Below are 115,343 nucleotides of genomic sequence, written 5' to 3' on the forward strand. Positions count from 1 at the left end.
AGGGTAAAGGGGGCTTTCGCAGTAATTGAAATCGTAAAACTGGAGTCCTGCATTACATTATCGATAAACACCTCCTTAAATTGAATGATATTCAGCGGATAAGAAAAATACAATCTACCGCCACGTTGGATATGGAAGGTAAGGGAAGTTGTATCCGGACTTTGGGCTGCTATTGAATTATCCGAAAAAATCGCTGATGAGGTTAGAAAGATGATGTTTACCAAACAAACAAGACGCAAAAAAAAGTTACTGGGCATGAATGATGATTTCAAACAATAATTACCTTGATAATGCAGAACCTAATAAAAATAAGGATTTAAATCAAATAGTCGTAACCGTTATTAGGATCTTATCTTGTAGAGGTCAGGATTTATACAGACCATATGAATCGTATCCCGCCTTAACCGGTTTTAATAATGAAAAGATAATATTTACTAATTAACCCACCACTATATTGAAAAGTAGCGTCGATTACATGGGACTTTCGCTAAGGCTCCTGCTAACAGAATGGAATTTGAAGTAAAAAGATATTTACTTTGTAGCCATATTATTTATGAGTGTGAGACATACAATAGAATTGAATGATATGGAACTTTTTCTTCGTATCCAATACTCCGATTTGGAGGCATTCGATTTATTGTATAATAAATATTGGCATCCCTTATTCAGCTTTGCCAACAAATTGCTCCGCTCTTATGATGATGCGCAGGATATTGTTCAAACGGTATTTATCTCTATTTGGGAAAAGCGCGCCACCATTACCATTCAACAGTCGCTTGAAAGCTATCTTTTCCAGGCGGTACGATTTCAATCCCTTAAAAAACTGGAATCACTTTTAAGTACCCCCGAACAAATTGAACGAGTACAAGAAGAATTACTACCCACATTTAATGACATCCTGCATCGTTTGCAGGAGCAGGATTTAGTTAAGCAAATACAAAAGGAAATATCCAGCCTTTCTCCTCGCACCCAAGAAATATTTTTACTAAGTAGGGAATACAAATTAAGTATTGCAGAAATCGCCCTAAAATTGGGCATCTCCGAACAAACCGTTAAGAACCAACTGCATATCGCATTAAAAACCTTACGACATAGTATTGCCATCACCCTGATTTTCTACTTCAACTGATTTGGTAACAATTCCTTAACCTACATTTACCGGTACTACTCCATCTCTTTTAGAACATACTATTAGAGAATCATCTGTTATGGACCTGCTGAGGTTAAAAAGAATTGTAAATAAATATTTGTCTGGTCACGCTTCCGTAGAAGAAAAAGCCATCATGGAGCAGTGGTTTAAAGACGCCAGGGAAGCCGCTGATAAGGAAGTAGATAAAGGTCAATTTGACGAAAGAAAAGCAATTGTTTTAAGTAATATTAAAGCAATTATGGAGACGCGTGCCATTAAGCATGTCAATCATTTTCCTAAAAACAAACTGCGTTACCTACAATGGACAGCGGCGGCTTGCATACTGAGCTTGTTAGTCGCGGGGTATTTGTTTAGAGGTGAATTAGGAAACATGGTAGTACCTCCTGCTATGTACACGGTTGTTACTAACCAGCATCAGGTTAAGGAAGTAATATTGCCTGATAGCTCCATTGTTGTACTAAATATTAATAGCCAACTTCGATATCCAGCCTCATTCGATGGCAGCAGGAGCGTAGAACTTAATGGTGAAGCATTTTTCGACGTTAAAAAGAATTCCAATGCCAGTTTTATTGTAAAAGCAAGCCATCTAAATGTGCAGGTATTGGGGACATCGTTTATTGTATCTGATGCAAGTGCCTATAAATTAGCCAGCATTGGTGTGAAAACGGGTCGTGTACAGATTTCCGTTCCTGGTGGGCAGAAGGAGCTATCTCCCATACTTTCCCCTCATCAACAATTTACCTATATCGTGCGCGATAGGAATGGTAAAATAGAAAAGAATATACCTGTTAATACGGAATGGACCTCACAATTATTGGTATTCAGAAATACGCCATTAAGTGAGGTGTTTGCAGCAATAGCGGAAAGTATGCATGTGAAAATTGTTTCGAACAACCATGAAATTAACAAGCGAACATTCACTGGTTCTTTCTTGAAAGAGGATAACCTTTCTGAAATGCTCAAAATCCTTTCGGTCTCCTATGGATTGAAAATAAAACAAGTCGGCAATCAGCTAGAGATAAATTAATTCCAACACATATAAACGCACATATTTTTTAAATCATGATGAATGATATAGGGAGATCTATGTCCAAACTTAAACAACATAAAATGAAAAATGGGTTTACTAATCGAATGGACCGGGTATTTTTAGTAAGGAAGCATTATTTCCTGCTGCCCATATTCCTTTTGTATACAGTGTTTTGCTTTGCACAGGAGAAGGCACCAACCGAGAAATATAATGTTTCATTTTCAGGGAATACATTGGTAGAATGTATTGATGTCTTACAAAAACAAACCGGTATACGGTTCTTCTACGATGCATCTGAAATAGATAAAATAAAAAGAAATTATACGAGAAGCTTCCACCAAACATCCTTAAAAATAATTGTCGAATATCTGTTGGATAACACGTCGTTGGCATATGACATGCCAGACAGTAAGAAAATAGTTATTCGCAGGAAGATCCAAACTACTGAAACCCATACGCAAGACAAGACTGGTGAATGGCACACGATCAAAGGACGCGTGGTAGATTTTGAGACTTCCGCGCCATTGGCCGGCGCCTCTGTAAAGTTGGTAGGGTCTTCCAAGTCTGTTGTGAGCGATAGCAAAGGGTATTATACCATTAGCGAATTAAAAGCGGGTGAATATACCTTGGAGGTCACCTATATTGGTTATGCTGCCTTCGCAGAACCAATGAAACTCAATAGCAGTCTCACCTTTGATGTACGTATGCAGGCAGGTGGTGGGTCATTGGGAGAAGTGGTGATAAGCGCCGCAGGAAGAAAAGTACATAACGTAGTTCATACGACAGACAAAAAAGTGTTGGAAGCTATTAAAGGGGCACAATCCGTAGTTTCAGGCATTTCCTCTCAGCAGATTTCCATGAGTGCCGACCGTAACGTGGCGGAAGTAGTGAAAAAAATTGCTGGCGTTACTATCAAAGACGACAAATTTGTTATCATCCGCGGGATGAGTGAACGGTACAACCTCACCTACCTCAATGGAAATATCGCACCCAGTACGGAGTTGTATTCCCGCGCTTTTTCGCTGGACCTACTTCCGAGTCGGATCATTGATAGAATCATGGTGTATAAATCCCCCGCTCCCGATTTGATGGGGGATATGACAGGTGGCGCGGTGAAGATATTTACCAAAGACGCTAAAACGGTGAAGCATCTGGATGTAGAGCTACAAATGGGATACCGGCCCGGTACCACCTTTAGTAATAAATTCATGACGTATCAAGGTAGTAGTACCGATTTCTTGGGCTTCGACAACGGCGTAAGGAAGCTGCCTGCTGTAGTTCCTGGTTATGGCGATTTTACCAGAGCCGGCATTACGCAAAAAGATTATGCCCAACATTTCAGCCCTTATTTACAGTATGGCTACAAAACAGCCCTGCCAATGATGCAGTTGACGGCCAATTATTATAACACATTTAGCATTGGTGGTAGAAACTTGGGTATGCTCAGCTCCCTGAGTTATAAAACAGAGCGCCAACAATTTGATGTAGACCGTGCTGCTAGCTTCTGGGGAACAGATGGTAATGGCAGACGTACCCACGAAACTTCTCGCGAATCTCAGAGCATGGAAACAGTGCAGTTAAACCTATTGCAAAATTTCACCTATAAGCTTCGCGATAGCAGCAAGTTGTTCTTTAAAAATTACCTCTTGCAACAGGGACAAAGTACGACTGTGGTACGCACCACTAAAAACAACCAGTATGTTGTCGGAGATTCCACCACAGACCTTTCCCATCTTACAGGTATAAATTGGAAGGAGCTTGCTTATGGCTATAATGTATATGAACGTAACATTATTCTGGGCTATACACAGCGGTTTTTATATGCCGGTAATTTGGGCGGTGAACATTATTTTTCAAAGGGCAAACAACTGTTGGAGTGGAACCTGGGCTACACCTTTAGTAGGCAAATGATTCCAGACCAACGTGTGATCCGCTTTAACCAAAACAGACAGGATGGTGGAGGAACCAGGGGCTTCGGACAAACCGTAGATCTCAGTTGGGGGGCCGCCTACCGTTATATAAAAGGGCCTGATGATATAGAAAATAGGAACAATAATTTGGAGCGCGGTATGATATCCCGTACCTGGTCAAGAAACAATGAAAATGTTTATAATGGCGCACTTGATTATACCAATAAACTAACTCCTTGGATTACTTTAAAGGTAGGTACCTATCAACAATGGAAATCGCGGGTGCTGTTTCGCCGCGCCTACACCCTCAATGAGGGCGATTTGAATTCTGCTGGTTACCCGGAAAATGATAACGCTACTATTGGGAGCAACGGTCAATACATGGATTTTAATAAAGTCTTCTTTACAGAACAAGACTTAGGAAAGGTTTGGAGTACTGATTATTTAAAGGATGATGGGAGCGCGCTTAAAGTCTATGACCGTACTAACGGTAGCGATGCTTATTCCGCCACCGAACAACTCAACGCCGGTTATGCAGCCCTCAGTCTTTTACCATTTAACGGTAAATTGGATATCTATGGCGGTCTCCGAGTAGAGTATAACCGACAAAAGGTAGCAGGCGCCATCCCTGGTTCCAACCAGGGTAGTATTAACTATCCTGTGTTGGTAGACAATAAAACGACCAATTATCTTCCTTCTGTAAATATTAACTATCGCCCTTCTCAGCAATTCGTTGTACGTGGAGCATATGGTAAAACGGTGAACAGACCGGAGTTTCGCGAGCTATCACCTTATAGTGAACTGGACCAGTTGAACAATCAGACCGTCCAGGGGAATCATTTCTTGAAGCCCGCTGCTGCCACCAATTATGATGCCCGCATAGAATGGTATCCCAAAAACAATGACAAGGCGGAAACCTTTAGCATAGGGGCTTTTTATAAAGAATTGACCAATCCTATCGAAAGAATGATTACGCGTAATCTTTTTTTTGGCGGCCCTGCTAACATCAGTTTTGGAAATGCAGATAGAGCAACTGTACAAGGATTGGAGTTTGACTTGCGTAAAAATTTAGGATTTATTCCGCTACCATTTTTTAAGAATCTTTCTTTTATAGGTAACCTCACGCTCATCAAAAGTGAGGTGAATAAACGCCTCGATACTTCCGTGGTTAAGAATACGGACCCCGCAGTTAACCCACATTACACCCGTCAGTTACAAGGGCAGGCGCCTTATGCGATGAACCTGGGATTATATTATGATAATGCCGGTACAGGAACTAAAATAGCCCTTTCCTGGAACAGGATAGGCCCCCGCATTTATGCTGCCGCCAATGGTGCACCGTTCAGTGTAACCTACCAGGGAGCGGTACCTGTAGTAGTACAGGGAAACCAAGGGAGTCTTATTGAATTGGAACGTCAGACGCTAGACCTAGCAGTGACCCAACGTATCGTTAGGAGTCTGCAAGTGAAGTTCAGTGCACAGAATATCCTCAACCAGCCATTGCGGATCGCGGAAGATGAAAACTTTACCTACAAGTATGAAAAAGCGTTCATTAAACGCACGAATGATACTTATCAAAGTGACACCAATGGCGACATGATTAGCAGTGAATACAAACCCGGCAGCCATTTTATTTTATCGGCCACCTATTCATTTTAACATTTAATTCCATCTACATGAAGTATAGCATAATATATCAGTTGACAGTGCTGCTATTAGGCAGTTGCCTGTTGTGGTCTTGTAATAAAGCCGATAATTTTAAAAACATGCTGGATGCGCTGCCACAAGTAAGTTATCAGACACCGTACGGCTATCGCGCTAGCTATACCGTAGGCGATACGATGACTATTACTGGCAGACTACAACCGAACAATGGTCTTAAAATACGAATAGGTAATGAAGACGCGGTTATTGTGGCCGCAGATAGCCTGCATTTCAATCCGTTCACCGGCGATACAACGAGTATTCCTATGGATTGGGTACAAGTATTGATAACAGATAACATGGGCTCAGGCCCTGGAATACCTATTACCATTACTTCGGGAGGGCATACTGTTTCTGGTGCTAATATTAATATCTACGGTCGTTACGGACAAGGGAGTTTCAAACAGAAACTCTCGCTGAAGGTACATGCGGATATGACCAGCCCCTACAATATTTATCTGCATTGCATCAACGGCAAAGGCGATCTATATTATTACGAAGCTACTACCGGAAATCTACAGCATATTAAAAAAGACGGAACCATTGAAACCTTGCTGACAAAGGATCAACTGACCGGTAGCCAGTATAGTATTAAATCATTCACTACCGGATGCGTCAACCCACAGGGAACGAAAGCCTGGATATCTGTACAGACAGACACGACCTATGCTTTTGTGGAAGCTGACCTTACAGCGAAAACCATTAAAGTGTTAAACCATACTAAAACCTACACTACGCCATATTTAGGTAATATCGGAGTGGTGAACTTGAAAGTGAATGCCGCCTTTGCGGACAGTAAAGGGAATGTCTATATGGTGACCCCTGGCATAGTATGGGGGCAGGAGAAAGATTATGGCGCAGTTGCAAAGTATAACAGTGTGGAAGGCTCCTTTAGCTATCAATTCCGGGCAGGCATAGCGCCACAGGATATACCAGGGGTAGATATAACCGATCCCGATAATCCCTATACGCAAGCGTTACCACTCCTGTTGCCTGATGAATCGGTCATGTATATACCAGGTTACAATAAGCTCGTCTTATACGATTTGCAAAGTAGGGTAGTGATTAAAACGATAAAAATACAACAAGAGAAATGGGGCGTTCTACCCAAAAGTTATACTGGCGCTTTTAACGGCATTAAAATAAATTTCAACAGTTACCTGGGTAACAACAGTGCTCCTGAAACAGGGTTTGGCTTTTTGCCTGTGCCAGGCCAGAAAATGATCTTCCTATTATACCAGTACCTGGATGGAGGCTCCTTGGGGATAGGAAATGGTAATCTGGCGCCATTGGTAGGAGGGCCTAAATGGATGGCCTTTGATTTTGCAGAAAACCGCACCTACCAGTATGCACCGCAGGCAGATTTATCCGGCTTTGCATTTGAACCATTTACTGCTCCCGGTAAACCGAAAAGTATTTTCTCCGATCAGGTGCTGAATTACGATGAGGAGGGGCATTTATATGCTACCGCCAATGGACGTAAAATAATTGTAAAAACCACCTTAAAATAAAACCATGAGAACGCGTTTATATATACTTGTTTTATGCAGTGTAATTGCCAGCATATCCGCCTGCAATAAGGATATACAACCGGTAATTCCTGAGCAGGGAAACATCAGCAAAATGAATTTTTATTCCACCTCCGATGTGTTGGCACAATACAAAATGGGAGGGATCGGATTGTTTGTAGATCTGCCAGTAGCTAAAAGAAATACATGGATGCCATTTTTTGATCTGAGTTCCAAGCCGCAGAAAATGGAATATCCCACCGTGTATAGTTCGGTTCCTAGTATTGTATATACTAGTTTTCGGGATGGGATACATCAATTCCAATTTAATTATATGGTGCCTGATACTAGTACCTCTCTGGTAGGTACCATCCCCAATAGGATGTTGATAGATACATCCATATCATTTGATAAAAATACAACAACACTGTTTTATCTCGCGGATAAACCCTTGCAGGGAGAAGGCCAGGAGCCAGCGTTTCAACTGCTTAAAGTGCCTGTAGATGTATCGATTAAAACCGATACCAATACCGTTGCGCTCTATATCCTCCATCAGGCGGCAGATGTAGGGCCATTGCGCTGTAGTGTTGTACTCCCCAACGGAAATATCAGTGCTGGGAAGTTCCCGCAAAACTTGGCATACGGACAATTCACAGAAGTCATTTTACTCCATACCAAAGATGCCTCCAATGGGCTTTTCGGCCTGCGCTTTTACGATGCGCTTACAGGGCAAGAGCTGGTGAATACCGCTACACCGGCAAATGGAGGTCATGGCTATATACTGACTATACAGGGCTTTAAAACTGATCACGCGTTTAAAATACCGGTGAGTATTAACCAGGATAAAACGGTGAACTACAGTATTCAAACCGTTGCGGCTAATCTGCGCAGTGGGGTAAGACAACTATGGTAATGAGCCTGCCTTACAGAAAACTTTAAAAAGAATATCCATGAACAAAATACAATATAGGCAAATGTCGGCGCTGGCCATCTTATTCCTTCTTTTTGCCACCGCATGTACGAAAACAGTTGCACCGGACCTTAGCCCGGCTATATTTGGTACCAAGACCATTAGCATTTCACAGTTAAAATCCTTGAGCATCGCAACAGAGGTACGCGTGCCGGATGGCGCCGATGGCAAACAAATATCAGGAGTCGTAATATCTGATCGCACAGGAAAAAATATCGATCCAACAACGATTATCTTGCAGAGTGATGGAACCGATACTGCCGGAATTGTGGTGCAATTGGATACGATTGCCCCTTTCAATCCTGGCGACTGGCTGGTGATCAACGCTTCGGGGAGGAAGCTACAGCAAGTCAATGGAGAAGTGATGTTGAAAGATATTCCTCTTTCCCGCATTCAGCATATTGGTAAAGGAATCATTAAAGTCATATCTGTACCTGTGTCGGAAGCGCTGAAAAATGCCTCCAAGTGGAATGGCGTGCTGGTGCGGTTTTATGATGGTAACTTAACTGGTGGAGGTGGTAGCTATAATGGCACCTTGAACTTTAAGGAAATGGATAGTACTGCCATTATTTCATCGCGGGTATTACCTGGTGCTGTATTTGAAAATTCAACTTATCCGGCCGCTATCAGCGCTATTACTGGTATTTTAAGAGTCGCTGGAGCCAATCCTTATATACAGGTTCGGAATGCTGCCGATGTAAATAGTACCGAAGTTACCCGGCTAGTGACGGATGAAATGCATATTATTGGAATGGATAATCCATCTCATTATTGGGAAAACCCAAAAATAACCTTTGGTAACACCACATTAGAGACGGTACAATCAAGGTACTATGTTGGGGATATTGTAGGTAATTTACCTGCTTTTCCTTCTGACGCTGGTTTTCTGCCTGCACAATCCAGCTACCTCTATCTCATGCTACAGCAGCCAGTCAATGTATGGGACTTCAAAAGCTCAGTTGATCTAGTGGTGCAGCCTGGCATTAAGGAGATCAGGGTTACCTTTGCAGGGAGCCAGGTAAATGGTTTCATTACAAAAAGTACATATGGCGACAAAATTAATGTAAACCCATTTAACCCAGCCACTGATAGTTTTCAACTGGATTTACGCTATACCATTGGGAGTTACGTTGCCAATACGGTATCGGCTACCTATTCAGCAACAGGTAAACTTTACACTGTTGTATTCCATGTCCCTGCAAGGCGAGAACTATTCAAATCGGTATCGGAATTAGATCCCTATTCTTACAGGACATCGGTAGACCAATTTTTGGAAGAACCTAAGTTTAGCATCATCAATTATTCCGTCAGGGTGGACCCCAACCAGGACCCCTGGGCGCTGCCAGCTCCAGCCCCGATTATCATCACCAAAATAGAATATGGTTATTAGTGTTCAAATAATTCCTAAAGCCCGCGCTAAGCGCGGGCTTCTTCAGTGAAAGGAAGTAGAAACATGTAATCCGTACCCCATTTATAATCTATTCCAGTGGTGATCGCTGTTTGGGTAGAGTTGCTGGTGGAATTTCTTTGTCTAATTATTAGGATTTCTAATATATTGCTGTTTGTCAGGTAATGGAGTAGTCCTGAAAGGCCCATCCCTGTTAGTTTTCATTTCTCTCTAATGATATTCTAAGAAAAATTTATTTTTGTTTTAATCTCCATTTACTGGGTCTTAGATAGCTTTGCGGCGCATAAACAGGATTAACGACTACGCAGCACACATATAAAGCAATCGCCAAATCTCATATAGTTTTTAAGTATCATTTCTATGTCCATTCAACGAAAAGTAATTGCTGTCATTGTCGCATTGTTCAGTTTTGTACAAATAACAGCCGCTCAGCAAGAAGGAGACAGTGCTGCACCTACATCAAAATGGAGCTTCCATTTTCAGACAACCATTATTGCGCAGAAACATTCGGGGTTTAAATCGCTATATAGGGGAGATAACAGTCTGGCCGATACCGTAGAACCTACCGCACAGAGTCTAACTGCCACGTTATTCATTGGTCGGAAATTATGGAAAGGGGCCACCTTTTACTTCAATCCCGAGGTATCGGGAGGTAAGGGGCTCAGCTCTGCCGCTGGGGTGGCTGGCGCACTGAATGGGGAAACTTATCGCGTAGGGGCCGTTCAACCACAGGTATTCATTGCCAGGGCTTTTCTGCAGCAATATTTTGCTTTGGGGAATAGTTATGAAGATGTATCGGAAGATGTGAACCAGGTGGCTGGCAGGGTTCCATCGAGTAGGATCGTTATCAGTGCTGGTAAATTTGCTATCGCTGATTTTTATGATAATAATGCATATGGGAAAGACCCCAGGACCCAATTTTTTAACTGGTCTGTTTGGGCCAATGGCGCCTGGGATTACCCAGCAAATACCAGGGGGTATACAGAAGGCTTAGTAGTGGAACTGATTAAACCTAGGTATGCTATACGTATTTCCTCTGTGGCAGTGCCTCGGATCGCCAACTATCACTTGATGGAGTATAATATCAATGCGCATTCTGAAACGCTGGAATACGAACATAAACTACAATTCGGCAAACGTACTGGCAGGATACGGCTCATGGCTAGTAGTACATATTCCAAGGCGCCTTCTTATCAGCAGGGTATCAATTCCATTACCAGCAAGGATACTTTTCTGCTAAATGTTATCCGCGGCGTTTCTGAAAATACTTCATACGGTGGCCATAAGTACGGACTAGGACTAAATATCGATCAGCAGTTGAGCAATGATCTTGGCTTCTTTTGCCGAGTGGGCTGGAATGATGGGAAGTACGTTACTTGGGCATTCACGGAGATCGATAGAACCCTGAGTGGAGGCCTGGTATTAAAGGGTACTAAATGGAAAAGGCGGGATGATGTGTGGGGTGTTGCAGGTGTAGTGAATGGTATCTCCTCAGACCATCGAAATTTCCTGGAGGCTGGCGGCTATGGATTCATTATTGGCGATGGTGCGCTGCATTACGGACATGAAGGCATATTGGAAACGTATTACAATGCCCAGATTAACCGTTTCTTTCAAATCACTTTCGACTACCAATTCGTTAACAATCCTGGGTATAATAAAGATAGAGGCCCCGTGCATGTATTTGGAGTAAGAGGGCATATTATGTTTTAATATTGCAAATGGGCAGTAGGAGAGCAGAATGAAAGGCGCCTCTGTACAGTGTTCTAGAAGGCAATATTACCTATTACGCTTACGTATATACGCAAATTTGTAAAAAAAATATTCCCCTGAAATAGGCTACAGTACTGTGTTTTTAATTTTTATCAATAAAAATGTTTCAAAAAAATTTGCAGAAATAAATATTTTTCTATCTTTGCACTCCCGTTACAAACACGGGTATCGCGGTGAAAGCAGTGATATGATTCCGTAGCTCAGTTGGTAGAGCAATACACTTTTAATGTATGGGCCCTGGGTTCGAGTCCCAGCGGGATCACACAAGAATATCAAAGGAAATTAAAGCCGCTTGAATCGTAGGATTTGAGCGGCTTTTCTGTTTCTACCATAAAAAGATAAATCATACAAAACGAATCTGAAAGGATACAGTAAATAATTTTAGATTTACTGTATCCTTTTTTTCTGAAATGCTTATCAGTAAATATTTTTAGGACTTTATCTTCACAAGCATATTCTTTTCTATGTTCATTTCTTCTAAATTTCTATAATTGTATAATCTCGCCATCTTCGGGAATGATTACATTGTCTGTGATACCATTCTGATTTACGAATTCCCTTAGCTCTCGTCTGCTAAGTATACAGTGATTAATAGCTTCCATATGAGCTGCAATGATTTGCGATTGGGGTAGAATTTTATTTATCTTTATTATATCTTCCTTGCCCATTATGATGGAACCAAAGCCATCAACGGTAGCCATCCCGGCATTTACTACCACCACCTCTGGTTTGTGCTTTGTCAAAATGGTTTCGACCGCAGCAATCCAAACGGTATCACCTATTATGTACACCGATTTTTCACCTTCATGGTTGAACAACAGACCTGACACCTGGCCAAGTACTTCAGCTAATTGTGGAACGGCATAAGCTTCATCTGAACCGTGTTGACATGCTGTTTTCTGGAATGAAACCCCTTGAAAAATGCCTTCATTTTCGTAAACCCTTACATCTGTAAATCCAGCGGTTTTCACGTGCTGTGCATCTTCCCTGTTTTGAACAAAAATTGGTTTGTCTTTTGGGAGTATTTCTTGTGCAACCAGGTCGAAATGATCCGGATGAAGGTGTGTAAGAATAACAGCGTCTACATCGGATAAAGAGGATGGTGCTATCGGCATAGGCACTAATGGATTTCTCAGTTCAGCATTTACTGTTCCTGGAAATCCAGGATAGGCTCCTTTGTCAGCAAACATTGGATCAATTAAGAATTTCTTACCACCATAGTTCAGAACGAAAGTGGCATTTCTGATAAGTTGAATAGATGATGTTCTTTTCATATGTCTACATATTATTACCACAAATATCAGACAGAACTAGCCAATCTTAAGTACCAATTGATTTGTTTATACTACCATTTTGATAACTTGCTCTCATTCGACTGATTATAATTGCGTAATTTGCGTTAAACAATTTTATAGTTTTGAAGACGCATAAATTTCATAAAACGGAATGTGGAGTCCCTTTTTTACTGAACGTTTTACCTGGAGAAGATGTAAAAGAAATCTATTTGAATACTGATTTTTATAATACCGATTTCTTCGAAATCATATTTTTTAAAAGAGGCAAGGGTAAGTTGTTTCTGAACCAAGAAAGTCTTGATGTGAAGGACAATTCGGTGTTTTTTATATCGGCTTTTCAGGAACGACGTTGGGTATTAGAGGGCGATGATGTAGCATATACAATATTGGTTTTTCAGGAAGAATTTCTAAATGACTTTTTTTCTGATAAACTATTTACATATCGTTTGCAGTATTTTTATCAATATGAGCAACCATTAATGTTACATATCGGTTCGGCTGATCTTTCCCGTTGGTGCAGCATTTTAATGGAAATAAAAGGCGAATTACTACTTACAAGGCCGGATAGCGAGCATATAATTCGTTCCCTTTTATACTACCTTTTGCAGACATTGAATCGGAAATACGCGGATGCCCAAAATCTACCTGTGATTAAAACAGCGCAGAACCACGCATTTCAATTCAAAAAACTATTAGAAACCAACATTCGACAACGTCAACGAGTAAACGATTATGCCGATATGTTAGGCATAAGCAGGATATCCCTAAATAAAGCCGTAAAGTCCCAATTCAATATCACAGCAACCGAATTGTTAAAGCAAAGGCTTTTATTTGAGGTACAAACCTTACTCGTACATGCTAATAAAAGTATCAGCGAGATTTCCTTTGAGCTTGGTTTTTCGGAACCACATCATCTACTTCGTTTTTTTAAAACTCAGACAGGCATTACTCCATCACAATATTTAAAAAGTTATACTTCAGAAAAATTAGCAATTCACTAAAATATATCGAAACCATATTGATTCATCGTTTTTACTGTAGCGAGTCATATGGTTAATTTTAAATTATTGCTGTTGATGTATTTAAACAAAGAAAGTCGTTTTTGTGGCGCTACCTTGAATTTTAAATATGCGCAATCGATTACTACTAATATTCATCCTTAATGCATCCTTATAATCCTTCCGCTTCGTGCTGTTGATAGGAAGAGATGATTTTATCTTCCCATCGAGATCACAAAGAAAAGCCTGCGCAATATGCGCAGGCTTTTTAGTATTAGCTGTTCTTTTACAAAGAGTGAATAAGTGCCGGAACAACCTTTGCATAAAAGAAATGAAACATTGTATTAAAGCTTATTCTGCTCGTTTTTTATAGAAGATCTGTCGGAGACCATCGCAGGATTTGGGCGTTACCACCAAAGGAATTTTTTCTACCAGTGTTTGACTGGCATCCAATCCGAATGCTTTACTATCCGAAGTCGCTAATTTATTGATGGCAAAATAGCTGTTGAGGATAAAGCCTTCCCGTACAGAAAACTCGTTGTCGTAGGATAACACATTTTCAAAAATGACGAACTTATAGTTGTTGAGATTTTCTGAAGCCAGTGCTGGGAAGCGTTGTATGGCATGTAGTTCCTTGTTAAGAATCATATCTTTCACCACATTGCGGAACATTAAACCAATTCTTGGTTGTACACGGAAGCCCAGCCTAAAGTCAATGCGGATCACTTTACCATCGCTCATTTCTTCCACCCCATATTCCATCGTGAATGGTTCATCGGTACGTTCAATATGGATCAGCCAGTACATATCTGCCCGTTTGGGGCTGTGCTGGAAGATAGAAGAAATTATCCTTTTCTCGATCTGGTTAGGATGATCAGCTTTTGTGAGATAGATCAGGTGAGAAGTGATTTTGGGAATATGATGATTGTTGCTCAGTTCATCAATCTGATTTAAATGCTTATCTAAATTAATAAAGCTTAGGAAGCGGTTCGTAATCTTACGTGCATTAAACCAGATATACATGGTAGATATTAATCCTACTTCAAATACCAGGAAGAATAACCTTTTTACGATCTTCACTGCGTTAGCTACAAAGAAAGAAGATTCTACGGCGATAAATAATAGCATGATCAACGTTACGATCCACAGTGGATAATGCTTTACGTAACGAAGGAAATAGAACATGAGTATGGTGGTCATCAACATTGCAATGGTGATGGAGAAGCCGTAGGCTGCAGTCATAGATTCGCTGGTACGGAAATAAAGCACTACCAGGAAGCAGCCAGTACAGAGTATCCAGTTGATACTGGGGATATAAATCTGTCCGCGAATATTGGTAGGGAATTTCACTGTAACCTTGGGCCAGAAGTTCAAGCTGATGGCCTCACTGATTAAGGTGAAAGAGCCACTGATCAATGCCTGACTGGCAATGATGGAAGCGCTGGTAGCAATGAGAATGGAAGGTAACAGGAACCAGTGAGGAACGATGGCAAAAAATGGATTAGCACCTCCAAGAGTGCTTTTATTTTGCAACAGTGTCCAGGCGCCTTGCCCGAGATAGTTGAGAATAAGTGTTGTTTTAACAAAAATCCAGGTGGCTTGTATATTCTTTTTGCCACAATGTCCCAGGTCGGAATATAAGGCTTCTGCCCCAGTGGTACAAAGGAATACGGCGCCAAGAAGCCAGAACCCTTTAGGATGCTCCGTGAGCAATGCGAGTGCATATTTAGGATTCAGTGCCAGAAAAATATGAGGATAATGAATGATCTGGCTGATACCCAATACACCCAGCATCGTAAACCAGAGGAACATTACCGGGCCGAAAGCTCCGCCAACTATCCTGGTGCCAAAACGCTGGAAAATAAAGAGTAAAAGGATGATCACCAATACTATTTCCACCACAAGGCTATTACCAGGAACAATCACACTTTCCAACCCTTTTACCATGTTTAACCCTTCAATGGCGGATGTTACGGTGATAGGAGGTGTGATGATACCGTCGGCCAGCAGCGTACCTGCGCCGATGATGGCAGGGAAAACAAGTTTTGGCCCAAACCGCCTTACCAACGCATAAAGGGAGAATACGCCACCCTCGCCTTTATTATCTGCCTGCAAGGTGATAAACACATATTTAAAGGTGGTTTGTAAAGTTAATGTCCAGAAGATACACGAAATTGCTCCAAATACGAGATGCTCGTCGATAATACCTCCATCATTCATGATGGTTTGAAAGGTGTACAACGGCGAAGTTCCAATATCGCCATAAATAATCCCAAGTGCAATTAACAGACCTGCTGTAGTGATCTTTTTAAAATGGCGATGATGAGCATCCATATTGTAGGTTGTGAGTAGGGAACATGTCGGCTAAACAGGCGACCATATTCTATTTTTATTTTAAAAGCGGTTAAATACTCCCTATGAAATCAGCCGCGAAAGTACAATAAGCTGCTTATCACAACCATGGCAAATAACTTATTTTAAGGGTATTTTAAGCTGCAGTAAGAATAAGTACCTATGAATGAGTGATATGTGTATATTTAGAACAGTACTATGTTTTTAATTTTTATCAATAAAAATGTTTCAGAAAAAATTGCAGGAATAAATATTTTTCTATCTTCGCACTCCCATTACAAAAAAGGGTGTCGCGGTGAAAGCAGCGATATGATTCCGTAGCTCAGTTGGTAGAGCAATACACTTTTAATGTATGGGCCCTGGGTTCGAGTCCCAGCGGGATCACAAAAGGCGACTAAAAGTCGCCCTTTTTTTGTTTATGATAACCTGTAATGTAGACCTATTAATACTGTAACTGTGAAAAATGGGAAGTAATCAAAACTAGCGTCGCTGTATACCTAACATTCCGTGACTGCATATCATGCATGCTCTTTTTACCAGGACAAGATTGATCTTGAAAAAGGACGTTTTTTGATGAGCAATTTATAAACTGTAATAATTATCTAGTTAAAAATTGTCATCGTAAATGTTAGGTAAACATCTGTAATTGATTACCTTGGATGTCTTAATTGAATGCCAAAAAATGGCAGTTAAGTTGATCATTGTATATAATTGACCCGACCTATATTATGAGATTACTGTTTTTAAATATGAAGAATTCACTTTGTCCTATAGAGAGTACTTGTTTATTTCCCACATTACCGAAGCATTTACAATTTACACTGTATTCTTCGCAAATAGTAAAACTATCGTTCTGATAGGAGTATTTTTTTAAGAAAATTTTAGAATTAGAATATCTGCTACACGCCGTGTAGTGTTGTGTTTTTTTTATCTGACAGCAGCTTGTTGTCAGTTTAAATTTTGCTGCATATGAGAATTTTTATGAGGTTAATGATGACCAGTGCGCTGCTGGCTTGTTTGATAGTTGGAGCAAACCGGACTATAAAGAATAAAAAATTAACTAATGAGACAGTTTTATAAATATATTATTTACCGACTTTATACCTGGGCTAAAAATATACGTGGTGATAACACGCCGGTTTTTAATGTAATCATAACGCTTGCATTTGTACATTATATGCAAATAATAACGGCGCTTATGATCATGAAATCGATGCTGCGTTCTAAAGTTACTTTTCCTAGACTAGTACCTGAATATGTTGTTGGTTTCGCTATCCTATTTTCAATCGCTCACTATTTCCTCTTCTATAATAAGAAAAGATGGGCCAGTTATGAGAAGGAGTTTAAAGATGAAAGCCCTGAAGAAAGAAGGAGAGGTAAAATATATGTGTTGGCTTATTTGATTGGGAGTGCATTTAGCCCAATGATCTTGGCGCTGCTTTTTGGATAAGTCTTTCCTAATAATCTATAACGGATAAAGTAAGAATAGGGTCTCAGGTATTGCTGAGACCCTATTTTATTTTTAAGGTAATAAGCAGCATTTAAAACCTCACGCTTGCCGCGGGGTTTTCTTTTTTAGATATAACCCCGATTTCTTTCCTCTACTTTATATTAGGTATAGCGGCGACCAAATTCGATACACTAAGAAAGTGTGAAATCCTCCTATAAAATCAGCCGCGGAAGTACTACTTGCAGCTTACCCGTGTTTGCATACAGTGCCAAACGACCTATTTTAAGTATATTGTAAGCTCCGGTATGAAAGAGCGGCACCTAATCTTTTGTTTCATCTTTTCAATCGGATTGACTATAAAAATTAGCCACTTTCTATATATTTGGTTTCAGCGGTTATTGCATCCCAATAACTTATCATAAACTCTGCATATGAGTAATGACAAGTATTTGAATCGAATGAACCAGAATACTTACTGGTGAAGAAATCTGCCTTCCTATAGCAAGATGTTGATAAAATGTTGACTTAGATTGATGTTTTTTTTGCAAATAAAGCAAAAGGCATACAAGTGTAGCAAACTTATATTACATTAGGAATGGAAACTCTGATATGGAGAAAAGAGTATTATGATTCACGACATAGATCAGATATCATGCGCGCGCAATTTATTTCTACGGATACCATCGATAGTTGAAGAAACATAATTAGAGAATGATTAAAAAGTATATCGCCAAAATCTTTCAGCCGAGTAATACTATTCGTACATCCGGGTATATTATCAACTAAAAATCTACAGCACTCTTGAGCAAAATCCTTGTTATGACATTTGAGTTAAAATAAAAGTGAATTAATGGAACGTTCACATTAATAAGAAAGGCCTCATTTTTTATGTTGCACCACCTCGCCAATCGCTATGAAGAGGAGTGGCAGGAACCTGTGCTTATAATCACGACTATGCCGCATTAAACACAATAGCATACAGCATGGATGAACAGCTTGATCATGCGCATGTTCCATCCCTTTCGTGGCATTCGCCAGTGAATAATTATGCCACTATTCGTCGTAATAAACCAAAATCAGTTTTATCAATTCAAAATCAAAAAAATGATGCAGACAACGAAAACATGTCTATTGTTTTTTATGCTCTTTTGCATAGGAAGCATGTTTGCCTATGGGCAGGAAAAAATGACTGTTTCAGGTAGCGTGAAGGACTCGACAGGCACCGGCCTTGAAGGAGCTACCGTAAATGAAAAAGGCACCTCCAACTGGGTAGGAACAGGTAAGGGTGGTAGCTTTACCATCCACGTAAAACCAGGGGCGAAGCTGATTATTTCGTATGTAGGATTTAACACCAAAGAAATGCAGGCTGCTGCTTCGATGCAGATAACACTACTCTCTAATATCCGGACTGCGGATGAAGTGGTAGTTACTGCCTTGGGTATCAAAAAACAATCTAAAGCATTAGGTTATGCAGTATCCAAAATCGATAACGACAGGATCATGGCCAGTGGTACGCCTACGAATCCTTTACAAGCACTCTACGGGGCTGCGCCTGGCGTGCAAGTAGCAGCTACTGCGGCCGGACCTTCCGGGGGAATGAAAATCAATATTCGAAATGCGGTATCTTTCGATGAGAATTCATCCACGCGCCCACTCATCGTGGTGGATGGCGTACCTATTCATGACCAAAATACGAAAATGGGTTTCGGTGCTACGGATCGTGACAATGGTACCGGTATTAATGATATCAACCCAGATGATATCGCCTCTATGGAAATTTTGAAAGGGGCTAAAGCATCCGTACTGTATGGTAGCGAAGGCGCCAACGGTGTTTTACTGATTACCACCAAAAGTGGCAACAAAGGCAAAGGCCTGGGAGTAGCAGCCTCCTTTACCACTTCATGGGACCGTGCAGCGTTTCTTCCTAAATTACAAAATGAATACGGTACCGGCTCCAGTCCAAGTAACTCCAGATATGACGCGCAGGGATTTTATTTAGACGCAAATGGAAAGAGAGCGCTGGCAACTACCTTGGGAGATGGTTCTGGTGCAGCGGCATTTGGTCCAAAATTCGATCCAAACGTGAAGCTGTTGTGGTGGGATGGCGTAGAAAGACCATGGGTGGCACAAACGAAAAATATCTACAATGATCTTTACCAAACAGGCCATCAAAATACAACGAATGTGGCGTTGAGTGGAGGAAATGACCAGGGACAGATTCGTTTTTCATACACTAATTTAAGTATGACCCCGATCCGCCCAGGTTCAGATTTTAGCAAAAATACTTTTAGCATTAATTCCTCTTACAAGCTAAACCCCAATGTTACCCTTAAATATACCGGCAACTTTTTTATCTCCAGAAACCTGAATGCTGCCAACCTGAATACCATGAATGGAGAAGGTCAGGCGGCAGAGATTGGGGCATATAGTGCGGATATCAATGTTGGCTTGTTAAAGTCACATATGGTGACTCCCGATGGATATAACTACTTCGCTAACCCAACCCTGAGGAATTTAATCTCCAACGGTAGGAAAGCAGTGGTAGGCTATCTCTGGGATCAGCTCCAAAATCAATCTATTTTTACAAGATTGCATAATATCCAGTCTTTAACTGCCGATATAAAGCTCACCGATATATTTAGTGCTACATTAATGGGTGGTATAGATTATAGCACCGAGCGGAATGAATATAAAGGTAAATTATTGGATCCGCAGTTATCAGGGCCTAATAGTGGTTTCATGTACAGTGATGTAACGAATATCTACAAGAACACCTATGGCCAGGGTATGCTTAATTTCAATAAAAAAATTAATTCCGATTTTGATTTGTCTGGTTTTGTGGGTGGAGTGATCCGCAAAAATTACCTGGAACAAAAAGGTGCATCTGTAAATGGTTACGGACAGTTAGTTATTCCTAATTACTTCTCCTTTAATAACTTGCCATTAGGCGTACAACCTCAGTACCAGTTTGCTAACGGTACGGATATGCTATACAGCTTACTGGGATCAGCACAATTGGCATGGAGAAACCAGGTTTATATAGAAGCACAGGCACGTAACGATTGGTCCTCTATTTTGCCTCCAGGTCAGAATAGTTATTTCTACCCTGGTATCAGTGCTGCGTGGATCTTAAGCGAAAGCTTTAAATTACCAGAGATATTTAATTATGCAAAAGTAAGAGCATCATGGGCAGATGTGGGTCGTCCAGGTCCACGTTATTTCAGTAACGTAAACTATTCCACTTCTCAAACTGGTGGTGGCTATGTGCTGACTCCTCCTGCCGATCTCCCTCCAATGGATGCCAATGGCTTCCCAAATCTAAAACCAGAGCGTAAGCGTGAGATGGAAGTAGGGTTTGAAACTTACCTGCTTGAAAATAAAAGAATTGGGGTGGACTTCTCTTACTACAAATCAAATATCTACGACCAGATCATGGCGGTAGCTGCCCCTCCAGGTATGGGTGTTAAAAATGTGCGTATGAACGCTGGTAACGTGATGAATAAAGGATGGGAACTGGCTATTAAGACAAAACCAGTTGTAACGAATGATATTGAGTGGGATGTAAACCTGATGTTTGCACACGGTAAAACAATTGTTGAAAAACTGGATGGCAGACTGCAATCCCTCACTTTGTGGACTGCCTTTGGTGCAGTGAATTCGGTGGCTAATGTTGGCCAGGAATATGGTCAGCTTTACCTGACTAAATCTAACTACACCTACAACAATCCAAATGATGCAAAAGATCCAAACAATGGTAAAAAAGTGGTAAATGCTGCTGGATCAGCCTATGACTACAAGAGCACAGCAAAGTTGATCGGAAAAACAATTCCTGATGTAACGGGTGGATTTTTCACTTCTTTCTCCTATAAAAATTTACGCTTCATCGCAAATATAGACTACCAGTTTGGTGCTACCTTCCTGTCAGGTTCAGAAACCTATATGATGGCGGCGGGTGTATTGAAAGAAACATTGAAATATAGAGATGAGGCACATGGCGGCGCTGCTTATTATTTAGATGCGAACTCCAAGAAAGTGGCAGGTGTAAACCCTAATGGACCTACCTTCCACGATGGCGTGATATTAGACGGTGTTAGTGCGGATGGTAAAACGAATACCAAAGTGGTTTCTGCTGAGAATTATTATTACGATTCTTATTTCTCAAATGGCTTCTTCCCTGAAGATAGGATATATAAAAGCGACTACGTAGCGCTGCGTAATATGGCTATCGATTATACTTTAAGCACAAGAATTGCTAAGAAGGTGCGCATGAACAGCCTGGTACTTTCTGTTTTTGCCAACAATGTGGCCTACCTCTACAAAGCTGCACCGAATTCAGTTCCTGAATCAACTAACGGAACAGGATGGGGCGTGGGTTCTTATGGAACAACCGCATTACCATCACAGCGCTCAATTGGTGTTTCTATCAAAACTAAATTCTAAAAACAACTAAGATGAAATATATTCAACTAAAATCCTTTTTCTTGCTTACGTTGTTAACAGCTTCTGTAGGCTGTAAGAAAAAACTGGACGACTTATATCAAAATCCTGACGGCTATTCAAAAGAAATGGCGGATAAATCTGGTGTAAGCGTTATTGCCGGCTTCTTCACTTCTCAGTTGACCCAGGGTTTCTTCTTAAGTGGTGATTATGGTTCTGTTTACCACCAGGTAAGAAGTGGAGACAGGATTATGGCCAATGCCGTTCAGATTTATAACGTAACTACGGAAGGAAGTTCTTATACACTTGCAGATGTGGAGCATGACTGGGGTACCGGCGGTTTTAACGAATCTGTTTTTAATTTTGTTAATACCCAATGGATCACACCTATACTTTGGGCCCAACGTGAATACAACAACACACCACAAGCGAAACGTACCAATTTGGATAGCTTGTATATAACGTTGATGCATGTATTAAAAGGCTATGCATACCAAAGAGCCACTGACATGTATGATAAAATTCCGTACATCGAAACAGGTTCTGCTGGCGGTCTGGATGGCGTTAAAGCAAAATACCTGGGTCAAGCAGACATCTATCCGAAAATAATCAATGATTTTAAAGCTGCCGAAGCAGTGATAACAAACTTGACCCTTTCTGCTACAGAACAGGCGTCATTTAACAAACAGGATATCCTTTTCGGTGGAAATATGCTGCAATGGCGTAAGTATATTAATTCATTAAGGTTACGTTGTGCCATGAACGTGAGCGAAATGATGCCTGATCTTACACGCCAGGTGTTGACTGATTTGCAAGGCAAACCTTTAATGTCTAACTATAACGATGTGGCTGGAGTAGCCGATATCGCTGTTGTTGCGCTTAATCGTATTTGTAACGAATTAGGTATTACGCGTGCATACAGGGAAAGGGCAGATGATTGCCGTGCAGGAAAAAAATTCTTGCAAGACGTGATGTACTGTCAACCAACGCTGGGCAGTAAAGTGGTAAACGGACAAACGTTATACTATTTTAGTGGCGATAATTCCGCAACAGGCTTATTGAATGGTACTGTTGATCCGCGCGTTTCTTATATGTTCGCTCCTGACTGGAGTGGCAGATACCTCGGTGTTGACACCAAGTGGGATGGCAATACAGATCCAAATAGTTATCTGAATAAAATTTTGCGTGGCCTCTACATCAATGATCCTATCCTGACTGATATTTCAAAAACAACCTTTTACTATGGTGTAAATAATAGCCAGTCAATTGTTTTGGATGATGCGTCAAAAGCAAATTTGTCTAAACGCGAGTCATTCTTGTTAAATACACTTCGCAACAGAGTGGCGAACTACGATGATAATGGCTGGAACGTAGGTACTGAAAACAACCTGGTTGCAGAGTACAATATCCGTCCGCAATTCAACTTTGCACTAAAATATCCAACCCTTCATGCGGTTGAAACGGAGCTTTCTTTGGCGGAAGCAGCCGTAAGAGGTTTTGGTCAATTGAATGGTTCTGCCCGCGATCACTACAAGAATGCGATCATTTTATCCTGCAAATATTGGTATGATCTGAATAGCTCAAATCCATATTCCAAGACAACTACCCCGGCGATGCCTACTACCATGGATGATTCTAGAATCAACGCCAGACCTCCAATGGAATATGATGCAAGTGCTTACGCAGAGACGGCAGCTCAGAAATTTGATGCTATGTCAAGCACCCAACAAGTACAAGCAATATTTAATCAGTTGCAGTTGCACTATAATATGTTGAACTTTGAAGTACCATATACTGCAGCGCGCAGATTAATTAAATACCTGGGTACAAATCCTGCTTCTATGTATGAAAGATTCAAATGGAAAGAAAGAATGACTTATCCAAGTAGCGTTCAGGCTTCCGATCCAGACGGATGGTCCATTATTAGTCCTACTAATAATCCAGACCTCCCTGTATGGTTTACAGGTCGTTCTGCCAAATGGAAAAATGCATTAGAATAAGCATCCTAATGAAGTACAGATAAAAAAGATCCGGTCCAAAATGGCCGGATCTTTTTTATGCAGGTTAAATATTAATTGCTATCAAAGTCAGGCCATTCTTTCCTGGATAGGTTTCAGTTGGTATGCCTTGTAGAAGAAACGATCTGCTTCATGCTGATCTGCTGCGAAGTTCACCACTTCTACAATTTTACCGTCCTTGATTTTCCACAGTAGGCACCATAACATATCTACATTGTTGCCGTCTTCTCGGTTGCTCCAGCCACGGTGGCAGTCAATTACGTAATCGTCATTAACGCCCAATACAATAGGATCTGCCTTGAATCCTGATTCGCTTAGCTTGGAGAAGTAGGCCAGTACTTCCGTAATACCTACTTTAGTACCGCTCATGGGGTGATGCCCTGGGATCGTCCATTTAACGTCTTCCGCTACCACTTCTTTCATGGCTTCGGTGTCAAACTGGCTATACGCCGCAAAAAATTTACCTATAATCTCAAGATTAGGGTGTTGTTCGCTCATGGATAATATGGTTTTTTAAAGGATTAGTAGTTAAAGTTCAGATAAATAGCATTCGGCTGCACATAGTTGTTGATAAGATAACATAAAGGTGATATGGAATGGCTCAATTATACTCATGGAACAGTACCGCTCCGATTTCAGTTATCACTACCAGCGCATATAGCATCCATGCATAATTCCGCATGCCCATCTTAAAAAGCAGGTAAGTAGGGAGGAGGTAGATGAGGAATTTAAAAATAACGATGTATGGTAATTTTAACCTCCGGGTAGCTGTTGGTGCAGCCCAGGTACCCCACAATACGATGATGAGGAGCAACAAGCCGGCCGCCACTGCATATTTTAACCAGGGAGCAGCAATGGTTTTAATAGGAACATACACGGCCACAATCAACATAATTATTTCTAGTGAAAATGCCAGCGTACGATTTAACCATTTAAGTAGCATCATTTGATAAATAGGTTTGATGATGAATACCTTAGACCGGCAAAATTAGTTGGAGTTTAGAATGGGTAATAATAAAATGGCTAAATTGTTTCGGATTTCTAGTGGGAAAAGGGAAAATTGATTTTCCGGGGAATAGTTAAAAAAAATGCTTGTCAATTTTCCGGTTGTCTGGCGGATATAGGGGGAATACTTTTGTGGAAGTAATTAAACAGATTGAATATGGAACTGAGTTTTGACCGAATGTATAAGGCTTCCATCGAAAAGGATGTTGCGTTTGAAGGCGTTTTTTTTACTGCGGTAAAAACAACGGGTATCTTCTGCCGTCCGTCCTGCCATGCCCGCAAACCCAAACCAGAAAATATTGAATTCTTCCAGACCTCCAAAGAGTGTATCCTTAAGGGTTATAGGCCCTGTAAAGTATGTCAGCCGCTGGAAAAGTTAAACCAGACACCGGAAGAAATCCGCCTCTTGCTACAGGAGCTTTCTGCCAGCCCCGGCACCAAATACAAGGATGCAGACCTGATCACACGGGGAATAGAGCCACATCAAATACGACGTTGGTTCATGAAAAATCATGGTATGACATTTCATGCCTATCAGCGTATGTTCCGGATCAATGCTGCGTTTAAAAAAATCCAACAGGGGGAGTCCGTCACAGAGGCGGCTTTTGACGCCGGTTTTGAATCCCTGAGTGGTTTTGGAGATTCCTTTAAAAACATTTTCGGCGTTTCACCCAAAAAGAGCAAGACACAACGAGGGATTGATCTTAAGCGCTTGGAAACGCCCTTAGGCACTATGTACGCTTGTGCGGTGGAAGAAGGGATTTGCCTGTTGGAGTTTACAGATAGAAAAATGCTGGAGACGGAATTCCGATACCTGGCACGCACCCTCAATGCTACGATTGTGCAAGGCGACAATCCTCATTTCCATACACTCGAAACACAGTTGATGGAGTATTTCGAAGGAAAACGTAAAACGTTTACGGTGCCTTTGTTTACACCAGGTTCTGCATTTCAACAATCTGTTTGGAAGGTTTTGCAGCAGGTTCCCTACGGTACTACGAAATCCTACAAAGATCAGGCTATTGCCTTGGGAAATCCTGATGCCGTGAGGGCGGTGGCCAATGCCAACGGTATGAACAAAATATCCATTTTGATCCCTTGCCATCGTGTTATTGGCGCCGATGGTGCGCTTACTGGCTATGGTGGCGGTATCTGGCGCAAAAAATGGCTGCTGGACTTTGAAAAATCCCACTCTTAACATTTTCACCTCTTTCCTTCCTTACACAATTATTTTATGGTAACCTCTACGACCACTATCAACAAGTGGTATGCGCTGTTGATTATCCTCACCGCGCCACTTTTATATGTGATAGACATTTTTATTGTCAACATAGCTATCCCCACTATTAAAAACAGTCTACATGCTACCGACGGAGAAGTTCAACTGGTGGTAGCCGCTTATTTACTGGGTAGTGCCTGTTTCTTAATTATTGGAGGCAGAGCCGGCGATTATCTCGGCAAAAAGAAAGTATTCTTTTGGGGGATGTGTTGGTTTACACTCACGTCCTGTTTATGTGGCATATGTCAGACACCCACACAGTTGAATATTGCCCGCTTTTTCCAGGGGATTAGCTCTGCATTTATGGTAACACAATCTATATCGCTGATACAGGTATTGTTTCCTGTTGCCGATGAAAGAGCCAAAGCCATTGGATGGTATGGCATCTCCCTAAGCATTGCTGCTATTATTGGGCAAATGTTGGGTGGTTATTTGTCGGCAACCCATTTCGTCATAACTGGCTGGAGATTGATATTTTTTATCAACTTGCCTGTAGGAGCGGCTGCGATGTGGGCCATCTGGCGTTACCTACCAGAAACGGAAAAGGCGACCCAGGTGCAATTTGATTATCCGGGTGCAGTCGTGCTGACGGGGGCATTGGGATGCTTGATCTATTCCATCACCGAGGGGCGCGAACAAGGATGGCCGTGGTGGAGTTTTCTGCTGATGATGGTATCATTTGTACTGTTGTATATTTTCGTGTATATCCAAAAGAAAAAACAAATATCTAACCAAGGCCCCTTAATTAATTTGCAACTATTTAAACTGCCAGCTTTTAACATCGGGCTATTAGCGGTGCTCTTTCACTTTATGTTGCATACTGCCTACCTATTGATGATGGCGGTATTCCTGCAGAATGGGATGGGTATCTCGGCATTGGCTTGTGGCGCTTGTTTTATTCCGCATGCTTTATTATTCATGTTATCATCTGTGGTGGCTTCCCGATTGCTGGTGACCTATGGGAAGCGTGTACTCCAAGTGGGCCTGCTGATCATTCTGGTGGCTTTTCTGCTACATATTTTTTATAGCAGTAGTGGGCAAAATCCATTATGGACGGTATTGTTTATCGCGTTATATGGGCTTGGAAATGGGTTGGTACTGCCTTTCTTGTTGAATATAGTGTTGGATAATGTATCAACGGGAGACGCGGGCGCGGCTTCTGGCATATTCTCCACTTTTCAGCAAACGGCGTCCGGACTGGGTATTAGTATTATTGGCGGGATATTTTTTGCGGTGTTGGAATCCAAACAACATCCGGAGATATATGTCGCCGCACTACGGTCTGGACTTATTGCAGGGATTATCTGCTTGATGATGGTGGCATGGATGCTGTACCGATTGCCTGCTATAGCGGCCAGAAGATAGCTATTGCAAGGACATATTTCAGTGTTTGAAAAAAGTTATCCAGTTGTGCAGGGAATAGAAGAGAATATACGAAATGTTATCTTCGCGGTAAAACAACCGCCCCGTTATGCGTGAAATGCTGATTAAAACCTGCTTATTCCTATTTTTATTGATCCCCTTTAGGAGCTTCGCAGGTGGACTTTCTGCTTGGGAAGAAATGACGCCTTACAACAATACGATTGCACATGATGGAACCAGTGGTGGCTGGATAACTTTGACAATGGATACGACTACCGTATCGTTTAAACATTTTTATTTCTACAGAGGGTACATTGTGGCCTCGGCAGACTCACTACAATACATCATCAACGAAAAAACGAAATCAATTCAACAGTTTACAGATGTAAATGCATGGCAGCAGGCCATTGCACAACAACACCTGGATCCGCTCTGGAAAAGGGAATTTGATGATTGCTATGGTACCGATAAATTCGGAAGGATACTATTATTGCTCCTATTTCCAATACCATTGCTGGTACCCATCTTATGGTTGATTTGCCTGATCAGCTTATTATTTCCCACGCGAAAATTGATAAAAATACGTCGGCACTTTTCCTGGATATATCCTGCCATTGTAGTGTTGGTGATACTCTATGATACACTGCCACAGAGTATTTAGGCGGATGATTGCTTAAAGAGAAAGACGAAATATTTATTTAAGTACATCCCAATTGATTGATTTTCAAAATCACTTCCTTATCTTCACGCCCCACATTGATAAAAAATTATTGCTGATTCTGTAGCTCAGTTGGTAAAGCAATACACTTTTAATGTATGGGTCGCTGAAGGCGAGTCCCAGCGGGATCACAGATAACGTTACCTAAATAAGTAGCTTTCTCTGCTTGGAAACTATGCAAATAAACTTGTTTGTTTCATGTCATCAGTTTTTGGTCAATAATAGTAGGGTTAACCTTAAAGTCGAACCTAAAAATATCCTGTACAAGTTCAATATTAAGTATGAACAAGAATTTTATTACCCATTTATCCCTCCTGTTAGTATTCCTTGGATGCAATCTGAATGTTGTTGCCCAGCTTGAATTACGCAAGGTGATACCTTTAAGTCCTACTGCTGCTGAAATGCAGAAGTACGTTGATGCGCCTGTAAACTATTTTACAGGTATTCCTGCTATCAGTATTCCAGTGTATACTATTCATGCAGGTGATTTGTCGTTGCCATTAAGCCTTAGTTACCATGCGGGTGGAAATAAGGTAGAGGGGCTTTCCACCTGGATTGGTTTGTCCTGGAGTCTGGGAACCTTGCCAAGTATTTCAAGATCCGTAAATGGTATTCCGGATGAAACGCCCGGAGGTGCTTTCGAAAAATTCGGTAACAGATCCTTTAAGGAGTGGTATGACCGACTCCTCGCTGGAGGAAGTGGAGTAGGAGAATACAAGAATTTTCTGGCGGATATGAAAGCGGGTCGGGCTGATAATGCCCCAGATATTTTTTCTTACAATATTAATGGCGCCAGTGGGAGATTTTATTACAATCAGGAACTGAACAAGTTTGTTACTACCCCGCTGAGTAATGTAAAGATCAGCTACGGTAATAATTCCTTTACGATTGTAGGGGAAGACGGCATCATCTATAATTTTAACGGTTTGGATGCTGAAACAACAGGAGGAAATGGCCTTGCCATCAGTAATCCTGTTACCACTACCTGGATGATTTCATCCATTCAAAATAGTGCCAAAACAGAAACGATTAGTTTTGATTATGCAAATGAATCGCAGATCAACCAATCGATTGTCAATGAGACAAAATTTCAGTTCCTCAGTGGCGAAATGTGCGATGGTGAAAACAGTCCCCCACCTTATGCTGGAGTTTCTATTGCAGTAGTTTCCACGCATAGTAAAAGACTTACCGGTATTAATTTCCGAGGAGGGACTGTGAAATTTGTAGCTGCCACTACAGATAGACAGGATCTGATCGGATCCTATGCGTTGGATAGTATTATCATACTGAATAATCGGGGAGAGATTATTAAGCAATCCGTATTGGGTCATAAGTATTTAACATCCTCTGGCTGTAATGGCTCCGTAACCTATCGTACTAATAAGTGGATGTTGCTTTCTGGCTATCAGGAAATAAGTAGCAATAAAAAGGTAAATTCCTACTCATTTGAGTATGAGGAATTTATTGTACCTCCTTGCAGAACCTCCATGGCACAAGACTTTTGGGGTTTTTATAATGGTAAGCTAAGCAATAATTCACTGATTCCTACTGTTACCATTACAGGGACGAATAATAACGCTATCGTTATAGGAGGCGCGGATAGAAATGTAGATATTTACTCTAGTCAATTTGGGATCCTGAAGAAGATGGTTTTTCCTACGGGTGGTTACAGGGAGTTTGTGTATGAAAATAATGACGCGTATTCAGATAATTTGCCATTGCAATATAAAAAGGACTATGCTGTCTTGCAGTCAGACTATAATGATGTTCCTATAGGGGAAGAGAATAATCTACCAGCGTCTGCCAGGTATGAAGTAGAGTTTACTGTTAATAATCCACCTGATAAAATTCTTAATAATAACAATCCAAATGGAGGTGCTTTCCTGGATGGTGAGATCGGCGAGCTAGGTGTACCTCCTGGAACTGCCGGTGCTAATGTATATATACAGCGTAAAGAAGGACCTCCTTATTTCGGTTTTGCAATCACTTATCCATTTTCGGATCATTATATACCTAACGGAACATATGTATTGACGGCTGTTTTCAATCAAAATCCTCCTAATTATCAAAACTTTTATGTCTTGCTTTCATGGAAGGTAATTGATAAGTCCAAAATCAATTCCTATGCTGGGGGATTAAGGATTAGGGAAATAAAAACATTTGAAAATGCCGGTAGTATACCCTTAACAGAAAAATACAGATATACTGTAAGCCCTGAGTCAGATACCTCATCAGGGGATATCTTCTCAGACAGTAGATTAAATTATGCAGATAAAATAGATGTCAGTAATGTAAAATGGGACCCTGTTTTATCAAAGGAGTATACCTGCGAATATACGGTCGCCAGACTGCAATCCTTCAGTACCCAGCAACAGGTGAACTTCGCTGGTTCCCTGGTTGGATATAAAAATGTGTATGTAACGACATCTGCCCCTGAGCAAACAGGTATGACTAATTATACCTATACCTATGCCAGGGATATTAATCAGTACGGATTACCATACCCGCCTCCTATTAGCGCCGAAGATTTCAGAGGACAATTGAAAAGTAAAAAAGATTATCAGTTTAAGAATAATAAATTCCAATTGGTCAAATCTGTAGATTATGATTATGATAATAGATCTGCAGATGATTTGATGACGTATGGGATCAAAACAGACCCTGAGGCGATGGTAGTTGAATGGGTTAATAAATATATTAAATACCCTGTGAGCGTCTCTTATACTATAACTCCTACCTGGTCTGCTGTTAGCTCAAAAACCGAACGGGTTTATGATCTGGAGGATGCATCAAAGGTTATAGAGATCCCTACAACATATTTATATAACGATCACCAGCATGTAAAGGAAGTAGCTACACAAACTAGTAACGGGGAATTGAATCGTTCTGTTTCTTTTTATCCATATGAACTTACACTAACAGGAAGTGATGAAATAGCCCGTCAGGCATTATTGTCAAATAATATCCTTGGGGTAGAGCTTAAAAAGGAGAATTATCTGAGTTCCAGATTGCTTTCTGCCATCAATAGTAATTTCCAGCTTACACCTTCCGGTACAAGGGCACGTAGCATTGAAATGATCCGGAATAATGCCAACGATGGCATTGCGATGGACTATATTTCCTACGATGTGTTTGGAAATATTCTGCAACAACGCAAACGCAACGATGTGATGGAAGTATATGTCTGGGGTTATTCCAACCTTTATCCTGTAGCAAAAATTCTTGGGAGCGACTATAATACAGTCAGCAGTTTTATTAACCCAGCAATCCTAAACGATCCAGCTACCACAGATGCTGCAATGAGAGCGGAACTGGATAAGATCAGGAAAGGACTGGCCAACACCAATGCACAAGTCTTCACTTATACCTATAAGCCTCTTTTCGGCATCACCAGTGAAACAGATGCCAGAGGAAATATCACGACTTATGAATATGATGAATTTGGGAGATTGTTATTAGTCCGAGACAAAGAAGGCAATATTCTTAAAAAAATGGAGTATGTCCTGAAGCAACAGTAGCCATACCTACTTCGGTTAGAAACATGTCAACTATCCACTCAAAAGAAAGTAAAATCTTGAAAAAATATCTCTATACCCTGTCGCTGCTGATTTGTGCAATGAGTACAGTGGCACAGAATATCCCAAATGAAGCAGGTAGGACGCTGGCGGCGCCCGCTCCTGTTCCCGGTACTTACAATGGAATTAATCTCAATTTTATACGTACCTGGGAGCCTAATAAGCCTTTAACAGATGCGGCGGCTGTCAGTGAGACAGGTAAAACAATTAAGGAAGTAAAGCAATCTACCGTTTTCCTGGATGGTTTGGGCAGACCATTGCAGACTGTTGTCAAAGGGTTGAGTCCCACTGGTAAGGATTATGTAACACCCGTATTGTATGATGCATATGGCCGGGAGATTTATAAATACCTTCCGTATGTCCAGACTTCTGCTAATACAAATGATGGGGAATTTAAAAATGATCCATTTAATGCACAGAAGGCGTTTTATGAAAATCCTGATTTGAATAGGAATTTATCCGGTGAGAAAATCTTCTATTCCCAGAATGTCGTAGAGACTTCACCGTTAGGCCGTTTGCTGTATACTTATTCCCCAGGAAATACCTGGGCGAGTACGGGGGGAAGTTATCCAGTACAACAGCAATACCAAACGAATACAATAGATGATTCTATTCGTATATGGGTAATGGGTGATAAACGTCCGGTTTCAACTGTCATTTATGGTGCCGGACAGCTCTTCAGGAATGTAACAATAGATGAAGCATCCAATCAGGTAATTTCGTTTGTAGATAAGGCTAATCGTGTTATTTGCAAAAGGGTAAAGTCAGCAGATAATCCAGGAAAGGCCCATATGGGGTGGCTGACTACCTATTATGTCTATGATGATCAGGGCGATCTTCGCTTTGTTTTACCGCCACTGGCAGTTCAGAAAATTACAGATAACTGGGATGTATCCAGGGTTGAAAATGGTTTGTGCTTTCAATATAGTTATGATGGCCGTAAGCGATTAATTGTAAAGAAAGTACCCGGTGCGGAAGCTGAAGAAACAGTATATGATGTGAGAGATCGGGTTGCATTTACACGGGATGGTAATTTAAAAGTCCAGGGGAAATGGCTGGTGACCTTCTACGATGCCATAAACAGACCTGTGGAAACAGCATTTTATAATAGTGCTGCTACAAGAGAGGACTTGCAGTCAAGAATGGACGCTACGACAAATGTAAACAGCACGCAATCGTATGTTTTTGCTGGTATAGAAAACCTCATAACGGCGGTAAATGACAGAACAGACTACGAGGCAGGTAATAGTATTGAACTGTTACCGGGATTCAGTACGAATGAAGGGGCAGAACAGGATTTTATTATTAATCCGCAGGGTAATGGAGGAAAAGTAAATATTGAAGTGAGTAGCCCATTGCCAGACATTCCTGCATCTGCCCTTACTCCTTTATCATTTACATTTTATGATAACTATAGTTTTCCTGGTGCTCATCCAGTTTTAACGGAAGATCTGAATAAACCAGAAGTTGGTCAGCATCCATATCCTGAATATAATACCACCGTAACGAATGATACTAAAGGCCTGGTTACAGGCATTCGTATCAGAGTGTTGGATACTGATCAATGGCTTACCACCACTAGTTATTATAATAATAAAGGTCGGGTTATCCAGTCAACAACTGACAATGCTTCCGGCGGCAGAAGTACTTTAACCAGCCTGTATAGTTTTAAAGGACAGTTGCTAAGTACATACCTTCGTCATGCCAATAATAAAAGTACGCAGCAGCCCAAGACGACTCTGTTAACCATCAATGAATATGATGATGCAGGAAATCTAAAATCAGTGAAGAAACGTCTGAATGATAATCCTGGTCTGGAAAGAACAATAGCATTGAATGCTTATGATGAACTAGGACGTCTTAACGGTAAAAAGTTGGGTATCAACGGCAGTAATCCAGCATTGGAAGAAATGACGTTTGACTATAATATTCGGGGATGGTTAAGTGGAATCAGTAAAGAATATCTGAATGGTCAAAGCACCACGCAACATTTTGGTCAGGAGCTCAGTTATGATAATGGATACAGTATTCCTTCTGTGAATGGAAACATTGCGGGAGTGCGCTGGAAGGGCTGGAATGATAAAACGGTCCGGTCTTTTGGCTATGAGTATGATAGGGTTAATAGACTCTCAAATGGAACCTATACACAATTGGAATCTGGCCAGTGGAGTAATAAAAATGTGGATTATTCTGTAAAATGGATCAACTATGATGCTAATGGAAATATCCTGCATATGGCACAGCAGGGCATGGAAGGAACTGCCATTCAATCGATAGACAGGTTGGCATATTCCTATCAACCCAATAGTAATAAACTCGCGGCAGTTTATGATAGTTCTACTGTCAGCGCCAAATTAGGTGATTTCAAAAATGGTCAGAACGCTGGAGATGATTACGCTTATGATCTGATGGGAAACATGGTGTCAGATGGAAATAAAGCTATTACCAACATTACTTACAATCACTTGAATCTCCCTGTTCGTATTGATATAGCACAAAAAGGCACGATTACCTATTCTTATGATGCGACAGGTAACAAACTGAAAAAAATTGTAATAGATAGAACAGTAACACCAGAGAAAACGGTAGTAACAGATTATATTTCCGGGTTTGTATATCAGAATGATTCCCTGCAAACAATCCCGCATGAGGAAGGCAGGATCAGGGTGGTAACTGCTTCAGGTCAGGAGCCTGCATACATTTATGATTATTTTGTAAAGGATCATCTGGGAAATACCAGACTGGTCTTAACAGAGAATAGCAATCGTAATATTTATGCGGCTACGATGGAAACGCCGGTAGCAGCAAAGGAGACAGCCTTATTTAGCAATATTGATATTACCCGTGCAGATAAACCTGTAGGATACCCATCAACGGAGGCACAGAATAAATCAGTCGCAAAACTCACCGCAAAGGATGGAGGCAGAAAAATCGGTCCATCTATCGTATTGCGTGTAATGTCGGGAGACACGATTCAGGTTGGAGTGAAAGCCTTCTATAAATCAACAGGACCTGGCGATAAGAAGGCCGGTACAGCACCTGCTGAGAATATGCTGGCAGATCTGGTGGAGGCATTTGGTGGCCAGAAATCACAACCAGGTACCCATGGCGTTTCCCAAGATGCAAATGGTACACCATTCACCACCAATTTTTATAATAATGATTATCGGCAGCTAAAGGAAAGAAACCCTCAGCATCCAGATATAGATCGACCTAAAGCCTATTTAAATTTTGTACTTTTTGATGATCAGTTTAAACTGGTAGAAGATAATAGTGGCGTCAAGCAGGTGAAAGCTACTCCTGATCAGCTACAAACCTTGTCCCAGGATAAAATTGTGATAGAGAAGAGTGGTTTTATGTATATTTATACCAGCAATGAAACCGCCCAGGATGTATACTTTGATGATCTGGTAGTTGCACATTCTGAAGGGCCAGTATTGGAAGAAACACATTATTATCCTTTTGGGCTGACGATGGCGGGGATTAGTTCGAATGCGTTGAAGGGGACGAATTACCCGGAGAATAGAAGGAAATACAATGGAAATGAACTACAAACGAAAGAATTTGACGACGGAAGCTCGCTGGAGTTGTACGACTTTAATGCCAGACAGTATGATGCACAAATAGGTAAGTTCATTCAGCAGGATAATTTATCCGAGAATCATTGGGATCTTTCTCCCTATCACTTTGGAATGAATAATCCGATTTTGTATGCTGATCCTACTGGATTGGACACTACAAGTGGTGGTCCGCCTCCTTCTAAGCCGGTGAATGGTGATGTATATGTTGTACCCAATTCAGAAACAGGAGGTAACTCATACTATACCTACAATAATCAAACAGGTTGGACGGGAACAGGAATGGATGGTGGAACTTTAAATACTGTGACAGTAACCAGTATAAAGCCTAAAAAATCTGATGGTCATACAGGAACAGCAAACATTGCTCTACCATTGACATTGGCTCCTTTAACACCAGCAATTCCAGAATGGACGATCGCGCCTCCAAATCCGATTGTATTGACATTAATGCTTTTGGTATGGCCAGCAAACTATGGAGAGAGGAGCTCAGATTATATCCCGCTAAAGAAATATATTCCAGCCCCGAGGGACCTGCCAGCATTCCCTTCTGCAAGGACTGCTCCACGTAAATCTCACAGGAAAAGATGGAAGATGCCAGATGGGAGAATTTTAGAATGGGATTCTTTTCATGGTAAAGTTGAGATGTATGATAAATCAGGAAGAAACCATTTAGGCGAATATGATCCTAATACTGGTGAAAAAACAAAAGAACCAGATCCAAGCAGATCTGTGGAAAAATAATTAATATATGGAAGTTACAAGAGATATCATTTGCTTTTCGCTAGATACAGAGGAAGAAGTTTTTTTTCGGAATATTGACCCTATATCTTTAGCGAACCTTAAGGAAATTTTTCATCCTGATGCGGATGATCCATTAATGTATTATGTTTATGGTATCAACGCTAGAGAGGCCGAACAGTTAAACAAAATATTGAAAGATAAGATTGAGTTTGATTTTGAAAAATGTTCTTATGAGCTTCATTGTCATAGTGTACCAGGTACTTAACGGGTGCTAAACTTATTTTACATCTGAGAAGGTAACTTGTTGACTCTTTGTATGTAGTCTAAAGATTCCTTAACTGAATACTATTAATACATTAAAAGCTGCAGGTCAATCCCGCGGCTTTTAATGTATATGCAGTGAAGTCGATGTCGAAGCCATTAGTTCAGATTACCTATCAACCAATTTCAGCAGCTCTGATATGCGCCATTTTATAGAAAAAGTAACAACCAGAATCTACCAGATAAGTCTCGGGCATATATTACTTTTGCTGCTTTTGATGATCAGTTTAAACTGGTGGATGATAACAGTGGTTCCCGCCAGGTGCAGGGAACTCCTGATGTATTGCAGACCCTTGGTGCGGATAATATCATCATGAAGAAAAGTGGATTTGTTTATATTTATACAACGAATGAGAGTAATGAAGATGTATACTTTGATAACCTGGTAGTAACGCATGGAAGTGGGCCGTTAATGGAGGAGACGCATTATTATCCTTTTGGCCTGACGATGGCGGGGATAAGTTCGAATGCGTTGAAGGGGACACAATATCCTAAGAATCGGAGAGAGTATAATGGTATAGAACATACTACCGATCTGGATTTAAATCAATATGATGCGCAGTTTAGAAATCTTGATCCACAGATAGGGAGATGGTGGCAGATAGATCCGAAGATTGAGAAAATGGAGATGTGGTCTCCTTATGTATCTAATTTTGATAATCCAGTTAGGTTCTCTGATCCTAACGGTGATTTTCCTTGGATTCTAATACCGATAGTTATTGGCTTGGTTACTGTGTCTCAACCGGCTGTAGCTCCAACAGGTAAAGCATCAGATGCTCCTGCAATTAAGGCAGCAAGAGACAATGCGGGAGTACATACCATTGCGAGTTTTGCGCCTGGGGGATTGAAGCCTTTAGCTCGTGCTTTTCAGAAGGATCCAGCGGTTGAAGGCGGTAGGATGGATGCATTGCCAAGGAAAGAGGGTTTTGATAGACACGAAATTCCATCTGCATCATCTTTGAAGAATACAGGTAAGGCAGAAAAAGGTGAGGCACCGGCAGTACAAACACCTACGCCATTGCATGCAGAAACAGGCAGTTTTGGAGGAGCTAGATCAGCGAGGGAGTATAGGGCGGTTGAGCAAGGATTACTGAATGAAGGGAAGTTTGAAGACGCATTTAAGATGGGAGTGGATAACTTACGAGTTGTAATGAAGGAGAATCCTCAAATGCTAAAAGATGCGAATATTACGACAAAAGATATGGAGAAGGGTATAAAGCAGATGGAGAATTATTTTAAAGATGTTTTACTGCCTAAATTACAGAGAGGATTAAATAAATAGAAATTATGACTATAAATATCACTCCTTTTGTTGGTGCAGGTGATATCATGTTGGGCACTGAAAGGGCAAAGCTTAGGGAACAATATCAGAATAAGTATTCGAGTAGAAAAAGCGGAGGAGATGAGATTGATTATTTCTTAAATAATCAGGTTACAGCTGATTACGACGATGATAAGGTTAGTTTTATTGGATTGAATGCTCCGTTGAAAGTTGAATACAATGGACTTGATTTGTTTAGTATGTCTTACGAACAAATTTATGATGCTTTATCGTTGGTATCTAAAGATATATATGGTGATGCAAGTTCCTTAACCTTTATGGACTTGGGGATAACGTTCTATTTTGAAGGAGGCGGTGATATGCCTAACTTGCCTCTACAAGTGGGGATTTTCACCCAGGAATACTATCGAAATAGTATGCATACCTTTAAACGTATATAATGAGCATATGCATAAAAAAACCGCAGCTATGAGCTGCGGTTTTTTTATGCATATGCTTTACGTGCTTTATAGTCGCGTAGATAGGTATCAATGATGTTAAATAATATAGCCCTGGTATCAGGATCTACTGCCTGAATTTCTTCAATTCTTTTATGGGCTGCTAAAATCCCGTGCTGTACAGGGTTACACGGTCTGGGGCAGGGAATGCGTGATCTTCCCTTTACGGAATGCAGAAAATAAGATCATGTCTTTATATGGTCGCAGTATTAGTAATAACGATAATGAGCGGCATTTTTATTTAAGTGGTCGGTCTGGCCTTTATCCCTGTTACCCAAGTAGTGGCGCCACAAGGCTGATACTGACCGAAAGCGTGATAGATGCTGCCAGCCTGTTACAGGCGCCAGCGCTGAGTATGGACTATGAAGTATTAGCCTTGTATGGCACCAACGGGCTGACAGCAGAACATGAGCAGGCTATTGTAAACCTGCCTGCACTTAAAGAAATCATCTTTATGCTGGATGGCGATGAAAGCGGAAGGGCTGCTACTGTCAAGCATGCCAACCTGTTATTGTCACTGGTTCCACGGGTGAAGATCAGCCAGGTGGTGCTGCCTGATGGAGAAGATGTAAACAGTGTACTGGTATCCCATGATGATAGTAATGTACTGTTAAAACTGCTGGAAGACAGGCAGGAGCTGTCTTGTTGCTGGTGCTGGTGGGGCTGCTTTAAATGTAGCAAAAGGAGCGGTGCATGCAGTGCGCCACCCCGTTGAAACCTTAAAAGGGTTAGGACATATGCTTTCCCAAACACCAATCCAAAATGGGATTGATTACGCATTAAATCTGTCTGCGCAGTATGGGAGTTCTGGTAGTGAGGCCTTCACAAAGTATGCGGTAGGTGCACACGCATTAACCGATATTGCAATGGCACTTTCACCTTTAAAGGAAGGAATCTTTGCTAAGGAAGGAGCTCTTGCTAAAAATCCATTTAATGGTCTCACATCCATAAATGAGATTGGTGCGGAGGGCGAAAAACTTACTAGAGGAATTTTAGAAACACAATTTAAAGAAGCCGATATATTGGAACAGGTAAATATAAAAATGGATGGAGCTTCAATGATTGCTGACTTTGTAGTAGTCAAAGAAGGTAAGGTAGTAGGGGTATTTGAATCAAAAGTCAATGATAGTCGGTTAAGAAACGCACAAAAGTTATTTTTTAATGATGGTGATGTTGGGGGCTTGTCCGGTAAAAATGCTGGTCCATATAAAGGACTGAAAGTTGACCCTTCAAAAGTTAAGACTGGTGTATATAGATGGGATTCAAAATCTGCATCTTTTATAATGTTATAAATAAGAAGTAATGACGCAAAAAGAAGTTTTACGAAAGCTAATAGATTTACTTACAACTGAGTTGAAGGCATTTGAATTTGAACCTTCATATAAAGAACAAGGATTTATCAAAAGAACAAGCACTAATATTTTTTCATATCAGTTTCTTGTTTATAATAGAACTATAATCAAGACAGGAGAAAAAGGTTTTCTAATTGAGCCATATATATGGATTAATGTAAAAGCAATAGAAAAAATTTATAAAGAGATAACGTTAAATACAGAGCTTAAAACCGATACCAATTTTATAACTATCGGGAATAGTATTGCAAATATCATTGCAAATCCCGATGGATTATATGAAAATAGGAATAGAAGCCTTGACCTGCGTATATATGAAGAAGAACATATTTCATTGGTGGCAGAACAATTAATAAGAAAATTTAAAGAAGTTGCTTTCCCTTATTGTCTGAATAATTCAACCGTGGCTATGGTTGATAAAATTATTAATGCGAGGCCCAATGAATATAAAGTACATATGTCAAATGATAACTATCGTATTTTAAAAGGCATTATAGCGGCAAAGCTCAATAATAATCCTCAGTTGCAAGAACTCATAGGCATATATGAAAAGCAAATAATAGATCGGGATATGTATAATGTTACAGATGAAATGAGCCGGTTAAAAGATATTCTACCGAGGATAGAAGGTAATTCTTAGTTCTTGGCATGAAGACCAAAGAATTAATTAAGTGAATCATTGAAAGCCGCGGCCCTGCGGCTTTTTTTGTAAATGTAAGATCTCCAGTAGGTACAAGTGGATATTCGGCCATAGGTTCCAATAACCTCTCTACTAATTTCAGTAGTTCAGATATGCGTCATCTGATAGAGAAAGATAACAGCCATAATCTGCCAGACAAGCCTAGGGCATATATCACTTTCGCGACCTTCGATGATCAGTTCAAACTGGTAGATAATAATAGTGGTTCGCGCCAGGTACAGGGTGCTCCTGATGTAGTTCAGACCCTCGGTGCGGACAATATCATCCTAAAGAAAAGTGGATTTGTTTATATTTATACAACGATTGAGAGTAATGAAGATGTATACTTCGATAACCTGGTAATTACTCATGGCAGCGGGCCGTTGTTGGAAGAGTCGCATTATTATCCGTTTGGGTTGACGATGGCGGGGATATCTTCCAATGCGTTGAAGGGGAGTAACTATGCGGAGAACCGTATGAAATACAATGGGAAAGAACTACAAAGTAGGGAGTTCGGAGATGGCTCAGGACTGGAGTGGTATGACTATGGAGCCAGAATGTATGATGCGCAGATAGGGAGATGGCATGTTGTAGATCCGTCAACTGAAAAGAGCTTTGGTTTGTCACCTTATAGATATGGATTTAATAATCCGGTTAGATATATTGATCCTAATGGAGCCTATGAAACAGATGGACATTTTTGGACAGTTTATCTAATGGCAACAATGATGGGTAGTAAGTATGCCTTTAATATCGCACATCATACCGAACGATGGGATAATAGAATGTATGCGAATGGAGATGCCTATGCAGAGAATCCTTCATGGATGGATCCTACATATCAAAGAGCCGTTCACGCCTTGACGGGAGGTTCTTCAACTTATGAGAGAATGAAATCAGCGGATATGGTGGAAGATGCTAAAACAACATTAACTCTTGGTTTGGCATTGCATAGATTAGGCGATAGTTATGCACACACGAGGCTAGACGATCCCAACACCATGTATAGTACTGGCCATGGACATGCCTTTGAAGGGGAAGGAGGGCATGCTCCTGATAAAATTGCTAATAGACCAGGTTTGTATAAGACTTATGCAAGTCACTTATCCAGCGCCTTGGGAAAGAGTTTAAACTTTAAGGGCAAGATTGATATGTTTACATTTAATTACGTTGCAGATTCAAGAGGCAGTACAGAGCAAAATAGTGCAATTTTTGAAACCGAGATACGAATTAGAGAAGAAGTAGGTTCATTTAGTGTAGCAGGGAATCAAGTAGGGGCAATTAATGATTATATTAGTGAAAGCAATGGACATTTTGGAAGAAATGTTCAGGCTAATGCGGTCTATACTAACGTAGATGTTTATAACAAGAATGATGATGGAGAATGGGTTAAAACAAAATCTGAAAGACGAACATTTGTAACTGTTAAGTAATGAAAGCTTCTGCAAAATTTATATCAATATACTATGCATGCTGCCTGTTGGTAGTAATAGGTATTAAGTATTTTTTTAATTTTTTTTCAACTGAGATATTTTCTTATTTATTATGGTTTTACATTGAAGGATTATTATTGGGGCTAATATTATATCCACTGATAAGTATACTTGTCGAAAGATTATCAATCGGGCATGCTGCGAAGATTGTTATAGATGGATTGATATGCATGATTTTACTTAACCTTGTTTCTTTGATATCTGATCATCGAATTTTGACAATAGATTTAATAAGAAATATAAAAAAAGGGATTAGCTGCATGATAATAATCTGCTGATACATTTTATCTCGCTATTTGGCTTTGTATTGATTATTTGTTTAGTTAACCGAAATAAGCTAAGACCAAAAGCATAATAAAATAGAAAAGCCGCACTTATCTGCGGTTTTTTTATTGCAATACGTTTTTGATTTTTATGGAGTAGTTATAGGACAGTGCTAAGAGGGGTAGATGCTTTAAGGAGTTAAGTCGTTCAGGACTTTTTACTACCCTCTTTCTTGGAGGTACAATCAGTGCCATACTTTTGAACCGCGTCTCACCCTATTGCTATCTCTAACATTTAATCGGTCTTTATCCGCCAAAATTCATCTCCCCAGTTTTTATATAGTTGATCATAGCTGCTAATAAATGCCGGCGGATCGTTGGGGTCATATATCATGGTAAGTCCTCGTACGAGCTCAAATATATTATCACAGATATCATCATATTCCTGCGGCCAGTCCCATCGTACGCGAAAAATTCGGTCATTATTTTCTTCCCTGGTACCAACGAACAGTCCTCCGCCCATACCAATCCCTCCAATCCTGAAAAAGCCAAATTTTTGCCATTCCACTTCTGTAGCAAAGCAATTTTTATGAGTTCTTAGGGCATATTCTATGTTATCTAAAAGCAGGTGCAATCTGTTTTCCTCGTCATCGTATAGTGGGAGGTAGGCGATGTCTCCAGTATACCGGTATTGGTCCAAATGGGGGACGTAATATTGATCGGTAAAAGGCGGATAATCATCGAGATGGAAGGTGGATGCAAATAGCTTGTATAATGGCGGTAGTTGGATGTTGTATTGTGCCTCTAATGCGGCAATATCAATACGGTCATCATGTCTGCGTGTTTTAAATAACTCGAATCCTGCTTTCATTCAATTCACTGGATAAAAAGAAACTGCGCACCTTTAAACAAGGTGCGCAGCCAATTATTTTTTGTATTCAAAGATACGATCGGCACTACTGCCAGGGAATAACACCATACCAAATAGGGTGCTATTGCCAGCATCAGGATAGCAATTACCGTTGTATTTATAAGAAAAGCCAGTTGTATAGGGAGTAGTCATGCCAGAGGAAGAATAAGTTAACGTCGCATCTGTTACGTTATGTGCGCCCATCAGCTTGAGGATATTGAGTTCCCAGGTGTCTAAATCCATGAAATAGCAATGGATAGCCAGCGACGCAAATGGATTTTTCCGGTCATCATATTTGAAGGTGTAGGCAGTTACTTTAGCGTAAGGTCCTGTTTGGTTCCAAGGCGTTTCGTACAATACTACATCGGCAGTATTTTTACTATCATCGTAGGTAGTTTGATAATAGTAACCATGCTCCATTCCATTAGCATCCTTATTGCCCCAACTACCAGATTTAATCACCCTGCCTGATGCATCATATTGAAAGATACCACGTCCTTTCTTCTGGGAGTAGATGGTATCAATCCGACCGGCCTGGTTGTAATGATAGGTTAAGGTATCTGGTATGTTATCGTAGCCGGAAAGAACAGTACTGCCTGTTATTTTATTGTTGGCATCATAGCGGAGAGATATTTTTTGCTCTTCGTGAAAGAACTGGCCCATATTGATATTGCTGACTTTCCCAGCGGCATCATAGCTGATGATCACCGTTTCATTGTCATTAGAAGGGTTATACATCTTGGTAACATTCATCTTCACATTGTTACAGGAATTGTTGCCACCGCCCGTAGGAGGAGTAGTTGGATTGGTAGGGTCATTGGGTTTTGACATTTCTTTGGAACAACTGAACATAAATGCGCCTAAGCATAATGCTACTCCAATGGGGATTAGTTTTTTCATGGATCAGGTATAGGTGTTTGAAATTATGCCCAAAGATAGGGACAGTAGGAGATATATGGAATTTTTCTTCCTATAAAAAGGCTATTTAAACGAACATTTTAAGAGCTCGAAAAGTTGATTAGGTAGAAATGGGCTATTTAAGGTAATGCGTAAAATTTGGTACCTTCATGGGCTATTAAGGGCATTTGTGTAAACGGACTGATCTAAGCATAGCGAATGCTTAATACCTGCTGTAATTTAACAACAGTGGTAGCAGCAAATTACTTTTATACTTCAGTTAATTCTCAACATATAAAACATACTTTATGGCAAGTGAATTTATGTTGTATATACGGAATGCAGGCGATGCAAAAGCCAGCCTTACAGCCGATGAGCATCTGAAATTTATTAAACAATGCGAGGTGTATATCGAGCATTTAAAGTCTAAGGGAAAACTAATAGCGGCACAACCACTCCTACGAGAAGGTTGCGTTATTTCGAGAACAAATAATGACTGGCATACTGCTATTATTGACCCTGCAAAAGAAATACAAGTAGGCTATTATCATATCCAGGCGGATAGCGTTGACGAGGCAATTGAAATTGCTATGCAAAATCCTGAATTTGCATTTGTACCCTCTGCAAGTATTGAGATAAGACCTATAAAAACAAAAGAAGCACAAACAAATTTTATTTATCCAAAAGGATCATGAGCAATAGTCAACATAACATAAGCAATACACCAGAAATTCAGACCACATGTTTGATTTTGCGTAGAGTTTCTGAAAACGATGTGGACGCACTTTTTAATATCATTAATGACGAAGATGTAAATACATTTCTCCCTTTATTTCCCTTTGAAACAAAAGCGGAAGCAACGCATTATTTTACAAGAAAAATATTTAAAGACTTATAAAACACCTGTTGGTTTCCGATATGCCATTTGCTTGAAAACGGATAATTTACCGATAGGATATGTGAATGTTAGTGAAGACGGAGGACGATGTGTAGATGAATGGTGGCGCCTTGTATTGACATTGAACGCAATTAAGTAACTTTTAACAAGTGTTTTCCTACCTTTGCCGCTGAAGCTATTCCCTTACATGTCTACACCTATTCTTCAACAAACGCCGGATATTGAGTTGTGGCAGCTTGTCCGGAAGGGCGATCTACAAGCTTACGGAGAAATATACGAACGATACTGGGAAACCCTGTATGAAAGCGCTTATTGGCGTTTGTACGACAAATCCGCCGCCAAAGATATTGTACAAGAGGTATTTATTTTCTGTTGGCAGAAAAGAGAACAGATACAAATCACGGAATCTGTAGCAGCTTATCTTCGTATAGCTGTTAAGTTTAGAGTATTGAACCACTTGAAATCGGAACAAGCCAGGGAGAAGTACCGTCTGCTGGCAGGCCGAGAACTGCCGGAAATCACCCATTCAACGGAGGAGTCTATCGCTAGCGCTGATTTACAGGCCAGTTACCAAAGGGAACTGCAACGGCTACCCGAAAAAATGCGACAGTTGTTCATCGATAGCCGAGACCATGGCCTTTCTGTCCGTGAAATTGCCGAAAAACACGCTCTTTCAGAGCAAACCGTTAAAAACCAGCTTTCCACCGCACTTAAAAAATTGCGGGCAGGACTGGGAAATTTCCTTTTTGATTAATTTTTTTTCTTCCACATAGTACTACCGGTATTTGAGGATTGTCTATTAAACAACAGCATATGAGTCATCCTGATCAACACACCATCGATCTGCTGCTTGAAAAGCACGCGCTCGGCACGCTGACGAGCGAAGAAAACGCTGTCCTAGAAAGATGGTATGCGGCATTTCCTGCGGATGATCATGTGTTTGACGATGCCACTGAGCGGAAGGAGATAGGGGCATCCATGAAAGTAGGGATTTTCGCTGCTATTCAGGCAGAAATGGAACCTGTACCTCCTAGTGAACCTGTACTATCCGAACCGATGCCGGAGAAAAGGCCTATCCGGCGTATGTATGGACGCGTAGCTGCGGCTATCCTAGTGCTGATCGCAACAGGTGGTTTGATGTACCTTTTCAAAGGAGATACCGAACCGCAGTCTTATACAGAAGTAACCGCTCCTGCAGGCAGGAATATGTATTACATGAAACTACCAGATGGCTCTGCTATTTGGATGGAACCAGGGTCTAGGTTACGTTATGCTAATCACTTCGGGAAGAAAAGCCGAGATGTACAAATCGTCGACGGTCTCGCTCACTTCTCCGTGGCGCCAGGCGCATCACATCCTTTTATCGTCAGTACGGATGCGGGTGTACAGGCAAAAGTATTGGGAACAGAATTCAGTGTGAAAGCCTACCATGGTTTAGCGTTTATACAAGTAAATGTGGAATCCGGTATGGTCCAGGTGTCCGATAGCAACCAGGTACTAGGGGTACTGAAAGCTGGCCAAGAGGTCATATACCAGTTGGCAACGCAGACGGCTACACGTAATGAAGGTATTCAGCAGGACGATACCTGGCGTCAAGGAGGTCTCACGTTGCAAAACGTGTCCTTTGCCGAAGTGGTGCGAATGCTGCAAAACCGTTACCAAGTGGAGGTAGTGTATGATAGAGAGATGATGTCTCCCTACCGTTTCAACCTCCAGATAGACAAAAATACGCCGCTGGAGGAAGTAATGGAAATGCTGAAAGACTTAAGTGGCATGACTTATACGCTTAGTAATGGCCGGGTAACTATCTCCGGCATACAACAATAATCACTTACCATAGGATCAAACCCTATCAACGGCTGCAATTGCGGCAGGGGATAACTATGCCTTTAAAAAATGAAATCGCGCAATGCAACGAATATTCACCATTCTGTTCTTAGCATATAGCCTGGTTGCGGTAGGCCAGCAAAATGAAAGAAAGCTTAGTATCAATATTCCCGCTACTTCGCTGGAGAAAGCCCTTAAGCTCTTGGAACAAGAAAGCAAAGTCCATTTCTCCTACGAGTATACGAGAATACAATCCGTTACCGTTAAAGCACATACCTACAAGGATACGCCGCTGGAAACCATCTGCAGAGACCTGCTGAAAGGGACTCCGCTGATGTTCAAAGTAAAAGGAGATCATATCATTATCGGTCCGGCTCCTAACCATGACCATACACTCAGCGGGTACGTGGAGGATGCTGCTTCCGGTGAAAGATTGATCGGTGTTTCGCTGGCTGCACCGCAATTCCAGGCGGGTACTGTCACCAATGCCTACGGGTTTTATAGCATCACTTTACCAACGGATTCCCTCCGGGTATTGTTGTCCTATATGGGGTATCAGCGCCTGGATACCATCGTGGCGATCACTAAAGAAAGCATGACCTTCCGAATGAAAGCGCTCAACCGCCAATTGGAGGAAATCACGATACGGGGCAAACAGACGGAGGATATAGCCACATCTGCCCAGATGAGCCGCATGAACGTGTCGGCCGCCATGGTGCAGTCTACACCCCGCCTATTCGGAGAGGCAGACCTGTTCAAGACGCTGCAACTCTTGCCAGGCGTCAAACAAGGAACGGAAGCTACGAGCGCACTATTAGTACGTGGTGGAACACCCGATCAGAACCTCATCCTGCTAGATGGCGCCCCACTTTATAATCCGATGCACCTGATGGGGATATTTTCGACATTCAATACGAATGTTGTGAAAGATGTAACCCTGTATAAAGGCGCGTTTCCAGCACGGTATGGCGGACGATTGTCCTCCGTGGTGGATATCGCTACCAAAGACGGTGATATGAATAAAATGCATGGCGACTTTTCCATAGGTCTGCTTTCTGCACAAGCTACGCTGGAAGGGCCTATCCAAAAAGGTAAAACAACTTTCTTGATCTCTGCACGCAGATCTTATCCCGATCTCGCCGCAAAGGCATACTTCAATAGCCAAAATAATCCTCCGGAAAAACTGAGGTTGAATTTTTATGATATCAATGCGAAACTACATCATAAGTTCTCCGATAAAGATAAACTGTACTTCAGCTTTTATTCCGGCCGGGACAAAATGCAAACACGATACAGGTATAACAGTCTAAATGGTAGCAAAGATTATGTTTCAGACGCTGGTATTCTGTGGGGTAATTACACGGGTACGGTACGATGGAACCACGTATATTCTCCGAAACTCTTCTCCAACGTGATGCTCATCGGCAGCGATTATCATTTCAACTCTGATTTTTCACAAGTAGGAACAACTAAGGGTGAAGGCTTCTCCGATTTGCAGCAATTGCATTCCGGCATCAAGGACTATGGCGCAAAAGCAGATTTTGAGTATCATCCCAAACCCGCACATGCGATTAAAACCGGCGCCTCTTATATGTTCCGCATTTTCACCCCTGGCGCCTTGCGGTCTAAACAAACAGAGAAAGAGCAGGTAACAGTGGACTCTGTCAACAACAACCGAAATATTCACGCCGCTGAAATGGACATGTATGCAGAAGATGACTGGGAGGTATCCCGCCGTTTGAAACTCAATATCGGGTTACATCTTAGCGCATTTAATGTAGAGCATCGTTTTTATCATTCCCTACAACCACGCTTGAATGTTCGATATCTTCTGCCGGGCGACTGGGCGCTGAAAGCCTCCTATTCGCGCATGACGCAATATGTTCATCTACTGGCCAATAATTCCATCTCCTTACCTACCGATTTGTGGGTACCCGTTACCGATAAGGTGAAACCGCAGGAGTCGGACCAGTTTGCATTAGGGATAGCAAAAAATGTCTTTCATGATAAATTTGAATTTTCTGCAGAAACCTATTACAAAAGGATGCACCATGTGATTGAATATAAAGAAGGTGCTGATTACCTGACCAGCAGTAGGGGAGATGCCTGGCAAGACCTCGTAGCAGCCGGTGAAGGAGAAGCATATGGAATGGAACTGCTGCTGCAAAAGAAAATCGGCAGATTGACAGGTTGGGTGGGATACACGCTCTCTTGGGCCAACCGCCGCAATCCACAGGTAAACTATGGATTGGAGTTCCCTTATAAGTACGACCGTCGCCACGACTTCCACATCGTGGGGGTATATAAGCTACGGAAAGGTATCGAGCTCTCTGGTTCCTGGACTTTCCAGAGCGCTGCTCCTTTCACCGTTCCTGTGGCATCCTATGAGGGCGTGAACGGTCCCGTTTCTGAGAATGGCGCCCATGATTGGGCCCCTGGGGTATCCCGCATTAATGAACGTAATAATGCCCGTATCAATGCTTATCACCGGTTGGATGTGGGGGTAAATTTTATTAAGTACAAAAAGAACGGATTAGTACGTACCTGGAATATCAGTCTACTCAATGTGTATAATCGCTTTAATCCTTTCTTCTATTACCTCGACAAATATGAGGAGGGGCGTCCGAAGGCAAGGCTCACAGCAGTTAACCTGATTCCTTTTATGCCTAGTATTTCTTATAGCCTGAAATTTTAAATGATGAAAACAAAATTATTGCTACTACCATTGTTACTGATAATCGTTGTCTGTGGCTGTAAAAAATCAGTGATAATAGATTTGCCTGAAGAGGCCAATAAGCCGGTGCTCAATTTACTAATGAGTAAAGATAGTCTGATCGTTGCGCACGTCACACTTTCCAGTCGCAGTTCCGCCTTTGGGGGATTTCCAGAGCCAGCAGCAGCATCGTTGAAACTATATGAGGATGGCATCTTCAAGGAATACTTGAGTCCGTTCAACTTCGATGCTAGAACTTACTATAAAGGGACCGTTAAGGCGCAGGTGGGATCAAAATACCGCGTGGTAGCTACTGTGCCGGGTTATGAAGACGTGGAAGGGAGTGATGTTATACCGGAGCAAGCAGGTGTTGGTGAAATGAGTATCAAGTTGGTGGCCAACACGGAAGGTTGGGGCTCCAAAGGGAATATATCGGTAGTGCTGAAAGATAAACCTGGAGAAAAGAATTACTACCGGATAAGGTTTTACGAATTAGCTACGTTCACGGATAGTAATGGCGGTAACCCACAAACCTTTAAAGTGTCAGTGGATTTCAAAACGGGGGAGTTGCAAGATGGCATCTTCAACAAGGATAACCACTCGGAATTCTATACAGATGATGCCCTTTTCGATGGCCGCAGCTCTCGTTTTAATTTCATCACTGGCCGAGGGGGCGAGTTTAAGAAATTAATAGTGGAAGTCACTTCCCTCACCTACAGCAGCTACAGTTATTTGTATAGCAGCTTTATGGCACGACTAAAAAATGAGGACCCCTTGTCAGAAAAAGTAATCGTTTATAGTAATATTCAAAATGGCTTGGGGATTGTTGGCGGGATGGCCATACAGGAATATGTAATTACCCCATAGATATTTTTTTATTTTGGTTTTTAACTTAGAACCTGCGCTGGTCGCAGGTTTTTCGTTTTTGAGTGAGATGGTTATTAATTTTTAAGAGATGGCCACTATATCCTGATCTAATTCCCTATTTTTAGCTCCCATAACTTTGTATATGCCCAAAACTGTTCTGGTACTCGGCGCCAATTCCGATGTAGCAAAAGAAGCCATTTTATTGTATCTCGAAAAAGGATATCAGGTGATAGCTGCGTCTCGTAGCACTGCGGAGATAGCCTCGTTTATGGAAGCGAGGAATGCCCCCGTAAATCGGCTGACTATCTGTTACTTTGATGCCACTGCTTTTGAAGAACACGGTAAATTCTATGCTGGGTTGCCTTCCAAGCCACATATTGTAGTATATGCGGCTGGTTTTCAGGTAACGAATGAGCAGGCATTGGTAGACTGGGAGGGCAGTTATCGGATGATGCAGGTACACTATGCCGGTGCAGTGTCTATTATCAACCTAATTATAAAAGATAGTGATAATGACCATTTGGAAAGGATTATCGGACTATCCTCCCTTTCCGGAGTACGGGGGCGTAAAAGTAACTTCGTTTATGGCAGTACGAAAGCAGCATTTACGCAGTATTTGGCGGGACTAAGGCAATATTTATTCCCCAGAAAGGTAATTGTGAATGTGATTGTCGCAGGATATATCCGTAGTAAGATGACTGCCGGACTTGAGCTCCCAGCGTCCTTGTTAATGCAACCTTCGTTTATAGCCCGCGCCATTGTAAATGCCGGTAGTCGATTCACGATTGTACCAGGCATCAAGTGGAAGTTTATTCACCAGGTATTAAAGTATATGCCTGAAAAACTCGCGGCCAGATTGCCATAGGGTGATAGTGCCCTAATATCCATTGTCCAAATCTGAACATCCAATTGTACTACTAATGAACATATAAGCTTAAATTTAATTTCTAATCAATGGATTTAAATTAACTTACACAAGGGCATTTTCTTTGGCAAGGATATTCCATTAAAGTCCGTAACAATGCTAAGAAATTACTTTAAAATAGCGTGGCGCAACCTATGGAAACATCGGTTGTTCTCACTGATCAATGTTATTGGTTTGGGCCTCGCCATGGCTATCTGCCTCTTGATCCTTATCCAGTTGCAAAGTAGTTTTGAGAAAGATGGATTTCACCCTTATCCGGATCGTACTTATCGTATTATATCAGACGTTACTAATGCGGATGGCAAAACGTATGCTTTTGCTAGCTCCCCGATGCCGCTAGCAAATAAATTATTGCAGGAGCAGAGCAGTGTGGAAGAGGTAGCGCAGGTTATTCGTGGTTTTGGAGGGAATTTCAGTACCCGAGTGAAATCATTGTCGGCATGGGGGCATTATGTAAGCCCCGGTTATTATAAAATCTTCAACTTCCCCCTGGAAAAAGGCCAACCGGCCATAGCGCCCTATACAGTAGTGCTGTCCCATGAAACTGCGGAGCGATTCTTTGGTAATGATGACCCGATTGGGAAAACACTAGTGCAAAAAGATGGTGGTACCTTCACCGTTACGGGCGTGTTCGCACCATTGGGGCCAAAACAGTCTCACCTGGATGCAGACATCGTAGTCTCTATGGCTACTTATCCTTTGCTGAATACTGAACAAGCACAGCAGGATTGGTTAAACTATAACGCATATACGTATGTGTTGTTGCACAAAGGAACTCCTCCAGCACAATTAGACCATATGCTGGCGCAAGTAAGGGCCGATAACAGAAAACAAGTGGATTATACTGGTGTGAAGGATCTCCACTTTCAAGGCCAGTTGCTGAGTGATATTTCCCCCGACTACAAGGGACTGCAGAATAATCCTGGTGTAGAACCTTGGTTCAAGATACTGGTGAATATGATCATGGTGTTGGTGATTATCTCTCTAGCAATATTTAATTATATCAATCTTACACTGACAAGATCTTTGAGTAGAACGCGAGAAGTGGGTGTGCGCAAGGTGGCTGGCGCCGCACGCTGGCAATTGGTGATGCAGTTCCTGATAGAAAGTGTCCTCATTGCCTTTTGCGCACTGATAATAGGGGTGTTGGGATTGTATTCCATGAAATCGTTTATCCATGCCCGGTGGTTAGTCTGGGAGGTGCAACATCCTTATCTTTTATGGCTGTCCTTTATAAGTTTTACGCTATTTACAGGACTGATAGCAGGTGCAGCTCCTGCTCGTATCATGTCTGCTGCAAAACCGGTTGCTATTCTTAAGGGAGCCTTGGGACCTGTTGGATTTGGCAAGATTGGCTTCCGCAAAGGGCTGATTGTTATTCAATTTGTAGTGTCCCTGGTGTTTATGGTGGGAACGGGTATTATGAATAGCCAGTTCCGTTACATGGCTACGGATAATAAAAACTTTAACCGGAAAAATGTGTTGAATATCCCGTTGCCGGATGCAGGTAACTATCCCTTGTTGCATAATGAGATAGCTAAGTTGTCTACCGTTAACAGTATAGGCGCTACTTCTGCCCCTTTGAACGAATCTGCTGGACGTGTTAATATTACCCGGGATGCTCGTGCTAAAGCAGGAATGGACCAACTGCAAGCATTCACCTATTCGGTAGATGCGGCCTTTATCCGTAACATGAAGCTTACTTTTGTTGCAGGCAATAATCTGCCGGAAAACAATGTGGATACCTCCAAAGGGCACTTTGTAGTGCTCAATGAAAAAGCGGTGCAGTCGCTCGGAATTACGGAACCGAAAGCTAGTATTGGCCAGACAATGATGTTGGATAGTAATGAAGTCATTATTGCTGGTGTAGTAAAGAATTTCAATTTCATGCGCTATGAGATGCCGGTTACACCACTCGTATTGCAGTATGATCCTGCTGCATTTAAAACGGTGTCGTTACTTGTACAAGAGGGCGCACAGCAGGACGCGGTAATCGCGTCTCTACAAAAAATCTGGAAGCGAGTATACCCTTTCGAACCATTTCTATACAACTGGTATGAGCGTCAGCTCTATGAAAGATATATGGAAAATGAAGACATGAAGCTGAATGCAGTGATCATCTTCATAGTATTTGTAATTGCTTCTTTAGGAATGCTGGGGGTAGTAACCCATAGCACAGAAAAAAGAGCGAAAGAAGTGGTGATTCGGAAAATAATGGGAGCAGGGATCGGGCAACTGATGCGGCTTTTATCTTGGGGCTTTGTGAAACTGATGCTGATTGCGGTGGTGATTGGACTTCCTTTGGGCATGTTCCTCGGCTCATTGTTTCTGCGGATTTTTACCTATCATGCTACGCCTGGTATCGGCGTCTATATGGGATGTCTGGGTAGTCTGGCCTTGGTTGGGATAATGACAATAGGCGTCCAAGTATATCGTACCGCCCATATAAACCCGGCGAATACGCTCAGGCAGGAATCTTGATGAACGAAAGTCTAGTCAAGGTAAACCTCTTCTACCTGTCGTCCCTGCCCGGCGGGCAGGGACGACTAAAAAAATAAAAAACAGCATTGAAGTCGCAGACTTCAATGCTGTTTTTTTGATACAGCTCTTTTTTATTAGTTGAAAAGCAATTCATCCACAAACACCCAGGCATGCTTGCCTTTGCCGGGATGCCAGGAAGGGATAATGGTCGGTGTGATCATTATCTTCATACAAGATACCTGTGTGGAGGCAAAAGTGCAATCGATATCCATCGCCATAACTGGGTCGTCTTTTTGAGCAGCAGGAGGCGTAATCTTCTTCAGTAATTTCAAGTGCTGGGGATCGCTGCCACCCCATATTTCCACCTGATGTGGTAGGAAGATATATGACCCTACATTCCGCAATGTACCTATCGTCACTGATTGCAATGGTATAGGTTGATGGAATCTTATAATAGCTTCAAATCCATTTTTCGTATAGCCGAGCCACTTACCATTACCGTAATCTGTTCCACCTTTTTGCCCATCGATCAATGTATTACTGCCATTGGCGATGTAAGCACCTTCTGGCTGGTTGACCAGTTGGACGCTGTCTGGTGTGAAAGTAGTTTTGGACAACGAGAACTGAATAGGATCGCTGGCATACCATCCTGGCTTGCAAGCAATAGCGCGGATGGTGGTGTTACTCGTAATCAGCAAACTATCCTTAAATATGGGAGATTGCAAGCTGTCGGGGGCACTGCCATCTGTAGTGTAACGAATAGCTACTCCTTTCACCGGATGCTGCAGTTTTAGTTGCATACTATTCCGGAAAACAGCAACAGGATTGAGTAGCGTAGGCTGATTTAGTTTTAATTGTTCCCCCTTTTCATTGGTGAAGCCTTTCACCAGCGTGGCCTGCGGGAAATTCTTTTGTAACTGCTGGATATCCGCAGGGGAAAGGCCCGTATTCCATACATATAACTCTTTTAATGCCGGTGCGGATTTGAGATACATGAGCTGTTGTGCAGTAACTGGTGTGCCTGATACAGAAAGACTGCGCAGATGAGGCAATTTGGCCAGTTGTGCCAATGTCTGTCCTGTAATATTTGTAAAGCTCAAATTAAGTACGCGTAACGCTTTAAATTGCGATATTACTTCCAAATCTGCGTCCTTTACCGGCATCTTCTGTAAATGCATCTCTATGAGCTGCTCTTTAACTTTCAATAGATCCACAACAGATTGGATGTTGAACTTATCTTTGTTATACCAGTTTGCAACCAACGGTGCTGCATGTAACGCTATCGGATATACGACACGGTAGTTGTTACTCAACTGCTGTACTAGTTTTTCATCTGCAGGGGAGAAATCATACACTGGCTCCTCAGAACCTGCGGACTGCAAACGTGCAGTGGCGAGTAATCGCAGACTATCATGCGCTGGCAGCGATACCACCATTTTTTTGAAGTCTGCGCCTCCTTTAATCCAGTAATAAATCAGGGCTGCTTCTTCATTGGTGAGCTGCGGCTTACCAGCGGGAGGCATATGCTTTTTATCTTCAGCAGGAAGATGTAATCGCTCTATTAGGAGACTAATATCTGGATTACCAGGAATGAACAGCTTCCCACTTTTGCCACCGGCTAGCAATTGCTGTGGTAATTCCATGGATAATCCGCCCTTTGCTTTCCCTGCATTGTGGCAGTTCATACACTTCTCTTGTAGGATGGGCTTCACGAGATGCTCGTAGGCCAATGCCTTTTCCAGAGGTACCATAGGCGTGGGAGGCGTCACTGGCGCCAGTACGAAATTATTGCCATGTGTGATATCAGCACCGAAATGACCAGTTACGATTACCAGGATAACTGTTACTACCGCGCTTATTTTCGGCAGCCACGACTTTGAGGTATTGCGTAGCCAGTATAAGGCAGACGCGGCCCATAATACCGCCATTCCTCCCCATTTATGCCATTGTATATGGCCATCATCTGTATAACCACCTTCCCTCGCAAGTAGTAATCCCATGATCACGGTAACGGCTGTACTGAGTGCTGCCGCGAGCAAGAGCCAGGAAGTAAACTGTATCTTCCAGCGATTGGCCTCCGGCTCCCGTAATGGTATAAACAGTAGCAGACTACCCAGTATTAGCAATACGATAGGAAAATGCAGTACCAGAGGATGCATGCGCCCCAACACTTGTAACCATGCTGGCGCTACGATGCTACTGCCGGCAACAAATAAAACCAGTGCAAATATATTTGTGGCGAATAGGAGTTGGCTGCAAACCTCCTGCCAGCGGATACGATTCCATTTCATTATACCCTCCTGAGTTTATATGGATACACTTTCCCAGCAGCCCATTGCGCCACGTATAGGTTCTCATCGTTATCTACACAAACATCATGTGGATGCACGAAGATTTTCTCCGCTTGCTGCATCGGTTGTAACTGCTGGTTTTTATACACAGGTGCAGTACCGCCAATATTGGATATTACCTTGTTGTTTTTATCGAGAATGGTAACAAAGCCACTGCCATTGACACCCATATCTGGAGAGCGTAATACGGCCGCATAGAGATGATCGCCCTTAATCACCGGACGACATACACAAGCACCTGGTAGCGATATCACTTCCTGTAACTGGCCACTCATGCTGAAACGCTTAAAACAATTGCGGGTACGGTCTGTTACCAGCAGCGTGGGATCTCCCTGACGGCGGTCGATACAGATACCATGCGCATTATCTAGATGTGCATCTCCTTCTCCACGACCGCCAAAAGTATGCAGCAGTTTACCATTGCGATCATAATGCAGGATATACTGTGCACCATAACCATCTGCAATGTAGATATCTCCATTCTCTGCGATGGTAGTTTCAGTAGGGACAAATTCCTCTTTCTTTTTGTACAGCCCAGTTTCCGCGGGATAGTCTATCGTCATGAGGATTTTGCCATCCATGGTGGTTTTATATACCTGGTGCTTTTCTGTATCCGTGATGAAGAGGTATTCCGTACCATTTTCATTGGAGAGTGTAAGACCGTGTGCACCTGGAAACTCATGGCCCCAGTAGTCTAACAGCTTACCGGATTTATTGTAAATAAGGACATTGTTTGTTGTTTCATTGGTGAGCAGGATGATACGTCCTTTCTGGTCTTGTACCATTTCATGACAGTCTTTCACCGGATGCCGACTACTATCCAGGTTACCCCAGCGGGTATCCAGCGTATAACGCATGCCCTGGTGGCCATATACAGGGCCTTTCGGACGAGCAAAGAGATCACGGGAAATATAAAATGAGGCGGCAACTAACGTGGATGCCTGTATGAATTTTCTTCTCTCCATTAATACTTTAATTTTAGGCCATTAGCCCTGGTAAAACTTTTCCGGCAACGTCCGTGAGGCGGTAACGTCGGCCTTGGTGTTTGAATGTAAGTTTTTCATGGTCTAGTCCCATGAGGTGTAATACAGTGGCGTGGAAATCGTGTACGTGAACAGGATCTTTCACAATATTGTAGCCGAACTCGTCGGTTTCACCGTAAACGATGCCTGGTTTTACGCCACCGCCGGCCATCCAGATGGAAAAGCAGCGTGGGTGATGATCGCGGCCGTAGTTTTCGGCGGTCATTTTACCCTGGCAATAGTTCGTTCTGCCAAATTCACCACCCCATATGACGAGTGTTTCATCGAGGAGTCCGCGTTGTTTGAGATCGGTGATGAGTGCCGCGGAGGCGCGGTCTACATCCTTTGCTTGGCCTGCCATTTCATTCGGGAGGTTGCCATGTTGATCCCATCCTTGGTGATAGAGTTGTACGAAACGTACCCCACTTTCGGAGAGCTTTCTTGCCAGCAGGCAATTGGCCGCAAAAGTTCCAGGAACAAGGCATTCCGGCCCATACATCTTGATGATATCATCCGATTCTTTGGAGAGATCAGTAAGCTCTGGTACCGCTGTTTGCATACGATACGCCATCTCATATTGCTGGATCTTGGTATTGATTTCGGGATCACCAAAATCTTTGTACGACTGATCATTCAGTGCAGCCAACTGGTCGAGCATCTGACGGCGGTTAGCCATATTGATACCTTCAGGATTGTTGAGATACAATACCGGGTTATCGCCGCTGCTGAATTGCACGCCTTGGTGGATACTATCTAGGAAGCCGTTGGACCAGAGTTTGGAATATACGCCTTGTCCATTGCCTTTACCACGTGATAACAATACACAGAAAGCAGGGAGATTTTTATTTTCACTACCGAGGCCATAACTCATCCAGGAACCAAAGCTGGCGCGGTTTCCCTGTTGTGCGCCTGTTTGGAAGAAGGTAAGGGCCGGATCGTGGTTAATTGCTTCGGTAAACATGGACCGAACGATGCAGATATCATCTACGATTTGCGCCGTGTGTGGAAAGAGATCGCTGACCCATGCCCTGGCTTCTCCGTATTGCTTGAAATCATAGTAAGAGCCTACCAGCGGAAAGGAGGTCTGTCCTGCGGTCATGCCTGTCAATCGTTGTCCCATGCGAATGGATGCCGGTAGGTCCTGGCCCATCATCTCTCGCAGCTTAGGTTTGTAGTCGAAGCTCTCTAACTGAGAGGGCGCGCCATTCTGGAACAAGTAAATGATTCTTTTAGCTTTGGGAGCAAAGTGTGGTATACCGGGGATGAAGGGCGCTTCATTGGCATTGCTTTTCCCGAAAAGGTCGGGGATGAGCAATGACCCAAGTGCCACGCTACCGATACCTAAACTGAGCCGCGACAAGAATTTCCGGCGGTTCATATTCAGGTGATGCTCCATGAATTCGTTTTTCATCGTGTCATTTTTTAAGAGAGAATGATGGTGAAGCGGATATTATCATCGCCCGTCTATGTTTTGGATAGTGTTTCTTCCATGTTATAAATGGTGGTGATCACTTGCATCATAGCTGCCCAGGAGGCTTGATCCAGGTTGGTTGCCATCGGGTATTCTCCATGGTTCAACAGTTTGGCAGCATTAGCCGGTTCCTTTTTATAATATGCTTGTTGTTGTTCAAAGTATTTGAGCAAGAGCGCGGTTTCTTGCGTTTGTGGAGTGCGGCAAACGATCTGGTGAAAGGCCTGTTGTATATGTTGCTCTGTGCTACCACCTTGTTGTATTAGTCGGGAGGCCAATACTCTCGATGCTTCCAATACCGTTGGATCATTGAGCATCATGAGCGCCTGTAGTGGCGTATTGGTGGTGGAGCGTTTTACTTCGCATTGATCACGATTGCTGGCATCGAATATCATCATCGATGGTGGTGGTACCGTTCTTTTGATGAAGGTATAGAGCCCGCGACGGTAAAGACTTTGGCCATGATCCTGGCGGTAGGTACTCAACTGTCCGCGGCCAGAAGTGGCTTGTTCCCATAAGCCTTTAGGCTGATAAGGTTTTACACTGGGACCTCCCACCTCATGTACCAGTAGGCCACTGCTTTGTAACACAAGATCGCGCACTGTTTCTGCTGGTAGGCGGAAACGTGGTCCTCTGGACAGGTATATATTCTCTGGATCTGCCTTTAGCTTCTCCTTCGTGACCACCGCCGATTGACGATAGGTAGCAGACATCACCAATTGTTTTACTAATCTTTTGATGTTCCAGCCATGTTGCTCGAAATCCACTGCCAGCCAATCGAGTAGCGCAGGGTTGGTAGGCAAATCTCCCTGCATGCCAAAATCTCCTGTGCTCTTTACGATCCCTCTACCAAAAAATTCCTGCCATACTTGGTTTACCATTACACGAGCAGTAAGTGGGTTCTTAGCGTCGAATAGCCACTTGGCGAGCCCCAACCTGTTGGCCGGATAGCTAGCTGTGCTAAAAGGTAAAATGGCATGCGGTGTACCAGGTGTCACTTCAATAGTGGGATTATCGTAGTTGCCACGGCCTAAAACAAATGTCTTTCTCGCTGTATCTCTTTCGCCCATGATGGATACGATTAATCTGGCCGTATCCTGTTTGTTGAGAAAGTGGAGTATCCCTTGAAGATCCTCTTTAGTGATCTCCATAAAAGGCTTTTTAGCGTATGTTTCCGGCCCTCCTACAGTAGATTCCAGTCCTACTTCTTTCACATTGTTAAAGAAGGCAAACAGTTGGTAATATTCTTTCTGTGAGAAGGGATCATACTTATGGTCGTGGCAGTGCGCGCATTCAATAGTGACACCTAATAAACTTTTCCCGAAGGTATTGGTGCGGTCGGTTACATATTCGATGCGGTATTCTTCATCAATAACGCCGCCTTCTTCCGTGATTTTGTGGTTGCGATTGAACCCAGAGGCCAACAGTTGTTCGCGGGTGGCATTGGGGATCATATCTCCGGCTATTTGCCAGGTCACAAAATCTTTATAGGAAAGGTTAGTGTTAAAAGCATGAATTACCCAGTCGCGCCAAGGCCACATGCTCCGGTAGTTATCGTCTTGGTAGCCGTGGGAATCTGCATAGCGGGCTACGTCCATCCAGTGAACAGCCATTTTCTCGCCATAGGCGCTGTCTTGTAGCAGTTCGTCTACCATTCGTTCATACCCTTTGTCGCTGGTATCTTTCGCAAAGCGCTCCATGCGTTCAAGGGTGGGAGGTAGGCCGGTGAGATCAAGACTAAGACGTTTCAACAAGCGTTCATGATCCGCAACAGGATTGGGAGCAAGACCTTTCTCCGACATCTTTGCTAGCGTGAAAAAGTCGATCGCGTTGCGGGCCCATTTGCGGTCTGTTACCGTAGGTAGCGCAGGCGATACCGGTAAAACAAACGCCCAGTGCGGTTTGTATTTAGCGCCTTGTTTGATCCATTTTTCAATGAGTTTCACTTCAAAACTGCTGAGTGTCAAATTGCTTGCTGGTGGTGGCATGCGCATGGAAGTGTCCGTAGAGCTGATGCGTTGGTATACTGCTGAAGCCATGGGATTGCCAGGCACCAGGGCATGCATATTGGGCGCATCTTTCAATGCTTTGTAGGCGCTGTCTCCAATATCCAGGCGTAATCCCGCTTCGCGTTTGTTGGCATCGGGGCCATGACAGGCGAAGCATTTGTCGGACAGTATCGGCCGTATGTGGAAGTTATAATCCACTATTTCAGGCATCTTTTCAGACGACTGCTCCTGTGCATCGGGATGGTTGCAGGCCGTAAAGAGGGTAATGATGCACGCGGCAGCATTTACATAACGTTGGAACATAATATTATTTCGGATATACAATTGTTCACTTAAATCCGGATGGCACTCGTCTCCCTATACTATACAATACTATTCTATACTCTACACCAAATGCTTGGAGAGTTATGCTATTTTGATTTTGATCGATGCTTTCTTTGCTGTTTTAGCTAACCAACTATATATTCATATGTATGAACATATTCAAATATAGTGTTTCTAATTGCAAATCCATGGGTGGTGGTAATTTTTTTGAAGAACGGTAAAAACTGATATCTAGTTTCACCAGGGAATGATGTGGCTTTATGGGGGGATGGGGTAATATTAAGCGTTAATCGCGCAGGAAAAAGATAAGGAAGCAAAGAAGGTGAAGGCGGCGTTTGAAGAAGCGTGGAAATATGCAGATGTGGAAATAGTATCTTCTTCCAGTATGCCTCTGGGTAATTGATCTCATATTGCACCCAGGAAATGCTTGACAATAGCCGTAAACCGCGCTGCTTGGTCTATATGCAAACTATGTCCCGCTTCCGCGATTTGTGCTATTTGCATCCCAGGGTTCAACTGCTGTAATTCTTCTGCAACAACAGATGTAACCACGCCCTTATCGCCCAATACCAATAAACTTGGGATATTGATTTTACGCACTAACTGCTTAAAATCAGGATTAGGTGGCGTGAGCACCTCAAACGCTTTCATACTGGTTTGCAATCGTGCTTTTGAGTACAGCTCAATGAGCTCCGCTGAGCGATGAGGATGCCTTGCGCGTGCGGCAGCCATTACTTCTTCCAGGGGCTTTTCTAGCATCTGTTGATGTTGATCTGCAATATCACTTTCGTGTACTGTCTGCTGCATTTGTGGACTCAGAAATGTAGGATCAGCTAATATTACACCGCGGAGTAGATTTGGTTTGTGGGCGGCCACTACAGCGGCCGTCATGCCACCCATAGAGTGCCCGATCAGCATGGGAGCTTGAAGTCTCAATACATTTATCAAACCAATAACATCATTGGCCAGATCTGCATATTGGTATCCAACGTCGGGGACACTGGATTGGCCATGCCCTCTAGCATCCGGCATGATCACATCATAGTCTTTTTCCAGTTCACGTGCTAGTGGCGTCCAGCATAAACCATCCGTCATTAAGCCATGGAGTAGGATGACAGGTGGTTTGTTACCTCCGGTGCTGGTGTAGTGTATATGTATGTTGTTTGCTTCGCAGACACGGGTTTGCCAGTTGGCCATTCGCTATTTTTTTATGGCTTTAAGTTGCAAGATATAGTTAAACATACAATAAAAAATCATAGTCCTGGACGCTGTGATTTTTATCTACTCAATTTCAACGGTGAAATTTTCCCATCTTTTTGAGAATACCACCTGCTTCGGTAAGGTGTTATAAGCCTTTGCGGTGAGGATACCATTTTGTTGTAGAAAATTGGAAATATTCCTGCAATAGGTCGATAGATTCACCTGTAATTGCTGGGATCGGATTAACAAAGCATCATTGAAATAAACAGGACGTGGTAAAATATAGGTGAGCACAATACAATCCACTGCATGCAGTTCATCCAACTGCTTCCCAAAATAGTAATTGGCGGCCTCTTTTATGCCGTAAATATTCGGACCGAACTCCACTATTTGCAAATAAATATCCAGGATACGTGATTTCGTTACTCCTGCATGATTTTCCAGTAATAAGCTGATTAACACTTCTTCAAATTTTCTGACCAGGGATTTATCTGCTGCGAGGAATAGATTCCTGATTAATTGCATCGTGATGGTACTGCCGCCCCGGGAGAATTTTTTTTCCTTCAAATTGGTAACAATAGACCGGCCAATAAAATAGGGATCTACGCCTTTGTGGTGAAGAAATGACGGATCTTCGCAGAATATAATAATCTTTCTTAACAGTTGATACGTGTCTGCCTGCTCATACTTATTAAAATAACCATTTTTTACCCGCAGCTTTCTGACGGCCAATCCATCCTTGAATACCAACTGCGAGAAGGGATAATTTAACCGATCCAGCTTTAAAGCCGCTAAATCTCCCGCTTTAAAATCATAGTCCTGTATGAATACATCAAATTTATGGCCGAGTATATTATCTAAATTCAGTCCCAGATTAGCGATAAGGGTAATGCCTCCTTCATATTGTATATTTTTAATGTCAGTGCTGAGATAGGGCAATATCCAGGCTAACGTTGATTTGTCCAGTCGGGTGGCAAAAACGGCATTCAATACTTTTGATGCAGCATAGGTAAGCGTATTGGATATCTTAACAGGCATATCACCTATCACGATATTCATATCATTTTCAATAGTAGTTTGATCAATTTTTACCTGATCTTCCAGGTGAAAACCAGCGATAGATATCGGGGTGGGAGATAGTTTGCGGGTATGACAGGTAAGCCCCCGGCCGTCCAGCGTATATTTCAGTAACAGTTGCTCACTGCTATGCTGTAGTATACTTGTTATATCCATGTTTTCTGCATGGATATAGTCACCGTCGATATGTGCGTTTCCTTTTATGGTAATGGCATTGTTCGAAGGTATCATGTCTCCTTTGAAATATAGTTTTTCATTCCGAAACAGGAAATTAAATTGGAACACATGATTCCTTACGCTCAATTGCTGCAGGATGAAGGATTTCCAGGTTAATTTATTCAGTTCAATACAGGTGGATGGCTGGAAGTATCGATTTAAGCAGAAATGGATAAGCGCGATAAAATTTTTTTTAGGGAGACGCGAAGTCCGCTGGTCCATTGCTGTTGCTTGTTGCGCAGGTTGTTGCATGATTTCCACGTTACCGCATTTTACGCCTGTAATACGGAATCGTTTCCTTGCAAGCAGCATCAGTATGGGATTGTTGACTGTTATCTCTACGATATCGATGTTGGTCTGCCACGTATTGAAGGCAATACAGGCCTCCCGTAATATTACTTTGCCTGGGAAGCGATACCTGATCCTATTGTAACGCACCTGTATGCGGGACGGGATCAATTTATGAATAAGCTTTTGGAATATTGGCTGCAGTACTTTCATCAGATGGATAATTTTTCCTTATGTACTGCTAATTGATCGAATGCCCGTCGAATAACATGGATTCTGTTCGCTCCCTTCCTGTCTTCTTTGCCCGGAGAATTACTAAGCACCGTGGTTACAGGCATCAACAGCATTTTGTAGATAGTCTGTTTTGATAGCAAATAGTCCAGGTTGTCTGGGGTGATTCTATCTTCCATCTGCAACAGCGATTCATAAAAAGATGGAAATATTACCAGCAATGATGCGCTGGAAAAGGAGCTTATCCAAAACCGGTGGCTGGTAATGGGAAATGACTGTCCAAAGTCTGCACAGCCTATACATAAACAATCGGCTCCTTCCTCTGCGGCTTCTCTGATATTGGATAACAAATACCCTAATTCGGCATCGGTAAGGAAATTAAATGGCGCTCTGGCTATGATAAAGCATTCCAACCCTTGCTGAATTATCTGGGTAATGCGTTGATGCAGATTGGTAGCAGGAATGGCATTCAGATCTGTAATATATGCAGGACATCCCTTATTGGATGCCGGTTCTATGGTCAGTACCGGGAGTTTAAATGGCTCTTCTATATTCGTGATAGGTGCCTTTTCGTGACGACTCCCTAGCTGCTGATAGTACGTACTGAGTGTGGAAAGGCTAGCAATCTCTGCTGAAATTCGCTGAAAATGCCTCGTTACCGCGCCTGGTTCATTATTTCTTTCAGTAGTATCTGAATAGCCAAATTCTTTTTGTTTTGAAATAAATGGATGCAGGAGAAATATTTTTTCTGATATTTCCCAAAATTTCAAATCAGCAGCATCGCTCGCCGTGAAGCTGGCATCCAGTATCTGATCGTAAAATTTTTTGAATACCACACAAAATTGCAAACCTGTAAATCTTTCTATCCAGCATAGTTTTTCTGTTACAGGAACAAAGCCCTGGAACCAACTAACACCTCCTAGCAGGGCATCTGCCTGTAATAACTGGCATTTCCAGATGGTATCCTGTAGTAGTGTGTGGGAGTAATTGGTGGTAAAGTAATGATCGTCTTCACAGATTATTCCATAATCCATGTCCATGGCTTTCATATGGCTAACCACCTGGTGTATCGTCTTCCATAATCCCATTCTTCCATTCTCTTCTTCGATGGCCGCTACCACTTCCAGTTGAAATTCATCCCTGCCGACAAATTCAGCGGTGATATGTTCTTTTCGTTCCGGTCGTTTTTTCAGGTTGATGGCAAATACCGGGATTTGATGCATAGGTTCCATGATGCGGCGATTTACAGGTTAAGAAAAATAGGCTTCCATGAGGTCATTAATTGTTTTTAAGGAATAGCTGGCCAGCGGCGAAGATTCCTTTCTCAACTGAATATGTACGCCATCGGGAAAGCTTTTCCAGAAATAACCCGCTTCCAGTCCGAGTTTTTGTGCTTCTTCTGCATACACTTTATAACCATTTCTGCCATCGGCATCCAGGTAGTTGATATCCCATATTTTTTGGCCGTTGTACAGCCAATAGCAGTCCATGGCTTCTCCCCATTGGTGCCAGGAGTTTCCCGGTAGGGCATTGGTCAGTTGTTTATCGCGCTGGAGGGGTTTCCCGTTATCTATGCAGGCCAACAGAAACTGACAGTTTTCCTGTAATAGTCGTTTACGGGTTTCCTGGATGTCCGTTTCCTGCCTTCCTGTTTTCCAGTAGTTCGCCTGAATAGCAGGTGTGCGCAGCTTTTCATAGGGGATCATGATGATTCCCTGTTGCCGGCAATTTTCCAACACTTTTTCGGCGATAGCACCAAATTCATCTGTAAGCAGATCCAGCATTATATTTCAGGTAAAGTGTTAAAGATGCAGATTTTTTCCAATGAGGGTTTTGAGTAAACTTTTCTCATACACGATGATTTCTCCATGCCCCTGCAATTGATAGGACGTGTCAATTTTTAGACCTTTGTCTGTTACCAAACCATTTGTCAATGCTATTCTGACCAAATAGAGATTGTTCTTTCCGCCACCAAGTCTGGCAGCTACACGGCCCTCTATACATCCATATTCTTCCGCAGGATAATGGTCTAAGTTTATTTGGATCTTTTGACCCACTTTTATTTTCTTCAGGTCATGCGGAGATACCCAGGAATCAGCCACGAAGCTTCCATTTTCCGACACTATCCTGTTGATTATACTATTGATTTTATAAGGTGATTTTATGAAAATACTGGCGATAAAGCAACAAAGGAATATGGCGCCAATCACGAGATTGGCCCAGAGCAATATTTTTCTGGGAGGTCTGCCAATGATATCTTCGTTTACATCATCATAATAATCGGGATAATGCGAAGTGGTATGATCGTTATTGTGTTCCATATTATTGACCAAGTTCCAGTTGATTCTTTACAAGTTCATAATATCTGCCCTTTTTCGCTGACAGGGCATCATGATTGCCTACTTCGGCAATTTTTCCGTCTTCCAGTACGATGATCTGATCTGCGCTTTTTACGGTACTGAGTCGGTGCGCAATAATGATAACGGTTCTGTTTTTGAAAAACTGATTTAAATTTTTCATGATCGTTTTTTCATTATTGGCATCCAGCGTATTGGTGGCTTCATCCAGGAAAATGAATTTTGGATTTTTATAGACAGCTCTGGCAATGAGTAGGCGCTGCCTTTGTCCTGAACTGATGCCATTCCCCGCGTTCCCCAGTTTGGTATGCACGCCCAGCGGCAGGTTGTCTACAAAAGGCTTGATATTCGCGATTTCTATGGACCGCTGCAGTCGCTCCTGGTTGACGTCTCCTTCTACTGCTATATTTCGTTCTACTGTGTTGGAAAAGATATACCCGTCCGTTAGTACTACGCCACATTGATTGCGCCACCATTTGGTGGATATTTTTTCTGCATCGGTACCATCTATCAGAATTGTTCCTTCGGTAGGATTGTAAAACTTCAGCAGCAATTTCATGAGGGTGGTTTTTCCACTACCACTAGATCCTACGATGGCGGTAATTTTCCCGTAAGGAATGGTCAGGGAGAGATCTTTTATGACCCATGGAGAGGAAGGACCGGAATACCGGAAGCTGACGTTTTTAATTTCAATGGCCGGAGAATCGGCCTTGTTACTGTCTAATTCAGGAAAAACCGACTCGTCGTTGCCGTGCTCTTCATTAGGGATCGTATGGATTTCACTTAACCGTTCCAGGCTAATTTTAGCATCCTGGTAGTTTTTTAAAAACTGAAATAACTGGTTAATAGGGCCATTCATCTGACCAATCACAAAAGTGATGCTCAACATCATCCCAAGGGAAATCTGGCCATCTATTACCTCTTTGGCTGCCAGAAAGGTGATAAAGATATTTTTCAGTTGCACAAAAAAATTGGAACCAACGTTCTGGATCTGACTGAGGTTCAGACTTTGCACACTTACTTTAAACAACCGGGCCTGAATACGTTCCCATTCCCAGCGATTGCTGGATTCGCCGTTATTCAGTTTGATGTCGCGCATGCCGGAAATGATCTCAATGAGCTTACTCTGATTATTGGCGAGGTGCTTAAACCGTTCGTAATCCAACGCCTTGTTTTTCTTCATGAAAACAAGTATCCATATAACAGACAAAGCGGTTGCAAACAGGAACACGAGCAGAATAGGAATGCTGTAAATCCCCAGTACTACCGCGAATACAATGAAATTAATCATAGAAAACAGTGTATTCAGGGAGCTACCCGTCAGGAATTGTTCTATTCTGGTATGATCGTTTATGCGTTGGGAGATATCGCCAATCAGTTTTGCATCGAAGAATTTAATGGGGAGCTTCATCAGTTTAATGAGGAAGTCGGATATAATGGAAACGTTAATCCGGGCACTCATATGTAGTAACAGCCAGCTACGGATGATCTCGATGGCGGTTGTACCCAGGAATAGTGCCAGTTGACCAAATAGGATCAAGTAAACGAAGTTTAAATTTCTTCCGTTTATGCCCAGGTCTACTAGGTTTTGTGTCAGAAAGGGGAAAACGAGTGATAGCAGGCTTCCCAGCAGCATACCCAGAAATATCTGCACCAAGTATTTTTTGAAAGGCCGCGTATAACTTAACAGAAATTTCAGACCTGCCTTTTCTGAAATATCATCTTCGGCTTCAAATAGATGGTTGGTGGTTTCGAAGATTAATGCAATACCCATTTCTCTGCCACCTGTCCAGGATTTCTTAAACTGCTCCTGCGTTAGCTGAATGAGGCCGCTGGCGGGATCTGCAATCAGAATTTTCTTTTTTCTGGATACATATTTGGGTTGTGGCGGCAGGACCACAAAATGTTCCTGGTTCCAGTGTAATATGCAAGGAGGTTTGACTTCCGTTAGCAGGTGGTCGGTTGTTAATTTGGCGCCGTAGGTTCTGAACCCTATTTTTTCTGCCGCCTCACTGATCCCTTTTAAATTGACACCTTCGCGGGTGATAAAACAATATTCCCTTATTTTCTGCAATGAATACTCCCTGCCATAATATTTGGCAATCATTTTCAGACAGGTAGGACCACAGTCCATCGTATCTAGTTGTCTATATGTTTTAAAAGCGCCTATCATGGATGTCAGTTAGCGAAATTGATTGCAGTGGTTTGTGGGTTGTTTTTGTACAGGCATTTTTTGTAATAATTATAGAGGAGGCTATACACGAGGAGTTCATTCTCTCTTGGCTTGAAGGGGAATAGCCGGATAAAGTGCATATGAATAAAACTGTTTACGAGGGTATGTAAGTCGCCGCTGGACCTCGTTTTCGCCTTGAATTGCTGATGGAAGCGGCGGATAGCCGATTGGTACTCTGTAAGAAGGTCGTAATAATAAGGTGTTGTATCTCCCAGTAATCCGGGATTTCCCTGGATAATGTTTTCCACAGTAAGCCTGTTTTGTTGCTCAATGAGATCCAGATTTTTTCTTAACGCTGGTATTTCCATTACCTTGAATTCCGATTCGTAGGCATTGCGTATCCATTTGAGCAGATGAAATTTCTCCTCGAGGGAGTACGATAGTCCATCCAACATTACATCTATGTTCTTTAAAGCAATAAATGGTAATTCATACCGATGGTCTGTTTTCAATAGCCTGAATAGGTGAAGTACAAACAGACTGTCGATCCCGAAGAATACTTCCGCATCCCGCACCATTTTCGCACCATAACGGAGACTTTCCCTAGCATAGGTATCGATCTGTATCTTCCAGAGCGAATCGTCAGTTTCGAAGGAGGAGAAGAGTGCTTTTATCCGCTTTAAAATGACCATCTGATCTGCATTGCGGCGACATTTTAATCTTAGCCTTACATGATATTCCGGATCTTTATACCACAAAAAGAAGAAGCGTACGATCTGTTTCTCTTCCAGTAGCTGCTGTATCAGGTGTAGCAGGGATCTCCCTAACAATTTCTCTGTAATCGGTATGTTGTGGTAGAGTTTAATGTACAACCAGTCGTCAGCGGGCTTGAAACGCGTTTGCTGGGTGTCGATAACAGCCGTTGCAGCTACCAGCGGTGCTATATTGACAACCGCTTCCTTGCGGGTGGTATTTTTATAGAGCGCTATACATTCGGCATTAAAAGCATTTCCGTTTTTATCGTTCATCCAGCCTTGATCCGGATTAAACACCATTTCGGTGAGGAGAACGGGATGAGTGGGATGTTGTTGAATCGTTTGGAGGAAATCGGTCACGGATAAGGGATCTGCCCAGTGTAGCAGCCCTTTCTCCTCATCAATGGTATATTCCACTCTTTCAGGAAACTGCCATTGTTGTAGGAAGGAGGAAATAATTTCTTTAGAGAGACACGTGTCTGCCAAAACTGCAAAATCACTTGCAGCCATATTCCAGTATGCTTTCTGTAGGATTACATTTTCCAGTTGTATCCTCGGAACAAATTTTGCATAGGGAAATTCAAGGCTCAACTGTTGGCGGGGAGTAATATGCTGGAATTGCAGATCTCCCAGGAACTGAAAAAGCGCAATGGTATTTTTATTGTAATTGAGTGCGTTGGTAATAAAAGGGATGATCCTTTTTTTATGTTTTTTTGAAAACAGGATAAACTGATCCTGTATCATGGTTACCCAAATATCCTGCAAACGGATAACCTGGTCCTGATCAGTGCCTGCGGGGGTGTACACGGGAACTTCATATTGCCTGAATACCGGACGGAAGGAGATATTCGCCATTCTGGTATCGGGGAGATGAATGACCTCTGCCACGATACAGTCCTTATAGGCCTGCATCTCGTAGGAGTTTATCGTTTCCAGCGATGGTGTAATATCATCGCATCCCTGGAAGAACCTTGAAATCAGGTTACCACCGGAACTATTACCCACTGTATTCAGGGAAATTAATCCTTTTTGATAATCTTCCACCGTGAAAATAATTTGCCCGGTAACAGCCAGTCGATGTTCGTGGTTTTTGAATTTTGCGAATTCACTCATCGCTAAATCAACCGTATATTGCTTTTCAGACCAGGCTTGCCATACTTTCTTCCGGATAACATCTTTTGCTTCATCCACCGTACTGTTGCCTCCCCCGGTTTTTTTGTGCAACATCACCAGTACATCTTTGGATAGCAGAACGTTTTCAATCTGTTGGGCCGTTTCATCCGGCTGGATACCACATTCCGGATCAAACATCGTTAGTAGTGGTACCACCTGGCTCTCGAATTTTTCCATAAATTTTCTCTTCGAATTTTCCAGAGAAGGAATATAGAAATTGGGATTCAAGGTACCCAACAACTGGATGGCATTCAATAGGGATGCCCCCATAGATACAGGTAGATCAAAGGATTCAGCAGCAAAAGCCTCTGCCTGTAGGAATACTTTTCTAACAGGGATCGCATGTTGTTGAAGCAGCTCTTTGATGTAGGAAAAACAAGCATTGAAATCGGCGGGCAGGCAGCTTTCCAACGCTTGCAGCCCGGATTTCAGGTTATGCAACAAAGCAAGACTATCCGTCAAAGGATGATCCTCCGTATGGATGCTTTCAATAATGGAAATAATCCTGTCGATATTAGGAGGCCCTGAGAGCGTCAGATTTAAATTAGATACCAGTAATTGTTCCTGAATCAGGCTTTCAATGAATTCGACCGCATCTGCCAATGGATATTGTTGCAGGATCGTATTCGCGATAATATGGTCTATAGAAGCCCCATTTTCCGCTACCTGCAGTATATCGGCCAGCAACTGGGAATCATCAACAGACGAGAGCTTATAAATGCTCTGGCTGCCCTGTTGGGATCGTTCATAATATCTGTATTTTCCATTGATTTGATACCCGGTATTATTCGAAAAATAGGTCAGTTGTCTGCTGATACTTTTGTTCTCTGATAACTTTATAGTGATGGCCAGCAGGATTTCCGCATCCAGATTGGCGATTATATTTTTTTTCGATGGATCGTAGCATTTCTTCACCGCTTCCTCCCGCCATCTGCCCGAGGCGATAGTCGTGAAAAGTCCATATGGAGTAGATTTGGTAGCAGTTCGGAGGATATAGTTTTTTAATGACTTTTTGAGTTTTTGCACTTTCTTAGGGTCCTTTAATGTACCATTCTTATAGGCCGTCATGGTATCATACAAAGGCGGGTTTGCTACCTGTAAGCTGTTGATGAATTCATCCTGATGAATGAAATCATCCACTTGTATAGCTTCCGCAGTTGTTGGGAAACCGTTTTGAGGGATTCGGATAAAAAAGTTGTCTAATAGTTCCATAGTAAGATGCTAATTCAACAATATCAATTCACTCCAATTTTTGGCTTTATTGTCATATGCGGTGAGTAAGGAAAGGATAATCCCCGGAACGCCAGACAGCAAAGCATGCACATGATGTTTTAATTCATATTCCCGACTGGTCCAGTAGTCGTCTGTAATGTTGTTCAGTTGATCTAGCGTGTGCTGCGTCCACAGTTGATGGGCATCCAGGAAAGCAGGATGTCCGGTTAATTGGTGCAGGTAGGCATAGTATTGACAGATACCAGCAGCACCATGACAGAGAAAAGGTTCATCCGCGCGGGTGGATTGGATCGTATTTTTACCTACAATATTTTCGAGTTTTCTATAACCAAAGGTTTGATATGCTGGTACCTGAAGTACCTGTGCGGCTTTTAACAATACATGGAATGTGTTTAACTCGCTAAAACACCAGCCAATTCTGCCCTGATAGAGTATTTCATTGGAACGATGATTGATAGAGCCAATAAAAGCGTGATGGTCATCATGGCAGTGTTGCTCATTATATTGAATAATCTGATCAATGGTAGGTTGTAGGGAAATGGAGAATCCCATTTTAATCAGGTCGAGGAAAACAAGCAGCATAGAGGATATGCCATGCGCAATCCCAAAATGTACCTGTCCTTCTTCCTGCTCGCCTGCTTTGATATAAAACTGATTGACCAGGAGATAACTTCCATTATTGTCGGCACTCTTCAATTGCAACTTATGGAGGAGTGCTTCCAGGTAAGACTGAATAGTGGGATCGGGGAGGCGCTGACTAAAGTAGGCAATGGCTCCCATAGCCCCATACAGAAAATCAATATTATCGCCATCAATTTGTGAATCGGCCCATTGATAAATACTGGCATCAATATCAGACAAACTGCTCATGTCAAACGCTACAAAGCTGTATTTGGTAAGGTGATTGACTACTGCCGTCAACCCGGTCATACCAGAGAGGAATGACTGTGTGGTAAAATTATTTTGCTTTCCTGTTTGAATATTGGTAAATATTTCTTCCAGCAGTTGATGACCTGTAGCCGTTAATTTTTCATCCTCCAGGTAGCGGCCAGAATAGAAGGCGCTCAAGGCCAGACATAACCGGCCCTGGGAAAGCGCATCCCTGGTAACAGGTACCTGGTTGGCAATAGCATGGAGATGATAAATTTTTTGCCTGATAATATCGCGGGTATTCATTGATTCCTTGTTTAAATATTATCTCCTGTTATATGAAAAAGCCCTGATGCCGGCTTTAAAGAACAAATCTACAGTTGAAAGTATTGCTCGGAATGAGGTGCATATGCATGATTGTTGACAGACATCAGGAACAGCGCAATCCCTATCAATCCTTCTGAATAGCTGATGTTTGTTTCCCGTTTATGCTGATTCCATACACCCGGATAGCCAAAGTACTTCTCATTGGCATCGAATTTATCGATGATATGTGTTACTAATTGTTGGTATGCATGCATACATTTTTCATCCTGTAGTAGTTGCCCTGATTTTCTGTACAGCATTGCAAGTCCGCTCCAGCCGTATAGCAGGCTAAAACCTTCTGTAAACAGGGAGTCGTCAAAGATGCGGTCGCAGAGGGCATGCAATATGGTGACCAGGTGTGTGGTATGCTGTACAGCAGGCGTTGCCTGTTCTGCTTTAATGAGACTATAAAGTGTTCCCAGGTCGCCATAACAATAATAGTTAGGAAACCTTGTTCTGGGTTTGGTTTCTTCCATCATGATCGGGAAGAAGAGTGGCTTGTTTTTCTGTTCATTAGAGAGGATAAATTGCCCTGCGGCGGTAATCAGTTGACTGCATAGGTCTGTGGCAATTCCGGCTTCCCTGACTTTCAGGAGAAACTGTATCACTGCGGCATTTCCATGCGATATGCCAAGGTATACAGTTGGCTCGTTTTTTAAATTTGAAACCCAGTATATACCGCCAGCGTGGCCGGGATTGGCCGTTGCTTTTATCTGTTCAATGATGCGCATAATCAGGGAATCAGCCAGTGTACAGACATTGCGGCGAAGCAAATAATAATACCCATATTTTATGGCGCCATTGGAAGGATCAATATTGTTGTTATGGAGTGCTTCTGAAAGTGGCTTTTCCAGCACGGCATCTATATCTTCCAGCGTAGATTCCAGGTCTGCATTTATCCATTTATGGTCTATGCACATTAATAAGAAGGTGCCAAATTCAGCTAGTTCTTCAAAGATGGTATTTGAAGTATAACCGGCGTTCATCTTCTCGAAAATCTGTTCTATGGCCGATATGGCGCGGGTAGTGTGGTCTGAAGAGTCCAGGTAACTGGCAGCAGCGAAGTTATATAGGGATAATCCGGATAAACCAGTCTTAATACCAATATCGTTAAAACTCCCTGCCTCCTCTTTCAGCACACCATCCATGGCATGAATGATATGTTGAATTTTGGAGTGCTCGATGATCATAGGTGCTGATAGTGTGATACAGAAAAGCTGTTTAAGAATAGATCTTAAACAGCTTTCCGAAGATTACAATCTTAGCAGTTGCAAGAGTTTCTATCGCAAGAAGAAGCTCCTTGTTGTGATTGGCAGGAACCTTCACTGCATGAAGTGTCGGCATCAACTAATCCACCGATTACATTCTTCATTTGCTCGTCGTTCAATCTTGAAATTGTTTCTTTGTTCAGGGATAATTTAGGTAATGCTTTACCTTCTTGGTTGTTTTGAGAATTCATAAATGAGGGTTTACAAAAAAAATAAATAATAAGTATCCTTAACAATATACATAATAATTATATAAATTGAGTTGGATAGATTTTTTTTTGTGCTGTAATTTTTGTGCTAGATAATTTAAGTAATTCACTATTAATGTATACGAAACTCAAAATAATTCGTAAAAAATTTTGACCTGTACAATATTTATCTTAATCTAGCTTTGTCATATAATATGGATCATCCTCCATAACCCTTAGTATACGTTTATGAAATCCTTATTCCCAATTTTATGTTTACTTATTTGTGCCCGTTATACGTTAGCCCAGGAAAGCCCACACCCGATAAAAGTAGTGGTGGTAAGCCCTGACAGTGTGGGCATTGAAGGTGTGACCGTGAAAATCAATCAGAACGGAAAAGAATTGGTATCCCTGACTAACGGTAAGGGAGAAACGAATATGCTGCTGCAACAAAAGGCTGCATTTACCGTATCCTTGTCTCATATCGGTTTTAATGCACTCATCGCAAAGAGGGAAGGGGTTAATAATCAATCACTGTTGACATTCGTACTGACCCCAAACAGTAAGGATCTGAAAGGCGTAGAGATAGTTGCAGAGAAGCCGTTAATAACCATGGATCAGAATAAAATAATTTTATCTATTGATAAGAATAAAGTAGCCGGGCAATCTGTTGTAGATATATTGAAGAAAGCCCCCGGTATCTCCATTCAGAATAATATGATTCTCTTTGAAGGAAAGCCTATCACGGCTCAGATGAAAGGGAAAACAATCCAGTTATCTGCTGCTGTGCTGACGGATTTTCTCGGTGCAACGGCTGCAGCAGGAATAAATGAAATAGAAATCATTACGGTACCTCTTGCCAATATGGATGCCTCCATCACAAGTGCTGTTGTTAATCTGAAACCTGCCCGGCTACCGGGCAATGGCTATAATACCAATATGAGCCTGAAAATAGGGACCAGGGAAATTTTTGGAAACGGAGGAATAGGCGCTTCGGTAAATTTCAAACATAATAAATTCTCTGGCCTGGTAAACCTTAACTATGCCTGGGATTATCAGTTGAACAAAGGAGAAGTGACCCGCCATCTGATTCCTACCATGAATAGTAAAACTACGGGTATCACAGAAAATAATTATAGCAAGAGTACCCCTGAAAATATGCCGTTGTCGATTAGCCTGGAGTACGCCATTAACCGTAAAAGCCAGCTAGGTACGGTTATTAATGGCATGCTGTCCAATACGCCTACTGATCGTTATAGTGCGTCATCTGTTTTTGTGCATAATCAACCTCCTTTGCCGGCGGATTCTCTGGTAACAATGAATGCGGGTCAGCATAAGAAAAATCAGTTTGGTGCTATTGATGTTTATTATAAACTGAAACTGGATTCCCTGGGCCAGGAACTGAGTATGAATGCGGCCTATTCCAAAGTACACGGCACCTCAGATAACCGCCAGCAATATGATTATTTCCTGCAGGATGGCAGCACTTATCAGCAGTCCTCTTTTTTGAACCAGGATGCGCTGCTGGACTTAACCACCAAAAGCATTCAGGCCGACTATATCCGGTTGCTCGGGAAAGTGAAATTTGAGTCTGGCCTGAAGTACGGCTGGACAACCGTAGATCAGCAGCTTAATCAAACGATCATCAATAAGAATGGTACCACTCACCTGATCGATGATCCGGTTTATAAAGAAAATATCTTCGCAGGATATGCCAGTATCTCCGGAGCGCTGGCTGGAATTAGCTATTCACTAGGGATAAGAGGGGAGAATACTGCTATAAAATCCTTGCCCCTGGAAATATACGGCAGTAATAATACCAGTTACTTTAAACTTTTTCCTGCCCTGATGTTGTCAAAAAAGTATAGGAAACATAGTTTAGTTTTGACTTATAAGAAAAGTATAGAGAGACCAAAATTCTACAGACTGACAAATTTCAAAAATTATACGAGTCCTTTCTATTATTATACCGGCAACCCTGCATTACAACCGTATTTCCAAAATGCAACACGCCTCGCCTGGACAATCGCCAATAAGTTCCAGGTAACGGCCAGTTATACCTGGTACAAGAATAATATGCTGGAGTATGAAGACCTGGATACCATCAATAATGTTACCAGAGGCTTAATTGCCAATAATGGAACGTTTAAGAATATCAGCCTGAGTCCGGGATATTTTGGGAATATTACTCGCTGGTGGTATACTAATTCCGGCTTTAGAATCACACAAAAGTATATTCGTTTTGTAACCAACGGTGAAACGGTAAGTATTGATAATACCAGCTATGGGATTAATATCTCCAATACATTTACCATTTCCAAAAGCATGAAATGTGAAATGTATGCCTATTACAGTTCTCCCACTTATTTCAGTGCATCCCGAACAGACCCGTTTTACTTTCTGGATATAAGCTTGTATAAAAATATCCTGAAAGGAGCGGGTCAGGTTTCCCTTTCTGTAAGTGATATCTTTTATACAAACATCAATAAAACACATGCCCAGTATGCCCTCATCAGCTTTGATTCCAGGACCAGATGGGATAGCCGGAATATTGTTGCAGGGTTTAATTACCGGTTCGGTAGCAAGAACTATAAAAGCAGTCAGTTGAGAAAAGGATCCGCTGCAGATGATATTAAAAGCAGGTCTTACTAAATTCCACAACACTATTTGTCATCCATAAAATTTCAACATGGTATGGAAACGCTACAGCAACTAGCAAATGAATATTTGAAAAACTTTGATGCAGGACAAAAAGCGATGGCTGCAAGCCCGAAGTCCCTGGAGTATTGTGTGGGACTGCTGGAGAAATTCAGACCGGCTACCGTCCTTGATGCGGGTAGCGGCCTGAGTTCCCTGGTATTTCATGCGGTTCATGAAAAGGTGACTACCATAGATGATAATGGGCATTGGTCCGAAAAAACAGTGGGAATTATACAATCTCGACTGAATAAAACCATCGGGATAACTCCACTGAATGATGATATTTTTGCGCAAAGATTCGATTTTACTTTCTATGACTACGGAGATATTGAAACCCGGATATATTGCTTCAAAACGATACTGGCATTAACGAATGATTTGATTTATCTGGATGATTTTCATGTAGGATTTTACAGAGACTACATTTATTCAAGAGCGAAAAGGTTCACCATTATAGATCTGGAGGAAGCAACAAAAGATGAATTCGGACGTTATGGTGCGGTGCTCATTAAGAACCCTGCATTAAAGGCCGCATTTGGACTGTAACAGCTTGAAATAGGGACTAGCATCTGAAATCGATTTATTTCCAGGTGCTAGTTCCGGTACTGCATCTTTCCCACTAATTACAGGCGGATGTTAATCAATGGCCACGATATTATCTTCTCCGGCCTCGTCCTTTCAATATCTCCCGTTCCCGATACCAATCCCTGATTAACTCCAGCGCCTGACGCCCATCTGAGTCCACCATACCGTAATTATAAGTCCGAAAAGTGCTAGGGCGTAAATTAATCAGCAGGTCTATCATAGCAGAAAGTAGAAAAATAGCCATCATTAATTTTATCGAGCCATGCATATCAAATGCAAATACAATCACTGCCGCCACTATTGCAATAACAAAAGAAGACAAAGGCCCGGCCAATACCTGGATTAATCGCTGTTTGAGTGTCATGTCGTCTTCAGAAGCAATGCACAAGCCCTTTACCCATGTCAGTGGATTCTTTTTGATGTTTATTTCCAATAAGCCTTTATTGATTTGAATGCAGCCACTCGCGTCCTCATAGGAGCCAATATAGACGATGGCGTATTGCTTCGTAAACTTAATGGCGGTAAGGGCATGCCCCAATTCATGAATCATGATGGTGAAAAATCGGGCGATAAAGAATAACAGAAAGAAACAGGCGAACATTAAATAAGTGAATAAGTCCAGGCTCATGGCAGATTAGGTATAGGTTTTATATAGGTGTAAATATATAATATTTGTTGCATGTTAACTATGGTTTGAACAATATTTCAAATTTTGAACAGTGTTCAATATCTTTGCAGCATGACCAGTAAAAAAGAGATCCAAGAACAACGGGTACGAGGATACTTTATCGCCGCCACCAAGGAGATACTTAAAAGTGAAGGGTTGAAAAGTGTCAGTGTGCGCAATATTGCAGACCGTGCGGGCTATTCCTTTGCCTCGCTGTACAACTATTTCAAGGATGCTAAAGAACTGGTTTTCCTTTGTGTAAAGGATTTCAGAGAAGAATGCATTGCCTATGCACAGGAAAAAGCGGCTAGTAAACCCGCAGGGGCCAAGCATTTGAAGGCGGTTACCCTGGCATACTTGGAGTATTTCATACAATACCCCGGTATCCACGACTTGTTTTTCAATGAGAAATTAAGTGATATCGGTCATACAGGAGATACTACCAGTCTAGTAGTTTCCCTCTTGGAAACGTTGTCTGAGTCCGACTGGCAACACATCGCCAAACACGAGAAACTATCTGGGAAAGAAGTAGGGCATCGGCAATCGGCGTTACTATTAGGTACCACCGGTATACTCTCCTTATACTTGAATAGGCGCTATCCTGCTACCTATGAGGCCTTTCTAAAACAAGCAGGAAACTTTATCGATCAACAAATTAATCAAGCAAAATGAGTTCTAAGAAGGATTTGAAGCAAATGTACAAGGAGATGGAATTCCGGAAAGGAGTGTACCAACTCCGAAATACACGTAACAATAAAATATTCATCGGTAGAAGTATGGACCTGGACCGCGCCTGGAACGGGTTAAGGGTGCAACTCATGAGTGGCAATTTCCCCAATGAAGCATTACAGCAGGATTGGAATAACCAACAAGGCGAGGATATTGTCTATGAAATAGTGGAAGTACTTAAACCCTCAAGCGACCCGCTAATAGATGAAAAAGGCGCAGTGAAAACACTGGAAACGCTTGTCATGATGGAGCTACAGCCGTATGGAGAGAAAGGTTACCACACTGCAAAATAGTAGTGTGAATGCCTCTCTTTGACCCGTGTCTCCCGAAATTACAAACTTTCAGCAGGAATAAATTCAGCCCTGTAAGGGATATTGATGCAAAACAGTTGCCAACATATCCTGCCTTTTCTATCCGTCAGGTAAACTTTATTCAGCTTCGATACGCAGCTAAGAACAGTGGCGCCATCCGCTATTTCATAGGCGCTACCCATACGGTCGGTATAAACGCCAGGAAGGAAAAGCGTTTTCCAATTTAGGCTGGCGGTACGCTGCTTTTCATCGAGATGAAAAGAGAGTACTTGTGATTGCCTGTTGCGATTGCCATTATCAAAAAGCAACAGATCACCGTTATGGTTTTTATGAACGGCATGCCCTCTTTCAAATGTAGCGCCGGCAGGTATGTTGAAATCGCCGCCCCTGCCGAATTTCCAGATAAGCTTACCTGAGTGGGCATCCACTTTCCATATCTGTCCGTTATTATAAAAAGAAATGAGGTAATTACCATCGGTATCTATATCGAGACTATTGGCGTGCATCCAGTCTTTTTTCTCTTCCAGGAGCTGCTTGTCCAGCAAGGGGTTTAGGCATTGTAATACATTCCACTCCCAAACTTTGTGGCCTTTCCTATCTAGTACCGTGATGCCATCGATATTGAGTGTGTCTTTATGGCTGCCCCCAATCGTAGAAAGATCCATGACGGTGTCTTTTACGCTCAAAGTGATGATATGATTTTTATGAAGGAGTATTTCATGATGGATGGTGTGTTGGAAATCTTTTTCTCCTTTTTTGAGATGCAATAGGGTATCGCCGTTCAGCGAGAGTTCCAGAATTTCATTGCCATAACTGGTGGGATAGCTCATAGGCGCAAGGATAGATAGGATCGTATGCTGATCGGTGAAATGCGCTACTTTAACGCCCGTATGTTGAAACTGGGTTATCCAGCGGATATTGCCGGTATATTCCACCAGGCTGATATTGCCCGGCGAATCCCTTTTGTATAAAAGGAGGTATCCTGCTTTGAAACTTCGGGGCAGCGCGGTGGAATCCGTGATGCTGGCGGTACACATCTCTGCTAGGTGCTCCGGCAATCCTTTCGTGGTGAAAGAATAAGTATCGCTGATCGTGCTATCTTTTCCTTTTGTAAGAATGATCCTGCATCCATATTGCTTTTCCGCACCAAGGGTCAGCAGTTGGAAATGATGTTCTTTTTGTGAGGCAGCAAGAGCGGTGGTGTATACTTGATTTTTCTTCGCCAGCGCCCAGTACTCCATACGCGCAGCAGCAGGAACAGAGAGCTTCAGTTGAACCGTTACCAGCAAGGGATTGGTGGTATGGCTATTATCAATATGAATATCTTCAATATCCGCGCTTGTAGCACAACCAGCGAATATGCAGATGAGTAGCAATAGATATAAAAAGAGCGGACGTTTCACAAATGGTAAATTAAAACAGGGTGCCTCCCATAGGAAGGCACCCTGCATCGGTTTATTGCCAGAGTGGGTTTTGTTTTGCATTAGGATTGGCCTGTAGTTCGGCTGCCGGTAACGGAAACTGGTAGTGCTTGGCTTCCAGTCTGCTGCCTTCCTGTTTATTGACGGAGATCAACCAGGCTTTCAGATCTGCCGGCGTTTTCCATCGTTTCAGGTCATTCCACCTATTTTGCTCCATGAACATCTCCAGTAATTTCTGGTGACTGAGTTCCGCCATGATACCTACTTTGTCTGTCAGGTCTGCAGCGGTCTTATCAGGGAGCCCTGCACGACGGCGGATAGCATTGATATCGCTGATAGCTTTAGGCAAGTTACCATTCTGACAGGCGGCTTCTGCACGGTTCAATATCACTTCTGCAAAACGCATGATTACATAGTTGGCCGTAGACGGCGTAGCGCCCCAGTAGTTGTCGGCATTGCCTACATTACGATACGCGCTGGTGAACTTCTTGATAAGGAATTTTCCTCTCGTAATAGTATCCACTGGATAAGTAGGATAGAAGCGGGTTATCTTGTTCCTGCCTGAACTCCAAAGGTCATCAAAGCTTTTGCCATCATACCAGGTAGTGTCTGTTTCTCCTTGTGTGGAATATTTCCAGGTGAGACTGGCGTACATTCTTTTATCGAATTTGGTATCAGATCCAGCAGGGCGTAATTCTTTGAAGAACTCATTCACCAGGAAATTGGAGGGAACATATTTGAACCATCCACCACCGGCTGGAGGGCCTATCAACTGTGGGATATAGTTATATTTACCTGATTTGCTATTCTCATCTCCCCATGGATTATAGGGATCTCCAAAGGGACCAAACACCCATTGGAAAACGGCTTCGTTGTTGAATTTATTTTTATCGGTGAAATTGTCTTCAAAATTATTCACCAACCCATATTGGTAAGGTGCTTGGAACAGAGCGTCCAGTGTGGTTTCCGCGTGCGTGTAATCTTTTGTGTAGAGATATGCTTTCCCTAGGAAGGCAATGGCGGCGCCACTAGTAGCCCTGCCCAAGTCTGGGGAAACACGTGTTGCTGGCAGACCATCTTTTGCATCTGAGAAATCACTAATCACCTGTTTCCATACATCCGCTTCTGCCGCAGTAGCTGGGTAGTTATCGCTTGCAGACTGTGCTACTTTGAGCTTCAGTGGAACAGCACCCCAATTGGAGGCTAAAACGAAATAGGAGAGTCCACGCAAGAATTTCACCTCTGCGATGTATGATTTCTTTTTCGCTGGATCGATCGGCACTTTATCTATATTTTCCAATACCTCATTGGCACGATAGATGGATTTGTAACATTTATCGAAGATGGATTGCAGGTCGCCGTTCTTTGAATCGTAGCTGAAGGTGGCCACTTGCCAGGTGGCAGGTTCTTCACCAGGGATGGTATACACATCATCGCCCATAGCATTCATATCCTGGAAGCCGGTGAAAGCGCCCCAGTAGCTGTAAAGCGGTACCCTGAGCGGACTATATACAGCAGCCACTGCGGCCATTACATCATTTTCTGTTTTCCAGAACTGCGTTTCTGTAATCCTGTTGGGATCAGTAACGCTGAGGAAATTTTTCTTGCAGCTCGTCGCAAAGCGTATGATGACCAGTACACTGATAACTGCGACTATTTTTATAATCAATTTCATATAGTAATGTTTTCAGGAGATTAGAAAGATACGGTTGCACCCACACTGATGATGCGCTGTAAAGGATAAGCGCCTCCGTCTTTTCCGCGGTCAAGGGGATTACCGCCATTACCCAAGTCTGGATTGTAGCCTTTGTATTTGGTAAAGGTGAAGAGATTCTCTGCCGAGAGGTAAGCACGCAGGGAATTGATCTTTAGGTTCGACTTGAAAATGGCTGTGGGTATAGTGTATCCCAGTTCCAATCTTTTTATTCTTACATAGGAACCTGATTCCAACCAACGATCGCTGTTAGTCCTTGCATTTTGGTTGGGATCTGATAGAATGAAGCGAGGGAAAGAAGAAGCGGTGTTGGTAGGACTCCATGCATTGAGTACATCAGTAGAGTAGTTGATATATTCTGTCATCTTTTCCGTCCATATCCTGCTGCCATTGTAGATTTTGTTGCCGAAGGTTCCCTGGATCAAGACATTGAAATCGAAATGTTTCCAGCTAATATTGCCGGTGAGGCCAGCTTCCAAAGAAGGGAATGGACTGCCACAGTATTGTTGGTCGTTGTTATCGATCACCCCATTGTTGTCATAATCTACAAATTTGAGATCGCCTGGTGCTGCGTTGGGTTGTATCTTCTTACCATCTTTTCCTACATATGCATCTATCTCTTGCTGTGTTTTAAAAATGCCTGCTGTCTTGATGAGGAAGAAGCTTCCCAGCGGATATCCCACTTTAGCCCTGCTGATATCGCCAAATTCCTGGCTGCCACTGCCGATGGTGATCTGGGTCATCCTGTTCTTGATGGCGGTGATATTACCACCGATGCGGTACCTTACGGTGCCTACATGATCGGAATAATCCAGGTTCAATTCAATCCCCTTATTGGTGACGGTACCGGCATTTACAAATGGGTTACTGCCAATGCCGGTGGACAATGGAACAGGCACCTGCAACAGGATATCTTTGGAAGTGCGGTTAAACCAATCGAATACCAGGTTTAATTTGTTGCCCAGGAAAGACGCGTCTACACCGATGTTAGTACTCTGTGTTTTTTCCCAGGTAAGGTCCCTAGGAGACGCGGTACCACTGGGGATGGAGCCAATAACGGTACCGTTGTTAGTAACTAGACTAAGGTTTGTTTGTATGGAATTGATCGTGGCGTAATCACTAATCTGGTCGTTGCCGAGGAGACCATAGCTACCGCGAATCTTCAAAGCACTCATAATCGCTGGCAGCGTTGAACGTTGGAAGAAGGCTTCATTACTGATATTCCAGCCGGCAGAAACAGATGGGAATATTCCCCAACGGTATCCATCTGCGAATTTTGAGGAACCATCCCGGCGGATGGAGGCACTGAACAAGTATCTTGAATCATAGGCATAGTTAACACGCCCGATCAGGGATTGCCTTTTGGTGGTATACGCGCTACCATCTACTTTTTGATTGGCAGTAGCTACTGATAATACAGACAAACCAAGTGGCAGGCCAGTACCAGAGGCGGAGAAAGCGGAAGAAGAGTCCCTTTGCGCAGTCATACCTGCGAGCAGGCTCAGGTCATGTTTGCCTATTTTCTTATCATAACTTAAAGTGTGTTCAATGATCCAGGAATTGAAATAGTTGAGTGATTGTCCCAGTTGTGGTTGATATACCTGCAGGTTACCATCATCTACCACATCAGTATAATTAGTGCCGGTACCCCAGGTCTGATTGTAACCTGTGTTCAGCTTATATTTCAACTGGTCAAAAATGCGGAATTCCAGGAAGGCGTTGCCCACCATGGAGGAGCTATTGGTAGCATTGTTAATAGCATTGAGGTCGGCAATTGGGTTGGAGAGGTTCTTCAGATAGGATGGTCTGCGTCCCCATCCGCCATAAGGATTGGCGGTATCTCTCACCGGGATGGTACGTGGTAATATCCAGGAGCTGATAATTACGCTGTGTGCCTGATCCTGTCCGGCTGGGAGCGTTCTGCCCCTGCCAGTACCATAAATGAATGTTTCCCCTATCTTGATGCGGCCTTGCTCAAATTGGGTTTTTACCCTGAAGTTCGCGTTATTGTTTTGTGTGTTGATGACAGTCCCTTGTTGTGCAGCATAACTGCCGGAAAGGCTATACGTAAAGTGTTCCATTCCTCCAGACATTTCCATGTTCGCGCGGGTCATGGGCGCTGTGCGAAATATCTCATCCTGCCAGTTGGTATTAATACCATTATAAGCGGGTAGGGTACCGCCATTGGCATTGAATACTTTGGTCCATTGATCACCGCTCAACATTTTCATCCGCTTAGGAACGGATTGTATACTATGGTTGATGTTGAGGTTAATGGTAGGTGCAGTGTTCTTTTTGCCCCCTTTTGTAGTAACGATGATAACGCCATTTGCACCGCGAGATCCATAGATGGCAGCAGATGCGGCATCTTTCAATACGTTGATACTTTCAATATCATTCGGATTTACCCCATCGAGTCCGGCATAGGGAACACCGTCTACGATTACAAGAGGAGAGTTGGTACCCAGGGTGCTAGAGCCACGTATGGTCACGCTCAGTCCTGCGCCAGGTGCGCCACTATTAGATTCTATGGTTACGCCTGCCACTCGCCCTTGTAAGGCGGAAGTCACATTGGAAGATGCGTTAGCACTCAGTTCTTTCATATTCACCGTACCTACGGCGCCTGTCAGGTCGATCTTTTTTTGCCTGCCATATCCCACTACCACTACGTCTTCCATCTTTGTTTGGGCAGGTTGTAATGTTATCTTCATGGAGCCTGTATTGGCAGCGGGCAGTTCAACAGTTTCATAGCCAATATAGGAAATGACGAGTCTACTCGCAGTATTAGGTACCTCGATGTTAAAGTTACCATTGGCATCGGTGGCGGTACCTTTGCTGGTGCCTTTTATTTTAATAGTGGCGCCTTGCAGTGCTTTGCCATTTTCATCGGTGACAGTACCTTTTATTGGCACTTGCTGTGTTGCCTGTTCTCTTTTTGTTTCATCGGAACTAATAACAATGGAATGATCTGAAATGGTATAGTGGACTGGAAGATCACGGAGACAGATCTTCAGTACCTCTTCCAGGGGAAGGTCTTTTGCTTGAATGTTTATACGCCCAGCCTTGTCCAGGAGCTCATCTTGGAAAAGGAATTCGTAGCCCGTTTGGCGGTTGATCTCCCGGAAGATTTTCTTCAGCGGAAGGTTCTTCCCCGAAAGCGTCAGGTGCTGACTGTATCCCGCGGCACTCACCTGTAGGCATGCCACGGTAATGATAATGGCTGATAATTTCATAGTCAGGAGCGTTTTGACAATTACCCTCCGTTTCCGACGAAGGAAGTCATGAATTTTTAAATTCATACATTTGTGTTGTTTGGGATGAGGCAATACCTGTAATCCATGCCCCGGCCACTATGGTAGCTAGGACAAAGGAGCCTAATCATTTACAGGTGTTTGTATATAAATAGCCCAAGCTGTTTGACCGCTCCGTCTTCCACACGGAGCGGTTCTTTTTGGACCTTTCTTTTTTTAATGCATTATTGTTCCACGACAATCGTTTTTCCTGTTATCTTAAATTGAATCCCGGCCAGTTGCATTAGCTTGCATACTTCCGATATGTCTTTGTTACGGCTTACAATACCTGTAAAATGCCTGTTACTTTGGTTGCCTTGATATACTACTTCCACATCGTACCAGCGACTCACCTGGCGCATAACTTCCTGTAATTCCAGGCTGTTGAAATTAAACAGGCCATTCTTCCATGCCATCACTTCTTCTGTATCTGCATCTGGTTGAAGCCTAATGTCGCCATTGCTGCTCACTACGGCTTGTTGCCCTGCTGTCAGTACTTTTGAGCTGCCACTGTTCTTTACCCGTACCGCCCCTTCTAGTAAGGTTACTTTCATTTCTTTTTCATCATCAAAAGCATTTACATTGAAATGTGTTCCAAGTACTTGTATTTCGGCGCCATCGTTGGTCTTTTTTACGATGAATGGTTGTGCTGCTTTGGGGGCGATTTCAAAATATACTTCGCCGCTCATCTCCACTTTTCTTTCGTGGCCGGTAAAAGCCACGGGATAGCGTAACGAGGAGCCGGCGTTTAGCCATGCGCGTGATCCATCGGAAAGTGCTACAGTAGCCACTTTACTGCCTCTAGGATTGGTGATGGTATTGGTCCCGGAGGCCAGGTCATTGTCTCCGGGCTTAAGCTGGTAAGCGATATCGTCATGAGCGGATTTGGTAAGTTGTACATTGCCCTGAGTGGCAAATGCGCCTGTAGCAAGACTATCCAGCGAGATCTGTTGGCCATTGCTGAGTGTAACCACTGCTTTGACAGTGGCAGGTGCTTGTATAGGTTGTAGGTGGCTAACAACGTTTGCCATCGGGGATTTCTGATGTAGGGAGGATTTGAAAAAGAGATAACCTGCCCCTGCCACCGATACCAGCAATACTATTGCTGCCGCAGCGCGTCCTATCCGCAGTCGCTGCGTTAACGGTTTGACAGGCTTGGCATGTATGGCTGCCAGCATTTGTTGCGCCCGGTCGTCAGGTAGGGCGTGAGACGCGTCCTGCTGCTGCCAATGGATTTCCATCAGTTCTTCGAGTCTTGTTCCATTGGCAGGATCTGCGATCCAGGAGGCCAATACCTTTTTCTCCTCCGTGGTGATAGTTCCCCGGAACAATCGGTCCATCAACGTTTGCGCATACAGGTCATCCATTTATTATCCGCTTTTTGGAGGGTATGACGCATGGGAGAAAAGAAACTCCTAGTGCTATTGTGATTTTTTTTTTATGCTTTCTTATCCCATGTAGGAGAGAATTGGTTTTCATATAATTTTTACTTTACTTTACCTTGGTAACATTCCACTTAACCGCGACTGACAATTCACGTATGAAAGGTGCCTACACTGGCAAGAACCTGCTGATGCAGGTGGCAGCGGGCAATGAAATAGCTTTTGCCAATCTTTTTCACGATTGGAGAAATAAACTTTACACTTATATTTTGCGTATCACCGATTCCCCGGAAACGGCGGAAGATGTTGTACAAGAAGTTTTTTTGAAAATATGGTTAAGACGGACCGAACTGAATGAGATAGATAATTTCAGTGCCTATCTGTATAAGATGGCACACAACCACGCCATTAGCGGTATTCGGCGGATGGCACAGGAAACATTCATTCTGGCTGAATTATACCAGGAAGCATTGCCCGGACTTCCAGCCGATGAAGCGATGTTAAAAAAGCAGATACAGGAAAAGTTGAAAATGGTGGTGAGCCGCCTCCCACTGCAACAACGCCTTGTTTATACGCTTAGTCGCGATGAAGGTATGAAACAGGAAGATATCGCGCGTCAGCTCAATATTACCATCTCCACGGTGCAAAATCATATGACACAGGCTTTGCGGAATATCCGCCGGGAGCTGACCATTTTTCTTGCTGAAACACCGGGATTGCTCATCTTCCTACTGCTAAGTGGAACAGTGTTATGCTAGATGAGGATAGATAGCCACTTTCCAGAAGGAACAACAGCAAGCAGAAATCCGGCTAATTGTCACTAACGTTCCTGTATCTCATTATTTTACTTTATGTTTACAACTTCATTGAAAAATATTGTTGGAACAGCGCGATTTGTATAATGAGTCAACATTACTGCAACAGATAGCAGCAGGAGATGAAGGCGCCTTCAGTATCCTGGTGGATCGTTATTGGACCAGAATATATGGACATGCGTTGGCTTACGCCAAATCCCAGCAAAAGGCGGAAGAAGTCACCCAGGATGTTTTTATGGATCTGTGGCATCATCGGGAAAAACTCCTATCAATAGATCATTTCGACAACTACCTGTTTATTGTAGCACGAAACAGAGTATTTAAAGTAATCCGTCAGAAGCTGGAGGAAACAGAAACCTTGGAAGATGTGCATGTTGCAGAAGACATCTGGCTGCCGGATCAGCAGGCTGAATTCCGGGAAGTACATACCCTGTTATTAAATGGTATTGCTGAATTACCTCCGATGCGCCGTCGGGTATTTACCATGAGTAGGATAGAAGGAAAATCCTATGATGAGATCTGTCAGGAACTGGGCATTTCCCGAAATACCGTCAAAGAACACATTGTTAAATCCCTCCATTTTCTCAGGAATTATATGGCCGCTCAGGGTCATCCCATGCTGTTAGTACTGGCGTTGATAGCCGCTACATGGGTACGTTAAAAAAAACTTTCCAAGTGAACCACCCTCCTTTGGAGAAAATGGGTCTTTATATATAAGCAGCTATGATGACATCCGAAATATTACAACAACTATTGGACGAATATGCCATGGGCACTATTTCAGCAGCAGACAGACAACGGCTGCTGGCTGCCCTACGTGATCCGGTGTGGTCCGGCAAAGTAGCTGATTGCTTATTGGAAGATCTTCATACTGGTAGGTATGACGTGGTAGCGGAAGAATTACCGGATGTACGTGCGCGATTGCATCAGCAGCTTGCGGAGAAAATGAAGGCTGCCGAAATCACTCCTGTTGCGCCTTCCCGTAGTGTTTTCCAGTTAAGATGGACTAGGGTAGCTGCTGCATTGCTGTTGATCGGTGGTGTATCTGCGGCTATTTATTTCTCCACCCTTCGCAAACGACCATTAGAGAAAAATACGGGGGGAATGGCCGTGAATATTGCGCCAGGAGGTCACAAAGCCATGCTGACACTTGCTGATGGCAGTACCATTGCCCTGGATGATGCCGCAAAGGGCAATATTGCCCAACAAGGAAATGTTCAAATTTTGAAGCTGGGCAACGGACAACTGGCTTATCAGCAGCAACCAGGAACTAATGCCGCTACGTTATGGAATACCGTCAGTACCCCATCAGGGGGCGACTATCAGGTAATACTTCCCGATGGTACGAAAGCCTGGCTTAACGCAGCATCTGCCATCGTTTTTCCGGCGGCATTTACCGGGAAAGAGCGCCAGGTAACCGTTAGAGGAGAAGTATATTTTGAAGTGGCGCAATCGGCCAATCATCCCTTTTCCGTAATGGCAAATGGGGTGGCTATAAAAGTGCTGGGTACCAGTTTTAATATTAACGCATATAACGAGGAACGATACACGAAAATTACCCTGGTAACAGGTAGTGTAAAAGTCAGTACCAGTAATACCGACCAACTATTGACACCTGGCCAGCAGGCCCTCGCTAACAACAAGGATGCTACACTTAGTATAAACGCTCATCCTGACCTGGAACAAGTACTGGCATGGAAGAATGGCCTGTTCAATTTCAATGGAGCAGATATTTATACCGTAATGCGGCAACTGGAACGATGGTACAATATCCAGGTAAAATATGAAGGACCTGTACCTGATGTGATTTTTAAAGGAGAGATGTATAAAAATGTAAATTTCTCGGATGTTATGGAAATGCTGAAGGCAATGGGCGTGAAATGCCGAATGGAAGGCAACGTATTAGTAGTTAGCAGCTAACAAAAAGAACAATGAACATTTAATATCAACTATTACTAAATAAATAATCCGGACGGCTTAAGTAGGAGAAACTGGCGGTATTGCTGCAGCAACCCGTCAAGGGAATGCTTGTGCCTTCCATAAAACCAACAATAGCAACAACAAGACTCGTGTCTCCCGTAAAAAAATCTACCAGAAAAAAACCGGAAGTGCGCTAACACTTCCGGCTAAAGGCCTGGCTGATTAGAAATGAAGGTCCTGTAAAGACGACTTATTTATCAACCAAACAACTCGAAATTATGCAAAATTCTGCGAATTGCACGCGGAGGGCCAGGTGGCGCCCTGACATTGCCAAAATCTTGATCACGATGAAATTAACTATGGTGCTATTGACCACCGGATTGCTACATGTTTATGCAAACGGAGTCTCTCAGAACATCAGTTTCTCAGGAAAAAATGTACCCCTGGAAACAGTGTTTGCCGCTGTTAAACAACAAACAGGATACGTTTTCATGTATACTGAGGCGCTACTGCGGGAATCTCATCCCGTCACCGCGAATGAAAAAGAAGTGTCACTGGAAAAATTCTTGGCCGACATCTTCCAACCACAACCGCTCCAATATAGCATAAAAGGGAAAAGCATTTTCGTATATGCCAAACCGTTAGATGTGCTGACAGCGGTCATCAATAACGTAACACAACCCATCACTGGCCATATCACAGGGACTGATGGACAACCGCTCCCCGGCGCTTCTGTGACTGTAAAGGGCGGAAAGCAGGCCGGCGTTACCAATGCAGACGGCGCTTTTACAATTGCTGTAAACGCCGGAGACGTACTGGTAATCAGTTTCATCGGGTATGAAAAGAAAGAATATACGGTGACCGCGGCCATGATTAAAAGCGGTAATCTGGTGATTCCACTATCCCGCGCTACCAGCGTACTGGATGATATTCAGATCATCGCCTACGGTGCTACCACAAAACGTTTGACCACTGGGAGTATTGCCAAATTAAAAGGGGAAGATATTCGTAAACAACCAGTGGAAAGCCCGCTACTGGCACTTAGTGGCCGACTACCAGGCGTTCAGATATCACAAACCAGCGGTTTGGCGGGAGCCCCAGTAAGCGTGACTATCCGTGGCAAAAATACATTAGGGGCCGGATCAGATCCACTTTATGTCATTGATGGCGTGCCTTTCGCACACTCGCTTGGTAGCGTCACCTTTGCCAGCGGCATCTCTGCTCAAACCATGGGGGGCCTTATGGGCGCCAGTGCTGGTGTTAGCCCATTTGTTACTATTAATCCAGCAGACATAGAAAGTATAGAAGTATTGAAAGACGCGGATGCTACTGCCATCTACGGCTCTCGTGGCGCAAATGGTGTGGTGCTTATCACTACCCGTAAAGCCAAAGCCGGTAAGACTTCCGTAGATGCTAGCTATTATACTGGATGGGCCAGGCCTACACGTATCGCCAAAATGCTAAATACACAACAATATGTGGCCATGCGTAAAGAAGCCTTCAATAATGATGGCATCATTCCTACCACGTCGAATGCAACGGACCTGATGGTTTGGGATACTACCCGTTATACCGATTGGGGAAAATTGTTGTTGGGCAAACAAGCTCGCAGCAATGATGCGCAAGTACGGGTATCTGGCGGTAGCCAACAAACCCAGGTATCATTGGCTGCAGGCTTCCATCGGGAAACGCCTATTTATTACGGCAATATGCCCGATAATAGAGCGAATGTACATGCTAACATGTCACACCGATCTTCCGATAATAAGTTTTCCATCTCGTTCAGCGGTGGCTTCAGCTCCGATAAAAACAATATCACTACCACAGACCTGATGCAGTTTCTCACAGTAATACCCAATGCCCCTTATCCATTGGACTCAAGCGGTAACCTGGTATGGCGCGATAAGGGTATCAACTTCTCCAATCCACTGGCCTATACTTTTAAAAAGTTCATCGCCAATACAGAGAATATGCTCAGTAGCATGAATCTGCGTTATGAGGTAATCAAAGGACTCCAACTAAAACTGGATGCCGGATACAATTCCCTCAGACTGGATGAAACAACCACCAATCCTATCAAATCTCAGAGCCCTTATAGCGCCACGCTCAATAGTACGGCCGACTTTTTCACCAAGAATGCCCGCAACTGGATAATAGAGCCACAGGCTGAATATTCCCAACACCTGGGAAAAGCTGGGATACAAGTATTGGTGGGCGGTAGCTTCCAGGAACAACTGAACCAGGAAACGAAAATCAGTGCCAGCGGATATGCCAATGATGATCTGTTACTAACGCCTGGTCCTGCCTCCGTTAAAAGCGTGACCAGTGCCTATAGTAAATATCACTATGCTGCAATGTTCGGAAGAGTGAGTTTAAACTGGGACGGTAAATACCTGTTGAATATCTCGGCCCGCCACGACGGTTCCAGCAGATTTGGTCCGGGCAAACAATTTGGAACCTTCGGCGCGGTAGGTGCTGGCTGGATATTCTCTGAAGAAAACTTCATGAAAAATTTTTCCTTCATCAGCTTCGCCAAACTCAGAGCGAGTATGGGTGTTACCGGCAACGACCGCATCGGGGATTACCAATACCTTTCCCGCTGGGCATCTACCACTTCGGCATTACCATATCAGGGCGCGAGCGGCCTTTATCCAGCGAATCTTGATAACCCCAATTATGCCTGGGAACGTAACAAAAAATGGGAGGCCGCTTTGGAACTCTCTTTCCTGAAAGAGCGCATCTATTTTAGTGCCGATTACTATCTCAACAGAACAGATAACCAGTTAACAGGGCTCACCCTCCCTTCACAGGTAGGTTTCGATTATGTGAATGCCAATCGCGATGCCATCCTCCAGAACTCAGGATGGGAGCTGATGTTGAGCACTACCAACATAGCGCAAAAAAATTTTAACTGGAAAACATCTTTTAACATCACTATCCCTCGTAATAAACTGATCGCTTATCCTGGCCTGGAGGATACCTATTATGCCAGTGTATGGACAATCGGACAACCAGTTACTATTTCCAAATGGATCAGATTTGATGGCGTAGACCCGCAAACAGGTGTATATAAACTAGGTGGTATGTCTATTCCCAAAGACCAGACTGCCGTATATGATCTTGCACAACGGCAATACGGTGGCCTGCAGAATACCCTTACGTATAAAAACTGGACCCTGGATTTCTTTTTTCACTTCGTAAAACAAAAAGGTAAATCAAGTATCCAGTTCCAGGCTCCTGGTGCCAGAACCAATCAACCGGTGTTTGTACTTGACCGCTGGCAACATCCTGGCGATATCACCGATGTGCAGCGCTTTACTACAACCGGTACAGCAGTAACCACCTACAGCTATTACGCTAACTATTCAGAAGCTCGCATCACCGATGCCTCTTTCGTGCGCTTGAAAAATGTGTCGTTGTCTTATCAATTCGATAAAGGTATCATCAAACGCATAAAAGCAGATAATCTCCGACTGTATTTACAGGCACAAAACCTACTCACCTTCACCCATTATAAAACTGGCGATCCAGAAACCATGACATTCAATTCCATGCCACCTATGAGAATGTTGACAGTGGGGGCACAGGTAGCGTTTTAATTGTTTCATTAAAAAGTAATAATCATGAAAAATATACAAACCAGCAAACGTTCATTCATCCTGAAAACCCGTTGGTGGTGGATGATAAATTGCCTTGTATGGATAATGGTATTTCCTTCCTGCCGGAAATTTGTGACAGTGGAGAATCCTCCGGACATCCTGACCAGTGATAAGATATTTACCAGCGACAAATCCGCAACAGCGGCCATGCTCTCTGTTTATATAGATATGATGAATGACCAGTATGGCAGTAATGGTTCTTTTGTCTGTTTTACGATGTCTTCATTAGCTGGTATGTCTGCCGATGAAATGACCTGGACGCAGAACAATACCACTGCGCCATATTACCAGCAATTTTCCGATCATGCCCTTACACCTGATAATAGGTACGTTGGTGCTTTCTGGTCGGATGGGTACCAATATATTTACCGCGCCAATGCCATCATGGAAGGCCTCAGTAGGGCAACAGGTATGACTGATAGTACAAAAGCCCAATTAGGAGGAGAAGCACGGTTTATGAGGGCTTTTTGTTACTTCTACTTGGTGAATCTCTTCGGGGATGTCCCCTTGGTATTAAATACGGACTATAAATCAAATATGAACCGACCAAGAACGCCGGCAGCTACTGTTTGGAATCAGATCATCACGGATTTGAAAGAGGCTGAAACGATGTTGTCGGAGAAATACCCAACCGCTGAAAAGCTGCGTCCTAACCGTTATACCGCTAGTGCATTACTGGCGAGAGCATACCTGTATAATAAACGTTGGGCAGAAGCAGAGACTGAAGCCAGTGCTATCATCAATTCCGGCATCTATGGCACGGTACTCCCTACGCCAGCGCTGGCATTTAAAAAAGAAAGTACAGAAGCGATCTGGCAGTTACAGCCGGTGTATGCTAATGCCAATACACCAGAAGGAGGGCAGTTTCTTACTGCTGCTAATACCCGGCCTAACTATGAATTGTCGCAACAGTTACTGAATGCTTTCGAACCTGGCGACAATCGCAAAACTGCCTGGATTGGATTCAGCAGCAGCGCTAATCCATCCTGGGCCTATCCTGCTAAGTACAAGGCTGGCGCTGGCCCGCTCACGGAATATTATATCGTATTCCGACTGGCGGAACAATACCTGATAAGAGCAGAAGCAAGGGCGCAACAAGGTGGTAAAACGGATTTGGCACAAGCAGATCTAAATGTAGTTCGTAGTCGCGCGGGCTTGCCCAATACCACCGCAGCCGATGGCGCATCCCTATTGCAAGCGGTAGAAAAGGAACGTCAAACTGAGTTTTTCGCCGAGTGGGGACATCGTTGGCTAGATCTGAAAAGAACCAATCGTGCCGCTGCCGTATTACAACCCTTTTCACCTCCAGGCGCCTGGAAACCAGGATCAGTACTGTATCCTATTCCCGACCTGGAAATTAAGGCAAATCCAACGCTCACACAAAATGACGCTTACAATAACTAACAAAAATTACTCGTCTAAATTACTCGACAAATGAAAAAAATAATATTTTCCTCCCTATTGCTCTTGCCAATGGTGATGATGGCACAGGATACTACTTTCACGATTAAAGGTAGCATTAGAAAACTCAATTCGCCTGCAAAAGCTTACCTGTCTTATCGCAATGCAAATGGTCCGGTGCTGGACTCTGTCCTGATGAAGAAAGGGCGGTTTACTTTCAAAGGTGCCGTTACAGATCCTGTAATGGCCATAATTTCCATAGACCATGCTGGAGACGGCTCTCAGAAAGGAATGGATGCTATCACCTGCTATATTGAACGCGGTAGCTTTGAATTGATGGCCAATGACTCCATAAAAAATGCGGTGATTAAAAATTCTCCTATCAATGATGCCTATCATGCTTACCAACAACATTTTGCTTCTATTGATCCGGTGATGAAAAGTCTGGATGCCCGATGGGCACGCGCTACGGATGAAGAGAAAAAAGGTACCGCTCTGCGCGATAGCCTGATGGGAGTGGCTGCTCCGCTCTTTGAGGAGAAGAAAAAACTGCAGCTTGATTTTGTAAAAGCACATCCGGAAAGTTTCTTCAGCCTGCAAGCCTTAAGAGATTATGCCGGCAATAGTATTGATTATGCTACTATTCTGCCGCTTTTTAATAGCTTATCTGCCGCTACTAAAAGCACCAAAGCAGGAGTTGATTTTTCCAAACGATTGGACATCGCCAAGCTTACTGCTGTAGGAGCCAAGGCGCCAGGATTTACACAAAATGATGTTGCTGGTCATCCAGTAAGTTTGTCGGACTTTAATGGCAAATACGTACTGATTGACTTCTGGGCATCTTGGTGTGGCCCTTGCAGGGGTGAAAATCCTAATGTGGTAAAAGTGTATCAGCAGTATAAAGACAAAGGATTTACTGTTTTAGGTATTTCATTGGACCAGAATAAAGAGGCTTGGCAGAAAGCCATCGAAGCGGATAAACTCACTTGGACGCATGTATCTGATCTCAAATACTGGAAAAATGAAGTGGCCCTGCAATATGGTATCAGAAGCATTCCCGCCAATCTGCTATTGGATAAAGAGGGTAAAATCATCGCGAAGGACCTGAGGGGAGAAGCATTAGAGAAAAAGCTGGCAGAATTACTGCCTTAATATTATAATACTATTCGCTCCCATCTGTCGTCCCCGCCTATCGGTAAGGACAATGAAAAAGATCAAAGTACGAAGTGGTTGTAATCTCTTTCCTCTCTGTCGTCCCTGCCCATCGGGCAGGGACGACAAAAAATAAAAAACGGGCAATGACGTCGCAGACGTCATTGCCCGTTTTTTTATACAACCCCATTAAGTATAAATAGCATATAATTATGTCAATATCCTTGTAGTAAAATACTGGGTACTCCCCGAAATTTAGGGTTTCCGTTTTCCTTAATAAATTCCACATGATAATATCATTTAGATGGCTTAATACGCTCCGCTTCATCTGTTGTTTAACCTTATGCTGTTCGATACATTTAGAACTGAGCGCGCAGGATATAGCGGAGCGGGTTATCAGTCGGCATACATCAGTATTTAACACTGTTCCCGCAAAAACGCCTAATAATACCGCTGTAGACGGCCCATTGCTAGGAAACGGTTCCGCCGCCGCCGCGCTGGGAGGGCCTCCAGATCGATTGTCTTTTTACCTGGCAAGAAATGATTTTTGGCGCTTGAAGTCGGCGTTTGATGAATCCTATCCAGCGCCACTTGGCAGCCTGGTAATTCAGATCCCTGCATTGAAATCCGCTACCTATCATGTGGAACAAGATCTTTATAATGCGATCACCACAGGGGATTTTAGGAAGGGGGATACGTCATTGCAAATGGTGGCCTGGGTAGCTGCACAGCAAGATTGGTTAACGATTACATTAAAGAATACCGGACATACTACTCTGACTGGCGAAATCGCATTGTTCCCACCAGAAAAAGGAGACCATCCATTTGCAGATAGTCTTACAAAAGGCGTGGCCCCAGGAGGTATACAATGGTTGAAACGTGGGTTTTACAAGGACGTAGATATAAAAACCAATGCAGGAGCTGCTTTTCGTATAACCGGAAGCGTTTCCGGGAAGATTACCCTACAGCCCGGCGAATCCAGAACAATTATTTGTGCCACTACATCCGGATTCAAAGGAAGTAATGCCACAGACCAAATGATAAAGGCACTACGCCAGGCGAACCAAGCAACGATCAGCACTGTCGAAAAAGCCCATAAAGATTGGTGGCATCGCTTTTGGCATCAAAGCTATGTATCCATCCCTGACGATGTAATTGAAGCGCAATATTACAGATCACAGTACACCATGGCCGCCTGTAGCCGCGATCCTAAATTTCCACCCGGAATATTTGGAACCTGGATCACGCATGAAATTCCCGCCTGGAATGGGGATTATCACCTAAACTATAATTACATCGCTCCATTTTATGCCCTCTATTCCAGCAACCATCTCCAACAAGCAACGCCTTATGAAGCGCCGCTGCTGGATTTCATGGCCAGAGGAAAATATTATTCAACTCGCATTACCGGTATTGCAGACGGTATATTATATCCCGTAGGAATCGGTCCATGCGGTATGGAAACCACGCGGAAAAACGGTATCATGGAACGGCAGCATCCCGGTTATATCTCTGACGGACAAGTAGAAGATGCCGGTCTTTTCTTCGGACAGAAAAGTAATGCGGCCTACGGTGTTACCAATTTGTCTTTTGCATTCTACACTACCTACGACCCAGCATTCACCAAAAGGGTATATCCCTACGTGAAGGCAGTGGCGGAATTTTGGCGAAATTACCTACAACTGGAAAACGGTAGATATATCATAAAAAATGATGCTATCCATGAAGGAACGATCGGCACCGTGAATCCTATCCTCTCTTTGGGATTGGTGAGAATGGTATTCACAACAGCAACGGATATGGCGAAATTCCTGGGGAAAGACAGCCAATTACAAGAACAATGGTTATCCATGCGAGATAAAATGGCGGACTATCCGGAACAAATCATGAACGGTAGAAAGGTGTTCCGATATACGTCTGAAGGTACTGCCTGGTGGGGGGATAATACCCTCGGCATTCAGCATATTTATCCCGCCGGCCAAATTGGACTCGATAGTGATACTGCCTTACTTCATACCGCCTTTAATACTATTGATGTTATGAAGCGCTGGCGCGATTTTAATGGGTCCAATAGCTTTTTCCCTGCTGCGATACGCATCGGCTATCCGGCAGATACTATCTGGAAAGAGCTCCAGGCGTATAGTAAACATACTTATCCGAATGGCTTCCAGCTCAATAACCCACATGGGATTGAAAATTGTAGCACCGTCCCGAATACGGTGAATGAAATGCTTTGCATGTCCAATGGAAAAGGGCTGCGCGTTTTCGCTGGCTGGCCAGAAAATAAAGATGCACAATTTGAAAACTTGCGAGCGAATGGCGCCTTCCTAGTATCGGCTGCTAAAAAGGACCGTCAAGTTATTTATGTGCGGGTGAAAAGTGAAAAAGGGAGACCATTGCAACTGCATAATCCATGGCCTGGCGTGGAGGTGGAAATTCACTCAAATAAGCGTGATACAAGGAAAGCAGCAGGAGAATGGCTAAGTATGCAGACTTTGGCTGGGGAGACGCTGGTACTCCAACCAGTTCCGTCACATTAATCGCCGCAGAAGGAACAACAGTAAAGGTGAAAAATGAGGAAGTAATGGGTAAGCTACTGGAAGTAATTGCTAAAATAATCCAATAACTTTAGTGCTTATGCTAGTACGAAATCGTGCCTGGGATATATCATCCCATCGACCATAATATATGTCCTGACACCTTTGCTGATATTTCCAAAATAAGTAATCAATTGATGGCAACTGTCCAAAATGAAAAAGAGTTATTAAAAGGACTAGCCAGTGGCGATGAAAGCGCTTTCCGGGAAATTTATTTCCTGTATAGCCATCGGCTGTATGGCAATTTGCTAAAGTTGGTAAAATCTGAAACCATCGCACAGGAAATCCTGCAGGAGGTCTTTATTAAAATTTGGGAGCATCGTGCAGGCATAGATATAGAAAAATCTTTTCGTTCTTACCTTTTTCGCATCGCGGAAAATATGGTGTGCAATTTTTACACCAAGGCCGGGCGTCATCAGGCATTATTAAAGAAGCTGGCCAATCACCAAGATGGGGCCTATGCGCATATTGAAGAGGCCATCGTTTCCCGCGAAGAATCCGTATTCCTGGTGCGGGCACTGGCTGCACTGCCGGTGCAACGCCGACAGGTATTTGAGTTGTGTAAGATGGAAGGGAAAAGTTATAATGAAGTCAGTCTCTTATTGGGTATTTCCGTTTCCACCATCAGTGACCATATTGTAAAGGCCAACCGTTTTCTAAGAGAATATGCCCTTAAACACAAGGAACTCCTCATCATTCTGGCACTGGTATTGCCCCTGGCCCGTTAAGGCATCCGTGTCTCCCTAACAACTGAAAATTTTTTTAAAAAATCTTTGCACCCGAGCAGAGGATATTTTTTGTTGGGTTGTAATAGCTATAAACAACAACTTGTTACCAGAAGATAAAGTAAAAGCACTTTTTATTCGTTTTCTAAATAATGACTGTACCGAAGAGGAAACAGCCATGTTGATGCGGGAATTTGCAGGAGAGCAAAACGGAGATATTTTAAAAAGCCTCGTGCGCGCACGTTTGGAGCATATGGAGGGAGAAGAAGATCATTCTGCGGCGGTAGAAGCGGTTTATGAACGGATTACACAACATATACACCAGGAGTCATCCTCGCCAGCGCCTCGCTATTTGCTATGGCGAAGGATAGCGGTAGCCGCATCCATAGGTTTACTCTTGGGACCAGGAAGCCTATGGTTCTTACATCGACAAAAAACGTCGCACCCAATAGTGGCGATTAAACAATCTACAACGGATTTTAGCCCTGGTAGGGAAAAAGCAGTGCTAACCCTCGCCGATGGCAGTACCATCGCATTAGACAGTGCGGGCGTTGGATTACTGGCCCAACAAGGAAATACCAGTGTTACTAGTTTGAAAAACGGCCAATTGATCTATGCAGCCGCAGGGAAACAACAAGAAGTCCTCTTTAACAATATCGCTACGCCCAAAGGTGGTAGCTTCCAGGTGACCCTCTCTGATGGTACCAAAGTATGGCTGAATGCCGCTTCGGCGATACGTTTTCCTACGGTGTTTACCGGACAGCAAAGAGAAGTAGAAGTGAAAGGGGAGGTGTATTTCGAAGTAGCGCAACATGCCTCCATGCCATTTATGGTAAAGAGCGGAAATGCGATGGTGAAAGTATTAGGCACGCAATTCAATGTGAATGCTTACCCGGATGAAACGGAAATGAAAATAACCTTGTTGGCAGGAAAGGTGGCTGTCTCCACCACTGCTGATCAACCAACGCATATACTAACTCCTGGCCAACAAGCGGAAATTAAACCAGACAACAATAATATTTATATAAAAGAAGGAGTGGATTTGGGAGACATCATGGCCTGGAAAGACAACCTGTTCTCTTTTAACAATGCAGATATCAAGACCATCATGCGGCAACTGAGCCGCTGGTATAATATAGAGGTTGAATATGAAGGCACCCCGCCATCACGCGAATTTTCAGGAAAAATCAGCCGAAATACAAATGCTTCCAATGTCATTAGCATATTGGAACAGAGTAATATCCATTTCCGGATGGGAGATGGAAAGATTGTAGTCACTCCTTAATCACCCACTAAAAACCAAAACATGAAAATTTAGTAACCAAAATCTCAACAGGTCAGCTACAATGAAAAACCGGATTCCGTTGGTCCCGGAACCCGGCAAAATGTTGGGCTGATGTTCCACAGCAATCAGATACTGTTTATTCTCTTACCCAAACCTCATCCCGGGGGTAACCGGGATATGCAAATATATGCATTTAACGGCTTGGGGCAACCGTTCCCACAACATGCGGGAACGGAATGTCCTTTATAAAATTTCACGTGTAATGAAACTGGCAATCCTGTTGTTGACCATTGGCGCGTTGCAAGTAAGCGCAAATGGGTTTTCACAGAGTGTAACGCTTGTAGAACACAATGCACGCCTGGAAAATGTGTTTCGAAAAATGGAACAACAAACAGGCTATTATTTCTGGTATGAAGGAAAAGCACTTCGAGGAACAAAAAAAGTAGATCTCAATCTGCAAAATGTTCCTTTGAAACAGGCGCTGGATCAATGTCTGGCGAGCCAACCCTTTTCCTATGTCATTATCGACAAAACAATTGTTATCAAAGACAAAAAAGAAATAGGGCAAGAAAGGGTGGTGGAGACGCACGTCGCCATGGATATTACCGGCACTGTAGTAGATGAATCAGGTAACCCGCTGTTCGGCGCTTCTGTGGGCCTGAAAGGTACTACACTGGGCGCACGCACAGATAGCGCCGGCCGATTCTCTATCCATGCACCCACCGATAACGGCATCCTAGTGGTGTCCTATGTGGGCATGACGGTCCAAGAGGTCCCTGTTTCCGGTAGCAATAGTAACATGAGAATTGTAATGAAGAAGCTGGTGGCCGCCTTGCAGGAAGTAGTAGCCGTAGGATACGGTACCCAGAAAAGACAGGCGATCACCGGATCTGTAGCTACGGCTAATTTAAAACGCTATGAGCAAGTACCGGTGAATAACGTCATTGAAATGGTAAAAGGCGTTATTCCTGGTCTGAATGTGGGCGGCATTAATAAAGCTGGTGACGTAGCTTCGTTTTCCATCCGAGGAACTAACTCCAAAAATGCCGGCAATGATCCGCTGATTGTATTGGATGGGGCCATTTTCAGAGGTTCATTAAGCGATATCGCACCAGCAGATATTGAAAGCTTTACCGTCCTCAAAGACGCTAGCGCTGCTGCTGTTTACGGTTCCCGCTCTGCCAACGGCGTCATTTTGATATCCACCAAAAAAGGGAGTGGTATTAACGGTAAACCCAAATTCACTGTCAACGCCAGCTACGGCTACACGAATGAGTTGAAACCATTACATGTATACGATGCTCCCGGCTATCTGCAACGCGTACTGGATTACAGAGTAGCGAATGGTTTACCTGCTGATCCGAATAATATGGCTACTTACCTGCAACCCATTGAAGCCACTAATTACAACGCTACGCCAGATCATCAGGCTACCTTGAAAGACCCTTACAGCCTATTCCGTCAAGCCGGACAGTCGATGAATGTTACGGCCAGTGTATCCAACCGTACAGATAAAACGGATTACTACATCTCCGGTAATATCATCAAGCAAAAAGGGGTGATTGTAAATGACCTGTATAATCACTATTCTTTGAGGGTGCGGGTTGGAACAGATTTGACGAAATGGTTCAACTTAGGGATCAATGCCTACTATAGTCTGAAAGACTACCCCGGCGCCACTATCTACGGATTGAGCGGTGGCGGCAGTTCCAGCAGCCCTTATCAGTTCAGTCCTTATGCAACCCTGAAAGGCCCAGATGGTAGTTATCTCCAGTTTCCACAAACGACGACTTCCTTTAACAGTCCTTACTGGCAAATTCCTAATCAAATATATAACCGCCAGAATAGCCTGAATGGTATACTCACAGCGGTGATCAAAGCGCCTTGGGTACAGGGCCTGTCCTATAATTTAACGACTGCCATTACCCAAAACTGGAATGAAAACGGTTCCTTCTACGGGCTACAAACTGTTAACGGCCTGCCGAAGAATGGTACGGGAGACGTGAACTATAACAGGAATACCAACATCTTAGTAGATCAGTTGATAAAATATAACCGCACTTTCGGCGACCATAGCATCGATGCTACCTTGCTGTATTCCATGGAAGACTATCGCGTATTTCTGCAGAGTTCCCATGGTGAAAATTTCAATGACCCTTCTTTGGGCATCTATGGCTTAAGCAAAGCCCAAACGCAAACAGTGAACACCGGTGGTACCCAAACTGCTGCTATTGGTGAAATGGGCCGATTGACGTATAGTTATAAAGAGAAATATGCTATTACAGGTACGGTTCGCCGAGATGGTTTCTCTGCTTTCAGTGAAAACCATAAGTATGGGGTATTCTCCTCTGTGGGCGCCAATTGGCAGTTATCAAAAGAACGATTCATGAACAGCTTGACGTTCCTGGATAACTTGGCGTTAAGGGCTTCTTATGGTACCAATGGTAACCAGTCTATTTCTCCATATGGTACACTGGCGAGAATGGGCAACTCCAAATATTTCTATAACGGTAGTACATTCGTAGTAACGCAATCCGTGAGCTCCCTTGGTAATAGCGACTTAAAATGGGAGTATACCAAAGGCGTAAACCTGGGAGTGGACTTTGCTGTCCTCCATAACCGCCTCACTGGCCAGATTGACTGGTACAGCAAGAAAACACATAACCTCATATTCCCGCTGACTATACCTTCCACCTCCGGGTTCGGACAAATCAACACCAACCTGGGAAGTATAGGCAATAAAGGTATTGAAATCAGCCTGACCTCGGAGAATGTCCGCACGCCTAACTTTGGCTGGATGTCGAACGTAGCTTTTGCACGTAACTGGAATAAACTGATTACGGCCTACGGCCCCGATCCGAAAACAGGCATAGAGGCAGACAGGCCCTCAGATGGTTTGTTTATCGGTAAACCACTTGGTACCATTTACGGATATAAGGTCATCGGCATGTGGCAACAGGCAGATAAAGATAATGGCACCATCATGGCCGGCATGGCGCCAGGCACCTATAAATTACTGGATGTAAACCATGATGGCAAAATTACCTCCGATAGTGACCGGGTATTTTTAGGAAATTCAAGAGTAAGATTCACTTGGAGCTTCACGAATACCTTCCGCTATAAGGATTTCTCACTGATGGTGTACGTGTATTCCCTCTGGGGCGGCAACGGCTACTTCCTCTCTGGGAGCAATACGCCCTATAATGATGGATACGCCAACAATCCAGCTATTAATCACATCGTTTATGATTACTGGACACCTACCAATACAAATGCCATGTTCCCTCGTATGAACTATGGAAATGCGGCGGCTTATAAAGGCGTAAAATATTTCGACAGAAGCTTTATCAAACTACAGAAAATTTCACTCACCTATGATTTCACCAAGTTGGTGAAACGGTACGGTATTCATGGCCTCTCTTTCTCCGTAAGTGCAGATAACCTGTTTACCTATGCGCCACATTGGGTAGGACTGGACCCCGAAACCGACAACGGTTTTACGGATGGCTCTATTCCATCGCTGAGAAATATTATGGGGGTATTCACCTTAAACTTTTAGTTATGAAGCAACTGATTTTTGCCACTATAACACTCCTTTCGCTAAGTTTTATATCCTGTAAGAAATCCTTGCAGGAAGTGCCGCTGGATTTTTACAGCCCAGAGAATTCCTATACGAATAAAGCACAATTTGAATCTGCATTGGCAGATATCTACCTGCGCGTGCGCACCTATTTCTACGCCAATTCGGATTCCCCCGAAAACTACGATATGTTGGGCTACGATGCGGATTTTGCGAATAACTTGGGAGGAACGAATACGGTGGTTCCTTTTTTCAGATGGAATACAATTAACGCCGATAACGGTTTTTCCAATAAATGGTGGAGCCGTTTGTATGCTATCATTGCCCAGACGAATATTATAATAAGTCGCGCAGACCTGCCTGCCGCCAATTGGAAATCAGAGGCGGATAAAAATGCTATCGTAGGCGAAGCCAAATTTCTACGGGCATTTGCTTACCATTTCCTGGCCAATATGTGGGGAGATGTACCAATTGTATTAGAGGAGACGAAAGTCCCTAAATTTGACTATGTACAATCCAAACGGGCCGATGTTTATCAGCAGTGTAAAGCTGATCTTACTTTTGCCGTTCAATGGATACCGTATATTAATGCGCAAACTTCTGGTAGAGCTCCCAGAGAAGCGGCCTTTCATCTATTGAGTGAAGTGGATATCGCGTTACAAGATTATCCAGGCGCCATCAAAGCGGCGGACTCAGTGATCCTGGGTGGAAACTGTCACTTGATGCTATCGCGGTTTGGTAAATGGACCAACTTCAGCACCAATGCCCCTACCTATCAAGGCGCTTATAAACCTTGGGGGGATGTGTACTTCGACTTATTCCAAGATGGTAATTTTAACTTCAAAGAAGGGAACGCGGAAGCCATTTGGAATATAGAGCAAAGTCCAACGATCATGGGCGGCGATAACACCGATGTAAATGGCGCTGGTGGCCTATTTGTAATGGAAAGATGGTGGGGCCCCAATTCTTGGTCCTTAACAGATCTGAACAATGTTCCTAATTTCCTGGAAGATACCCTCATGGGAAGACCTGTTGGTAATCTAACCGCCACTAAGTACGCCGATAGTCTTATCTGGCAGTATAAAGGTGATTGGAATAGAGATATCAGGAATTCTCAATATAATATCATCCGCACCTATTACTGGCGTAATCCAACAAGTGCCTTCTACGGACAACCCATGACCTTAGCTAATGTGCGCGATCCGGCACGTTTCCGGGCAGGATGTGCGCCCACTTTTATCAAAGGAGTAGGAGTAGTACATTACAGGAAATTTCAAGATGCTACCAGCAAACAATGGCACGACAACGGCCGTACCTACAAATGCTGGTACATCATGCGGATGGCGGAAACCTACCTGCTGCGAGCAGAAGCTAAGCTAAACGCAGGCGATGTAGCCGGTGCGGCGGATGATATCAACTTCGTGAGAAAGCGGGCAAACGCAACACTGGTTACTGGCGGTGATGTAAACATTGACCTGATACTCGATGAACGTGCACGGGAATTATACATGGAAGAATTCAGACTGAATACCCTGATGCGCTTAGGGAAACTGGCTGAATATTTGACGAAATATAATGGCGACGTTATTGAAAATAATTATAAACCCGATCCGAAAGTAAACAGGATGCCAATTCCTACCGCCGTGATAGAAGCGAATTCCGGCGCGAAGATGGTACAGAATCCTGGGTATTAAGCATCCGGTAACAGTTGGCCATCCTGATTCCTGCAATCGGGATGGCCACTTTCCTCTTTCAAATCAGTATTTTAATAAGATGTACAGACTATTCTTTTTCTTGGTTTCATTGCTTACAGCCATTGAAACCTTTGGACAAACTTTAACATCGCCAGATGGAAAGATCTCTTTTCGTGTAGCCGTTACCGATGGTGTGATCCATTACGATGTCACCTATCAGCAACAGGATATTATTAAGCAATCGGTGCTGGGAGTAGAAGGCTGGCAGAACGGGTTGAAACTTCAGTCTGTAAAGGCGTCTGCGAAAGATGAATACTGGAAGCCGGTGTATGGAGAGCGCAATCGTATCCATGACCATTATCGTGCATTGACCTTTACTTTCATGAAAAACAACAACACGCATGATGTAATGGAATTGGAGGCACGCGCTTACAATGAAGGCATTGCTTTCCGTTATAGCTTTCCTAAGCAAGCCGGCAGCAAGTCGATGTCCATTAGCCAGGATGGAACGGAGTTTTCCTTTCCAGCAGGCACCAAAGCATGGTTCACAGATCATGCGCAGGGATCTTACAAGCTGCTATCCTTGGACAAATGGCCAGGAGAGGCAGAGCGTCCGTTAACGCTGCAATTACCCAACGGCCTTTATGCAGCATTGGCAGAAGCAGCCGTAGTGGACTACTGTAGAACGAAATTTATATTAGCACCAGGCAAACCCAATACTATCGCTTGTGCCATGTATGATAAAGTGACGTTGCCAATGCCATTTGTGACACCTTGGAGAGTAATTATGCTAGCTACAAAAGCCACTGCCTTGTTGCAAAATGATGATCTCCTCCTAAATCTCAATGCGCCATGTGCCATTAAACAGACGGCCTGGATCAAACCGGGTAAAGTGATAAGGGAAATGTCTTTGTCTACCGCAGGTGCGAAGAAAGTAGTCGATTTTGCGGAAAAGCGTCATTTGCAATATGTACATTTCGATGCAGGCTGGTATGGTGCTGAAGAAGATACGGCTTCAGATGCAACCCACGTAAATGTGGACCCCGCACGTAATCCTGTTAATGACCTGAACATGGAGGAAGTGGTGCGCTATGCTAAGCAAAAAGGGATAGGCGTTTGGGTATATGTCAATAAAAAAGCGCTAGGAAAGCAATTGGATGACATACTGCCATTGTATGAGAAATGGGGCATCGCAGGGATTAAATTTGGCTTTGTAAATGTAGGCTCCTTCCAGTGGACCAAATGGCTCCATGATGCGGTGAAAAAATGTGCGCAGCATCATTTGTTGGTGGATATCCATGATGAATACAGACCTACAGGCTTCAGCAGAACCTATCCGAATTTACTGACGCAAGAAGGCGTTAGAGGAAATGAAGAAATGCCGGACGCAAACAATAACGCCACATTGCCTTTTACCCGCTTCCTATGCGGTGCCGCAGATTATACCATCTGCTACTATCACCGACCAGAGCTTAAAAAACGCTTAGCGGAAACACAGAATTCAAGAGTGCTGAAAACAACGTCGGTGCATCAAATGGCTTTATCTGTTGTGTATTATAGCCCACTGCAATTTATGTATTGGTACGATAAACCGGAAGATTCCCAAGATGAACCGGAACTGGATTTCTTCGATCGAGTACCCACCGTTTGGGATGATACCCAGGTATTAGATGGAGAAATTGGGCAATATATTACCATCGCCCGCAAACACAATAAGGAATGGTTTGTAGGAAGCATTACGAACAATGATGCGAGAGACCTACATATTAATTGTTCTTTCCTTTCGCCTGGAAAAAAATATAAAGCCACTATTTATTACGATGATCCTGCGTCGGCAGTACGCACAAAGGTATCCGTCAAATCTATCACCGTGGATGCTTCCACTGTTTTAGACAGTCATTTACTACCTTCCGGTGGACAGGCCATCTTACTAACACCACTTAACTAAAATTATAAGTTAGAACAGGAACAATGAAAAAAATATATGGATGCATTTGCGCGGTATTTTTGGTAATGATAGTATCGCATGTTGCTGCGCAACAGCAGGCGCCTAACTGGGAACAACTGAGCAAAGAGTACCGCTTCCCTAAATGGTTTACCGAAGCTAAATTGGGTATTTGGGTGCATTGGGGCGCTCAATCATTGCCAGATAGTGGTGGTGGCTGGTATGCGCGACATATGTACATGCAAGATGTTGGCAATCAAAAATTCGGCGCAAATGCCTATCCATATCACCTCCGTCATTTTGGTCATCCTTCGGAGAAGGGATTTAAAGATGTGATCCATGAATGGAAGGCGGAACGCCTGAATACCGATAGCCTAATGCGTTACTTTAAACATATCGGCGCCAGGTATTTTGTTGCGCTAGCGAGCCATCATGACCATTTTGATAATTTTAATTCTACCTATCATGCATGGAATACCGTGAATGTAGGCCCGCATAAAGATATCATCGGACTATTCCGCCAATCAGCCACTAAATATCATATGCCCTTTGGCGTTAGTTCGCATGACGACCGATTTATGAGTTGGTGGTTGCCGGCTTTTGGCGCAGATACTTCCGGCCCTAAAAAAGGCGTGAAATATGATGGCTACCTCACCAAAGCCGATGGCGTTGGTAAATGGTGGGAGGGATTGGATCCTGCAGATCTATACGGACTTCCTCCTGAAAAAAGAACACCGGAATGGATAGAAAGTGTAAAAAAGAACTGGCTGGATCGTCATGTGGAGCTGGTAACGAAATATGATGTGGACATGCTGTGGTTCGATGGATATGGCTTCCCGTACGGCAATTATGGGAAGGAGGCAAGTACGAAATTCTTGCAACAGCACCTGCAAAAACATCATAACCTGTCGGTAGTAGTAGCCGGGAAAATTCAAGAGGAACCCATGGTATTGCGGGATATTGAGCGCGGCGGCTCCGCAGTGATATTGCCATATCCTTGGCAAGGTACCATGACCTTCACACATTGGTTCTACAAAAAAGAAATTCCTTCCCGCCACAATGCCAGAACCGTGATCGAGTCTTTTACAGATATGATTAGCAAAAACGGAAATCTGTTGTTAAACGTGGAATTATTACCAGACGGTACTATCCCTGCAGATCATAAATTAATATTGGATACCATCGGATGGTGGATGAACCGTAATAAAGAAGCGATCTACGGATCAAGCCCATGGCAAACTTTCGGCGATAACTTTCATGGAATACAGCGTAAAAGAGATGTTAGTATAACAGATGCGGAAGCTGCACAACAACACGGTACTGCGGAGGATTTCAATGAAAGAACAATTAAAAGTCCAATGTATTCCAACCAGGAAGTACGATTTACGGTGAATAAAGGTAATCTCTATGTGTTTGTATTAAACCCTACTGGTGGTAATCTGCTGATTCCTGCACTGGGCCTGACTTCAACGTACCACCCTGGGAACATCCGAAAGGTATCGCTATTAGGTAGTAAACAAAAAATAGCTTTTAAACAGGATGAGGAAGGATTACAAATAACCGTGCCTTCGGAAGCTGGTGAAGGATACACGGCTGTGTTTAAAATAGAAGGCAAGCATTTTTCACAGCGTTGAATGGTAAGCAGTTACTAATTATCAGGCAACTGTAAATCTACAGTTGCCTGATATTTTTCATTGGATTTGATTTTATAATATCGGGAGACACGTACCACACCATCTTCCACCCCTTCATTAAGCGCCGCCAGAAATCGTCAGTATAACTAATATTCGGCATCTAGATAAGTTTGGTGATATCCCCTTCACGAGTGCTGACTGTCTCAATATCAATTCTTTTTATAATGTATGGGAGAAATAACCATATTATTATTTTATGTTATAAAAAATATATTATTATTTGTTCTCGATTGAGAGCGTGTTTGTTTAACGTTTGATGATCCTATAATATGTAATGTCGGGAACAACGCACGCCCGTAGCAGGAGTAAATGGCAGTAATTATTATTTATTCTGTTCAGTAAGAAATCCCTTGAAACCTTGAATCATTTTTTACCCAAGTACCTGTTTGTTACTGTTGCCCTTTTCTTAGCTTGCCTGGTAAATACTTCCGGTCAAGACCTCGGAAGAATAGGAAAAGAAAATCCACTGAAAGTTTCAGGAGGAGTGGCTGCCAATTCAATCTTTTATGCTTCCAACAATGAAGATCGCAGAGCACCTTTCAGCTACTATCTAAGCGGCAATATCAATTTTTCTTTATACGGCTGGAATATCCCTTTCACCTTTGCCTATTCTAACCGAAATTTCAGCTATACACAACCATTTAACCAATATAGCGTAAACCCTACCTATAAATGGGTGACCCTACATCTAGGCTGGACATCCGCCACCTTCTCACCTTACTCGGTGAACGGCCATCAGTTTCTCGGAGTAGCGGCAGATCTAGCGCCACCAGGGAGATTCAAGTACAGTATACTCTATGGCCGCTTTCAAAAAGCAATAGGCCCCGATTCCCTCCAAACCTTCAACCAACCCGCCTATAAAAGAATGGGAATGGGCGCAAAGATCGCCTACGAATATGAAGGCTATAACCTCTCTATGAGCATCTTCCGCGCAAAAGATGATACGAATTCGATAGACCTCCCAAAGCGAGCTACCATGCAATCCATGGATATCAAACCCCAAGAAAATATTGTAGTGGACTTCGCAGGGGCTGTACCCATTCGCAAATATTTGAAACTGCAAATGGAATACGCTGTCAGCAGTTTAACAGGCGATATGCATGCCGGAAAAGACAGCACCAGCAACGGCCACTTCCTGACAACTGCGTTTATGCCTAACCGTTTGTCCACGTCTTCGAACACTGCTTTCAGAGCAGGACTGAACTATGCCAAAGGGGCTTTCAGCGCTGGTTTCGGCTTTGAAAGAATTGATCCCCTCTACAGAACCCTCGGATCTTACTACAACAATAACGACTACCAAAATATGACGATGAACTTTTCCCAAACACTGTTCAAGGGAAGAGTAGCCATAGGCGGCAATGCGGGCGTACAACAAGATGATTTAAACAATCGCAAAGCCAGCGCTATGAAACGCTTCGTCGGTGGACTCAACCTCAGTTGGCAAGCCAGTGATAAACTCCAACTGGATGGTTCTTACAGCAACTTTCAATCTTTTACCAATATCAAATCACAGTTTGCCTTGCTCAACCAGGTGACGCCTTATGAAAACCTGGATACACTCAATTTTACACAACTATCCCAACAGGCAAATGCAAACCTGAACTACCAAATTGGTAAGAGCAAAAAGAAAAGACAACAACTCAACCTAAATGTTTCCCTCCAAACAGCGGCAGACAAACAAGGAGATACGAAAGCTGCTACCGGAGGCACTAATTTCTATAATGGGGTGGCTTCCTATAATGTGGCCCTCACCAAATCAGCGGTTACTTTCAGCAGCGCTTTCAATATCAGCTACAATAGTTTACCAGAAGCCACATCGACCACCTGGGGCGGCACCCTGGCTTTCGGTAAACCCTTCTTTAATAAACAATTGAAAACAAATTATTCGGTATCCTATAATACTAGCAGTGCCAACGCAATGCAACAGGTGCAAGTATGGAATCTGAGAGGAAATGCGAGCTACGCATTCATGAAAAAACATCACTTCAATTTGTCGCTGGTAACACTGCTCCGGGAGAATAAACAGCAACGAATCGGGCCAGCCCGACTCACAGAATTAACCACTACCGTTGGCTACAATTATAGTTTTTAATGCGCACGAACTTGTTTAACATATTCCTATATCCTATGCAAGGCCCGCTTTTTTCCAAACTGCGACGAATAGTTGGCATGGCATACCTGTTGTCCTGCCTATTGATTTGCAGCGGCTCGCTGCAAGCCCAGTCTGTATGGCCTACACAGGTGAATACGATTATTCTCCCACCTTATTCTCCATTTACTTCTGATTATGTAAATGTGCCGAATAAGATGACGGTAAACCTCTTTCTGAGGGATATCAACGCTTCTAATGTGAAAGTCAGACTCAGACTAAGTATCACGGGTCAAGCTACAGGTATAAAAATCACGACTAACCCTCAAGCCAATACGCCTATTCTTACTTTGGATGGGGGCGTGCCTGTGCGCTTGTCTGATGCAGATTTGGAGCCCTACTTCCGTACAGAGAATCTGACCTTCAGCGGCATCACGGCGGCGCAATATAGTAGCAGTGGTGGGAAAATGCCGGAAGACTTCTACCGCATTTGCTTTGAAGCCTACGAACTCCGAACAGGCGCCAAAATCTCTGTTACCAACGGTTGCGCGAATGCTTGGATCATGCTCAATGATCCGCCTTTCCTGAATACGCCTAGCAATAATGTTCAACTGGCAGTCAAACAACCAACTACGGTTTCGTTCCAATGGACGCCTCGCCATAAAGGTTCTCCCAACGCGGCTTTTGCAACGGAATACTTATTACAGTTGACAGAGCTGATGCCCGGTTTTGATAACAATCCGCAAGCGGCCTTCCTAGCAAGTCGCCCACTATTCGAAACCACGGTTCCCAACACGATGTATGTCTATGGCCTGCAAGGGGAAATTCCCCTCGAAGCGGGTCGCAAATACGCATGGAGGGTACGTTGTGTACCCGTTGGAGAATTACAGCAACTAGACCTGTTTAAAAATAACGGCTACTCGGAAATATTCACGTTCACGTATAAAGGAAGTTGCCCTGATCCTATCATGGTGACGGCCAAGACTAAAGGTAATACCAGATTGGAAGTTACCTGGACAGCCCCAGACCCCAACCAGCAAGAGTTTGTAGTGGCATACCGCAAAGCGGGCCTTCCGAATGCGGCCTGGTTTGAAGAGAAAACGCTGAACACGAGTCTCACTATTTATGACCTTTCACCAAATACTAGCTACGAATATAAAGTTCGCTGTAACTGTGCGGATGGGGGCGAAAGCGGCTTCAGTCCTGTTCAAACTGTAGCCACTCCTGCTGAAACACAGACGAACTATACCTGTGGCGCTATCGCTGCCCCCATTGCTATTAAGAACATGAACCCGCTCAATCTCCTCATGGCAAGGGATGAGATCAAAGCGGGCGACTTCGCCGTAAAACTGACGAAGGTAAGCGGTAGCAGAGGTACCTTCTCTGGGGAAGGCTATATCACCGTGCCTTACCTGAATAATGCACGCATTGCGGTATACTTTGAGAATGTGTTTGTCAACTCAGACTATGAGTTGGCCAAAGGGGAAGTTCGCACCAAATACGATCCGGAATGGAAGTCCATCACCGATTTGGATACTTATTTCGAAGGAGGTGGCAATACTGGCAAAGTGGTAACAGGCAATAATGCGGCGGATATCGAAGTAGGGGTGGTGATCAATCGCCCGGAAGATATCAAAGTAACCATCAACTCAGATCATGCTGCAAACCCGCAAAGTCCTGCTGCTACGATCACGATTACCGGTAGCAACGGTGAAACCATCACAAAATCGGTAGATAAATTACCAACTACTATCAAGGATAAGGATGGAAATATTTATCAGGCAGATGAATCCGGAAAAGTAACACAAGTGGCCAAAGGTGGCGCTAACGCGGCTTCACAGCTACCGCCGCCACAAGAACGAAATACCCTACACCCTGATAAGGCAGTGGTGAAGTTCATGGCCTATCCGGAAAAACAAACATATGCATTTGATGAATGGGACCCGGTATACACGAAGAGCCTCCTGTTCGGCAAATCATATGAAAAGCTCTCTGACGATTACTACGTGTCTGCAAAAGCCATCATAGCAGCCAAAGTTGATGTGGTCAAAGCGGTGATGACGGTAACAGATCCTGCTATTATCCCAGACAGTATTCAGTTTATAACGGGGAAGGGTACACGCTATCTAAGTAAACTCATCGGTAAAAATACCTATGAAATTACGGTCGTAGGTGGCCCTGCAAATGATGCACAGGAGCTCTTCGCGGTTTACACGCCGAAAGATGGTAAACCAATGACCCTCGGCAAGCTGCTAATCACTGCTTATACAGAGAAACAACGCAAAGTATTCCTGGTGCCTGTAAACGGTGCTGCGGTAGACAAAGACGATATCCGGGCTACCCTGCAACGTGTATACGGTCCACTGGGTATCAACTGGGAAGTAGAAGTAGATAAGCCCCTAACGGATATGTCCTGGGACCTGGATGGCGACGAGGCGCTGAATGTGGAAGGTAGTGGCCTGACAGATACCCAAACAAGGGAAATGAAGGCGCTAAACGAAGCACTCTCCAAATCCAGGACGATCGATGATAAAGCCGTGTACTTGTTTGTCCTGAAATCAGGAAAAGGAAAGGATAAGCTACTCTCCGGAGATATGCCGAGAAATCGCCAGTTCGGTTACCTGTTTACGGATGCTAAATCCAACCTTGGCCAAACAATCGCGCATGAATTAGGACACGGTGTCTTCCACCTGAAACATACGTTCGATGGCTACGGCTTCCGTGATAATGACCTGACGGATAACCTGATGAACTACAGTCAGGGTACTAAACTGACGAAATTCCAATGGGACGCCATTCACGATCCTGGCGTGGTTTGGGGCATCTTTGAAAAGGATGCAGCTACAGAACAACAAGCGGTAAGGATCAAAGAATTGCTGGCCTGGATCAGGTCCAATAAAGGAAAAGCGACCCAATTCGATAGGGATGATTACTTCTTGGGTGTAGACCCACGTAATAGGTTCTATCGCAACAGGGTAGATCTGACAGATGGTTCCACCGTCGACCTATTTGCGGATGTATACGGTAAAGGAGAAGTAGACCTAACGCTCTCGAATGAACGCTATAATAACTTATATGCAGGCGTTGGTATTCCTTCACTGGGTAAGGATTTGGACTATGGCAAGGTAGATAATATTCCATTCAGGGATGAGTACCATACAGTATTCTACCTGGGTATTTATTATAAAGATAGACACGGACCCGCTATTCAGTTGTATACCCACTCTTACGAGGAGTATAAGTTGCTGCTGAAAGACCTGCAACTAGATATCGAACCAGTGAAACCGGCTATCATCAACCTGTATAAGAAGGCATTTGAATTGGCTGGTGATGACTGCGACAAAGTGGATGTGGTATATGAAAACATTCCTGATTTTGTGATCAGTGAACGCTCCGATACTGCCCTTTGGGATGCCCTGGTATCGCTGTCTAAATGCATGATGGATGAAACCGGTACCAATGAAGAATTAGGTGCGCTGAATATCCTCAAATCCTTTAAGAACCAGGCCTGGCTATTCCAAAAGCTGAAAGATAACCCTGCGGTGGTACTGGATCTGCGCCACCGTCTAGACGATAAAATGGGCGACAAAAATGCGAAAGCATTTGCCACCTTCCTGTTGAACTTGGCCAATAGGTATTGGACGACAGAACAACGGAGCACCATCAAACATGACGTATTCTGGGGGGATGACCATGATAAACCGGGACCATTCCATACGATCCTCATGCAAGTGGAAGAAGTGGGCG

At 43.1% G+C, this 115,343-nt stretch carries 75 protein-coding genes and 3 tRNA genes (2 of these 78 cut by a window edge); 52 read left to right on the plus strand and 26 right to left on the minus strand.

Features of this window, described 5'->3' with window-relative positions; genetic code table 11:
* On the minus strand, window positions 1-257 hold the beginning of the coding sequence (locus JO154_RS05280; RefSeq protein WP_291942578.1) for a TlpA disulfide reductase family protein. 1,183 nt of this gene lie to the left of the window's left edge; only the first 257 of its 1,440 coding nucleotides appear in the window; its start codon is at window positions 255-257; its stop codon lies off the left edge, out of view.
* A 329-nt stretch (window positions 258-586) separates the two neighbouring features.
* Here JO154_RS05280 and JO154_RS05285 point away from each other — a divergent pair, with 329 nt between their 5' ends.
* From JO154_RS05285 to JO154_RS05320, 8 genes are all read left to right on the plus strand, one after another.
* The gene (locus tag JO154_RS05285) at window positions 587-1,129 is read left to right on the plus strand and encodes an RNA polymerase sigma factor (protein ID WP_291942579.1); all 543 of its coding nucleotides are present in this window, start codon (window positions 587-589) and stop codon (window positions 1,127-1,129) included.
* 79 nt (window positions 1,130-1,208) lie between these two features.
* Window positions 1,209-2,177: a FecR family protein gene (locus tag JO154_RS05290; protein WP_291942580.1), complete on the plus strand. Its 969-nt coding sequence runs from the start codon at window positions 1,209-1,211 to the stop codon at window positions 2,175-2,177.
* A 59-nt stretch (window positions 2,178-2,236) separates the two neighbouring features.
* Window positions 2,237-5,749, plus strand: a complete 3,513-nt coding sequence (locus tag JO154_RS05295; RefSeq protein ID WP_291942581.1) for a TonB-dependent receptor — start codon at window positions 2,237-2,239, stop codon at window positions 5,747-5,749.
* A gap of 17 nt (window positions 5,750-5,766) precedes the next feature.
* The gene (locus JO154_RS05300) at window positions 5,767-7,305 is read left to right on the plus strand and encodes a hypothetical protein (RefSeq protein WP_291942583.1); all 1,539 of its coding nucleotides are present in this window, start codon (window positions 5,767-5,769) and stop codon (window positions 7,303-7,305) included.
* Between the two features lie 4 nt (window positions 7,306-7,309).
* Complete coding sequence (locus JO154_RS05305; protein WP_291942585.1) at window positions 7,310-8,215, plus strand: hypothetical protein; 906 nt, start codon at window positions 7,310-7,312, stop codon at window positions 8,213-8,215.
* A 37-nt stretch (window positions 8,216-8,252) separates the two neighbouring features.
* The gene (locus JO154_RS05310; RefSeq protein WP_291942586.1) at window positions 8,253-9,662 is read left to right on the plus strand and encodes a DUF5689 domain-containing protein; all 1,410 of its coding nucleotides are present in this window, start codon (window positions 8,253-8,255) and stop codon (window positions 9,660-9,662) included.
* 378 nt (window positions 9,663-10,040) lie between these two features.
* On the plus strand, window positions 10,041-11,393 hold the full coding sequence (locus tag JO154_RS05315) for a carbohydrate porin (RefSeq protein ID WP_291942587.1): 1,353 nt from the start codon (window positions 10,041-10,043) through the stop codon (window positions 11,391-11,393).
* A 249-nt stretch (window positions 11,394-11,642) separates the two neighbouring features.
* Window positions 11,643-11,715 (plus strand) — tRNA-Lys (locus JO154_RS05320).
* Between the two features lie 223 nt (window positions 11,716-11,938).
* Here JO154_RS05320 and JO154_RS05325 read toward each other — a convergent pair.
* A complete protein-coding gene (locus JO154_RS05325; protein ID WP_291942589.1) occupies window positions 11,939-12,727 on the minus strand; it encodes an MBL fold metallo-hydrolase in 789 nt (262 codons plus the stop codon).
* 143 nt (window positions 12,728-12,870) lie between these two features.
* Here JO154_RS05325 and JO154_RS05330 point away from each other — a divergent pair, with 143 nt between their 5' ends.
* On the plus strand, window positions 12,871-13,749 hold the full coding sequence (locus JO154_RS05330; protein WP_291942590.1) for an AraC family transcriptional regulator: 879 nt from the start codon (window positions 12,871-12,873) through the stop codon (window positions 13,747-13,749).
* Window positions 13,750-14,097: 348 nt separating this feature from the next.
* Here the strand turns inward: JO154_RS05330 and JO154_RS05335 are convergent, their stop codons facing one another.
* Window positions 14,098-16,080 (minus strand): KUP/HAK/KT family potassium transporter, encoded by a 1,983-nt coding sequence (locus JO154_RS05335; RefSeq protein WP_291942592.1) that lies wholly within the window; start codon window positions 16,078-16,080, stop codon window positions 14,098-14,100.
* Window positions 16,081-16,409: 329 nt separating this feature from the next.
* Between JO154_RS05335 and JO154_RS05340 the strand changes: the two genes are divergently transcribed.
* The 4 genes from JO154_RS05340 to JO154_RS05355 all read left to right on the plus strand — a co-directional run bounded on the left by JO154_RS05340 (window position 16,410) and on the right by JO154_RS05355 (window position 23,985).
* Window positions 16,410-16,482 (plus strand) — tRNA-Lys (locus JO154_RS05340).
* Between the two features lie 679 nt (window positions 16,483-17,161).
* Window positions 17,162-17,548, plus strand: a complete 387-nt coding sequence (locus tag JO154_RS05345; RefSeq protein WP_291942594.1) for a hypothetical protein — start codon at window positions 17,162-17,164, stop codon at window positions 17,546-17,548.
* A 1,140-nt stretch (window positions 17,549-18,688) separates the two neighbouring features.
* A complete protein-coding gene (locus tag JO154_RS05350; RefSeq protein WP_291942596.1) occupies window positions 18,689-21,988 on the plus strand; it encodes a SusC/RagA family TonB-linked outer membrane protein in 3,300 nt (1,099 codons plus the stop codon).
* Between the two features lie 11 nt (window positions 21,989-21,999).
* Window positions 22,000-23,985 carry a SusD/RagB family nutrient-binding outer membrane lipoprotein gene (locus tag JO154_RS05355; RefSeq protein ID WP_291942598.1) on the plus strand — a complete coding sequence of 662 codons (1,986 nt, stop codon included), beginning with the start codon at window positions 22,000-22,002 and terminating at the stop codon, window positions 23,983-23,985.
* Between the two features lie 87 nt (window positions 23,986-24,072).
* Here JO154_RS05355 and JO154_RS05360 read toward each other — a convergent pair whose 3' ends face one another.
* Window positions 24,073-24,501 carry a nuclear transport factor 2 family protein gene (locus JO154_RS05360; RefSeq protein ID WP_291942601.1) on the minus strand — a complete coding sequence of 143 codons (429 nt, stop codon included), beginning with the start codon at window positions 24,499-24,501 and terminating at the stop codon, window positions 24,073-24,075.
* Between the two features lie 103 nt (window positions 24,502-24,604).
* Window positions 24,605-24,949 carry a YrdB family protein gene (locus JO154_RS05365; protein WP_291942603.1) on the minus strand — a complete coding sequence of 115 codons (345 nt, stop codon included), beginning with the start codon at window positions 24,947-24,949 and terminating at the stop codon, window positions 24,605-24,607.
* A 216-nt stretch (window positions 24,950-25,165) separates the two neighbouring features.
* Here JO154_RS05365 and JO154_RS05370 point away from each other — a divergent pair, with 216 nt between their 5' ends.
* From JO154_RS05370 to JO154_RS05430, 13 genes are all read left to right on the plus strand, one after another.
* Window positions 25,166-26,206, plus strand: a complete 1,041-nt coding sequence (locus tag JO154_RS05370) for a bifunctional transcriptional activator/DNA repair enzyme AdaA (RefSeq protein ID WP_291942605.1) — start codon at window positions 25,166-25,168, stop codon at window positions 26,204-26,206.
* A gap of 36 nt (window positions 26,207-26,242) precedes the next feature.
* Window positions 26,243-27,652 (plus strand): MFS transporter, encoded by a 1,410-nt coding sequence (locus tag JO154_RS05375; protein ID WP_291942608.1) that lies wholly within the window; start codon window positions 26,243-26,245, stop codon window positions 27,650-27,652.
* A gap of 106 nt (window positions 27,653-27,758) precedes the next feature.
* Window positions 27,759-28,310: a hypothetical protein gene (locus tag JO154_RS05380; protein ID WP_291942609.1), complete on the plus strand. Its 552-nt coding sequence runs from the start codon at window positions 27,759-27,761 to the stop codon at window positions 28,308-28,310.
* A 114-nt stretch (window positions 28,311-28,424) separates the two neighbouring features.
* Window positions 28,425-28,498: transfer RNA gene (locus tag JO154_RS05385), tRNA-Lys, on the plus strand.
* A gap of 150 nt (window positions 28,499-28,648) precedes the next feature.
* Complete coding sequence (locus JO154_RS05390) at window positions 28,649-31,885, plus strand: RHS repeat protein (RefSeq protein WP_291942611.1); 3,237 nt, start codon at window positions 28,649-28,651, stop codon at window positions 31,883-31,885.
* Window positions 31,886-31,941: 56 nt separating this feature from the next.
* On the plus strand, window positions 31,942-36,264 hold the full coding sequence (locus JO154_RS05395; protein ID WP_291942612.1) for a DUF6443 domain-containing protein: 4,323 nt from the start codon (window positions 31,942-31,944) through the stop codon (window positions 36,262-36,264).
* 7 nt (window positions 36,265-36,271) lie between these two features.
* On the plus strand, window positions 36,272-36,529 hold the full coding sequence (locus JO154_RS05400) for a hypothetical protein (RefSeq protein WP_291942614.1): 258 nt from the start codon (window positions 36,272-36,274) through the stop codon (window positions 36,527-36,529).
* Between the two features lie 291 nt (window positions 36,530-36,820).
* Window positions 36,821-37,867: an RHS repeat-associated core domain-containing protein gene (locus JO154_RS05405; protein WP_291942616.1), complete on the plus strand. Its 1,047-nt coding sequence runs from the start codon at window positions 36,821-36,823 to the stop codon at window positions 37,865-37,867.
* A 5-nt stretch (window positions 37,868-37,872) separates the two neighbouring features.
* Window positions 37,873-38,307: a hypothetical protein gene (locus tag JO154_RS05410; RefSeq protein WP_291942618.1), complete on the plus strand. Its 435-nt coding sequence runs from the start codon at window positions 37,873-37,875 to the stop codon at window positions 38,305-38,307.
* A gap of 244 nt (window positions 38,308-38,551) precedes the next feature.
* Window positions 38,552-39,079, plus strand: coding sequence for a toprim domain-containing protein (locus JO154_RS05415; RefSeq protein ID WP_291942620.1), 528 nt, complete (start codon window positions 38,552-38,554; stop codon window positions 39,077-39,079).
* Between the two features lie 22 nt (window positions 39,080-39,101).
* On the plus strand, window positions 39,102-39,656 hold the full coding sequence (locus JO154_RS05420; protein ID WP_291942622.1) for a hypothetical protein: 555 nt from the start codon (window positions 39,102-39,104) through the stop codon (window positions 39,654-39,656).
* 10 nt (window positions 39,657-39,666) lie between these two features.
* Complete coding sequence (locus tag JO154_RS05425) at window positions 39,667-40,356, plus strand: hypothetical protein (RefSeq protein ID WP_291942624.1); 690 nt, start codon at window positions 39,667-39,669, stop codon at window positions 40,354-40,356.
* 152 nt (window positions 40,357-40,508) lie between these two features.
* The gene (locus tag JO154_RS05430; protein ID WP_291942626.1) at window positions 40,509-41,828 is read left to right on the plus strand and encodes an RHS repeat-associated core domain-containing protein; all 1,320 of its coding nucleotides are present in this window, start codon (window positions 40,509-40,511) and stop codon (window positions 41,826-41,828) included.
* Between the two features lie 618 nt (window positions 41,829-42,446).
* On the opposite strand, the gene JO154_RS05435 is transcribed toward JO154_RS05430, so the two are convergent.
* Both JO154_RS05435 and JO154_RS05440 read right to left on the minus strand, forming a co-directional pair.
* The gene (locus tag JO154_RS05435) at window positions 42,447-43,022 is read right to left on the minus strand and encodes a hypothetical protein (RefSeq protein WP_291942628.1); all 576 of its coding nucleotides are present in this window, start codon (window positions 43,020-43,022) and stop codon (window positions 42,447-42,449) included.
* 54 nt (window positions 43,023-43,076) lie between these two features.
* Window positions 43,077-43,961 (minus strand): hypothetical protein, encoded by an 885-nt coding sequence (locus JO154_RS05440; RefSeq protein ID WP_291942629.1) that lies wholly within the window; start codon window positions 43,959-43,961, stop codon window positions 43,077-43,079.
* A 305-nt stretch (window positions 43,962-44,266) separates the two neighbouring features.
* Here JO154_RS05440 and JO154_RS05445 point away from each other — a divergent pair, with 305 nt between their 5' ends.
* The 7 genes from JO154_RS05445 to JO154_RS05475 all read left to right on the plus strand — a co-directional run bounded on the left by JO154_RS05445 (window position 44,267) and on the right by JO154_RS05475 (window position 53,669).
* Window positions 44,267-44,653 carry a YciI family protein gene (locus JO154_RS05445; RefSeq protein ID WP_291942630.1) on the plus strand — a complete coding sequence of 129 codons (387 nt, stop codon included), beginning with the start codon at window positions 44,267-44,269 and terminating at the stop codon, window positions 44,651-44,653.
* Window positions 44,654-45,043: 390 nt separating this feature from the next.
* On the plus strand, window positions 45,044-45,610 hold the full coding sequence (locus JO154_RS05450; RefSeq protein WP_291942631.1) for an RNA polymerase sigma factor: 567 nt from the start codon (window positions 45,044-45,046) through the stop codon (window positions 45,608-45,610).
* Between the two features lie 59 nt (window positions 45,611-45,669).
* Entirely contained in the window at window positions 45,670-46,683 is a 1,014-nt protein-coding gene (locus tag JO154_RS05455) for a FecR family protein (protein WP_291942633.1), read from the plus strand.
* Between the two features lie 82 nt (window positions 46,684-46,765).
* Window positions 46,766-49,378: a TonB-dependent receptor gene (locus JO154_RS05460; protein WP_291942635.1), complete on the plus strand. Its 2,613-nt coding sequence runs from the start codon at window positions 46,766-46,768 to the stop codon at window positions 49,376-49,378.
* 3 nt (window positions 49,379-49,381) lie between these two features.
* A complete protein-coding gene (locus JO154_RS05465) occupies window positions 49,382-50,263 on the plus strand; it encodes a DUF4249 domain-containing protein (RefSeq protein ID WP_291942637.1) in 882 nt (293 codons plus the stop codon).
* A 142-nt stretch (window positions 50,264-50,405) separates the two neighbouring features.
* Complete coding sequence (locus JO154_RS05470; RefSeq protein WP_291942639.1) at window positions 50,406-51,128, plus strand: SDR family NAD(P)-dependent oxidoreductase; 723 nt, start codon at window positions 50,406-50,408, stop codon at window positions 51,126-51,128.
* A 156-nt stretch (window positions 51,129-51,284) separates the two neighbouring features.
* The gene (locus tag JO154_RS05475; RefSeq protein ID WP_291942642.1) at window positions 51,285-53,669 is read left to right on the plus strand and encodes an ABC transporter permease; all 2,385 of its coding nucleotides are present in this window, start codon (window positions 51,285-51,287) and stop codon (window positions 53,667-53,669) included.
* A gap of 134 nt (window positions 53,670-53,803) precedes the next feature.
* Here the strand turns inward: JO154_RS05475 and JO154_RS05480 are convergent, their stop codons facing one another.
* The 14 genes from JO154_RS05480 to JO154_RS05545 form a co-directional block, all read right to left on the minus strand.
* Complete coding sequence (locus JO154_RS05480) at window positions 53,804-55,960, minus strand: c-type cytochrome domain-containing protein (protein ID WP_291942643.1); 2,157 nt, start codon at window positions 55,958-55,960, stop codon at window positions 53,804-53,806.
* Window positions 55,960-56,985, minus strand: coding sequence for a 6-bladed beta-propeller (locus JO154_RS05485; RefSeq protein ID WP_291942645.1), 1,026 nt, complete (start codon window positions 56,983-56,985; stop codon window positions 55,960-55,962). Before JO154_RS05485 ends, JO154_RS05480 begins: the two co-directional genes overlap by 1 nt.
* Window positions 56,986-56,998: 13 nt before the next feature.
* Window positions 56,999-58,453, minus strand: a complete 1,455-nt coding sequence (locus JO154_RS05490; RefSeq protein ID WP_291942648.1) for a DUF1501 domain-containing protein — start codon at window positions 58,451-58,453, stop codon at window positions 56,999-57,001.
* A gap of 53 nt (window positions 58,454-58,506) precedes the next feature.
* A complete protein-coding gene (locus JO154_RS05495; RefSeq protein ID WP_291942650.1) occupies window positions 58,507-60,825 on the minus strand; it encodes a PSD1 and planctomycete cytochrome C domain-containing protein in 2,319 nt (772 codons plus the stop codon).
* Window positions 60,826-61,251: 426 nt separating this feature from the next.
* Entirely contained in the window at window positions 61,252-62,043 is a 792-nt protein-coding gene (locus JO154_RS05500; RefSeq protein ID WP_291942651.1) for an alpha/beta hydrolase, read from the minus strand.
* An 84-nt stretch (window positions 62,044-62,127) separates the two neighbouring features.
* Window positions 62,128-63,840, minus strand: coding sequence for a biosynthetic peptidoglycan transglycosylase (locus JO154_RS05505; protein WP_291942653.1), 1,713 nt, complete (start codon window positions 63,838-63,840; stop codon window positions 62,128-62,130).
* A complete protein-coding gene (locus JO154_RS05510) occupies window positions 63,840-65,090 on the minus strand; it encodes a hypothetical protein (protein WP_291942655.1) in 1,251 nt (416 codons plus the stop codon). The genes JO154_RS05505 and JO154_RS05510 overlap by 1 nt, the downstream gene beginning before the upstream one ends.
* An 18-nt stretch (window positions 65,091-65,108) precedes the next feature.
* Window positions 65,109-65,642, minus strand: coding sequence for a M15 family metallopeptidase (locus JO154_RS05515; protein WP_291942657.1), 534 nt, complete (start codon window positions 65,640-65,642; stop codon window positions 65,109-65,111).
* Window positions 65,643-65,660: 18 nt separating this feature from the next.
* Window positions 65,661-66,179 (minus strand): hypothetical protein, encoded by a 519-nt coding sequence (locus JO154_RS05520; RefSeq protein ID WP_291942659.1) that lies wholly within the window; start codon window positions 66,177-66,179, stop codon window positions 65,661-65,663.
* Between the two features lies 1 nt (window position 66,180).
* Window positions 66,181-68,388: a peptidase domain-containing ABC transporter gene (locus tag JO154_RS05525; protein WP_291942661.1), complete on the minus strand. Its 2,208-nt coding sequence runs from the start codon at window positions 68,386-68,388 to the stop codon at window positions 66,181-66,183.
* A gap of 5 nt (window positions 68,389-68,393) precedes the next feature.
* Entirely contained in the window at window positions 68,394-71,528 is a 3,135-nt protein-coding gene (locus tag JO154_RS05530) for a lantibiotic dehydratase (RefSeq protein WP_291942663.1), read from the minus strand.
* 9 nt (window positions 71,529-71,537) lie between these two features.
* Window positions 71,538-72,725, minus strand: a complete 1,188-nt coding sequence (locus tag JO154_RS05535) for a lanthionine synthetase LanC family protein (protein ID WP_291942664.1) — start codon at window positions 72,723-72,725, stop codon at window positions 71,538-71,540.
* A 68-nt stretch (window positions 72,726-72,793) separates the two neighbouring features.
* Window positions 72,794-73,975: a lanthionine synthetase LanC family protein gene (locus JO154_RS05540; protein ID WP_291942666.1), complete on the minus strand. Its 1,182-nt coding sequence runs from the start codon at window positions 73,973-73,975 to the stop codon at window positions 72,794-72,796.
* 71 nt (window positions 73,976-74,046) lie between these two features.
* A complete protein-coding gene (locus tag JO154_RS05545; protein ID WP_291942667.1) occupies window positions 74,047-74,244 on the minus strand; it encodes a class I lanthipeptide in 198 nt (65 codons plus the stop codon).
* A 246-nt stretch (window positions 74,245-74,490) separates the two neighbouring features.
* On the opposite strand from JO154_RS05545, the gene JO154_RS05550 reads away from it, so the two are divergent.
* A complete protein-coding gene (locus JO154_RS05550) occupies window positions 74,491-76,893 on the plus strand; it encodes an outer membrane beta-barrel family protein (RefSeq protein WP_291942668.1) in 2,403 nt (800 codons plus the stop codon).
* Window positions 76,894-76,935: 42 nt separating this feature from the next.
* On the plus strand, window positions 76,936-77,487 hold the full coding sequence (locus JO154_RS05555) for a hypothetical protein (protein ID WP_291942670.1): 552 nt from the start codon (window positions 76,936-76,938) through the stop codon (window positions 77,485-77,487).
* A gap of 109 nt (window positions 77,488-77,596) precedes the next feature.
* On the opposite strand, the gene JO154_RS05560 is transcribed toward JO154_RS05555, so the two are convergent.
* A complete protein-coding gene (locus JO154_RS05560) occupies window positions 77,597-78,154 on the minus strand; it encodes a hypothetical protein (RefSeq protein WP_291942671.1) in 558 nt (185 codons plus the stop codon).
* A gap of 111 nt (window positions 78,155-78,265) precedes the next feature.
* On the opposite strand from JO154_RS05560, the gene JO154_RS05565 reads away from it, so the two are divergent.
* Window positions 78,266-78,865: a TetR/AcrR family transcriptional regulator gene (locus tag JO154_RS05565; protein ID WP_291942672.1), complete on the plus strand. Its 600-nt coding sequence runs from the start codon at window positions 78,266-78,268 to the stop codon at window positions 78,863-78,865.
* Window positions 78,862-79,215, plus strand: a complete 354-nt coding sequence (locus JO154_RS05570; protein ID WP_291942674.1) for a GIY-YIG nuclease family protein — start codon at window positions 78,862-78,864, stop codon at window positions 79,213-79,215. Before JO154_RS05565 ends, JO154_RS05570 begins: the two co-directional genes overlap by 4 nt.
* Before the next feature lie 38 nt (window positions 79,216-79,253).
* On the opposite strand, the gene JO154_RS05575 is transcribed toward JO154_RS05570, so the two are convergent.
* From JO154_RS05575 to JO154_RS05590, 4 genes are all read right to left on the minus strand, one after another.
* Window positions 79,254-80,636 carry an aryl-sulfate sulfotransferase gene (locus JO154_RS05575; RefSeq protein WP_291942676.1) on the minus strand — a complete coding sequence of 461 codons (1,383 nt, stop codon included), beginning with the start codon at window positions 80,634-80,636 and terminating at the stop codon, window positions 79,254-79,256.
* 52 nt (window positions 80,637-80,688) lie between these two features.
* Complete coding sequence (locus JO154_RS05580; protein ID WP_291942677.1) at window positions 80,689-82,329, minus strand: RagB/SusD family nutrient uptake outer membrane protein; 1,641 nt, start codon at window positions 82,327-82,329, stop codon at window positions 80,689-80,691.
* A 20-nt stretch (window positions 82,330-82,349) separates the two neighbouring features.
* Window positions 82,350-85,601, minus strand: coding sequence for a SusC/RagA family TonB-linked outer membrane protein (locus JO154_RS05585; protein ID WP_291942678.1), 3,252 nt, complete (start codon window positions 85,599-85,601; stop codon window positions 82,350-82,352).
* Between the two features lie 242 nt (window positions 85,602-85,843).
* Window positions 85,844-87,025, minus strand: coding sequence for a FecR family protein (locus tag JO154_RS05590; RefSeq protein WP_291942680.1), 1,182 nt, complete (start codon window positions 87,023-87,025; stop codon window positions 85,844-85,846).
* Window positions 87,026-87,198: 173 nt separating this feature from the next.
* On the opposite strand from JO154_RS05590, the gene JO154_RS05595 reads away from it, so the two are divergent.
* From JO154_RS05595 to JO154_RS05665, 15 genes are all read left to right on the plus strand, one after another.
* Window positions 87,199-87,798, plus strand: a complete 600-nt coding sequence (locus JO154_RS05595; RefSeq protein WP_291942682.1) for an RNA polymerase sigma factor — start codon at window positions 87,199-87,201, stop codon at window positions 87,796-87,798.
* Window positions 87,799-87,919: 121 nt separating this feature from the next.
* Window positions 87,920-88,516, plus strand: coding sequence for an RNA polymerase sigma factor (locus tag JO154_RS05600; RefSeq protein WP_291942683.1), 597 nt, complete (start codon window positions 87,920-87,922; stop codon window positions 88,514-88,516).
* A gap of 62 nt (window positions 88,517-88,578) precedes the next feature.
* Window positions 88,579-89,775, plus strand: a complete 1,197-nt coding sequence (locus JO154_RS05605) for a FecR family protein (RefSeq protein WP_291942684.1) — start codon at window positions 88,579-88,581, stop codon at window positions 89,773-89,775.
* 347 nt (window positions 89,776-90,122) lie between these two features.
* The gene (locus tag JO154_RS05610) at window positions 90,123-93,374 is read left to right on the plus strand and encodes a SusC/RagA family TonB-linked outer membrane protein (protein ID WP_291942685.1); all 3,252 of its coding nucleotides are present in this window, start codon (window positions 90,123-90,125) and stop codon (window positions 93,372-93,374) included.
* Window positions 93,375-93,398: 24 nt separating this feature from the next.
* Window positions 93,399-94,838 (plus strand): RagB/SusD family nutrient uptake outer membrane protein, encoded by a 1,440-nt coding sequence (locus tag JO154_RS05615; RefSeq protein WP_291942686.1) that lies wholly within the window; start codon window positions 93,399-93,401, stop codon window positions 94,836-94,838.
* 30 nt (window positions 94,839-94,868) lie between these two features.
* Window positions 94,869-95,987 (plus strand): TlpA disulfide reductase family protein, encoded by a 1,119-nt coding sequence (locus JO154_RS05620; RefSeq protein WP_291942688.1) that lies wholly within the window; start codon window positions 94,869-94,871, stop codon window positions 95,985-95,987.
* A 287-nt stretch (window positions 95,988-96,274) separates the two neighbouring features.
* Window positions 96,275-98,527 carry a hypothetical protein gene (locus JO154_RS05625; protein WP_291942690.1) on the plus strand — a complete coding sequence of 751 codons (2,253 nt, stop codon included), beginning with the start codon at window positions 96,275-96,277 and terminating at the stop codon, window positions 98,525-98,527.
* A gap of 194 nt (window positions 98,528-98,721) precedes the next feature.
* The gene (locus JO154_RS05630; RefSeq protein ID WP_291942692.1) at window positions 98,722-99,312 is read left to right on the plus strand and encodes a sigma-70 family RNA polymerase sigma factor; all 591 of its coding nucleotides are present in this window, start codon (window positions 98,722-98,724) and stop codon (window positions 99,310-99,312) included.
* Between the two features lie 100 nt (window positions 99,313-99,412).
* Window positions 99,413-100,594 carry a FecR family protein gene (locus JO154_RS05635; RefSeq protein ID WP_291942694.1) on the plus strand — a complete coding sequence of 394 codons (1,182 nt, stop codon included), beginning with the start codon at window positions 99,413-99,415 and terminating at the stop codon, window positions 100,592-100,594.
* A 262-nt stretch (window positions 100,595-100,856) separates the two neighbouring features.
* Window positions 100,857-104,153, plus strand: coding sequence for a SusC/RagA family TonB-linked outer membrane protein (locus JO154_RS05640; protein ID WP_291942695.1), 3,297 nt, complete (start codon window positions 100,857-100,859; stop codon window positions 104,151-104,153).
* 2 nt (window positions 104,154-104,155) lie between these two features.
* Complete coding sequence (locus JO154_RS05645) at window positions 104,156-105,868, plus strand: RagB/SusD family nutrient uptake outer membrane protein (protein WP_291942697.1); 1,713 nt, start codon at window positions 104,156-104,158, stop codon at window positions 105,866-105,868.
* Window positions 105,869-105,947: 79 nt separating this feature from the next.
* On the plus strand, window positions 105,948-107,816 hold the full coding sequence (locus JO154_RS05650) for a glycoside hydrolase family 97 protein (protein ID WP_291942699.1): 1,869 nt from the start codon (window positions 105,948-105,950) through the stop codon (window positions 107,814-107,816).
* 65 nt (window positions 107,817-107,881) lie between these two features.
* Window positions 107,882-109,447: an alpha-L-fucosidase gene (locus tag JO154_RS05655; RefSeq protein ID WP_291942702.1), complete on the plus strand. Its 1,566-nt coding sequence runs from the start codon at window positions 107,882-107,884 to the stop codon at window positions 109,445-109,447.
* A 418-nt stretch (window positions 109,448-109,865) separates the two neighbouring features.
* Entirely contained in the window at window positions 109,866-111,599 is a 1,734-nt protein-coding gene (locus tag JO154_RS05660; RefSeq protein ID WP_291942704.1) for a hypothetical protein, read from the plus strand.
* A 77-nt stretch (window positions 111,600-111,676) separates the two neighbouring features.
* Window positions 111,677-115,343 carry the 5' portion of a fibronectin type III domain-containing protein gene (locus JO154_RS05665; protein ID WP_291942706.1) on the plus strand. 1,208 nt of this gene lie beyond the right edge of the window, so only the first 3,667 of its 4,875 coding nucleotides appear in the window; it begins with the start codon at window positions 111,677-111,679; its stop codon lies beyond the right edge, outside the window.

Source organism: Chitinophaga sp. (assembly GCF_019236475.1).
In the GTDB taxonomy this organism is placed as follows: Bacteria; Bacteroidota; Bacteroidia; order Chitinophagales; family Chitinophagaceae; genus Chitinophaga.

Coding starts and splice junctions, on each gene's coding strand:
- JO154_RS05285 (WP_291942579.1), top strand. CDS start 587: ATGGAACTTTTTCTTCGTATCCAATACTCCGATTTGGAGGCATTCGAT.
- JO154_RS05290 (WP_291942580.1), top strand. CDS start 1,209: ATGGACCTGCTGAGGTTAAAAAGAATTGTAAATAAATATTTGTCTGGT.
- JO154_RS05295 (WP_291942581.1), top strand. CDS start 2,237: ATGTCCAAACTTAAACAACATAAAATGAAAAATGGGTTTACTAATCGA.
- JO154_RS05300 (WP_291942583.1), top strand. CDS start 5,767: ATGAAGTATAGCATAATATATCAGTTGACAGTGCTGCTATTAGGCAGT.
- JO154_RS05305 (WP_291942585.1), top strand. CDS start 7,310: ATGAGAACGCGTTTATATATACTTGTTTTATGCAGTGTAATTGCCAGC.
- JO154_RS05310 (WP_291942586.1), top strand. CDS start 8,253: ATGAACAAAATACAATATAGGCAAATGTCGGCGCTGGCCATCTTATTC.
- JO154_RS05315 (WP_291942587.1), top strand. CDS start 10,041: ATGTCCATTCAACGAAAAGTAATTGCTGTCATTGTCGCATTGTTCAGT.
- JO154_RS05325 (WP_291942589.1), bottom strand. CDS start 12,727: ATGAAAAGAACATCATCTATTCAACTTATCAGAAATGCCACTTTCGTT.
- JO154_RS05335 (WP_291942592.1), bottom strand. CDS start 16,080: ATGGATGCTCATCATCGCCATTTTAAAAAGATCACTACAGCAGGTCTG.
- JO154_RS05345 (WP_291942594.1), top strand. CDS start 17,162: ATGAGACAGTTTTATAAATATATTATTTACCGACTTTATACCTGGGCT.
- JO154_RS05350 (WP_291942596.1), top strand. CDS start 18,689: ATGCTCTTTTGCATAGGAAGCATGTTTGCCTATGGGCAGGAAAAAATG.
- JO154_RS05355 (WP_291942598.1), top strand. CDS start 22,000: ATGAAATATATTCAACTAAAATCCTTTTTCTTGCTTACGTTGTTAACA.
- JO154_RS05360 (WP_291942601.1), bottom strand. CDS start 24,501: ATGAGCGAACAACACCCTAATCTTGAGATTATAGGTAAATTTTTTGCG.
- JO154_RS05365 (WP_291942603.1), bottom strand. CDS start 24,949: ATGATGCTACTTAAATGGTTAAATCGTACGCTGGCATTTTCACTAGAA.
- JO154_RS05370 (WP_291942605.1), top strand. CDS start 25,166: ATGGAACTGAGTTTTGACCGAATGTATAAGGCTTCCATCGAAAAGGAT.
- JO154_RS05375 (WP_291942608.1), top strand. CDS start 26,243: ATGGTAACCTCTACGACCACTATCAACAAGTGGTATGCGCTGTTGATT.
- JO154_RS05380 (WP_291942609.1), top strand. CDS start 27,759: ATGCGTGAAATGCTGATTAAAACCTGCTTATTCCTATTTTTATTGATC.
- JO154_RS05390 (WP_291942611.1), top strand. CDS start 28,649: ATGAACAAGAATTTTATTACCCATTTATCCCTCCTGTTAGTATTCCTT.
- JO154_RS05400 (WP_291942614.1), top strand. CDS start 36,272: ATGGAAGTTACAAGAGATATCATTTGCTTTTCGCTAGATACAGAGGAA.
- JO154_RS05410 (WP_291942618.1), top strand. CDS start 37,873: ATGACTATAAATATCACTCCTTTTGTTGGTGCAGGTGATATCATGTTG.
- JO154_RS05415 (WP_291942620.1), top strand. CDS start 38,552: ATGTCTTTATATGGTCGCAGTATTAGTAATAACGATAATGAGCGGCAT.
- JO154_RS05420 (WP_291942622.1), top strand. CDS start 39,102: ATGCTTTCCCAAACACCAATCCAAAATGGGATTGATTACGCATTAAAT.
- JO154_RS05425 (WP_291942624.1), top strand. CDS start 39,667: ATGACGCAAAAAGAAGTTTTACGAAAGCTAATAGATTTACTTACAACT.
- JO154_RS05430 (WP_291942626.1), top strand. CDS start 40,509: ATGCGTCATCTGATAGAGAAAGATAACAGCCATAATCTGCCAGACAAG.
- JO154_RS05435 (WP_291942628.1), bottom strand. CDS start 43,022: ATGAAAGCAGGATTCGAGTTATTTAAAACACGCAGACATGATGACCGT.
- JO154_RS05440 (WP_291942629.1), bottom strand. CDS start 43,961: ATGAAAAAACTAATCCCCATTGGAGTAGCATTATGCTTAGGCGCATTT.
- JO154_RS05445 (WP_291942630.1), top strand. CDS start 44,267: ATGGCAAGTGAATTTATGTTGTATATACGGAATGCAGGCGATGCAAAA.
- JO154_RS05450 (WP_291942631.1), top strand. CDS start 45,044: ATGTCTACACCTATTCTTCAACAAACGCCGGATATTGAGTTGTGGCAG.
- JO154_RS05455 (WP_291942633.1), top strand. CDS start 45,670: ATGAGTCATCCTGATCAACACACCATCGATCTGCTGCTTGAAAAGCAC.
- JO154_RS05460 (WP_291942635.1), top strand. CDS start 46,766: ATGCAACGAATATTCACCATTCTGTTCTTAGCATATAGCCTGGTTGCG.
- JO154_RS05465 (WP_291942637.1), top strand. CDS start 49,382: ATGAAAACAAAATTATTGCTACTACCATTGTTACTGATAATCGTTGTC.
- JO154_RS05470 (WP_291942639.1), top strand. CDS start 50,406: ATGCCCAAAACTGTTCTGGTACTCGGCGCCAATTCCGATGTAGCAAAA.
- JO154_RS05475 (WP_291942642.1), top strand. CDS start 51,285: ATGCTAAGAAATTACTTTAAAATAGCGTGGCGCAACCTATGGAAACAT.
- JO154_RS05480 (WP_291942643.1), bottom strand. CDS start 55,960: ATGAAATGGAATCGTATCCGCTGGCAGGAGGTTTGCAGCCAACTCCTA.
- JO154_RS05485 (WP_291942645.1), bottom strand. CDS start 56,985: ATGGAGAGAAGAAAATTCATACAGGCATCCACGTTAGTTGCCGCCTCA.
- JO154_RS05490 (WP_291942648.1), bottom strand. CDS start 58,453: ATGAAAAACGAATTCATGGAGCATCACCTGAATATGAACCGCCGGAAA.
- JO154_RS05495 (WP_291942650.1), bottom strand. CDS start 60,825: ATGTTCCAACGTTATGTAAATGCTGCCGCGTGCATCATTACCCTCTTT.
- JO154_RS05500 (WP_291942651.1), bottom strand. CDS start 62,043: ATGGCCAACTGGCAAACCCGTGTCTGCGAAGCAAACAACATACATATA.
- JO154_RS05505 (WP_291942653.1), bottom strand. CDS start 63,840: ATGAAAGTACTGCAGCCAATATTCCAAAAGCTTATTCATAAATTGATC.
- JO154_RS05510 (WP_291942655.1), bottom strand. CDS start 65,090: ATGGAACCTATGCATCAAATCCCGGTATTTGCCATCAACCTGAAAAAA.
- JO154_RS05515 (WP_291942657.1), bottom strand. CDS start 65,642: ATGCTGGATCTGCTTACAGATGAATTTGGTGCTATCGCCGAAAAAGTG.
- JO154_RS05520 (WP_291942659.1), bottom strand. CDS start 66,179: ATGGAACACAATAACGATCATACCACTTCGCATTATCCCGATTATTAT.
- JO154_RS05525 (WP_291942661.1), bottom strand. CDS start 68,388: ATGATAGGCGCTTTTAAAACATATAGACAACTAGATACGATGGACTGT.
- JO154_RS05530 (WP_291942663.1), bottom strand. CDS start 71,528: ATGGAACTATTAGACAACTTTTTTATCCGAATCCCTCAAAACGGTTTC.
- JO154_RS05535 (WP_291942664.1), bottom strand. CDS start 72,725: ATGAATACCCGCGATATTATCAGGCAAAAAATTTATCATCTCCATGCT.
- JO154_RS05540 (WP_291942666.1), bottom strand. CDS start 73,975: ATGATCATCGAGCACTCCAAAATTCAACATATCATTCATGCCATGGAT.
- JO154_RS05545 (WP_291942667.1), bottom strand. CDS start 74,244: ATGAATTCTCAAAACAACCAAGAAGGTAAAGCATTACCTAAATTATCC.
- JO154_RS05550 (WP_291942668.1), top strand. CDS start 74,491: ATGAAATCCTTATTCCCAATTTTATGTTTACTTATTTGTGCCCGTTAT.
- JO154_RS05555 (WP_291942670.1), top strand. CDS start 76,936: ATGGAAACGCTACAGCAACTAGCAAATGAATATTTGAAAAACTTTGAT.
- JO154_RS05560 (WP_291942671.1), bottom strand. CDS start 78,154: ATGAGCCTGGACTTATTCACTTATTTAATGTTCGCCTGTTTCTTTCTG.
- JO154_RS05565 (WP_291942672.1), top strand. CDS start 78,266: ATGACCAGTAAAAAAGAGATCCAAGAACAACGGGTACGAGGATACTTT.
- JO154_RS05570 (WP_291942674.1), top strand. CDS start 78,862: ATGAGTTCTAAGAAGGATTTGAAGCAAATGTACAAGGAGATGGAATTC.
- JO154_RS05580 (WP_291942677.1), bottom strand. CDS start 82,329: ATGAAATTGATTATAAAAATAGTCGCAGTTATCAGTGTACTGGTCATC.
- JO154_RS05585 (WP_291942678.1), bottom strand. CDS start 85,601: ATGAAATTATCAGCCATTATCATTACCGTGGCATGCCTACAGGTGAGT.
- JO154_RS05590 (WP_291942680.1), bottom strand. CDS start 87,025: ATGGATGACCTGTATGCGCAAACGTTGATGGACCGATTGTTCCGGGGA.
- JO154_RS05595 (WP_291942682.1), top strand. CDS start 87,199: ATGAAAGGTGCCTACACTGGCAAGAACCTGCTGATGCAGGTGGCAGCG.
- JO154_RS05605 (WP_291942684.1), top strand. CDS start 88,579: ATGATGACATCCGAAATATTACAACAACTATTGGACGAATATGCCATG.
- JO154_RS05610 (WP_291942685.1), top strand. CDS start 90,123: ATGAAATTAACTATGGTGCTATTGACCACCGGATTGCTACATGTTTAT.
- JO154_RS05615 (WP_291942686.1), top strand. CDS start 93,399: ATGAAAAATATACAAACCAGCAAACGTTCATTCATCCTGAAAACCCGT.
- JO154_RS05620 (WP_291942688.1), top strand. CDS start 94,869: ATGAAAAAAATAATATTTTCCTCCCTATTGCTCTTGCCAATGGTGATG.
- JO154_RS05625 (WP_291942690.1), top strand. CDS start 96,275: ATGATAATATCATTTAGATGGCTTAATACGCTCCGCTTCATCTGTTGT.
- JO154_RS05630 (WP_291942692.1), top strand. CDS start 98,722: ATGGCAACTGTCCAAAATGAAAAAGAGTTATTAAAAGGACTAGCCAGT.
- JO154_RS05640 (WP_291942695.1), top strand. CDS start 100,857: ATGAAACTGGCAATCCTGTTGTTGACCATTGGCGCGTTGCAAGTAAGC.
- JO154_RS05645 (WP_291942697.1), top strand. CDS start 104,156: ATGAAGCAACTGATTTTTGCCACTATAACACTCCTTTCGCTAAGTTTT.
- JO154_RS05650 (WP_291942699.1), top strand. CDS start 105,948: ATGTACAGACTATTCTTTTTCTTGGTTTCATTGCTTACAGCCATTGAA.
- JO154_RS05655 (WP_291942702.1), top strand. CDS start 107,882: ATGATAGTATCGCATGTTGCTGCGCAACAGCAGGCGCCTAACTGGGAA.